This is a genomic window from Brevundimonas sp. FG8, assembly GCF_057808845.1.
The window spans coordinates 573,211-686,911 of sequence record NZ_JBMDIU010000001.1; the positions used below are offsets into that span (position 1 = coordinate 573,211).

Below are 113,701 nucleotides of genomic sequence, written 5' to 3' on the forward strand. Positions count from 1 at the left end.
CCCTTACCGTCGCGGATGCCCGCGCGGCCCTGACCCTTGTGGAGGAAGGTCGCGAACCTCTCCTCCGCGGCATTCAGGGGGAGGCCGAGGCCGCCTCGGCGCGCGCGACGCGGGATGAAGCTGTCGCGGAACGCGACGCGGCCTATGCCCGTCTCACGGCTGTCGCCATGATTCCGGTTCCGGTCACGCAGATCGAAGACAGCCTTCTTGACGAGGCACCGACGACGATCGGATCCGTGATCGAGGATGCGCCGACGGTCCGCGTCGCCGAGGCCCAACGGTCCGCCGCCGAACGACGCATCGATGTTCAACGGGTTCAGGCCCGCCCCGACATCAACGCCAGTATCGGCATCCGCCGCTTTGAGGCGGAAGATGCGACGGCGCTCACCTTAGGCGTCAGCATGCCGCTGCCGTTGTTCGACCGGAACCGGGGAAACATCGAAGCGGCGCAAGCCGAGTTTCGCGCTGCCGATGCCCGGCTGATGAATGCGCGGCAGGAAGCCCAGGCGGACCGCGCTGCCGCGGTCGCTCGCCTTTCGGCCTCGGTCAGCCGCGTCAACGCTGCTGACGGCGGCGTCACCGCCGCAGAGGAAGCCTATCGCCTGTCCCGCATCGGCTTTGAGTCCGGCCGCATTTCCCAGGTCGAACTGCGGGTGACCCGCACCGCCCTCGTGAACGCCCGGTCCGCAGCGGTCGACGCGCGTCTCGCGCGCGTCCGAGCCGAGATCGATCTCGCGCGCCTTGATGGCCGCGCCCCCTTCGAAGGAGCCCAGTGATGCGCAAGCGCACATCGAACAAGACCCTGCTGATCGGCGGCGTCGCCGCCCTGGTCATTCTCGGAGGCGGCGGCCTCTGGTTGGCCACCCGGTCCTCCGAACCCGCCGCGCCGGCTGCCGCCGAAGGCGAGGCCGGCCATGCCGAGGAAGAGGGGGGACACGCCGAGGGGGAGGCCGCCGGGGCCGAGACCGAAGGTCGGATTGAACTCACCGCAGCAGAGGTTCAGGCGGCGGGCATCACGGTCGTCGGCGTCGGCGGTGGAGGAGGCGGGGAGACCCGGCTCGCCGGCCGCGTAGAGCCGATGGTCGATTCTCGCGCTGCCGTGGCCGCTGCCGTCGGAGGCCGCGTCGAGCGGGTACTCGTCGCGCCGGGTCAGTCAGTCCGCGCCGGCCAGCCGCTTGTGAGCCTCGTCAGTGGCGAGGCGGCGACCTTCCGCGCCGAAGCCGACGCGGCCGGAGCGTCCGCTGAAGCGGCGCGCCAAGCCTACGAGCGCAATCGTAGTCTGTCGGATCAGGGCATCGTCGCGCGGCAGGAAGTCGAGGCGTCACGCGCCCAGTTCCTGAGCGCCGAGGCGGCGACCCGCGCCGCTCGCGCCCGCTCGGCGGCCGCTGGCTCTCCGAACGCTGCAGGCAGGCTCAGCGTGACCAGTCCGATCTCAGGCGTGGTCAGCAGCGTTCAGGTCGGTCCGGGCGGGTTCGTCGCCCAGGGCGGCGTGGTGGCGGAAGTCAGCAATCCTGCTCGTGTCGAGATGGTCTTCAACGCACCGCCTGCCCTTGCGGCCAATGTGCGTGCCGGTGCGCCGATGCGCGTGACCGGGCCGAACGGCGAGTTCGACGCCGTCGTCACCGGCGTCGCCGCCGACGCCGGTCTCAGCGAAAGCGGCGCGACCGTGATCCGAGCCCGACCCTCTGGCGCGTCTCTGCCGCCAGCCGGTTCGGCCGTCACCGGCGCCATCGTGACCGGCGAGGCAACTGGCGGGATGACCGTGCCCACCGAGGCGGTCCAGACCGTCGATGGAAACACCGTGGTCTTCGTGCAGGTCGAGGGAGGCTTCCAAGCCGTGCAAGTGCTCGCAGGCCGCCAGGCCGCGGGCCGCACCGAGATCCTGCGCGGGCTCACCGGATCTGAACGCGTGGCGTCCGCCAACGCCTTCCTGCTCAAGGCTGAAATGGCCAAGGGCGAAGCCGAGCACGGGCACTAGGGGGCGTCATGTTCAAAGCACTTATCGAAGCCTCGGTCCGCTTCCGATGGTTCGTGGTCCTGGCGACGGCGATTGTCGCCGCCTTCGGCCTCTACAACCTGACGCAGCTGCCCATCGACGCCGTGCCGGACATCACCAACCGGCAGGTCCAGATCAACACCATCGCGCCGGCACTCGCGCCCGAGCAGATGGAACGTCAGGTCACCTATCCGCTCGAAACCGCAATGGCGGGTATTCCCGGCATCCAGACCACGCGGTCGCTGAGCCGAAACGGCTTCAGCCAGGTCACGGTCATCTTCTCCGACAACACGGACATCTACTTCGCCCGCCAGCAGGTGGCCGAACGGATGGCCCAGGCGCGCGAACGGTTGCCCGACGGCGTGGAGCCGGCGCTCGCGCCCATCACCACGGGTCTGGGCGAAGTGCTGATGTGGACGGTCGACTTCAAGCCGTTCAACAGCGCCAACCTCGCCAAACCGGGTGAGCCCGGCTGGCAGGCCGGCGGCGCCTATCTGACGCCCGAAGGTGAAATTCTAACCACCCCCCAAGCCCGCGCAACCTACCTCCGCACGGTTCAGGACTGGATCATCGCCCCGCGCATGCGGACCGCGAAGGGACTGGCCGGCGTTGATGTGAACGGCGGTTATGTGAAGGAGTATGCGGTCCGACCCGACGCCGCGCGTCTGGCGGGTTACGGTCTGAGCCTGAACGATCTCGTCGTCGCGCTGGAACGGGCCAACACCCAGGCTGGCGCTGGCTATGTCCAGCGGTCCGGCGAAGCCTTGACCGTGCGGACCGACGCCTTGGCGCAGACCATCCCGGATCTCGCCCAGGCCCCCGTCGTCAACCGCAACGGACTGGTCGTCCGGGTCGCCGACGTCGCCACCGTCGAGATTGGCCAGGCGCCGCGTTTCGGCGGCGCCAGCCGCGACGGCCACGAGGCCGTGGTTGGTACGGCGCTGATGCTGGCCGGCGGCAACAGCCGAACGGTGGCCCAAGCCGCAGCCGAACGTCTCGAGGAGGTTTCCGCGAGCCTGCCGCCGAGCGTTGTCGCCGAACCGGTCCTGAACCGCAGCTCGCTGGTCAACAAGACCATCTCAACCGTCGCCAAGAACCTGATCGAAGGCGCTCTGCTGGTGATCGTGGTGCTGTTCCTGCTGCTCGGCAACATCCGTGCGGCCTCGATCACCGCCCTGATGATCCCGATCAGCTTCCTGTTCGCGGTCATCGGCATGAACCGCTTTGGCATCAGCGGAAACCTGATGAGCTTGGGCGCGCTGGACTTCGGCCTTCTGGTCGACGGCGCGGTCGTGGTGGTCGAGAATACCCTGCTGATGCTCAGTCAGCGGCGGGCCGAAGCCGGTCGAATGCTGACACGTCGGGAGCGGCTCGAGGTTGCTGGAGCCGCGGCGCGTCAGATGGTCAAACCGGCTGCTTTTGGCCAGCTGATCATCCTCCTGGTCTTCACGCCGCTGCTGATGCTTGAGGGCGTGGAGGGCAAGACCTTCATCCCCATGGGCGCAACGGTGATGCTGGCCCTCGTCGGCGCCTTCATCTTCTCCTTCACCTTCGTGCCGGCGATGACGGCCCTGCTGGTCCGGGATCCGAAGAAGGTCGAGGTCGATGAGCACGGCCACGCCCACGAGCACGAGACCTTCATCCTCCGATACGCGCGGCGCTGGATCGAACCGGCGATCCGCGCCGCCGTCGACCGCCCTAAGATCGTCCTGGCGTCCGCGCTCGGCGCCCTCGTCATTGGCGGCATCGCCTTCAGTTCTTTGGGGCGGGAGTTCATTCCGACCCTGGATGAAGGCGATATCGCCATGCAGGCGTTGCGCGTGCCGTCCGCCTCGCTGGAACAATCGCTGGCGATGCAGATGGCCCTCGAACGCGTCATCAAGGCCCAGCCCGAGGTGAAGACTGTCTTCGCCCGGACCGGGACGGCGGAGGCGGCGGTGGACCCGATGCCGCCAAACATTTCGGACGCGGTCATCGTCCTGAAAGACCGCAAGGACTGGCCCGATCCGAACCTTCCGAAAGAGGAGCTGATCGAACGGTTCGAAGAGCTCGCCGCCGGACAACTCGGCAACAGCTTCGAGTTCAGCCAGCCCATCGAGCTGCGCTTCAACGAGCTGATCTCGGGGGTTCGGACCGACCTCGCCGTGATGGTCTATGGCGACGACTTCACCCAGCTGCAGGCCACTGCGGACCGGGTCGCCGCCGCCCTTCGTGCAACGCCCGGATCGGCCGACGTTCGCGTCGAGCAGGCGTCGGGTCTGCCCACCCTGACCGTCAGCGTGGATCGTTTCGCGGCCGCCAACTACGGCTTGTCGGCCGCCGATGTATCCGAGGCGGTTTCGGCCGCGGTCGGCGGCGCCGAGGCCGGGCAAATCTTCGAAGGCGATCGTCGCTTCAGCGTCGTCGTCCGTCTCGCGGATGATGCACGGAATGATCCGGCGGCCCTTGCGGCTCTGCCGGTAACGACCGCCACAGGCGTGACCGTGCCGCTCTCCTCCGTCGCCCGGATTCAGGTCGCGGAAGGACAGAACCAGATCAGCCGCAATGACGGCAGCCGGCGGATGGTGGTGCAGGCCAACGTTCGCGGGCGCGACCTGGGCGGCTTCGTCACCGAGGCCCAGGCCAAGGTGGAGGCCGACGTCGATCTTCCGACCGGCTACTCCCTGACCTGGGGTGGCCAGTTCGAGAACCTGAAGCGGGCCGAACAGCGTCTGGGGCTGGTCATTCCGATCGTCTTCATCCTGATCGGGGTCTTGCTTTTCATGGCTCTGGGATCCTTCGCCGAGGCGGGCCTGGTGTTCGCGTGCGTTCCGTTGGCTCTGGTCGGCGGCGCCCTGGCGCTTGTCCTCAGGGGGATGCCGTTCTCGGTTTCCGCAGCGGTCGGCTTCATCGCCGTGTCCGGCGTCGCGACCTTGAACGGTCTCGTGCTGATGCAGGCCATTCGGGAGCGTCTCACGGGCGGAGCGGCGCCGCGTCTTGCCGCCATCGAAGGCGCGACAAGCCGGCTTCGCGCCGTCCTGACGACGGCTCTCGTCGCCATCGTCGGGTTCATCCCGATGGCATTCGCTCACGGCGCCGGCGCCGAAGTGCAGAAGCCGCTGGCCACCGTGGTCATCGGAGGCCTGCTCACGGCCACCGCGCTGACGCTCCTTGTCCTTCCGACCTTCGCGGCCAAGGCCGTGAAACACCGGAAGGCGGAAGGGATCGAGGAATGAGCGGGGCCCACGAAACAGAGCAGGTCCAGCGCCGCACCCTCCTGGTGGTGCTGTTCCTGAACGCTCTGCTGTTCGTGGGCCTGGGAGTCGGCGGCCTCGCCGCCGACTCCAGCGCTCTGCTCGCGAACGCCGTCGACAACGGCTCCGACGCGGCCGTCTATCTGATCAGCTTCCTCGCCGTCGGGCGCGCGCTGATCTGGAGGACGCGGGCGGCTCAGGTCTCCGGCGTGATGCTGCTGATCTTCTCGGTCCTCGTCCTGCTCGACGCCCTGCGCCGGACGCTGACGGGAACCGAGCCGGTCGGACCGACCATGATGGTGCTCGCTGTCGTAGCGGCGGTTATCAATCTGATCTGCCTGCTGTTGATCCGTCGGCAGCAGAGCAGCGACGTCAACATGAAGGCGGCCGAGACATTCAGCCTGAACGATTTCGCCTCGAACGGCGGCATCCTCGTCGCAGGCGGCCTGGTGATGTGGTTGGACCAGTCGTGGCCCGACCTGCTGGTGGGGGTGCTGGTCGCCGCCATAGCCGCCAAGGGCGGCTTCGACATTCTACGCGATGCGCGCCTTGCGCGACGCGACGCGGAGAGCTCGGTGACATGAGCCCGCCGTTGATCGACATCGCCTCCGTCCAGCGCTGGCGCAAACTCTTCATCGCCGCCGGGGTGTTCGCCCTGCTGGCCTGGACCGCTCTCGTGAAGGCCCAGCCACAGCTCGAGCATCCCGTCGAACATCTCGGGCTGATCGCCATCATGGTTTGCGTCCTGGGGCGCGCATGGTGCTCGCTATACATCGGCGGCCGAAAGAAGCAGGAGATCGTCACCAGCGGGCCCTATTCGCTGTGTCGAAACCCGCTTTATGTTTTCAGCTTCATCGGCGCATTCGGGATCGGCGCACAGACGGGCAGCCTGAGCGTCGGCGCCACCTTCGCCGTCGCATGCTGGATCGTGTTCCGCATCGTCGCGAGCCGAGAGGAAAGCTTCCTGACGTCGGCCTTCGGCGACACCTACCGCAGCTACGTCGTGCGCACCCCCCGCTTCGTTCCGAACCTGCGCCTCTGGAGTGATGAGGCGGAACTGTCCGTCCGGCCGGCCTTCTTCCTCCGGACTGTCCGCGACGGCCTCGTCTTCCTTCTGGCGTTGCCCGTGTTCGAGGGACTGGAGCACCTCCAGAACCTCGGCTGGCTCGACGCCCTCATCGCCTTGCCGTGAGGGGGCGAGATGAACCGCAAGCGATTGGTCATCCTCCTGAGTGCGGCTCTTGCGATCGCCGCCTTCATCGCTGGAGCCGCCGCCCAGCGCGCCGGAATGGTCCTGCCCGACCGCTCCACCCTCACCCGTGATGTCTCCTGAGGAGCCCAATCATGCCCAAGACCCTCCGCCTCAACATTCCTGTCCTCCTGCCTCATGCGCCCGATGTGCATGACGGCTGCGTTGGGCGGCTGATCGCGCTGTTGCGGGTCGAACCCGGCGTCTCTGAAGCGCATGTCGCCGAAGGCGAGAACGGCCCGGAGCTTTGCATCCACTACGACCCTGACCAGCTGTCCCTGGCTCAGGTCCGTCGCCGTGCGCGTCAGGCCGGAGCCGAGGTCAGTGAGCGTTTCGGGCATCTCGTCGGGCGAGTGGAGGGTGTCCGCCACGCCCGCCACGCCCGCACGCTCGCGGCCGCGCTCGGCGAAGAAGCCGGCGTGATCGAGGCGGTGCTGGATCCGGCTGGCGCTCTGCGCCTGGAGTTCGACCGGCAGATCACGAACCGTGAAACGCTTGTCGAGCGCCTTGCGAGCCACGGCCTCGCGCTAGTGCGGGCGACGGAGGGCGCCGCTTCAACCGCTACGAAGACCCCTGAAGCGCAGCCAAAAGCGCCATCCGATCACGAGGCCAGTCATACGCCCGATGACGGTCACGACCATGGTCACTCCGATGGCGATGGCCATGACCACGGTCATTCCGAAGGCGACGGGCACGGCCATGGTCATGGCGGTTTCCTCGGACCCAACACGGAGCTCATCTTCGCAGTCGGCAGCGGTGTCGCGCTCGCGATTGGCTGGCTGATCGAGAAATTCATTTCGGGCGTGCCGGGATGGCTGCCCTTCGGCCTTTTCCTGATCGCCTATGCCTTGGGCGGCTGGTTCACGGTCGGCGAGGCTGTTGGAAACCTGCGGCGCAAGCGTTTCGAGATCGACACCCTAATGCTGGTGGCCGCTGCCGGCGCCGCGGCGCTCGGCGCCTGGGCGGAAGGGGCGCTGCTGCTATTCCTGTTCAGCCTTGGGCACGCCCTCGAGCACTTCGCGATGGGTCGCGCCAAGAAGGCGATTGAAGCTCTGGCCGCCTTGGCCCCGCGCACCGCCCATGTCCGGCGAGACGAGGCTGTCGTCGAACTTCCGGTCGAACAGCTGGAAGTCGGCGACCTCGTTGTCGTTCGGCCCAACGAGCGGCTCCCGGCCGACGGCTTCGTCGTGAAGGGGACCTCCAGCGTGAACCAGGCTCCGGTCACGGGGGAGAGCATTCCGGTCGACAAGCAGCCTGTCCCGAACCCCGAGGAGGCTCGCGCAAAGCCGGTAAATGTCTCGGCGGCGTCGGTGGTCTTCGCCGGCACCATTAACGGCGGCGGCGCCATCGAGATCGAAACGACGCGTCGATCCAAGGATACCACCCTGGCCAAGGTCGTCCGGATGGTGAGCGAGGCCGAGACCCAAAAGTCGCCGACCCAGCGCTTCACCGATCGCTTTGAGCGCGTCTTCGTGCCCCTCGTGCTCGGTCTGGCCTTCGTCCTCCTGTTCGCCTGGGTCGTCGTCGACGAGCCGTTCCGCGACAGCTTCTACCGGGCGATGGCCGTGCTGGTGGCCGCCAGTCCGTGCGCTCTCGCGATCGCCACGCCGAGCGCGGTTTTGTCCGGGGTCGCCCGGGCGGCCCGCGCCGGGGTTCTCGTCAAGGGTGGCGCGCCGCTCGAAAATCTTGGAGCGCTCGATTCCATAGCCTTCGACAAGACCGGGACGCTGACCGAGGGGCGGCCGCGGATCACCGACGTCGTTCCGTTCGGCCAGACGACCGAGAGCGAGCTTCTGGAGATTGCTGTCGCGGTCGAACGGCTCAGCGATCACCCCTTGGCGGAAGCGATCGTCCGCGACGGAAGCCAGCGGTTGGTCGCCGCCCCCGTTCGAACCGCAACGGATTTGCGCAGCCTGACCGGCAAGGGCGTCACTGCACGCCTGGACGACCAGGATGTTTGGATCGGCAAGCCGGAGATGTTCGGTTCGGACGCCATCGCTCCGCTCGCACCGGACACCGAGATCGCCGTCGCGGCCCTGCGAAATCAGGGACGGACGCTCATGGTGGTTCGCCGCGGGACAAAGGATCTCGGGGTCATCGGCCTTCTCGACACGCCTCGGGCCAAGGCGCGCGAGACCCTTACCGCGCTCCGCGCGCTCGGCATTCGCCGCATGATCATGATCTCAGGCGACCACCAGAAGGCGGCCCAGGCGGTGGCCGGTCAGGTCGGGCTGACCGAGGCGTGGGGCGACCTGATGCCGGAGGACAAGGTCGACGCCATCAAGAAACTCCGGGCGGAGACCAGGGTCGCCATGGTCGGCGATGGCGTCAACGATGCTCCGGCGATGGCCACCGCGACGGTCGGCGTCGCCATGGGTGCGGCGGGATCGGACGTCGCTCTGGAGACCGCCGACGTCGCCTTGATGGCGGATGATTTGTCGAAGTTGCCCTTCACCGTGGGTCTTAGCCGTCAAACCCGCCGCATCATCCGCCAGAACCTGTTCGTCAGCCTAGGGGTCGTGGCGTTCCTCGTCCCGGCGACGATCCTCGGTCTCGGCATCGGACCTGCCGTCGCCCTCCACGAGGGTTCTACCCTGCTGGTCGTCTTCAACGCGCTTCGCCTTCTGGCATGGCGCGGTCCGCGCGGCGTCGAATAACCCGCCTCTAGGAAAGCAAAGGATAGTCCAATGAATCGTCTCGGCTGGGTTGGCGTCATCGCCGCCTTTCTCCTGATCTCGGTCTTCGGCTTCGGGATGCTCTCGCGGCAGGGTCGCCCGGCGCCGGAGCCGACGGCAGTCGATGCACGCCCGATCGACCAGCATGCCGGGCACGGCGATGCCGCCTCGGATAATCCCGCCACCAGTTCCTACAAGGAGGCGAACGAGCGGATGCACGCTGCTATGAACATCGACTACAGCGGCGACGCCGATGTCGACTTCATGCGCGGGATGATCGCCCACCACGAGGGGGCGGTCGCCATGGCAAGGATTGCGCTCGACCAAGGCTCGGATCCCGAGGTCAAAGGCCTCGCGGAGGAGATCATTCGCACCCAGGAAGCGGAAATCGTCCGCATGCGGGTGTGGCTGGCAAACCGCGCGGCTCGCCCGGCGGACGCGCAGGGCTGAAGCCATGGGGGGCAAGCGATCCCCGATCCGGAGCAAGGCTCCCCGATGGCGTCCGGGGCGCTACAAGGGGCGCGGCCGGTCCAAGCTATACGGCAGGCCAGAGCCGTTCCGACCGGTGCAGGATTCACTGATCGCGGTTGCCGCGAGCCTCGTCGCCGGCGCGATCGTCTTCTGTCTCGCCGTCCCGCTGGCGGCGACCTACCGGATCCCGGTGTTCGTGTCCTTCGGCATTCTCATGTCGCTTTTGGCGATCATGACCTATCGTCTCGGGCGGAAGGGGCAGGCTGGCCGGGTCATGACCGCCGCCATGGCGGCTGTATGCCTCTTGGGGTTCGGCCTTCTTGTCCTTACGCGAGATCAGTTGCAGTTCGCTCCGCGCCATCACGATCACCCCGCAGCGGCCGGCCAGGCACGACCCTGATGATTGCGCCGAAGCATACACAACCGCAGCCCGTCAGGATTTCGCGGGGCGGTTGGCTCGACATCCTCCGCTTCGTCGCCGGCGCGCTGATCATCCTCTATCATTTCCGCGAAGCGGCCCCGATCCCTCTGGGTCAGTTCCACCCGGTGTTCGACAGAGGCTATCTCCTGACGAACTTCTTCATCATCGGTTCCGGCTACGTCCTCGCCCGCATCTACGGCGACGGTTTCGCGGCCCGGACGATCCCGCTACGCGCCTATGTCCGCCAGCGCTTTCTTCGCGTCGCTCCGTCTCATCTCGCGGTGGTCGGCGCGCTGGCGCTGTTGATCGCCGTCGCCGGACTTTTCGGAATCGCGCCGAGCAACCCGCAGTGGTTCGACTGGGATCAGCTGCCGTCGCAGGTCTTCCTGGTTCAGGCCTACGGCATTCCAGGCGGGCAGGGGTGGAACGCGCCGACCTGGACGCTATCCGCCCTTCTCGGCTGCTACCTTCTGCTGCCGTGGATCTGCCGCCTATTCTGGCGGCTCGATCCTTGGGCCGTGGTGATCGGCGCCAGCTTATTGCTGATGACCGCAGACTGGGCGTGCCGGACTTGGCTCGGCGAGCCCCTCTACCGCCTGCCTTTGCGATTCGGGTTCATTCGAGCGTTTCCGTTGTTCCTGCTGGGTGTCGCCGCTGCATATCTGGGATCCCGTATGTGTCTGACGCCAAGAGGGGCCGGCTGCACCGGTCTGCTCGCCGTGGCCGGTTTGGTCGCGGCGCAGGTGATCGGCCACTTCGCTCTGGTCTCAGTGGTGCTGCTAACCGTTCTGATCTGGGCGGCCGGAGCCTTGCCAACCGTGCGGCCGTCGAGGTTGGTCGAACACCTCGGACTAATGTCATTCGCCATGTTCCTCACCAACGAGGTGAGCCGGATCGTCTGGTTCGGAGCATTCGACGCCTTAGGTCAGTCTGGTTGGCCGGATGTCGTTCAGTGGAGTGTATGGATGGCGGGGCTTCTAGCGGCCTTTGTTGGCGCGGCGACGTTCCGCTACGGCTTTGATCGCCCCGTTCAGGCGTGGCTCGCGCCCACGCGTTCCCAGCGCACTGTTTAAACAAGGCGATGACCTCCGGTTTCGACTGTCAGGTCCCGCCGTGTCGCCCGAAAGCGCGGGTCGAGCCGTCATTGAGGATAAGGATCGTGGTGTAAGGTTCGCTTCCCGCGGCCTCCATGCCAGGAGAGCCGGCCGGCATGCCGGGGACGGTTAAGGCTCGAGCGGCCGGGCGTTCTCTCAGCAGCCGGTCCACGTCGGCGGCTGGAACATGGCCTTCAATGGCGTAGGCACCGACAACTGCCGTGTGACAGGAGGCCAGTCGGTCTGGAATGCGATGCCGAGCCCGAATCGGGGTCAAGTCATTGTGTTCGACGACCTCGACGGTCCACCCGGCCTGCCGCATGTGAGCGACCCAACCGTCGCAACAGCCACACCACGGCGTCTTGTAAACGGTCATTAGCCTGCCGGGAATCGACTGAACGGCAGTTGCCAGAAAGGTAAGAGGCAAGCCCACCATAAACGCGCGGCGGGCGGTCAAGGGCTTGGTCATTGAAGCACTGTCTAAGGACGCTCTGGGGGAACGAGGCGCAAGACGCCCGCCCTTTCGGGCGGGCGTCCGCAGTATATGCGATCAGCAGCAGATGCAGGCCGCGATGGCGTTGCAGCACGCGCACACGGCTTGCGCCACTGATTCCGGGGCTGCGGCGAAGGCAGCTGAGCCGGAACCGAGCAACAGCAGGGCTGCGATGGTAAGAGTACGTTTCATGGTTTCGATCTTTGTTTGATTTAAGAATTTCGGCTTTTAATGAGGCGATCCGGGCCGCGGAGGCGGGTCTTCTGCCTCATTGGTGAACTCGTTGTATGTTTCGGCGGTCGTTGAATAGCGCAATACCGTATAAACGCGTGCGACTGCAGGGACATCGTAGTTCGAGCGAAGGCCTTGGCAAAACACCATACAAGCCTTCTGGCAGACGAGCTTGATCGCCTTCCGTTGCGGAGTGCCGCAATCTCCCGCCATCGACCTCCCCGCCGCACTAGTATCATTAGGCGCCTCGCACGCCATCGAGACAGTGGAAACGAACAGCATCGCCAAGGCCGCGAGAAGCGCGGCCTTTATCGCGAAAGTGTAGTGGCGCAAGGCGGTCATGGTTGTCACCAAACGCCAAGGCCAGATGCGTAAGAGGGACTGCCGTCAAATACAGTATCCCGACTAGTGGGTCCCACGCCAACTACGCCTCGTGTTCGAGCAACTGTGCTCAGTGGGCGGAATGCAGACACGTCAAAATGATCGCTGGCCGCGAACGACCCAACTTGCTTCGCGCTTCCTGCCCGGCCCAGCCGAAAATGTCTCAAGACTGCCCTGCGGCTTAATAGACGGGACGGTAGCAACGGCATCACAAACATCTCGGGCGCTAGAACCAGGCCCTCAGGCCGACCACGAACCGGGTGTCGTCAGGCTCACCGCCACGGGCCCGAATGTAGTCGGCCGTGTCGCCCAGCGAACGCGTCCACTCGACGCCGACGTAGGGGGCGAACTCCTTGCGGATCTCATAGCGCAGGCGCACGCCCGCCTGGATCGAGGCCAGGCCGGAACCGATCTCCAACTCGGGGACGTCGCTCGCCGAGGCCTCGATCTCGAACCGGGGCTGCAGGATCAGGCGCTGGGTGATGCGCTGATCGTATTCGGCCTCGACGCGAGCGGTCAGATCGCCTTCGGTGGACAGGAAGGCGGCGGCGTCGATCTCCCACCAGTAGGGGGCGAGGCCCTGAACCCCCAGCACGGCGTGGGCGGTGTCCGGGCCGTCCGGGCGGAAGTCCTGGCGCACCCCGGCCTGAAGATCCCAGAAGGGCGCGATGGCGCGACTGTAGAGAGCCTGGACCTCGGCGTCCTCGAGCCTGCCGTCGAGATCGCCCTTGCCCTCGGATTTCCACCAGAAGCGATTGATGTCGCCGCCGCTCCAGCCCTGGACGTCCCACAGGTAGGTGTTGCCGCCGTCGCCGAAGCCGGCCTCGATGCGGTCGATAACGACGGCGGTCGTGCGAACGTCCCCGTTCTCGACGATGAGGGTGCGGCGGGACGCAGCCATGGCCTCGGCTCCGAAGACTAGATCGGCCGCATGGGCCGGGCCGGTCAGGGCGGCGGCCGGCGGCGGGGTTTCGGGCGGGCGGCCGGGAGTGTCCGCGCTGGTCGCGACGTCGGGCGGTCCCATGCTCATGCCCGACATGTCGTGGCCGGCATACGGATCGGCCCGCGTGCCGTTCATGGCCATGCCGCTCATGTCGTGACCGGCGTGAGGATCGGTCTGAGCCGGAGCAGCCATGTTCGACATGTCGTGGCCCGCGTGCGGGTCCGTTGGCGCAGCGGCCGGCACGTTAGACATGTCATGCCCAGCGTGCGGATCGGGCGCGGGTTGGGGGCGAGACTGGGGTTGGGGCTGGGTCGCTGGCGGCATGCTGTGACCGGCATGCGGATCGGCCGTCTGAGCCTGGGCGGCGCCGGCGACGAGGACGAGAGGCGTGAGCGCGATGACGAGGCGGCTCATTGGGCGGCTCCGTCGAGGGGGCGTACGGTGACGACGTTGAACATGCCCGCGTGCATGTGCATCAGCAGGTGACAGTGGAAGGCCCAGTCACCGGGCGCATCGGCGGTGAGGTCGAAGGTCACCTTGCCGCCGGGGGCAACATTCACCGTGTGCTTCAGCGGCTGATGGCCGTCAGGCCCGCCGGTGACCAGTTCGAAGAAGTGGCCGTGCAGGTGAATGGGGTGGGCCATCATGGTGTCGTTGACCAGGGTCACGCGCACCCGCTCGTTCCGCTCGAAGCGGATCGGTTCGACCAGTTCCGAGAACTTCCGCCCGTCGAAGCCCCACATGAACCGCTCCATATTGCCGGTCAGGTGGATTTCCATGGTCCGCGAAGGCGGGCGTTGATCCTTGTTCGGATCTAGCGAGACGAGGTCGGTATAGACCAGCACCCGGTGCGGGACGTGCTCCAGTCCGATCGGGCGTTCGCCAAGACGGTTGATCGGCGACATGTTGACCATGTCGACGCCCACGCCGACCGCCATGTCCGGCGGGGCGTTCTCGGGATCACGCATGTTCATGCCGGCCATGGACATACCGCCCATGTCGCTTGCCGGCGCCGTGCCCTGGGCGGGCGCTCCGTGGTCCATGCCGGCCATGGCGCCGTGATCCATCCCGGACATGCCAGCCATGTTCCCGTGGTCCATCCCGCCCATGCCCATGTCGCGCATGGTCAGGTTCGGAACCTCGCGCAGCGGCGGAACCTCGGCCGTCATGCCGAGGCGCGGCGTCAAGGTCGCCCGTCCCATGCCCGAGCGGTCGATGGCCTCGGACACGATCGTGTAGGCGCGGTCCTCGGTCGGCCGGACGATCACGTCATAGGTCTCGGCCACCGAAATCTGGAACTCGTCGGTCTCGACAGGCCGCACGTTCTCGCCGTCGGCCTGGACCACCGTCATCGGCAGGCCCGGAATGCGGACATTGAAGATCGACATGGCCGAGGCGTTGATGATCCGCAGCCGCACCCGCTCGCCCGGCCGGAACAGGCCAGTCCAGTTCTCCTGTGGCCCGTGGCCGTTGATCAGATAGGTGTAGGTGGAGCCGTTGACGTCGAGAATGTCGCGCGGGTCCATTCGCATCTGGCCCCACATGCGCCGCTCCTCCAGGCTCATTCGGTCCTCGCCCGAGATCAGACCGGAGAGGGTGGTGCGCTGGCGGTTGAAATAGCCGGGGCTCTTCTTCAGCTTCTCGAGGATTTCGTGCGGATGCATGAAACTCCAGTCCGAAAGGACCAGCACATGCTCGCGGTCATAGGCGACCGGATCGGCGCCCGCCGGGTCGATGACGATCGGACCGTAGTGGCCCATCGCCTCCTGAAGGTTGGAATGGCTGTGGTACCAGAAGGTGCCCGACTGCTTGATCGGGAACTCGTAGACGAAGGTCTCGCGGGCCTTGATGCCGGGGAAGCTGATGCCGGGCACCCCGTCCATCTGGAACGGCACCAGCAGGCCGTGCCAATGGATCGAGGTGTCCTCGTCCAGGGTGTTGGTGACGCTCAGTCTCGCGTTCTGGCCTTCGCGCAGACGGATCAGCGGCGCGGGCAGGGTGCCGTTGACGGTGATCGCGTGCCCGGTCCGGCCACCGACGGTGAATGGGGAATGGCCGACGGTCAGATCGATGTTCGGCCCGGTCAGGGTCGGCAGGTCGGCGCGCAGACCCGGCGAACCGGTTTGGGCCCACGCCGGCAACAGGCCGCTCAATCCCATCAGTCCGCCGCCCGCGACGGCGCCTCTCAACAGGGTCCGGCGGTCGAGGGCTGATATCGGCATGGGCGGTCTCTCGGTGGGGCTGCTCTAGTCGATACGCGGGCGAAGTGCGCATCCCTCACAGGTTTCGCGCCTGTTCGGTTTGATCAGGTCAGGGCCGCCATCCGCTCGGACAGGGTCCGCCGGGCGCGGGCGATCCGGGTCTCGACGGCCTTCGGTGTGACCTGCAGGATGGCGGCGATCTCGGCGTGAGGACGACCCTCCAGCGTCGCCAGCAATAGCGGGGCCTTCAGCGTATCGGGCAAATCGGCGAGGGCGCGTTGCAGGGCAGCGGCCTTGCGCTGGTCGTCGATTCTGCTCTCGCCATCCGGCGCGGCGTCGCTGACCGTCAGGGCTTCGGGCGCGTCCAACCCCATAACGCCGCGCACGACGCGGCGGACGGTGCGCCTGCGCCCCCAGTCCCGGCATTTGTTCAGGGCGATGGAGCGCAGCCAGACGTCGAACCGTCGCGAAGAATCGTAACGCTTCAGGGCCAGCCAGGCGGAGGCGTAGGTCTCCTGCAGCAGGTCCTGCGCCTCGTCGGAGTCACCAACATATCGGCGGATGAAGCGATAGAGATCCGGCTTGGTCTCGGTCATCAGGGCGCTGAAGGCGGCGCGGTCGCCGCCCGCCGCACGGACCTCGAGGCTTTGCCCAACGCTCACCCCCCTAGCCGGGATCGCGGCTCAGGGCGTCGGCGACGGCGGCGTCGAAGACCGTGGCCTGTTCGGGCGTCAGGACGGACCGCATCTCGAAGACGTGGGCGATGGTCGCCTTCTGCAGGTCGCCCATGGCCCCGTGGAAGTGATCGACGGCGGCCTGAACCTCGGGCGTGTCGCCCCGGTTGGCGGCGATAGCGAGGCCCAGTTCGCGGTTGGCGGCGCGCACCTCGGCCTCCAGCGTGGGCCGTTCAGCGGCGAAGCGCGTCTCGATCGCGTCCAGCCGCCGGTCCTGCTCGGGTGACAGGCTTAGTTGCTCATGGACAATGTCATGCAGGCTGGGCGCCTGACGCTCACGCATCATCCAGGCCGCGCCCGCCCAAGTCGCGCCACTGCTGAGCACGGCCGCCGCCAGCGCCGTCGCCGCCACCGTCTTCCAGCCGGCCGTCATTACCCGACCCCGACATTGAGGGGCGCCAGACCCGTGGACACGCTGAACACGCTCATCTCCGACGGCGCGGGGCGGGAGGAAAGCATCAGTAGTCCGCCATTCGTCAGCCCGATCACCAGCGAAAGGCCCAGTGCCGCGCCCTGGGTGCGGGTCAGCCTGCGTTGCGCCTGACGTGCTCCGACGCGATTCCACACGGCATCTTCCACGCCATCCAGACGGCTCGTGTCCTGCAATCCGTCGGCTCGGATCAATCGTTCGAGTTCATCGGTCATCGTACATCCGCCTTACCGCCCCACACCCAATACGCGGGAGTTCACCCAGCCCCTCGCGAGGGCTGTGACCCCCTGCTGCGTAAATAGCAGAGATCGATCCCGAAAGCGGGTCCGGGGATGAAGTTGGACGACAGGGTGGGGCAGGTCGGTTCTGGGTTTCCGGAGGTGCTCGCGCCCCTGACCGGCGTGCGCTTCTTCCTGGCGCTCGGTGTGGTCCTGTTTCACTACCAGCTGCACTGGACGCTGCCTCCTGAAGCCGCCGGACTGCTCAATCGGGCGCGGCTGGGCGTGGACGTCTTCTTCATCTTGTCCGGCTTCATCATGGCCCACGTCTATCTGCGTGACGGGCGCCCCCAGAACTACCCGAAATTCCTCGCGGCCCGTTCCGCACGGATATATCCGGCGCATCTGTTCATACTTGTGGCTATGCTCGCCCTGGTTCTCGCGGCGCCGCTGCTGGGCGTGGGTGTTGAGCCCGGACGGTTCAATGCCGGCGACTTTGTCCAAACCCTTGTTCTGGTCCAGGCCTGGTTTCCGAGGCAGAGCCTCGCGCTATGGAACGGGCCCGCCTGGTCCCTGTCTGCAGAGTGGTTCGCCTATCTGGCTTTCCCGATCTACGCCTGGATCGGCCTGCGCTGGAGGGCACGGCCCTGGACGCTTATTGCGCTCGCCGCAGTCCTGTTCGTCGTGATCGACGCCGTCTACCGCGCCCGCTACGGCATCGTTCTACCGCGCGCCGAGGACAATATGGGGGTGCTCCGGATCATTCCGGAGTTTCTCTATGGCATAGGCCTCTATCAACTGGGACGACGGTGGGGGATCGCGCCACGGATAGCGGGCTTGGTCGCCGTGACCTCCAGCATGGTGTTGCTCGGCTTGATGCAGGTCGGAGTCGATGACAGGCTTATCGTAGTCAGCGCCGGACCGTTTTTGTTGAGCCTGGCACTGCTAGCCAAAGCGGGCGTCCGCTCCTTCCTCTCGGCGCCGGTCGTCCTGCTCGGTGGCGAAGCGTCGTTCGCCCTCTACCTCGTCCACATTCCGGTGCTGATGGTGTGGCGCAACGCCGCCCAGGCGATCCTGGATTTGCCCGGCGACTACAGGATGTCGCCGCCCGAACTAGCCGGGCTGCTGCTGGTCACCCTGACAGTGGCGCTTCTCATCCATTTGTGGATCGAGCGGCCTGGGCGCGAGGTGTTGCGTCGCCTGCTCATTCGCTCGTCCAAACCTTCTCAGGCCCGCTAGGGTAACCGCCCTGCTGTCCTGCTCAAATCTGCTCTCTCACCCGAAAGGAACATCCATGATCAGATCCCTCGTTACGGCAATGGGCGCCGTTGTCGTCCTCGCTGCTTCGCCGATCTCGGCTCAGGATCACAGCCAGCAGGCCATGGAAGGCGGGGTCGCGCCGGCCGCTGCCGACGCCGCGACCGCTGTCGACGCCTTCCACGCAGCCTTGAAAGCCGGCGACACTGCCGGGGCGCTGGCGATGATGGATCCCGAGTTGGTGATCTTCGAGGAAGGCTATGCCGAGCGATCGCGGGATGAATATGCCTCCCACCATTTGGCCTCCGACGCAGCCTTCGCGGCCGAGACGCAGTCGGTCCGCACGCGGCGCTCCGGCCGGGCCCTGGGGGATGCCGCCTGGATCGTCACCGAGGGCCGGACCACGGGCGCCTTCAATGGACGGGTAACCGACCGGATCACGACCGAGACCATGGTGCTGGGCCGCACGGCCGAAGGATGGCGCATTCGCCACATCCACTGGTCGTCGCGGGCGTCGGACTGATCACATGGCGGCGGGCGGAGCCTGAACGCCCATCACCGCGACCAGCGCCAGCAGCAGGGCTCCGGCCAGCGTCTCGAGCAGGACGCTGCGCCGGAGTCCGACCAGCGAGGACGCCACCCCGGCGTCCTCGTCAACGGCCCTGTCCAGAGCCGGCGTCAGTCGGAACCGGTTCATGGCTGCGAACCCGCACATTAAGGCGAACAGGACCAGCTTTCCGATCAGCAACTGACCCCACAGGCTCTGCGGTAGGGCCGCGACGCGATCCGGCCCGACCAGAAACCAGCTGTTGCCGATCCCGGTCACGGTCAGCAGCGCCACGGCCAAGGTCCCCAGGCCCGAAAAGCCGTGCAGGACGCGGTGGGTCTGACGAGGCTCCAGCATCGTAGGGCGCGACAGCACCAGCGTCAGGACCGCGAGGGCTCCTAGCCATAGGGCGGCAGCGATCGCATGAAGGATGTCCAGGCCGAGGTGGATCATTCGGCCGCCGCCCTCGGTGGACGCCCCGTGACCGGTCCAGGCGAAGCTGGCCGAGACAATCAGGCCGAACAGGGCCAGCAGACTCCACAGGATGCGGCGCGGCGGCAGGATGCACACAAGGAGGGCGGCGGCTGTCGCGGTCGCGGCCCGGACCAGCAGGGCCACGCCCAGTGCCGTGCCGGTCACGACGAAGGAGAGGGACGCGGGCTTGAAGGCCTCGCTCCACGATCCGGCCATCATCGCCGTCTGGGCGATCAGGGCGAGGGCGGAGGCGATGGCCACGACCACCGCCGCGATGAGCATTAAGGGTTTGAAGCCCGCCGCTCGTAGCGCCTCTTCCCGCCGGACACTGACCAGCAGGAGGAGAGGACCGCCGAGCAGGATGACGGCGCCGGCGTACTGGAGCCCGCGCATGGCGATGATCGCCGCCTCCGTCACCGGTCAGTGGACCATGAAGGTGTAGTTCCCCGTCATCCGGTGACCGTCACCCGACGCCAGCCGCCATTCGACCCGATAGGTCCCGGTCGCGAGCGGACGGGCCAGCGCGCCAGACAGGGTCTTGCCGTCGTCCGAGATCGAGGTGGTCATCTGCAGCTTGGTCCCGTTGGCATCGTAGACGTCGAAACCGGAGAAGGCCGGCACGGACCGTTCGCTGAACACCAGGGTCACGGTACGCGTCGGTCCGCCCATGCTGTCCGGGGCGGGCGTGGCGCTGATCAGGCGAGCGTGGGCAGCCGCCGGTCCGGCCATGGCGACGACGGCCGCGACGGCAAGGGGAGCGAGGAGGAAGGAACGCATGGACTGAACTCCGGGAGGGAGACCGAAGCGGTCTCTGTTGGTTATACGGCGCGGGCGTCGACGCCCCTCATCGCTCGGCGTTTGTGAGCCTCAAAGCCGATCGAGGATGGTCTGCATCTGGGCGATCTCGCGCTCCTGGGCCGAGACGATGTCGTCGCAAAGAGCGATGAGCTCCGGATCGGTCAGCTTGGCCTGACCGCACATCAGGATCGCGCCGGAGTGGTGGGGAATCATGCCCCGGATCAGTTCCTTGTCGCCGATCGCGGCCTGAGTGCGCATCGCGTAGAAACTGAAGGCGAAGACGAGGACAGCCGCCCCGCCGATGATCAGGTTGAGCCGTTTGTCCTGATACATCGATCGCATCATCACGAGCATCAGGATGGCCATCGGCGCGACCATCATCAGCGTCATGTAGACATTGTTCAGGTTGAAATAGAAATGGTTCAGCGTCGCGATCATGCTGAACATGACCAGGTACATGATCGCGAAATCGATCAGCAGTTCGATAGCGAAACTGCGATAGGGCTTGTGATGCACGACAGGTCTCCCAGAGCTGCGTCAGGGCGCACGCTTGCGCCCAAAGACATACGCACGGGAAAGCGTCGTCCCTCGTCGGGATCGGAAAAGCTACGCCCTGCTCACCCGTGTCCCGGCATGGCCAGCATCCAGACCGCCATGGCGACCATCATCAGGTTCTCGGTTAGGCTGACGAAGCCCAGCGGCACGTTCGAAGATCCGCCGACGCAGGCGCACTTGAGCTCACGTTTGTCGACATAGACCGCCTTGAACACCGAGATTGCGCCCACGCCGCCGATGACCAAGGCGACGGGCGCCGACAGCCAGGTCAGGGCGCCCGCCAGCATCAGGACACCAGCCCCAAGTTCGGCGAACGGATAGACGTAGCCGTAGCCCGGCCAACGCTGCGCCAGCAGGTCGTAGTTCAGGAACATGGTCGAGAACTTCTCCACGTCCTGCAGCTTCAGCATCGCCAGCAGACACATGGCCGTGGCGATGAACATCGGCAGGATCGAAACGCTCACCACTGCTCCGAACCGCAGCCAGACGATGGCGACGGCGATCAGCGCGGCCACGGCGAACACCGCCAGAACCGGGACATAGCTGGTCGCGCCCGGCTCCAGCACCTTCTCGCCAAAGAAGCGGCGCAGGTCGTCGTGGCCGCCGATCTGTTCGCCGTTGATGAAGGTCTGAGGTGTGGTCTTCACGTCGTGCTCGGCCTTGAAGGCGTCGGTCTCGGCACGGGTGGTCAGATGCCGGTCATCGACCCGGTAGCCCTTTCGCTTCAGCAGCCACAAGGATTTGCGACCATACGGGCAGACATGCTCGGGCATGACCATACGATAGAGGGTGGCGGTCTTGATGTCGGACATCGGGCATCTCCAGCGCCATGACAGCGATCTGGATCCCATGTAGGTTCCGTACCATGGTACGGAGTCAAGGGTGATGCGATGATGATCGGTGGCTTGGCAGAGGCGGGCGGCGTGGGTGTCGAGACGATCCGCTACTATCAGCGGCGCGGCCTTCTTCGAATGCCCGCCCCCGGTGGGGCGACCCGCCGCTACGACGATAGCGATGTGCGCAGGCTCCGCTTCATCCGTCAGGCCCAGGCAGCAGGGTTCACCCTCAACCAGATCGGCGAGTTGCTTACTCTGGATGCAGGGGCGGACCGCGCCCGCGCCCGCGCCATGGCGCGTGATCGCATCGATGACCTCGATCTCCGGATCGCGGACCTGAAGACGGCGAAGGCTGCGCTAGAACGGCTCGCCTTCGCCTGCGCCCATGACGACGGCGGGCCGTGTCCTATCATCTCGGCTTTCGAATCTGGCGATTCGAGGTGATGCTGAATAGCGTAGCGATGTTCTAAAAGTAGACCGCCACTCACGCCCGGCTCTGGCGCTGTGCAGGTCTAGCAGCTGACGAAGCAGCTCAACCGCACGGGCCCTACGCACCGCACACGCCGTAGACCAAGCTTTACACTCGCAAGAGAAAAGATATAACTATCAGATATTTAATTCTGGTGTGTGTGTTACCTCGGACCTGGTCGATTGGAAATCCGAGCTCGCGGCATCGGCGGATGAATGTCAGCCGCGTGAGGTCAGCATCGCCATGGGCGCGATGACCGCCGTCTCCGCACGCCGTCCGGCGCGCCAAGCCGATTCCTCGTAGTCGCGGATTGTCGGAGGAGTGGTCCCGCTACGCTTGGCGAGAGCTCCGATGGAAAGCGCGCGGTCCGTGCGGTCATCCGGAAAAAGGGCTTGAAGCTAAGGCTACTTGAACTCCTACAACACGTCCAATGGAACGGCGGACCGAGCCCTTCAGGAGAGCGAGACAGGCTGTCGAAGGACGTTCCGATCGGCTGCATTTTGGGGGGGGCGGCGACTACCAGGCTCGGATGCGGTCGATCGCGGATCTGAACCAGCGCAGCCTTCTGGGTCCTCAACGCAACGACCTGACCCTGCGTATCGCCTATGAGGCGGGCGGGCTCGTGGATGTGGAGGAACTCGTCCGCCAAGGAACCGCCTGCTGCGCCTTCCTCACTTTTGAATCGAACAGCGCCCGGAGGCGGTCCACTTAATCGTCGCCGCACCGGAAGACGACCGCGTCGCCGCCGACACCCTGTCCGACGAGTTCATCGCCCCGGGTCCGTCGGCCCGGGCCCAAACCTGTGGATGCTCCTGATTATGACGTCTCTCAATCCCGGCGCGCCGTTGAACGTCGACCCCGCCAAGGGCGACCCGAGCCAAGAGTCGGCGTCGGCCCGATCGTCGCCACCGCGGGCGCCGTTTTCGGCTACGCGGCCTGCTGCGTGCCCGGTGCTTGCGGCTGCAAGGAAAAGGCCTGACACGTCGGGCTCGTCGGCGACGGAAGTGGAGCGCCGCGAGCCCAGGATTTTCGATGAACACCTCCGAACTTCGCTACGCCCTCGAGGCCAGGCAGATCTGGATCTACTTCGCCGCTGTGCTCCTTGCGGCGGCTGTCGGGGTCCTGATCCCGGACGTCGAGCGTCTTGAGGGGGCGATCAATCCGGTGCTGGCCTTGATGCTGTTCGTCACCTTCCTGCAGGTGCCGGTCGCGGCGCTTGGCCGGGACCGGCCAGAAGGTCTCGTCAGGACTGGGGTTAGCGCCGGTGCCTGCGACGGCACTGGTGCTGTTCATCGTGGTCGCCGCCGTTGTGCCGCAGCTCGGACAGACGCTCGACAGGACGCTGAGCGTCGTGCCGGTCTATGTCGCATTCGCCCTGCTCGCGCCGCTTGTCGGATGGGCGGTCTCGCGGCTCGCGCGCTTGGCGCCGGAGGCGGGGCGCGCCGTCGCCTTCAGCGCCGGGACCCGCAACTCGCTGGTGGTCCTGCCGCTGGCTCTTGTCGTGCCCGGCGCGATCCCCTTGGTTCCGGCCATCATCGTGACCCAGACGCTGATCGAACTGATCGCCGAGTTGATCTACATCCGGACCATTCCGCGGCTGGGAGGCGGAGCAGCCTGATCGAGGCGAGCGACTGGAGCGCTTGAATTATTCCATAATTCGACTAATGCAGAATTATGGAAACCGAAGCCTCGATCCTCGCCCTCGCCGCCTTGGCGCAATCCACGCGACTGGAGGCGTTTCGCCTTCTGGTGCGTCACGAACCCGATGGCCTGCCGGCGGGTGACATCTCCAACCATCTGGCCATCCCGGCCAATACCCTGTCGTCACACCTCGGCGTCCTGACCCGGGCGGGGCTGATCAAGTCGGAACGCCGTAGCCGATCGATCATCTACCGTGCCGATCTGGACCGGCTTCGCGACCTTGTCCTGTTCCTGCTCAAGGATTGTTGCGGGGGCAGGGCGGACCTGTGTGAGCCGCTTCTGGCCGAACTCGCGCCCTGTTGCCCCTGAAGACGCCATGGACACTATCATCTATCACAACCCCGCCTGCGGGACGTCTCGCAACGCCCTGGAGCTGATCCGGCACGTCGGGATCGAGCCTCATGTGGTCGAATATCTGAAGACCCCGCCGTCGCGCGCCATGGTCGCCTGGCTGGCCGAGCGGACCGGCGCCCCGCTGCGGGATCTGCTACGGGAGAAGGGCACGCCTTTCGCCGAACTGGGTCTGGGGAACCCCGACCTGACGGATGAGCAGTTGCTCGATGCGATCGAGGCCCATCCGATCCTGCTCAACCGCCCGATCGTCGTCAGCCCCCTCGGCGTCCGCCTGTGCCGACCGTCCGAGGCCGTGCTGGATCTGCTGCCGGGGGAGAACCTGAAACCCTTCACCAAGGAAGACGGCGAGGTCGTCATCGACGCCGACGGCCGGCGGGTGAGACGATGACCGACGTCTCCGCCGCTCCACGGCGCCGCCTGTCTTTCCTCGACCGCTGGCTCACGGTGTGGATCTTCGCCGCCATGGCCTTGGGCGTGCTGCTCGGAACCGTTGTTCCGGGTCTGCCGGCCTGGATCGACGGCCTCTCGGTCGGGTCCACCAGCATCCCGATCGCTATCGGCCTGATCCTGATGATGTACCCGCCGCTGGCCAAGGTCCGCTACGAGGCCTTGCCGCGCGTGTTCGCCGACAAGCGGGTTCTGGCCCTGTCCCTGATCCAGAACTGGATTCTCGGGCCGGTGCTGATGTTCGCCCTGGCGGTGATCTTCCTGCGCGATCAGCCGGAGTACATGACCGGCGTGATCCTCATCGGCCTGGCGCGCTGTATCGCCATGGTCCTGGTCTGGAACCAGCTGGCGCGCGGCGACAATCAATATGTCGCCGGTCTCGTGGCCTTCAACTCGATCTTCCAGATCCTGTTCTTCAGCCTCTACGCCTGGCTGTTCCTCACCGTCCTGCCGCCGCTGTTCGGCCTTCGGGGTAGCGTGGTGGACGTCAGCGTCTGGACTATCGCCGGAGCCGTGCTCGTCTATCTTGGCGTTCCGTTCCTGGCGGGCTTTTTGACCCGCGGCAGCCTGATCGCCCGCAAGGGCGCCGATTGGTACGAGCGTCGCTTCCTGCCGCGCATCGGGCCGATCACCCTGATCGCGCTGTTGTTCACCATCGTGGCCATGTTCAGCCTCAAGGGCGGAGAGGTCGTGGCCTTGCCGCTGGACGCCCTGCGCATCGCCATTCCGCTGACGATCTACTTCCTCATAATGTTCGTCGTCAGCTTCCTGATGGGCAAGCTGATCGAGGCCGACTATCCGCGCACCACGGCCCTGGCCTTCACCGCGGCCTCCAACAATTTCGAGCTGGCCATCGCGGTCGCCATCGCGGCGTTCGGCCTGGCCTCGCCGGTCGCCTTCGCCGCCGTCATCGGTCCGCTGGTGGAGGTGCCGGTATTGATCATGCTGGTGTCGGTCGCCCTCTGGATGGGCCGGCGCTGGTTCCCGGACACGGTCCCGCCGGCGGACGCCGGGTGATGGTGATTCTGTATCTGATCGAGGCGACCGACGCTGGCCTGATCGCCGCGCTGCGGGCCGAAGGCCTGCCCGCGCCTGAGGCCGGCCGCTACTTCAGCGCCGATCACCAGGGCGCCGTGGTCGGCTACGTCGGTCTGGAAGGGGAGGGGCGCGACCTGCTGCTCCGCTCCCTGGTCGTGTCCGCCGACCGGAAGGCGCGCGGCTTGGGAGCCCGGGTGCTGGCCGCCGCCGAAACCGTCGCCGGTGATCTGGGCGGCGTACGCCTGCATCTGCTCACCACGACGGCCGAGCCCTTCTTCGCCCGGCACGGCTACCGGGTGGCGAACCGCCAGACGGCGCCCGACACGATCCGGCGGACCCGTGAGTTCGCGGGGCTCTGCCCGGCGTCGGCGGCCTATCTGACCAAGGACCTCTGATGACTTTTTCCCGCCTGCGCCCGCTGCCCGATCCGGATCATCTGCCGGCCTTGGACAAGGCCTATCTCCCGGCCGATCCGGCCCGCGGCCTGGGGCCGCACGACCATCCGCCCCGGATACTGCTCCTCTACGGATCGCTGCGCGAACGGTCCTATTCGCGCTTCTGCGTCGAGGAGGCGGCCCGTCTGCTGCAATGGATGGGATGCGAAACCCGCATCTTCGATCCGTCTGACCTGCCGCTTCCGGGGTCGCCCGGCGACGACGATCACCCGGCGGTGCGGGAGTTGCGCGAGCACGCCCTGTGGTCCGAGGGCATGGTCTGGTGCAGCCCGGAGAGGCATGGCCAAGTCTCCGGCCTGATGAAGCTGCAGATCGACCATCTGCCCTTGAGCATGGGCGGCGTGCGCCCGACTCAGGGCCGGACGCTCGCCGTCATGCAGGTCTCCGGCGGGTCGCAGAGCTTCAACGCCGTCAACACCCTGCGGCTGCTCGGCCGCTGGATGCGGATGATCACCATTCCCAACCAGTCAAGCGTAGCAAAAGCCTTCCAGGAGTTCGACGACGGCGGACGGATGAAGCCCTCCGCCTACTATGAGCGCATCGTTGATGTCATGGAGGAGCTGGTTCGCTTCACTGTTCTCACCCGGCCTCATGCCGTCAGGCTTGTGGATCGTTATTCAGAGCGCATAGTCGCCGGCGTTCCGATTGAGGCTGACTCAGATCTTTCAGCCATCGCCGTCACAGCACAGTGAGGCGCGTCGCTCAGCGCCGAGCTGTGCCACGCGGGCTTTTACCGCTGGTGCAGTTTTACGTCATCGCACTTGCCAGTGATCGCTTCAGGCTCAGAGAGCCCGTGAAGAACTCAACTGTCTAGGTGGCTTAAGCCGCGAGAACGCGCGGTCCATGCGCGGTTGGGGGAGTATCATGACTGCTGGAGTCCCAGTATCCGCCTTACACAAAGTCTTACACACCCGGCTACTCTATGATAAAATGACGATAAGTATCAGTTGGTTGATGCTGGCGTGTGTGACTTAAAATCTCTCGGCTTCGGCTATGCGGGTTCGAGTCCCGCCGCTCGCACCATCTGTGGCCCATTGGCGTATGGCCCCGCATCGCTCTAGGTTCGGGCGAAGCAGTCAACGGGGCAGGGACGTGAACAAGGCCGTCAAGATCGACGACGTGGCGCGTCTTGCGGGCGTATCGCCCATGACCGTGTCGCGGGTGATGAACCGCGCGGCCGGTGTGCGGGAAAAGACCCGCGAGGTCGTACAGGCCGCGATCGAGGAGCTGGGCTATCGCCCCAACGCCGCCGCCCGCAATCTGGCGCGAGCCGGGGCCGGGCGACTGGGCATGCTCTATTCCAATCCCAGCGCCGGATACCTGACCCAATTCCTGCTGGGCGCGCTGGAAGGCGCGCATCAGGTCGGCGCACAGCTGGTGCTCGAGAAATGCGAAGCCGATCCTGACAGTGAAAGGGCGGCGGTGACGCGGCTGGCCGAAGGCGGGGTGACGGGCGTGGTCCTGCCGCCGCCGCACGGCGAGAGCTGGGCGGCTCTGGCCGCGGTCAAGGCGAAGGGGCTGGCGGTGGTCGCCGTGGCGCCGGGCCGGTTCAAGTCGGCGGCTCCGGCGATCCGCATCGACGACCTCGCGGCCTCGGCCGAGATGACCCGCTATCTGCTGGAGCTGGGCCATCGCCGCATCGGCTTCATCAAGGGCGCCGCCAACCAGACAGCCAGCGCCGAGCGTCTGATCGGTTTCGAAACCGAGGTGGCGGCCTTCGCCGAGCCGGTGGAGGCGCTGATCGAGGCGGGCGAGTTCACCTATCGCTCGGGCTTCGACGCGGCGGAGCGACTTCTGGCGGCTGACCCGCCGCCGACAGCCATCTTCGCGTCGAACGACGATATGGCGGCTGCGGCCATCGCGGCGGCGCACCGGCGTGGGCTGGACGTGCCGCGTGACCTGACCGTGGTGGGCTTCGACGACATTCCGGTGGCGCAGGAAATCTGGCCCGCCCTGACCACCGTCCGTCAGCCGGTCGCCGAGATGGCGGAAACCGCCGTGCGCCTGTTGAGTGAGACGCAGGGCCCCGCCGACGAGGGTGAGAGCGGCGTCCAACATCTGATCCGGCACCAGCTCATTATTCGCGACTCCTCCGCCGCTCCCCGCGGCTAGAGCGCCGGCCGCCCGTCACGGGCCGCTTGACAGCTCATCTTTCTGGAAGAATGTTAGCGCTAACATCTGACGTCCCGCACGTATGGGGCGCGAGGGGGAAGCGTTGCGTATACAGGACTACCTTCCGGCCGATTGGCCCGAAGCCATACTGGCTGGGCGAGTGCAAACCGGGGATGGGCCGTCGCCCGTTCTGGTTCGCGAAGGTCGTCTGATCGACGTCAGCCTTACCGCCCCCACCATGGCCGACCTGCTGGCGCGTCCTGACGCGGCGACGGTCGAGGGCGTGGATATGGGGCCTATCGCGGACATGGACTTCCGCACGGCCTGGAGCGGCGGCGACATCGAGCTGCTGTCACCCGTCGACCTGCAATGCATCAAGGCCTCGGGCGTGACCTTCGCGGTCTCTGCGATGGAGCGGGTGATCGAGGAGCGCGCGCGCGGTGATTCCACCGCCGCCGAAGGCATCCGCGCCGATCTGGGCCGTCGCATCGGCGGCGATCTGTCGGCGGTGAAGCCGGGCTCGGAGCAGGCGCAGGCCCTGAAGGCCGCCCTGATCGCCGACGGCATGTGGTCCCAGTATCTGGAAGTCGCCATCGGTCCGGACGCCGAGATTTTCACAAAGGCCCCGATCCTGTCGTCGGTCGGCTGGGGCGCCGAGGTCGGCGTCCATCCCGGCTCCGCCTGGAACAATCCTGAGCCTGAAGTGGTGCTGGTTTGCGACCCGTCGGGCCGGACGGTCGGCGCATCGCTGGGCAACGACGTCAATCTGCGCGACGTCGAGGGCCGTTCGGCCCTGCTGCTGGGCAAGGCCAAGGACAACAACGCCTCGGCGGCCATCGGCCCCTTCATCCGCCTGTTCGACGGTCGGTTCGGCATGGACGACGTCCGCAAGGCCGAGGTGCGGCTGGAGGTCATCGGACCGGACGGCTTCGTCATGGACGGGACCAGCAACATGGCCCTGATCAGCCGCGACCCGGAAGAGCTGGTGCGACAGGCGGCGGGTGCCAATCACCAGTATCCGGACGGCTTCGCCCTGTATCTCGGCACCATGTTCGCGCCGGTCGATGACCGTGGCGCGCCGGGGCTGGGCTTCACCCACAAGGTCGGGGACCGCGTGCGCGTGTCCTCGCCGAAGCTGGGCGTGCTGGAGAACATTGTGACCACGTCGGACAAGGCGCCGCCGTGGGTGTTTGGAGTGTCGGCCCTGATGCGCAACCTGGCGCAGCGCGGCCTGCTGGGGGCGAGCGTATGAGTGCCGCGATCTATCCGTCGCTGAAGGACAAGCTGGTCGTGGTGACCGGCGGCGGCTCGGGCATCGGCGCCGCCCTGACCGAAGGGTTCGCCCGGCAGGGCGCCCGCGTGGTGTTTCTGGACATCGCGGTCGAGGACTCGAAGGCGCTGGAGGCGTCGCTGGCCGGCCTGTCGCCCGCGCCGGTCTTCCATCCCTGCAACCTGACCGACGTCGAGGCCCTGCAAGCCTGTCTGGCCGAGATCGCCGCAACGCACGGCCCGGTCGAGGTGCTGGTCAACAACGCCGCCAACGACGACCGCCACGCGCTGGCCGAGGTCACGCCCGCCTATTGGGAGGACCGGATCGCGGTGAACCTGCGCCATCTGTATTTCGCGACCCAGTCGGTGGCTCCGGCCATGCAGGCGGCGGGGCGGGGGGTGATCCTGAACCTCGGCTCGATCAGCTGGCATCTGGGGCTGCCCGAACTTTCGCTCTACGAAACCGCCAAGGCGGGGATCGAGGGGATGACGCGGGCGCTGGCGCGGGAACTGGGCGCCGACGGCGTGCGGGTCGCCTGCATCGTGCCGGGCAATGTGAAGACCCCGCGCCAGATGAAATGGTACACCCCGGAAGGGGAGGCGGAGATCGTCGCGGCGCAATGTCTCAAGGGCCGGATCGAGCCGCGCGACGTGGCCGCGCTGGCGATGTTCCTGGCGTCGGACGACGCCCGTTTCATCACGGGACATGAGTATTTCGTGGACGCCGGCTGGCGCTAGGCCGACGGTGATCTGAACGGGCCGATAGAGCCCTCTGGGAGGATTGAGAATGGCAGGACCGACGGGGGGCTCAGGCCCTGACATCGCGGGTGATGACAAGGTCAACATCGGCTTCATTATCGCCATCGTGGCCGTCGCCACGATTGGTGGTCTTCTTTTCGGCTATGACTCGGGTGCGGTGAACGGCACCCAAGCGGGGCTGCAGGCGCAGTTCAATCTGGACGCCAACGGACTGGGCTTCACGGTCGGTTCGCTGCTGATCGGTTGCGCGTTCGGCGCCTTCTTCGCCGGTCGACTGGCGGATCTGGTCGGTCGTCGCACGGTGATGATCGTGTCGGCCGTGCTGTTCCTTGTCGGGGCCCTGATCCAGGGTGTCACCGACGTGCACGCCGTCTTCGTCGCCGCGCGGTTCGCGGGCGGCATGGCGGTCGGCGCGGCCAGCGTGCTGTCGCCGCTCTACATCTCCGAGGTCGCTCCGGCGAAAATCCGCGGACGGATGAGCACCGTGCAGCAGGTCATGATCATCAGCGGCCTGACCGCCGCCTTCCTGGTGAACTATTTCCTCGCCCAGAACGCCGGCAGCAGCTTGGGCGAGATCGCCGGGACGACGGCATGGCGCTGGATGTATCTGGCGCAGGCCGCGCCCGCCGCCGTCTTCCTGCTGGCCCTGTTCCTGATCCCGGAAAGCCCGCGCTATCTGGTCATGAAGGGCAAGGACCAAGCGGCCCGGGCCGTGCTGACCAAGTTGTTCGGCGCGGAGGCGGCTGCCCGCAAGATCGGCGAAATCCGCGCCAGCTTCACCGAAGGCCACCGCCCGAGCTTCAGGGACGTCACGGGCAAGTTCGGCTTCCGTCCGATCGTCTGGGCCGGTCTGGTTCTGGCGACCTTCCAGCAGTTCGTCGGCATCAACATCATCTTCTACTATGGCGAGACCCTGTGGCGGCTTGCCGGGGTGTCGGAGGAAGTCGCGCTGGAGCGCAACATCATCTCCGGCGCCGTCTCCATCGGCGCGGTGCTGCTGGCGCTGGCGGTGATCGACAAGATCGGCCGCAAGCCCCTGCTGCTGATCGGCTCGGTCGGCATGGCCCTGACGCTCGGCGCCATGACCTGGGCCTTCAGTGGCGCCGGCGCGGATGCGGCGGGGAACCTGACGCTGAGCGCCACCGCCGGCATGACCGCCCTGGTTGCCGCCAACCTGTACGTCATCTTCTTCAACTTCAGCTGGGGCCCGGTGATGTGGGTCATGCTGGGCGAGATGTTCCCGAACCAGATGCGCGGCTCGGCGCTGGCCATCTGCGGCCTGGCCCAGTGGGGCGCGAACTATCTGGTCGTCCAGAGCTTCCCTGGCATGGCCGAAGGTATCGGTCTGGTCGGCACCTACGCCCTCTACACGGCCGCCGCCGTGATCAGCGTCTTCCTGGTCCGCTCCTTCATCAAGGAGACCAAGGGCAAGGAACTGGAAGAAATGACCGGCTGACCCTTCTCCCCGAACGGAGTACGGCGGGCGGCGCTTCGGATGCCTATCTGATGCGTCGCCCGTCGGGCTTCGACCTGTACGACTGACTTCTCCAAGGAATACCTCCCATGACCGACACCCTCGAGCTTTCGCACTGGATCAACGGCGAGCGCGTCGGGGGTGATCGCCCGGCCGAGAGCACGAACCCCTCTGACACGCGCGAGGTCGTGGCCCGCACGCCGGATGGCTCGGCGTCGGACGTCGATGATGCGGTGGCGGCGGCCAAGGCGGCCTTCCCGTCGTGGTCGGAAGCCTCGCCGGAAGCGCGCTCGGATGTGCTGGACAAGGCCTCCAACCTGCTGATGGAGCGCAAGGAAGAGGTCGGCCGTCTGCTGTCGCGCGAGGAAGGCAAGACCCTGCCGGAAGGCATTGGCGAGACCGCTCGCGCCGCCCGCATCCTGAAATATTTCGCCGGTGAGGCCCTGCGCCTGCATGGCCAGAACCTGGCCTCGACCCGTCCGGGCGTGGAAGTCCAGACCTATCGCCAGCCGGTCGGCGTCTATGGCCTGATCACTCCCTGGAACTTCCCCGTCGCCATCCCGGCCTGGAAAGCCGCGCCCGCGCTGGCGTTCGGCAATACGGTGGTGCTGAAGCCCGCCGGTCCGACCCCCGCGACGGCCGAGGCGCTGGTCGCCATCCTGCATGAGGCGGGCCTGCCCAAGGGCGTGCTGAACATGGTCATCGGTCGCGGCGGCGTCGGTCAGGCGATTGTCGATCACAAGGACGTCGCGGGTATCTCCTTCACGGGCTCACAGGGCGTCGGCGCCGGTGTGGCGGCGGGCGCGGTCAAGCGTCAGGCCCGCGTGCAGCTGGAGATGGGCGGCAAGAACCCGCTGATCGTGCTGGACGACGCCGATCTGGAGCGGGCGGTGAACATCGCGCTGGACGGCTCCTTCTTCGCCACGGGGCAGCGGTGCACCGCCTCCAGCCGCCTGATCATTCAGGACGGCATCCACGACAAATTCGTCGCCCTGCTGGCCGAGAAGGTCGCCGCGCTGCGCGTCGGCGATGCTCTGGACCCGAACACCCAGATGGGCCCGGCGGTCAGCGAGGCCCAGATGGAGACCTCCTACACCTACATCGACATCGCGCGCGGCGAGGGCGCCCGCATCGCCACCGGCGGCGATCGTCTGAAGCTGGACAAGCCCGGCTGGTACGTCCAGCCGACCCTGATCGCCGACACCGCCGCCGACATGCGGATCAACAACGAGGAAGTCTTCGGTCCCGTCGCCTCGACCATCCGCGTGAAGAGCTACGAAGAGGCTCTGGAGATCGCCAACGGCGTCGAGTTCGGCCTGTCGGCCGGTATCGTCACCAGCTCGCTGAAGCACGCGCGCGACTTCCAGCGCCGCGCCAAGGCGGGGATGACCATGGTCAACCTGCCCACCGCGGGGGTCGACTATCACGTGCCGTTCGGCGGGACGAAGTCGTCCAGCTATGGCGCGCGCGAGCAGGGCTTCGCCGCCGCGGAGTTCTTCACCACCATCAAGACCAGCTACAGCGCGGGCTGATCCCATGCAGATCGGAACCGAGCCCGTCCTGCTGTGGGACCTTCAGGCCGAGCTGGGCGAGGGGCCGGTCTGGGATGACCGCCGCCGCTGCGTCTGGTTCGTCGACATCAAGGGCCGTCGTCTGCACCGCTACGGCGTGGACGACGGCGCCCGGGACAGCTGGGATGCGCCAGAACAGATCGGCTTCGCGCTCCCTGCCGAGGACGGGTCGCTGATCTGCGGCGTGCGGGGCGGTCTGTACCGGTTCGATCCGGAAACGGGCGACTTCGCCCTGATCATCCGGGTGGAAGAGGATCGTCCGCAGAACCGCATCAACGACGGCTTTGTGGCTCCGGACGGGACACTGTGGTTCGGCACGATGGATGACAGCGAGGAGACCGTCTCGGGCGCCCTCTATCGCTGGCGGGACGGTGAGCTGACCCGCCACGACGACGACCATCGCGTCACCAACGGCCCGGCGCTGAGCCCCGATGGCCGGACCCTCTATCACCACGACACGACCGAGAAATGCATCTACGCCTTCGACCATGACGACGGCGAACTGAGCAACAAGCGCCTCTTCGCCGTGACCGAGGACGGCTATGCCGACGGGCCGAGCATGGACGAGGCGGGCGTGCTGCACGTCGGCCTGTTCAACGGCTGGGGCGTGGCGCGGTTCGCGCCCGACGGCGCGCGGATCGGGAAGATCGAACTGCCGGTCCAGACGGTGACCAAGGCGGCCTTCGGCGGCGATGATCTGAAGAGCCTGTTCTGCACTACGGCCTGGCTGGGCAATGCCGACAAGCGCGCCGAGCAGCCGACGTTGGGCGGGCTCTATGCCTTGCGGGTCGAGACGCCGGGCCTTCCGCAGGCGCGGGTAAAACTGTGATTGAACTGCGTCATGGCAACTGGCGACTGGTCCTGCGGCCCGAGGTCGGGGGCTCCATCGGGGCGCTGAGCCGGGATGGCGTCGATATCCTGCGCCGGATGCCGGACGGCTCGACCGATGTGCTGGAGGCGGGCTGCTTTCCGCTGACGCCCTACGCCAACCGGATCGCCGGCGGGGTGTTTGCCTTCGAGGGACGGGAGATCGCCCTGCCGGTCCAGCCCGCGTTCGCGCCGCATGCCCTGCATGGGGACGGCTGGCTGAGCGCATGGGCGGTCGAGACGCGGGACGAGACTTCCGCGACACTGATCCATCGCCATGCGCCGGACGCCTGGCCCTGGGCCTATGAGGCGCGGCAGACGTTCGGGCTGAGGGACGCGGGGCTATCGGTTGGCCTGTCGATGACCAATCTGTCGGATAGCCGGATGCCCGCCGGACTCGGCCTGCACCCCTATTTTCCGGTGACGGACAAGACCCGCCTGCGCTTCGATGCGGCGCGGGTCTGGGGCGGGGGCGTGGACGAGGTGCCGACGACCTTGCTGCCGGTGTCGGATGTCCATGACTGGTCGGGAGGAGTGCGCGTGGTCGAGGCTCCGTTCGTGGACCATGCCTATGTCGGCGACGGCGCGGCGGTGTTGGCGGAGCCCGGTCGGACCACGACCGTCACGGCCTCCGCCAATGCGGGCTGGCGTCACATCTTCGTTCCCGGCGGTGACTTCTGCTGCATCGAGCCGGTGACGCACCGCCCGGACGCCGCCCACGCGCCCGACGGCGAGGCCAGCGGCTGGACCGTTCTGGCGCCGGGCGAAACCCTGACGATGCAGATGGACGTGACGGTTCAGGGCTGAGCCCCGTCCCGGATCGCGCTGCGCGCGTCCGGGATCACAAGAACTCAGGTCAGTGGTTGTCCCGGGCTTCGCCGAACTTGTCGATGATGCGGTGGTACTTCACCGCAGGCTCCAGCACCGCGCCGGTTTCCAGTTCGCCGACCATCCCGCGCTGGATCTCCTGCCAAGGGGTCTGGGACGCCGGATATTTGTAGCCCCCGGCGGCCTCGAAGGCGGCGCGGCGTTCGGCCAGTTCGGCGTCCGAAATCAGGATGTCGGCGCGCCCGGTGTTCAGGTCGATGCGCAGGCGGTCGCCGGTGCGCACCAGCGCGATATTGCCCCCCGTCGCCGCTTCCGGCGAGGCGTTCAGGATCGAGGGCGAGCCCGAGGTGCCGGACTGGCGCCCGTCACCGATGCAGGCCAGCGCCGAGACGCCCTTTTTGATCAGATAGGCGGGCGGCCGCATGTTCACGACCTCGGCCGCGCCCGGATAGCCGACCGGACCGGCGCCGCGCATGACCAGCAGGGTCTGTTCGGTGATGTCCAGCGCCGGATCATCGATACGGTGGTGGTAGTCCTCGGGCCCGTCGAACACGACGACCGGGCCTTCGAAGGCGTTGAGGTCGTCCGGGTTGGACAGGTAGCGGTCGCGGAACTCGGGGCTGATGACGCTGAGCTTCATCACCGCCGTCGAGAACAGGCTGCCCGAGAGGACCATGAAGCCGGCGCGGGTCTTCATCGGGTTGTCGAACGGGCGGATGACGTCGGGCAGGTCCGAGACCTTGCCGCGGCAGTTCTCGCCCATGGTCTTGCCGTTCGCGGTCATGGCGCCTTCGGCGATCAGGCCCTGTTCGATCAGCGCGCCGACCACGGCGGGCACGCCGCCCGCGTGGAAATAGTCCTCGCCCAGATACTCGCCGGCGGGCTGCAGGTTGACCAGCAGGGGGACGTCCAGCCCCTCGTCCTGCCAGGCCTTCAGAGGCACATCCACGCCCGCGTGGCGGGCCAGGGCGGTCAGGTGGATCGGGGCGTTGGTCGAGCCGCCGATGGCCGAGTTGACCACGATGGCGTTGTGGAAGGCCTCGCGCGTCAGGATGTCCGACGGCTTCAGGTCCTCGCGGACCATGTCCACGATCCGCTTGCCGGTCTCATAGGCGACCTGCGCCCGTTCGCGATAGGGCGCAGGGATGGCGGCCGAGCCGGGCAGGGACATGCCCAAGGCCTCGGCCAGCGAGTTCATCGTCGTGGCCGTGCCCATGGTGTTGCAGTAGCCGACCGACGGGGCCGACGAGGCCACCAGTTCGATGAAGCCGTCATAATCGATCTCGCCGGCGGCCATCATCTGGCGGGCCTTCCAGATGATCGTGCCGGAGCCGGTGCGCTCGCCCTTGTGCCAGCCGTTCAGCATCGGACCGACCGACAGGGCGATGGCCGGAATGTCGACGGTGGCCGCGGCCATCAGGCAGGCCGGGGTGGTCTTGTCGCAGCCGATGGTCAGGACCACGCCGTCCAGTGGATAGCCGTAAAGGCTCTCGACGAGACCGAGATAAGCCAGGTTGCGGTCCAGCCCCGCGGTCGGGCGCTTGCCGGTTTCCTGGATCGGGTGGACCGGGAACTCCATGGCGATGCCCCCGGCCTCGCGGATGCCTTCGCGCAGGCGCTCGGCCAGCACCAGATGGTGACGGTTGCAGGGGCTCAGGTCCGAGCCGGTCTGGGCGATGCCGATGATCGGCTTGTCCGACTGCAGCTCCTGACGGGTCAGGCCGTAGTTCAGGTAGCGCTCCAGATAGAGCGCGGTCATGTCGGGGTTGTCCGGGTTGTTGAACCAGGCGCGCGAGCGAAGCGGCTTTGTCATCTCAGTCAGTTCCAGCCGCCGTCGACGACGTAGTGTTGGTTGGTGATCGCCGAGGCATCATCCGAGGACAGGAAGACCACCACGCGGGCGATGTCGTCCGGGACCAGCGGGCGTTTGATGCACTGGTTGGCGTAGATTTCCTTCTCGGTCTCCGGGGTGACCCAGAGCTCGAGCTGGCGCTCCGTCATGATCCAGCCGGGAGCCACGGCGTTCACGCGCACGCCATGCTCGCCGAAGTCGCGGGCCAGCGAGCGGGTCAGGCCCAGCACGGCGGACTTTGAGGCGGTGTAGGCGGGCATGCCGCCCTGGCCGATGATCCACGAGCAGGAGCCCAGGTTGACGATTGAGCCCTTCTTCCAGCCGATCATGTCGGGCAGCACGGCCTGGGAGGCGAAGAACTGGTGCTTCAGGTTCACGGCCACGCGGCCATCCCAGTACTCTTCCGTCACCTCGAGGGTGGCGTGGCGCTCGTCGTGGGCTGCGTTGTTGATCAGGACGCCGATGGGGCCGAAACGGGCGCGGACCTGTTCGATGGCGGCCCTGAGCGCCGGGATATCTGTCACGTCGCAGCGGACGAACTCGACCGAGGGAGACAGGGCCTTGGCCAACGCCTCGCCGCGAGCGTTATCCAGGTCCAGAACGCCGACGCGCGCGCCCTGCGCCACGAAGGCGCGCGTGATCGCCTCGCCGATGCCGCCGGCGCCGCCGGTCACGATGACCGTCGCGCCTTCGAGGTCCGGATAGATCGCCATCTCGCTCCCGCCGCCCAAAGGGCCACATCCAAGGTTTTATTCTTGGCTTGATTTTTGTGCGTAAAAAATGACGCCGAGGGAGGCTTTCGTCAACGCCGGATCGGGCGTCAGCTCGCGGAATGTCCCATTTCACTCGAGATCGCCGCCGCCGCGCGTTGCAGTTGCTCGACCGAGTCGGTGATCGAGCCGACGGCGGGGGTCCGCTCGATGTAGGGCGTGATCAGGGTGGCCAGAATGCCTTCGGCGCCGATGATCGGGGCGACCAGATCGGTGACCCCCTTCACGAAGTCGCTCGGGCGCTCGGCGTGTCCCTCGGCTGCGGCGGCTTCGGCGGCGGCGATATAGTCGGCCACGCGTTTCTTGCCATACCGGGCGGACAGGGTCTCACGCATATGCGCCTGCATCCGCTCGCCGGCGAAGCCATAGAACAGCAGGCCTGAGGTGGCTTCCAGAATGCTGCGGCGATAGCCGATACGGACCGAGTAGCCGAGGTCGCCGGGCGCCTCGATGCGGGCGACGACGACGATCTGGTCATCCGAGCGGACCACGAGGTGGCAGGACTGCACGGTCGAATCGGCCAGCTCGCGCATGTGGGGCAGGGCGGCCTCGACCAGATCCTTGGCCGGGCCGTGGGCGATGCCGAGGGCAAACAGCCGGTTGGTCAGTCGATAACCGGACGTCGTCGGTTCGATATAGCCGCGGAACTCCAGCACCTGAATCATCCGGAACAGCTCGCTGACCGAACGGCCCAGCATGGCCGACATCTGCGACGGCGTCAGGGGCGCGCCGTGCTGGGACAGCAGCTCGAGAACGTCCAGCCCCTTTTCCAACGCCGGGGCGCGGTATTTGCGGCTTTCGTCGTCAACGCTGTCCAGCATGGAATCTCCCTCAGTCGTCAATGCCATGTTGTTATCACCTGTAAAAGCGATTGCCGATTGTGAAAATTGAACCTAGCGTCGGACCTTCGAGCCGAAGACGGCCGGGGGAAACGATACCATGACGCTGGCGCCGATCGACCTGATCCTGCTCGCAATCTATGCGGTGTTCATTTTCGCTCTCGCCCAGTGGGTGTCCCGCGGCAAGGGGGGCGCGCAGAAGAACTCGACCGACTACTTCCTGGCGTCCAAGGCTCTGCCCTGGTGGGCCATCGGCGCCTCGCTGATCGCCGCCAACATCTCGGCCGAGCAGATCATCGGCATGTCGGGTTCGGGCTACCTGATCGGTCTGGCTATCGCCTCCTATGAGTGGATGGCGGCCCTGACCCTGCTGATTGTCGGCAAGTGGTTCCTGCCGATCTTCCTCGCCAACAACATCTACACCATGCCGCAGTTCCTCGAGCAGCGGTACGGCACGACGATCCGCAACGTGATGGCCGGCTTCTGGCTGGTCCTCTACGTCTTCGTGAACGTGACCTCGATCCTGTGGCTGGGCTCGATCGCCGTGACCACGGTGACCGGCATGGACCAGATGTGGGCCATCGTCGCCATCGGCGTCTTCGCCCTGGCCTATCAACTGTGGGGCGGTCTGAAGGCCGTGGCCCTGACGGACATCGTGCAGGTGACCCTGTTGGTCGCCGGCGGCCTGATCATCGGCTTCATCGCACTGGGCCAGATCGGCGGCGACGCGGGCGTACTGGGCGGGTTCAGCCGTCTGACGACCGAGTTCCCCGAGAAGTTCGACATGATCCTCTCGCCTGACAGCCCCTACTTCAAGGACCTGCCGGGCCTCTCCGTCATCTTGGGCGGGATGTGGATCATGAATCTGAGCTACTGGGGCTTCAACCAGTACATCATCCAGCGGGCGCTGGCGGCCAAGTCGGTGCAGGAGGCCCAGAAGGGCATCGCCTTCGCCGCCTATCTGAAGCTGCTGATGCCGGTGATCGTGGTGCTCCCGGGCATGGCGGCGCTGATCCTGGCGCCCGGCCTGCCCAAGCCGGATCAGGCCTATCCGACGATGATGAACCTGCTGCCCATCGGGCTGAAGGGCATCGTCTTCGCCGCCCTGATGGCCGCGGTGGTCGCCTCGCTGGCGTCCAAGATCAACTCCATCGCCACCATCTTCACGCTGGACCTCTACGCCAAGGCCAACAAGGGCGCGTCCGAGAAGCAACTGGTCACGGTCGGCCGGATCGCGGCGGTGGTGGCCATGGTCGTTGGCGTGATCGCCGCCCGTCCGCTGCTTGGCGGCTTCGAGCAGGGTTTCCAGTACATTCAGGAGTTCACCGGCTTCTTCACCCCGGGCATCGTGGTGATCTTCATGCTGGGCATGTTCTGGCCGAGGGCGTCGCAGGCCGGCGCCCTGACCGGGGCCATCCTGTCGGTGGTGCTGTCGGGCGTCTTCTGGTGGCTGCAATCGGCAGATATCTTCACCATGCCGTTCATGAACCGCGTGGGCGTGGTCTTCATCGCCTCGCTGCTGGCGGCGATCCTGGTGTCGTTCATCGCGCCGCAGAGGGAGACCACCCTGCCGATCAGCTTCGCGGGCGTCAGCTACAAGACGACCATGGGCTTCAACATCGCGGCGCTCGGCGTCATCGCGTTCCTGATCGCGGTCTATTCGATCTGGTGGTGACGAACCTCAGCGGGGCGCGGCCTGCACCGCGCCCCGAATGAAGTCATCATGGGTCGGCATGCGCTCGACACCGTCACGGATCAACGCCCGCATCCGGTGCAGGTGATCGCGGGTAGCCTCCAGCGACATGACCTCGGTGATCGGGTCGTGACGCTCCGGCCTCACGCCCTGGCCCAGAAGCACCGCGACCCAGCTGGTGTCCTGGAACAGCTCATCCTCGAAACGGAAGACCCGCCCGCGGCTTCGGAACAGCTCCATCTTCCGGCGCAGGCTGTCTGGTATCTCCATGGCGCCGACCTGAAGCCACAGGGGCGTGTCGGTGCGCTCGGTGGCCTTGTAGTGAAGCACGACGAAATCACGGACCCGCTCGTACTCCAGCTGTGACAGGTGATTATAGTTGTCGATGTCGGGCTGCGAAAACGCCTTGTCAGGGAAACTGAGCAACAGACGTGTGATGCAGGTCTGGATCAGGTGAATGCTGGTCGACTCCAGCGGCTCCAGGAAACCGGAAGACAGGCCGATCGCCAGACAGTTCCGGTTCCAGGCCTTCTTGCGTCGCCCGGTGCGGAAGCGCAGCAGGTTGGGATCGGCAAGACATTCGCCGTCGATGGACCCGCGAAGCCGGGCCAGCGCCTCGTCATCGCTGATGTGCTCGCTGCAATAGACATAGCCGTTACCGGTGCGGTGCTGGAGGGGGATGCGCCAGCGCCAGCCGGCCTCCAGCGCTGTGGAGCGGGTGTAGGGCGTCGGCGGTTCGACCCGCGCGCAAGGCAGGGCGACGGCCCGGTCGCAGGGGAGCCAGTGAGTCCAGTCCTCGTAACCCGTCTTCAGCGCGCCTTCGATCAGAAGGCCGCGGAAGCCCGAACAGTCGATGAAGAAATCGGCGTCCAGAACACGCCCGTCCTCCAGCGCCACCGCGCCGATGTCGCCGTTGGGGGCCATCCGGACATCAGCGATACGGCCCTCATGCCTGACAACGCCGGCCCGCTCGGCGCGCCCCCGCAGAAAGCGCGCATACAGGGAGGCGTCAAAGTGGAAGGCGTAGGCCATCGCGGCGTTGATGGATCGCGGATCGCCCTGCGGGCGGGCGAAGCGGCCCAGACGGGCGGCCATCGCCGGCGCCGAGTAGGCGTCCAGATCGTCGTCCAGCCCGGCCGCTTGGAGACGGAGCCAGTACTGATGGAAGGACGCGGCCCCGACGCGGGAGCCATACTGGCCGAACGGATGGAAATAGGCGTGACCCTTTCGGAACCAGTCCTGGAACTGGATGCCAAGCTTGTAGGTCGCTTGGGTCTCGCGCAGGAATTCGTTCTCGTCGATTCCGAGCAAGGCGTTGAAAAGCAGGATCGGCGGAATGGTCGCCTCTCCGACGCCCACCGTGCCGATGGCTTCGGATTCGACCAGCTCGACCTGTACGGCTCCGCGCAGCACGTGAGACAGCGCAGCGGCGGTCATCCAGCCGGCGGTTCCCCCGCCGACGATCAGGATTTTCCGGATCGGCTCAGGAGGTGTGCTCATCTCGCATCGGCCTTCATCTGGACGCCACGGAGAAATTCGAGCCGGTCGGGCAGGGTGGCGGTCGCCCGGGCGATGAGCTCGGAGACCTTCACGGCCTGACGCTCCACGACGTCGAGGTCGAGCGCGGAGACCTGCGGCGCGACCTTGCGCGGCCAGACGTCCAGCCCGGTCAGGACCGAGGTCCAGCTGGCCTCGCGGAAGGAATCGTAGTGGCTGGGGTCAATCTCGCCACGGGCCCGGAACAACTCCAGTCGCTCCGCCAGACTGTCCGGAGGCGCGGTTTCGCGGCAGTGGGCCCAGAGCGCGCCTTCGGTTCGCCCCGCCAGATGATAGTGCGCGATGATGAAGTCCCGCACCCCGATCCACTCCAGCTCGGTACGGCGGTTGTATTCGGCGATCAGCGCCGGATCGAACTCCCGATCAGGGAAGAGCTCCAGCAACCGCCCGATGCCGGTCTGGATCAGGTTGATGCTGGTCGACTCCAGCGGCTCGAGGAAGCCCGACGCCAGCCCCAGAGCGACCACATTGCCCTTCCACGCCGCGCGGCGGCGACCGGTTACGAAACGCAGCCGGTTCGGTTCAGCCTCGGCCGGGGCCTCAAGCCCGTTCACAAGTTCATCGAGCGCGTCGTCGTCATTGATGAAGGCGCTCGAATAGACGTAGCCGTTGCCCACCCGATGTTGCAGCGGAATGCGCCAGCACCAGCCCGCCGAGGCGGCGCGGGCGGTCGTGTAGAGGTCTGGCGGACGACTGGCGGAGGTCGGCAGGGCGATGGCCCGATCACACGGAAGCCAACGGCTCCAGTCCTCATAGCCTGCCTGCAACGCACCCTCGATCAGCAGGCCGCGGAAGCCAGAGCAGTCGATGAACAGATCGGCTTCTAGGCGCCGCCCGTCCTCCAGCCGGATCGCCTGCACCCGTCCGTCGGCGGCCTCGACATCGCTGATCCGTCCCTCCACCCGCGCGACACCAGCGGTCTGGGCCAAGGCTGACAGACGCTTGGCGAACAGTCCCGCGTCGAAATGATAGGCGTAGGAATAGGCGGACAGAATGGAGCGGGGATCGGAAACTGGCAGGCCGAATCGTCCGCTTTCAGCCATCACAGCGGGGACGGACCAGGGATCAAGACTGGACAGGCGGCCCTCCGCCTTCAGCCTGAACAGGTGCTGCCGGTAGGGCTGGCCCTGAACGTCCGGTCCATGGTCGCCGAAGCCGTGGAAATAGCGGGAGCCGCTCCCCATCCAATCGTGGAAGGCGATACCCAGTTTCGGCGTCGCCCCCGTGCTGGCCATGAAGTCGGCTTCGTCCAGACCAATGGAGCGGTTGAACTGCCGTATCGGGGGGATGGTGGCCTCGCCGACGCCGACGGTGCCGATCGCATCGGACTCGACCAGACGGATGACCGGCCTGCCCGGTTCAGGCAGGTCGCCGAAAGCGCGGGACAGGGCCGCCGCCGCCATCCAGCCTGCGGTGCCCCCACCGACGATGACAACGCTCGTGATGCGGGGATCGGTATCGCCCATGTTTCCTCCGGCCAGTCTGACGCCAGCTTCGGGACACTGAACGCCATGGAGACCGCGTCACGCAAGCCGGAGAAATGGTAGCGCTAACAGAATTTACTTTTCAACGCGTGAAACTCCGTGCATCCTTGAAATGACGGCGGGGTGTTTCAGGCTCTGTTTCGTCTCGGGGAGGACCGCGCTCAAGACCGCTAAAGCGGCTGGCGCATGCAGGAAGGACGACAACCTTGTCCCATATCAAGCGTAACGGCCGCGCGGCCCTGCTGTGTGGCGCGTCACTGTTCAGTCTCGTGGCGCTGACGCCCATGAGCGCCCTGGCGCAAACCGCGCCCGCGGCCCAGGATCCGGATGAGGACGCGGCCCAGCTGGACGAGGTCGTGGTTACCGGCATTCGCGCGCAGCTGCAGAGCGCCCAGTCCATCAAGCAGGATTCCGAAGTGATCGTGGATTCGATCACCGCGGTGGACATCGGCGCGCTGCCGGACCGTTCCGTGTCCGAGGCGCTGCAACGCGTGTCCGGCGTGACCCTTCAGCGCACCAACGCCGCCCGTGACCCCGCCCGTCTGGCCGCCGAAGGCGGCGGCGTGTTCGTTCGCGGCCTGTCGTGGGTTCGGTCCGAAACCAACGGGCGCGACATCTTTTCGGCGTCCAACGGCCGTGGGCTGAGCTTCGAGGATGTCTCGGCCGACCTGCTCGCCGGCGTGGACGTCTACAAGAACGTGGCCGCCAACATGATTGAGGGCGGCATCGCCGGTACGATCAACCTGCGCACGCGGGTTCCGTTCGATAACCGCGGCCATCTGCTGGCGGTGAACACCGACTACAACTACGGCGACCTGTCGGAGCGCGGCTTCTGGTCGGGCAGCATGATCGGGTCGAACCGCTGGGACACCGGCATCGGCGAGATCGGCCTGCTGGCCAACATCAGTGTTTCGAACGTGGGCAACCGCACCGACTCGATCTCGGTGGACCGCTATGATCCGGTTGTGCTGGACGCCGGCAACGCTTCGGACGGACGGGTCGCGGGCGACACGGTCTATGTGCCCAAGTATCTGGGCTGGCGGACCATCGACTGGGAGCAGGAGCGCACCGCGGTCGCTCTGGCGGCGCAGTGGCGTCCGAATGCCGACCTGCTCTTCACCTTCCAGGCTCTCGGATCGCAGGCGGATGCCTACAATATCGAGCGCGCGCTCGGCACCGAGAGCATTCTCTCGCCCAACTCCACCTACCGCTACAATGAAGACGACGTCTTCATTGGCGGTACTGTTCCCCAAGCCAACTACAACACCGATACGCGTGTCGGCGACGACACCAAGCGGACCGGTGAGGTCTCGGTCGGCTTCCAGTACACGCCGAACTCGCCCTGGTCGGTCACCGGCGACCTGCAGTATGTGAAGTCGACCGCCGAAATCTACTCGATGACGGCCTTTACCCAGCTGGAGAACCGCCCCGATCTGACGATCACCATCGACGGCGACCTGCCGACGGTCACCTCCACGGGCGGCACGCCGACCGATCAGTCGACCTACTGGTGGGCGGCGGCGATGGATCACATCGAGGACAATGAGGCCGACGAACTCGCCGGTCGTCTGGACGCCACCTACACCTTCGAGAATCCGGATGGATTCTGGAAGTCGGTCGCGATGGGTGTGCGCGGCACCGAGAAGAACTACATCAACCGCCAGACCGGCTATAACTGGGGGCTTCTGTCCAACCAGTACTGGGGCAACGGCGGTGGAGCGGTCGTCTATCTGGACGACACCGGCTATCCGGGCGGCACGGTCGATCCGCGCCTGCCGGCTTCGTCCGAGCTGTTCTCGTTCACCAACTTCTTCCGTGGCGACGCGCCGGTTCCGGGCGTGGCCTGGTTCCCCACCGCGGCGCTGGTCAGCGGCGGCACGGCGAATGCCTATGATATCCTGCGCAACACCCAGAGCTCCGGCTGGGGCTGGACGCCGCTTTCGGACGACTATGAGAGCTATCGCCTGGGCGGCGGCAACGGCGGCATCACCGAGCTGACCGAGGAAACCCAGGCCGGCTATATCTACGCCCGGTTCGGCGGAGACGAGTCGATGTTCGGTCGGCGCTTCGACGGTAACGTCGGCGTTCGTATCGTGCGGACCAATACGCAAACGAACACCATCACCACCCTGCCGGTGATCTCCGGGGCGTGCCCGCCCGTCGGCAACCCGACGGCCGATTGTACGGCCTTCAACCGCGCCGTCGCCTTCTCGACCGGCGGCTCGCTGGACGGCGCGAGCGTCGATCACAGCTATACGGACGTCCTGCCCAGCCTGAACCTGCGCGTCTTCCTGCGTGATGATCTGCAGGCGCGCTTCGCCGTGTCGCGCGCCATGGTGCGGCCTGAGATGTACCAGCTGCAGCCGTTCACCAACCTGTCGATCAATTTCGAGGCCGACGGCTACACCCTGGATGACGTCGCGCCCTTCACCGGCGTCGGCGGCAACCCGGCGCTCGATCCGATCAAGGCGACCAACTACGACCTCAGCCTTGAATGGTATTTCGCTCCGACCGGCAGTGTGACCCTGGCGGTGTTCCACAAGGACATCACCGACTACATCTTCACCGGGACCGAGACCCAGTCGTACACCAACGGCGGCGTCACCTACGACTTCCTGATGACGCGCTACGTCAACGGGGATGAAGGCACTGTCGACGGGTTCGAGCTGGCCTATCAGCAGTTCTTCGATTTCCTGCCGGGCTGGATGGGCGGCTTCGGGGTGCAGGGCAACTTCACCTTCATCGACAGCAATGGTGGTCGCAACACCAGCCAGAACGTGCTGGATCCCTTGCAGAACACGGCCTCCGCTGACGCCCTGCCGCTCGAAGGCATGTCGCGCACCAGCTACAACGCGGCCCTGTTGTACGAGCGGTACGGAATCTCCGCCCGACTGGCCTACAACTGGCGTGAAGAATATCTGCTGACCACCTCGGCCGCGAACGTGAACGCGCCGGTCTGGGCCAGCGACTATGGCCAGCTGGACGGCTCGATCTTCTACAACATCAATGATGATCTGAAGATCGGTCTGCAGTCGACCAATATCCTCAACGAACGGACCGTGCTGAAGGTGGGCAACGAGACCCGCAAGCCGCCCTACAACTGGGTGGATACGGATCGTCGCGTCGCGATCGTTCTGCGCGCCGCCTTCTAGGGCGACTGCGAGAGAGGGGGCTTCGCCCCCTCTCTCCTCCCTTCGATTGGTAGACCGGAGAGACTGGGGTGAGTTTTGTGAACGCCCGGCCGCGCGCGCTGGCCTTTCTCGCGGGATGCCTCGCACTGACGATCGGAGCCGCCGCCCAGGCGCAGACGTCGGCGCGGGGCGAGGCCGCGATCCCGCATGTGCTGAATCAGGACGGCCGCCATGCCCTGATCGTGGACGGCGCGCCGTTCACCATCCTGGGCGCGCAGGTCAACAACTCCTCCAATTATCCGGCTCCACTGGCCGAAGCCTGGCCCGCGGTGAATTTCATTGGAGCCAACACCGTGCAGGTGCCGATCGGCTGGGAGCAGATCGAACCGGTCGAGGGAGAGTTTGACTTCAGCTTCGTCGATCACGTCGTGGCCGAGGCGCGCCGCAACAATGTGCGTCTGGTCCTGCTGTGGTTCGCCACCTGGAAGAACACCGCGCCGAAATACGCGCCGGCCTGGGTCAAGCTGAACCCCGAGCGCTTCCCGCTGCTGACCCGTCAGGACGGCACCGCGTCCTATGCGATGTCGCCGCACTCACGCACGACGCTTGAGGCCGACAAACGCGCTTTCGTCGCCCTGATGACCCACCTGCGTCGCATCGACGGCGACCGGCATACGGTGATCATGGTCCAGCCTGAGAACGAGACCGGCACCTATGGTTCGGTCCGCGACTACGGTCCCGAAGCGCAGGCGCTGTTCGACGGCCCTGTGCCGCAGGCCCTGCTGACGCGTCTGGGCAAGGCGCCCGGAACCTGGCGTCAGGTTTTCGGTGATGACGCCGACGAGTTCTTTCACGCCTGGGCTATCGGCTCCTACGTCGGCGAGATCGCCGCGGCCGGGAAGGCGGTCTATCCGCTGCCGATGTATGTCAACGCGGCACTGCGCAATCCCGTCGAGCATCAGGCCCCCGACAGCTATGCCTCCGGCGGGCCGACCTGGAATGTGATCGAGGTCTGGCAGGCCGCCGCGCCCGCCATCGACTTCCTGTCGCCCGATATCTACGACCGCCCCTCGCGGACCTACGAGGCTCACCTCGACCGCTATGGACGGGCCGACAATGCGCTGTTCGTGGCCGAGACCGGCAATGACGTGCAGTACGCCCGCTTCCTTTTTTCGGTGCTCGGACGTGGCGGTCTCGGCTACTCGCCCTTCGGCATCGACTACACCGGCTATGCCAACTATCCGCTCGGCGCTCAGGAAGTCACCGAGGAGACACTGACGCCGTTGCGCGACGTCTATCGGGTCATCGCCCCCTGGCAGCGGGTCTGGGCCCGCCTGTCGTGGGAAGGCAAGGTGCGCGGGGTGTCCGAGCCGGACGACCGCAGCTCGCAGACGGTCGATCTGGGTGCGTGGACCGCCACTGTCGGCTATCGCCGCTGGCAGTTCGGTCAGCCCGAATGGACCTGGCTCGGACCGCAGGACGTGGTGCCGGGCACCGAGACGCCCGGTGGCGGCGCCGTCTTCGCCGAAATCTCGCCCGGTGAGTTCATCGTCACCGGCTATCGCGTCCGCGTCGATTTCAACGCCAAGCCCTCGACCGACGGGAAGCGCCGAATGGTGCTGCGCATCGAGGAAGGCCATTTCGACGAGCGCCAGAACTGGGTGTTCGAACGCATCTGGAACGGCGACCAGACGGACTACGGCCTGAACTTCACCGACCGTCCGCGCCTGCTGCGCGTGGTCACCGCCACCTACTGACCGACGACGTTACGAGTGTTTGCCATGACCCACGCCCGTCTCCTGAAATCCGCCGCGATGGCGCTTGTTCTGGCCGCAGCGGCGCCGGTCTGGGCCGTCGCCTCGCCGATGGTGCAGTCGGTCTCGACCGAGCGCGTCCAGCGCCTGCCCGACGGCGTCATCGTCGTTCCGTCGAGCGGTGAGGCGAGAGCCGTGCGTCTTCAGGTCTATGGACCGCGCACCATCCGTGTCACCGCCTCGCCCGATGACAGCTTCGAGGCTCCGGCCAGCCTGATGGTCACGGCCACCCCGCAGACCACCGGCTTCACCGTCGAGCAGCGCGCGGACGTGGTGCTGGTGAAGGCCGCAGAAGTCACCGCCGAGGTGACGCTGACCACCGGCGCCGTGAGGTTCCTCAATCCTTCGGGGCAGGTGATCCTCGCCGAGCGCGTGAACGGCCGGGAAATCGCCCCGGTCACCATTGAGGACCAGACCGGCTCGCACCGCTACAACACCGTCCGTCAGGTGTTCGAACCGGGCGCCGATGACGCCTTCTACGGCCTCGGACAGCACCAGCAAGGCGTCGCCAACTATCGCGGCCATGACGTTGAACTGGCCCAGCACAACATCGACGTGGGCATTCCCTTCGTCGCCTCGACCGGCGGCTACGGCCTGCTGTGGGACAACAACTCGATCACCCGTTTCGGTGATCCCCGCGAGTACGGGATGCTGGATCAACGCCTGATCCTCCGCGACGCCACGGGCCGCTTCGGCGGTCTGACCGCCAGCTATTTCCAGAATGACGAACTGAAGGTTCAACGGCAGGAGCACGAGGTGAACTACGAGTTCATCCGTGACCAGCAGCGCTGGCCCGAAGGCTTCAAGGCCCAGCCTGCCCAGCCGGTGCAGGTCGGTGACATGGGGCGCTCGGGGCAGGAGGGCGTCCGCGTCACCTGGGAAGGCACCATCGAGACCCCGCATGCGGGGCTGCACAAGTTCAAGCTCTATTCGTCCAACTACGCCCGCGTCTGGATCGACGGCGAGCTGCGCATCGACCGCTGGCGCCAGAACTGGAACCCGTGGTTCCACGATTTCGAGGTCGAGCTGCCGGCGAACCGTCAGGTGTCGATCAAGGTCGAATGGATCCCCGGCGACGGCTACATCGCCCTGCGCCACCTCGACCCGCAGGCCGAGCAGGACCAGCAGACCCTGTCGCTGTGGTCGCAGGCCGGGACGGACCTGGACTACTATTTCATCCGTGGTGAGAACCTGGATCAGGTGCAGGCCGGCTATCGCGGCCTGACCGGCAAGGCCGTCATGCTGCCGCGCTGGGCCTATGGCTTCTGGCAGAGCCGCCAGCGCTACAACACCCAGGCCGAGGTTGTGGACACCGTCCGCCGCTATCGTGAACTGAACCTGCCGATCGATAACGTGGTGCAGGACTGGTTCTACTGGCCGGAGAACGCCTGGGGCTCGCACGAGTTCGACAGCGCCCGTTTCCCTGATCCGGCGCAGATGGTGCGCGACGTTCACGACATGAACGCCAACATCATCATCTCGGTCTGGCCGAAATTCTATCCGACGACCGAGCACTACAAGGAGCTTGAGGCCATCGGCGGCATGTACACGCGCAACGTGGACATGGGGGCGAGGGACTGGGTCGGGCCGGGCTATGCGAACAGCTTCTACGACCCCTATCTGCCCGCCGCGCGGGACCTGTATTGGCGTCAGATTTCCGACAGCTTCAAGGGCATGGGCTTCGACGGCTGGTGGCTGGATTCGGTCGAACCGGACATGCACTCCAACCTCGATATCCCCGAGCGCACCCTGCGCATGGGACCGACCGCAGCCGGTCCGGGCGCGCTGGTCTTCAACTCCTATCCGCTGGTCAATGCCGAGGGCGTCTATCAGCGCTTCCGCGCCGAGCAGCCGGACACCCGCACCTACATCCTGACCCGCTCGGCCTGGGGCGGTCTGCAGCGCACCGGTTCGACCCTGTGGTCGGGCGACGTCGTGGCGCGCTGGGACGACCTCCGCGAGCAGGTGTCGGCGGGCGTCAACGCGGGTCTGTCGGGCCTGCCCAACTGGACCCACGACATCGGCGGCTTCGCGGTCGAGGCGCGCTACTCCAATCCGGCCGGGATGAAGCCCGAAGACAAGGCCGAATGGGAGGAGTTGAACCTGCGCTGGTTCCAGTTCGGCGCCTTCTCGCCGATCTTCCGTTCGCACGGCGAGTTCCCGCTGCGCGAGGTTTACAATCTGGCCGAGCCGGGCACCGATCTGTACGCCGCCTTCGGCGACCAGATGCGCCTGCGCTATCGCCTGATGCCCTACATCTACACCCTGGCGGGCGACAGCTGGCACCGCGACGGCACCATCATGCGCGGTCTGGCCATGGACTTCGCCGCTGACCACAAGGTGCTGGACATCAACGACCAGTACCTCCTTGGCCCGTCCCTGATGGTCGCGCCGGTGCACCAGTACCGGGCCCGCAGCCGCAGCGTCTATTTCCCGGCTGGGGCTGACTGGTATGACCTGTACACCGGCCGCAAGCAGACCGGCGGACGCGAGGTGACCGTCGAGGCGCCGCTGGACCGCATCCCGGTCTATGTCCGCGCCGGCTCGATCCTGCCAACCGGCCCGCAGGTGCAGCACACCGCCGAGAAGCTGGACGGCCCGATCACCCTGACCGTCTATCAGGGCGCCGACGGCAGCTTCGATCTGTATGACGACGCAGGCACGACCTACGGCTACGAGCGGGGCGAGTTCTCGCGAATCCCGATGCGTTGGGACCAGCGTTCGGGCGTCCTGACGATCGGCGCGCGCGAGGGTTCGTACCCGGGCATGGCGGCGAACCGCACCTTCCGCGTTCGCTTCATCAACGGGACGAACCGTTCCGCTCTAGACTGGGACGCGGCCAATGCGCAGGTCGTCGAGTACACCGGCGCGGCCGTTCAGGTTCGCCGCCGCTAGTCCGAGGGAAGACAGGTCATGATGCTACGTTCGGGGTCGCTGGCTCTCGCTTTCATGCTGGCGGCGGGGGCGGCTCATGCCCAGACGCCGACGACCGCGCCCCTGATGGCTGATGTGTTTCAGGACCACGCCGTCCTGCAACGCGGCGGCCCGGTTCCGGTCTGGGGGCGTGCCCGGCCGGGGGCGACCGTCTCGGTCACGCTCGGACAGAACAGCACGCAGGCGACCGCTGGTGAAGACGGTCGCTGGCGCGCGAACGTCGCGCCCCCGGCGGCGGGCGGTCCCTACGTTCTGTCGGCGCAGTCCGGTGGACAGACCCAGACCCTGAACGACATCCTGATCGGCGATGTCTGGCTGTGCTCGGGTCAGTCGAACATGGAGTTCGGTCTGCGTCAGGTGACCAACGCCGAGACCGAGGTCGCCAACTCGACCGATCCCCAGATGCGCCTGCTGCTGGTCAACCGCCGTAGCGAGGCCCGCGTCGATGAAACCGGGCTGCCAGCGGGCAGTGTCTGGCAGGCCTCCGGCCCGGCCAGCACCCCGAACTTCGGCGCTGCCTGCTACTTCATGGGACAGGAACTTCGGCGCACCCAACAGGTGCCGATCGGCCTGATCTCGGCCTCCTGGGGTGGCTCGATCATCGAGGATTGGTTGAGTGAAGCGTCCCTGCGTCAGGCGGGGGACTACGCCGAGACGCTGGACCTCCTGTCCGCCTATGCGACTTCGCCCGAGACCGGCACGGCGCACTGGAACCGGATTTCCGAACAGTGGTGGCGCGCCAACGATCCGGGGCTGAAGGAGACCGTCCCGTGGTCCGACGCCCGCTTTGACGACAGCGGCTGGAAACTGGCCAAGCCGGAAGGCTTCTGGGAGACCGACGGCCCGGCCCTCGGCAACTATGACGGCACCGGCTGGTATCGCACCTCGATCCAGCTGACCCGCGCGCAGGCGCGGGGCGAGGCGAAGATCAGCCTCGGGCCCGTTGACGACATGGACGTCGTCTTCGTCAACGGTCACCGCATCGGCGGCATGCAGGGCTGGGATACGCCGCGCGACTACGTCATTCCGGCGGGCGTCCTGCGTCCGGGCCGCAACGTCATCGCGGTCGGCGCGCTCGACCTCGGCGGCGGCGGCGGCATGTGGGGACCGGCGGAGACCAAGCGGATCGAGCTCGCCGACGGCTCGATCGTCTCGCTGGCGGCTCCGTGGCGCTTCCAGACCTCCGCGGCGCTGGGCAGCCTGCCGGGACCGCCGCGCGTGCCGTGGATCGGCGGCAGCGGCACGACCACCCTCTACAACGGCATGGTCGCCGGGCTGGGGCCTTACGCCCTGACCGGGTTTGCCTGGTACCAAGGCGAGTCAAACGTCAACGATCCGGTCGGCTACAGCCGTCTGCTGACCGGTATCATGGCGGACTGGCGCGCCCGGTTCGAGAATCCGGACGCCGCCTTCCTCGTCGTCCAGTTGGCCAATTTCGGCCCGGCGTGGAGTGAGCCGCACGCCTCGGCATGGGCCGACCTGCGGGACGTCCAGCGTCAGGTGGTCGAGGCCGATCCACACGCGGGCCTCGCCGTCGCCATCGACATCGGCGACCGCTACGACATCCATCCGACCAACAAGCGTGAAGTCGGTCGCCGCCTCTCGCTCGAGGCCCGTCGCCTGGCGGGAGACATGACCGTCGCCCGCTCGCCTTCGCCGGTCAGCGCCGTGCGCGAGGGCGACCGCATCCGCATCGACTTCGCCCATGCGGGCACGGGGCTGGTGACGCTCAGTGCGACCGACGCGGTCGGTTTCGAGGTCTGTGATCAGGACAAGGCCTGCCGCTTCACGCCGGGGACGGTTCAGGGCTCAACGGTGTGGCTGAACGCGCCGCAAGCCAGCTTCGTGCGGTTCTGCTGGGCCGACAGCCCGGTCTGCAACCTGTACGGCCCGGACAATCTGCCGGCCGTCCCGTTCGAGCTGCCGGTTCGCTAAGCGGTGATCCCCATCAGACAGCGGGCCGGGCGGGAGAGATCCCGTCCGGCCCTTTTCGTTCAGACCAGCCCGGCCCCGCGAATGCGGAAGGCGGGGACGAAGGCCACGGGGCGGTCCGAGGGCAGGTCGATCACCAGTCCCTCCGCTGTCTGGCTGAAGGGCAGGGCGCCGCCGCCGACCAGCTCGACCCGTTCTACCGCACGGCCTTCCAGCGCCTGACGACCGAGAGCGCGGATGCGGACCTTGCCGTCCTCGGGCCAGTCCAGAGCGAGCGCGTAGAGGATGCCCGCGCGGGTGGTGAAGCGGATGTCCCCGGAGGTCCACGGCCGGGCGCCGCCCTCGCCGTGCATGCCCGCCGCCACCGCCGTGGGGCCTTCGCCGTACATGCGCCAGGGACGGCTTTCGAAGATAGCCTCGCCGTTGACCCGGACCCAGGCCGCCAGATCGCCGAGGATGGCGCGCTCATCGGCGTCTATTGAGCCGTCGCCGCGCATCGGGATGCTGAGCAGCAGGTTGCCGTTCTTGGACACCACGTCGCACAGCCGCTGCACCACGCTCTTCGCCGGAACATAGCTGTGATGCTCGAAGCGGCTGCGGTTGTAGTGCCAGTCACCGATGCAGGTGTCGGTCTGCCAGGGCTCGGGCATCAGGGCGTCGTTGAAACCGCGTTCGACGGTCTCGACGATGCCGCGCCGCTGTCGGGGTTCCAGCCGCTTGCCGTTCACGACCGGCAGTTCGCCACGCCACTCCAGCGAGGCGTTGTAGAGATAAGCGGTGGCGTCCAGCCCATGCTGACCCAGCGGCAGGCCGTAGTTGTCGAAATAGACGAGGTCCGGCTTGTACCGGTCGACGAGATCGCGCTGGCGGGCCACCCATGACCGGGTGAAGGCGGGGTTGTTCTCGGGCGGGGTCTCGATCCACTGGCCGTCCCGTTCGTCGTGCCAGGCGTTCATTTCGGCGATGGAGCTGATGCCGTTGGGCGGTGCGAACGTCGGGCCGGTGTAGAGCTCCTGCGGGTCCAGCCCGTCCCACCATTTGCCGGCGCCGTCGGCGCGGGTCAGGGTGGCGGCGTCATAGCGGCGACCGGCGCGCGGCCCCTCGGCGTCGTAGCCGTAGGCCGTCTGCCACCAGTGCCAGGCATGGGCGCCGTGGTTGCTGACGCCGAAGCGCAGGCCGCGCTGACGCACCAGCCGCTCCCATGTTCCGACGATGTCCTTGCCCGGTCCGACCCGGGTGCTGTTCCAGGCGTGATGCTTCGAGTCGAAGAGATCGAGGTTATCGTGGTGCTGGGCCATCGCCACGACGTAGCGGGCGCCGGCGGCCTGGAAGAGATCCAGCAGTTCTTCCGGTTGCCAGGCGTCGGCCTTCCACTGGCCGATGATGTTCAGGAAGCCGGTCTCGCTGGGGTGGCCGTAGTGCAGAAGGTGATGTTCGTAGAAGGGATTGCCCTGGATATACATCTGGCGGCCGTACCAGTCGCCGAACTCGGGCACGCACTGCGGCCCCCAGTGCGCCCACAGGCCCAGCTTGGCGTCACGGAACCAGTCCGGCGTCGAATAGCCGGAGATCAGCGAGTCCCACGTCGGCCTGAACGGGCCGGAGCCCGCGGCGCCGCCGGTCGTCGCGCAGCCCGCCACCGGAAGGGCCGAGGCGGCGAGGCCGGCCTTCAGAAGATTGCGACGGGTGCTGCTCACGATTGCGCCTCCGGTTCCCCATAGACCACGCCGCGACCGTCCGTGGCGACATAGACCCGCCCGAAGACGCGTGGGTCGCCCGCGATGGCTCGGAAGCGGCGGGCGTACTCATGCCGGGCGTCATTGACCCGGATCCAGCTGACGCCCTCATCGTCCGAGCGCCACACGCCCCGGACGTCGCCGCGCGTGCCGATGGCGAACAGGGCCGGGTAGGTCTTTCCGGGGGGCGAGCGACCGAAGTCCATCATCTCGACCGACAGGTCCGTCGCGATCCGGTCGAAGGACTGTCCGGCGTTGCGGCTGCGGAACAGGCCACTTTGCGAAAGGAACCACAGATCCCCCTCGTGGCGTGGCGTGGCCTTCAGCGGCCAGGCCTGCTCCCGCCAGGTGGCGCGGTCGGGATTCAGATCAGCGGGCAGGCCCCGGCTGGCGATCTGCGCGAAGCTTCGCGCGCCGTCCGTGCTGACGAACCAGCCGCCGTTCGAGAAGTCGAGCGCATACAGCAGGCCCGGATCGACCCGGTCGGCGACCGGGCGCATCAGTGGGGGCAGCCCTTGCGATGGCCGCCAGCCGACGCCCCTGTCGGCGGACCACATCACCTGAGGCGTGGCCAGCACGAAGGTCGACCCGTCGGCCGTCACCGTGATCGGCGCATCCCGGTACAGGTCCATCCGGGGATGGCTGGAGACTTCTGCGGGCCCCGCCGGGCGGGGGCGCCCCAAAGGCTTCCAGCTGCGGCCGGCATCCTCCGACCAGGCGATGGTCGAGCCGTCATGCCCGTCCGATCCGACCCCCTCGTGTGGGGTGCCGCTGCGCACCACGATCTGCGGCGCGCGACCGGCGTAATCAATCTGGTTGGTGTTGGCGAAGACCGGGGTGGTGAATTGCAGGTCCGGTGATCGATCCAGATCTTCGTGAGCGAAGCCGGAGATGTCTCCGAACCCGGTCAGCAGGTGCGGTCCGGTCGGGGGGCTGACAAGGGTGATAACCGCCGTCTGCTCTATCCCCTCGACCCAGGGCGTCCAGTCGGTCGCGCGGCGATGGTCGGCCTCGGACAGATTGATGGTCGCGTAGACGGTGGCGCCGGTCGCATAGACGGCCCGGTCGCCGTTGAAGGGGTCTATGGCCAGGGCCGCCAGCCACCAGCCGAAATCCGGTTCGTCATTGCCCCAGTAGAGATAGGGGGTGGCGCTGACGTCGCGACGCGCCTGTTCGCGGAGGCTGTTCCAGCTGCGGCCGTCGTCGATCGAGCGCCACAGGGTGTCGCCGGGCTGCCAGCGGTTCATGGTCGAGACCATGACGACGCCCGGCTTGGTCCGATCAATCGCCACGCCCATGAAGCCGCCCAGTGGACGGGGCGGGGTGATGTCGCGCCATTGGTCGGTCTTCGTATCCAGCCGCCAGACCTGCCCGTCGCTGACGCCGTTGGGGCCGATGCCGAGGCAGCAGGTCAGGAACAGGACGCCACGATCATCGAGTTCCGCCTTGGCGGCGGACAGCTCGGGGCGAGGGCCGCCTTCGACCGCCGCCCAACTGGCGCCTGCGTCGGTTGATCGGAACAGTCGTGGCCCGCCGGGATCGGCTACCCCGACCAGAATGATGCGCGAGCCCGCGCCGGGGGTTCCGCTGGCAGGGTCGAAGATGACAAAGGACAGTCCGCCGTGCGTGGGGCCGTTCAGGTCCGGTCCAAGGCCGCGAACGGGAAAGCTGTTCACCCGTCGCCAGCTCAACCCGCCGTCGGTGCTGCGTTGCAAGCCGTCATGGCGCGAGCCGTAGTAGAGGATGCGGGTGTCGTTCGGGTCGATGGCCAGACGTTCGCCCAGGCCGCGTCCGTCTTCATTGCCGCCCATGCGGAAGTCGACAGGCGTGCGGCGCCAGGTCGTGCCGCGATCTTCCGAGCGCAGCATGGCCGCCGGGGCGTGGCGGCTGACGCCGACGGCGGCGTGAACCACATTCGCATCGACCGGATCGGGCGCGATGCTCTCGACGCCGTAGTCATTCGGGATCGGGGTGTCGTCCTGCAGCGGCAGCCAGCGCGACTGACCGGAGTCCCAGCGATAGGCGCCCCCCATGTCGGAGCGGGCATAGGCCAGATCGCGTTCGACGCGGCTGAAGACGATGCCGGGGATGAAGCCGCCCGCACCGACCTTCACGTTCCGCCAGCGATAGGCTGCGGGCGCCTCCGGCGGCGCCGCGCCCGCCAGCAGGGGTGTCGCCGCAGCGAACGCGGCCGCCTCTCTCCGTGTGAAACCGCGTTTCCCGTCCGTCATGTTCCCTCAAACCGCTTCTGTGTCGGAATGTTAGCGCTATCTAGAATGACCTTGACGGATTTGTCACCCATGAAGCATATTTGCATTGGTGAAAACGCGATCCCTGCTGAAAGGTCGACCGGCTGGAAAGCCTTCGGCCCTTCCCTCAGCGGCTTCGCGGCGGTCCGGCGGTCTCCCTATTGCTCCGGGCCGTGAACTTTAATCGGCGCGGCGGTCATCGCCGCGCCGTTCCTTTTCCGCTAGTCCGGATATCATGAGTACAGCGACAGCCCTGATCGGCGTGGACTGGGGGTCCAGCAATCTGCGGGTCTTCCGCATGGGCGCGGAGGGAACAGTTCTGGATCGCCGCGCGGACGGGCGAGGAGCCTCGACCTTGGCGTCCCATCAGTTCGCCGATGTCCTGACCGAAGTCGCCGCCGACTGGCTGGCGGAAGATTTGCCGGTCATCGTCTGCGGCATGGCGGGCGCGCGTGGCCGGTGGCTGGAGGCGCCCTATGCGCCCTGTCCCGCCGGTCTGGACGACATCGCCAGTTATGCGGTGACGCCCGCCGATGCACCCGAGGTCCGCATTCTGCCCGGGGTGGCGGTGTGGCGTGACGGCTGTCTGGACGACGTCATGCGCGGCGAAGAGACCCAGTTGTTCGGTCTGGACGCCGGGTTTGATCGCGTCATTGCACCGGGCACCCACAGCAAGTGGGCGCGGCTGGAAAGCGGACGCATCGTCGATTTCAGCACCCATATGACCGGCGAACTGTTCGCCGCGCTGAGCGTCAGTCCTTCGTTCGTCGGCGGGGTTGCCGGAACCGACGACGCGGCCTTCGAGGCAGGTGTTCTGGCAGGTCTGGAGGACGGTCCTCTGGGGCAAAGCCTGTTCGGGACCCGTGTCGGCATGCTGGCCGGGCGCGTTGCGCCGACGGGTTTGCAGGACTACCTGTCCGGCATGTTGATCGGCGCCGAGATCGCGGGCGAGGCGCGTGAGGGCCTGACCGGGCGGATCGCCCTGCTCGGCGCCCCGGCGCTGGTCACCCGGTATCGACAGGCGTTGGCGCTGGCCGGACTTGGGGATGTGGCGGTCGCGGACGTGGATGCGGCCACCGCCGCCGGTCTGTGGCGAACGTGGAAGGCGATGCGATGACTGCGAAAATTCTGGAGCGTCTCGACGCCCTGCCTCTGGTGGCCATCCTGCGCGGACTGACGCCGGAGGACGCTGTCGATGTCGGCGAGGCCCTGCTGGCGGCGGGCTTCACCTGCCTCGAGGTGCCGCTGAACTCGCCCCGTCCGCTGGAGAGCATCCGCCTGCTGCGCGAGGCGCTTGGCGATCGCGCGGTGGTCGGCGCGGGCACGGTCCTGACGCCCGGTGCGGTCCGGGATGTCGTCAAGGCGAGGGGCCAGATCATCATTTCCCCCAACGCCGACGCCGATGTGATCCGCGAGACCATCGCGGTCGACGCCCTGTCCATGCCCGGCGTCTTCACCGCCACCGAGGCGTTCGCCGCGCTGAAGGCCGGGGCGCAGGTGCTGAAGCTGTTTCCGTCCGAGATCGCCGGCCCGGCCGGGCTGAAGGCCTTGCGCGCGGTCTTGCCGGTGGATCAGCGACTCTATGCTGTCGGAGGTGTGACGCCGGACAATCTGGCGGGCTGGAAAGCGGCGGGCGCATCGGGCTTCGGCATCGGTGGGGCGCTGTTCAAACCGGGCATGACCGCATCGGATGTCGGAGAGCGGGCGCGCGCCTTCGTGAGCGCATGGAACGCGACGCAGGGCTAGCCTCGACCGTCCGGGGAGCGTAGCAGTCCGCGCCTGTCGCAGGGCTGTCGCGCTGAAGCGCTAGGCGGCTGCGACCGCAGGAGATGCTTCAGTGATCCGAGTCCCCACGACCTTTGTCGCCGCCGCCGCCCTGATGGCTCTGGGCGGGTGCGCCACAGTCCAGAGCTGGCTGCCGAAGGGAGAGGCGCAAGCGGCGTCCACCGTCGCCCCCGCACCGGCTGCTGTCACGGAATCGACCTCCCGCCCGACGCTGGTGGTGACTATCGTCATCGACCAGTTCAGCGCCAATCTTTTCAACCAGTATCGGGACAACTTCAGCGGCGGGCTGGCGATGCTGGCGCAGCAGGGGCGGGTCCATGCCAACGGCTTCCAGCAGCACGGCCTCACCGAGACCTGCCCCGGCCACTCCACGGTCCTGACCGGTATGAACCCGGCCCGCACCGGCATTCCGGCCAACGACTGGATAGATCCGGCGACGGGCAAGGAAGTCTACTGCCTGTTCGCGCCCCAGAACCATCTGGCCCATGGCGATGACACCACAGACAACGGCGTCGTCGGTCCGGAGCAACTTCAGGCCACGACCCTGGCGGACTGGCTGAAGACCGCCAGCCCGCAGAGCCGGGTCTATGCCGTGTCGGGCAAGGATCGCGGGGCGATCAATCTGAACGGCCATCTCGGCGACGGCGCCTTCTGGTATACGGACGGCTTTGGCTTCACGACCTATGTGGAGCCGGGCCAGATGGCGCAGGATCGCCTGCAGCCCGTCGCCGCCCTGAACAGCCGGATCGCCGAACGTCTGCGGGTCACGCCGCCGCACTGGACGATCCAGCACGACGCCTGCCGTGGCTTGGACGGTCAGTGGATGATCAACGGCCGGACCTTCAACTCCTCCCTGCCGCCGGAGAACCTCAAGCTCGACACCTCGCCCATGCTGGATGAGCTGACGCTGAAGGCCGCGACCGAGCTGCTGGAGACGAAGCAGCTGGGCCGTCGCGGCGTGGTGGATATGCTGGGCGTCAGCCTGTCGGGCACGGACCGCATCGGACACACCTTCGGCACCCAGGGGCCGGAGATGTGTGAGCAGATGTATCGTCTGGACGCCGCCCTCGGTCAGTTCCTGCAACGCCTGCCGCAAGGCGCGATCGTGGTGCTGACCGCCGACCACGGCGGGTCGGACTTCGTGGAGCGCCTGGCCGTGCGTGGCTATCCTCATGCTCACCGCTTCGACGCCCGTCGTCTGGCCGCGATCAACGAGACGCTGAAGGCGCAGTTCGGTCTGGCCGACAATCCGCTGGCGTCGGGCGGCAGTGGGCTGGTGGTCGGCGACAAGGATCTGAAGGGCCTGCCCGAGCCGCTGCGCACTCGGGTGGTCGAGGCCGCCCTGCCGCTGCTGCGCGCCAATCCGGATATCGCCTTCGCCGAAAGCCGTGAGGTCCTGCTGGCCGAGTCCACGCCGCCCGCCGACCTGACCCCGGACCTGATGACCGTGCGCCAGCGCATGCGTCTGTCGACCGTCGCGGGTCGTTCGCCGGACATCGTCATCGCTCTGAGCGAGAACGTGGTGACCGGCGGTCGTGTGGGCGCGACCATCGCCAACCACGGCACGCCCTGGGACTATGATCGCCGCGTGCCGATCATCTTCTGGTGGCCGGGCGCGGAGGGTCAGGAGCGGTTCCTGCCCATCCGCACCATCGACATCGCCCCGACCCTGGCGCCGATCATCGGCTTGCAGGCTCCGGCGGGACTGGATGGCCGCTGCATCGACCTGCAGGCGCCTGGCGGCTCCACTTGTCCGACGGGCCGGTGAGGGCGGGTTCATAAACTCGTGTTTCGAGGACACGGAGCGGCCTTACCCGCTTCGCCTTTCACAGGCACAAGGGGCTCGCACTCGTAAAAAGACCAGAGCCACACGATGAACAGAGCCCGGCGCGCCCGTATTGTCGCCACCCTTGGACCCGCCAGCCGGGCCCCCGGGACGGTGAAGGCGCTCGCCCAGGCGGGTGTGGACGTCTTTCGCCTGAACTTCAGCCACGGCTCGCATGAAGATCACGCCGCCGCCCTCAAGGCGGTGCGCGGCGCCGAGATGGCGCTGAAGCGTCCGCTGGGCGTTCTGGCTGACCTGCAGGGGCCCAAGCTGCGTCTGGGCCGCTTCGCTGACGTCGAGATCGACGTGGCGCCGGGGCACAAGATGCGCTTCGACCTCGACCCGACGCCGGGCGACGCGACGCGGGTGCAGATGCCGCACCCCGAAATCTTCCGGGCCCTGCGTACCGGCATGTTGCTGCTGCTGGATGACGGCCGGGTGCGGCTGCGCGTCGGCGAGCGCACGGATGAGTGGGCCGACGTCACGGTCGAGAGCGGCTCCAAGCTTTCGGACCGCAAGGGCGTGGCGGTGCCGGAGGCGGTGATCCCGGTCTCGGCCCTGACGCCCAAGGATCGCGAGGATCTGGCCTTCGCCCTGCGGATCGGCGTGGACTGGGTCGCCCTCAGCTTCGTTCAGAAGGCCGAGGACATGGCCGAGCTGAAGCAGCTGGTGAAGGGCAGAGCCGCCTGTCTGGCCAAGATCGAGAAGCCGCAGGCTCTGGAACAACTGGAGAGCATTCTGGACTACTGCGACGGCGTCATGGTCGCCCGTGGCGATCTGGGCGTGGAGCTGGAGCCTGAAGAGGTGCCGGTCGCGCAGAAGCAGATCATCCGCGCCGCCCGTGATCGCGGCGTGCCGGTGATCGTCGCGACCCAGATGCTGGAATCGATGACCAGCGCCCCGGCGCCGACCCGGGCTGAAGCCTCCGACGTGGCCAACGCCGCCTATGAGGGCGCGGACGCCCTGATGCTTTCGGCCGAGACCGCCTCGGGCCAGTATCCGCTGGAGGCCGTCTCGGTGATGAGCCGGATCATCGAGCGGGTCGAGAGCGATCCCCTGTGGCCCAGCCTGATGGACGCTGAACATGCGGGCATGCACGACTTCGACGCCGACGCCCTCGTGGCCGCCGCGCGCAAGGCGGCGGAGGCCCAGTCGACGGCCTGTATCGTGGTCTTCACCACCCTTGGCGGGACGGCCCGGCGCATGGCCCGTGAGCGGCCGTTGCAGCCGGTGCTGGCCTTGACCCCCAATCCCGACACCGCCCGCCGTCTGGCGCTGGTCTGGGGGCTGGAGACCCGGCTGGGCAAGGAGCCGACCTCGCTGGAGGACGTCACCGAGGACGCCGTGAACAGCGCCATGACCTATGGTCTGGCCGAGCCCGGGCAGCGCATCCTGATCCTGGCGGGAACGCCCTTCGGCGCGCCGGGGGCTGCGAATCTGCTGCGTCTGGCCCATGCTCCGACGAAGAAGGGCGGCAAGGGGCGCGCCTGATCCCTCGCGAGGGGAGGCGACGTGATCAAGTACATCGGCTCCAAACGCGCCCTGCTGGGTCAGGTGTCGGCTGCGGTCGCCGCCCTGCTGCCGCAGGGGGGAGCGGTGTGCGACCTGTTCTCCGGCTCGGCCCGCGTGGGCCATGCGCTGAAGGGGCAGGGCTTCCGGGTCTGGTCCAATGACCACAATGCCTATGCGCATACCCTCGCCACCGCCTATGTGCAGGCGGATCGGCAGCGCTGGCTGGAACGGGCCGAGGCGGTTCTGACGGACCTGCGCGCGGTGAAGCCCGAGGCGGGCTGGTTCACCAAGGCCTTCTGCGAGGACGCCCGCTTCTTCCATCCCGACAACGGCGCCGTCATCGACGCCATGCGCGAGCGGATCGCGACGCTGGCGCTGGAGCCTGAGCTGGAGGCCATCGCGCTGGTGGCCCTGATGGAGGCGGCGGACCGGGTCGATTCCACGGCCGGTCTGCAGATGGCCTATATGAAGTCCTGGGCGCCGCGGGCGCTGAAGCCGCTGGAGCTGCGGATGCCCGACATCCTGCCGGGCGTGGCGGGCGGGCCGTGCAAGGCGACGCATGCGGATGCGGTCGCCATCGCGCCCGAGATCGAGGCCGATCTGGTCTATCTGGACCCGCCGTACAATCAGCATTCCTACCTCGGGAACTACCACTGCTGGGAAAGTCTGGTCCTGTGGGACAAGCCCGAGACCTATGGGGTGGCGAACAAGCGGATCGACGTGAAGACCCGCAAGAGCGCCTTCAACAGCCGCCCCGGTATCGGTCCGGCGCTGGAGAGCGTGATCGCCGATCTGAAGGCCCCCAATCTGGTCGTGTCCTTCAATGACGAGGGCTATCTGAGCCGGGAGCAGCTGGTGGCCATGCTGTCCGCCCGGGGCGAGGTGCAGGTGATCGAGATCGCCCGGCCCCGCTACGTCGGCGCCCGCATCGGCATCCATAACCCCAGGGGCGAGAAGGTCGGGGCGGTCGGGCGACTGCGGAACGTCGAGTATCTGTTCGTGGTCGGCGAGCGCCGGATCGAGATCGCCGACGCCGCCTGAGGCGGGGGCGAAGGGAACGGCTTGAGTCCGGGACCGTTCAGTCGGGCATGGACACGCTGCACATGACCCCCTCGCGCCGCATGGAAGGCGTTCGCGCCTACGACCGGGCCGCCGATGCGTTCGGCGTCGTCAGCTGGAAGGCGCCTTCGGCCCCTCGCTTCGATCACCGTCCCGCCAACGATACGGCGCCGGTCCCTGAACCGACCTTCGGCGAGATGGCGCGGGCCATTCCCGGCTGGGCCGTCATCGTCGGCGGTGGCGTGGTCGCGGCCCTGATGGGCGCCATGCTGGGCGGGGCGCTTCATATCTGAACCTCAGCCCGCTAGCCTGTCCGCCGGTCGGAGGGGCGTATGCGCATTGCGGGATTCAGTCGGGTCGGGAAACGCGAGCCTTTCCTTGCGGCGCTGGTCCTCGTGGCGCTCCTTGTCGGGCCCGCCGCCTCCCTGCTCTGGGACGTCTGGCGAGGGGATCAGTGGTCGCCGGGATTGCTGTTCCTGACCGTGATCGGGGGCTGTTTGGCCTGGTCGGGCGGGCGCTGGTTCTGGAAGGCTTACGTCGAGAACAATGCTCTCGAAGTGGTCAGGGACAGGCTGCGGGTGAACATGCTTCTTGGGCGCTCCATCCCTCTGAAAAGCATCCGGACTGTCGGCTGGGGAGAGATGACGACGAGGCGGGGGCGAACCTATCTCAGCCTGCGGCTTCATCTGGATGCCGGGGAGCCGTACGATGTTCCGGTGTCATACTTCGACGAGCATCCGGACGACCTGGTCCGCAAGCTTCAACGCGCGTTCAGCGCTCCGGAGACTGTCTAGAGCAGCGCCTTCACCGGTCCCCATGTCCGACGGTGTTCGGGGCAGGGGCCGTGCAGCCTGAGCGCCTCGGAGTGGATCGGGGCGTTGTAGCCCTTGTGCCGGGCGAAGCCGTAGGCGGGGTAGAGGGCGTCCAGCTCGATCATGACCCGGTCCCGCGCCGTCTTGGCGAGGATGGAGGCCGCCGCGATCGACAGGGACAGGCTGTCGCCCTTCACGACCGTCCGGATCGGGCAGGGAAGGGGGAACCGGTAGTTCCCGTCCACCAGAGCCGCGACCGGCTGGACCGCCATGGCCTCGATGGCGCGACACATGGCCAGGCCGGTTGCGCCGATGATGTTCAGCTCCTCGATCTCGCGCGCCGAGGCGAAGCCGACGCCCCAGGCGATGGCGCGGGCCTTGATCTCGGGCTCCAGAGCCTCGCGGCGCTTCCCGGTCAGGGCCTTGGAGTCGTCGATGCCGGCCGGCAGGTCGTCCGGGTTCAGGATCACCGCCCCCGCGGACACCGGCCCCGCCCAAGGCCCACGCCCGGCCTCGTCCACGCCACAGACCAGACCGCCGGCGGACTGGGCCAGCAGGGTCTCGAGGGCCAGGGTGGGGAAGGCGCGATCAGAACTCACGGGCGGGCCATATCGCGGACGGCCTTGTGACGGAAGCAGGTCGTCTGGTGGTCGTTGACCATGCCGACCGCCTGCATCGAGGTAACTACAGTTGGCATAACGAGTGACATCACATTTTGCCGAGAGCGGACCCGTTAGCGGTCAGAAATGGGTGGGAAGCGGACGGCACCTATCAACGGGGCGGCTGTGCAACGTCCATGCGCTGCCAAGATTCGAACGGCACGCCAAACTCCTCAAAGCACAGCTCTTTTGCCAGCTTCCATGTGTCTTGCAGGTAGTCGCGCGTCGATGAATGAGGCCGCTCTGCCTCATAAACAAGGACGTAAACGCCCTCTTGTTGCTCGAAGAGATCGATGCGTTGGAAGCCGGATGTGTTGACGAAGGAGCGATATACGACAGGCATGGATCGAGCCTGACTGCTCGAAGCGATGTCCGCAACGGGTGGGAAGCGGACAGCTACAAATACCGGAGGTCAGGCCTTGGCGGTGAACGTCCGCGAGGCTCCCATCGCACGGATTTCTTCATAGCGGAAGCATGAGCGCGGGTGATCGTTCACGAGACCTGTGGCCTGCATGAAGGCATAGACGATCACAGGGCCGCAGAAGTTGAAGCCGCGCTTCTTCAGCGCCCTGGCCATGGCCTCGCTCTCGGGCGTCTTCACCGGAGCCTCGCGGAAGTCGGACCAGTCGTTCTGGATCGGCGCGCCGCCGACGAAGGACCAGAGCCAGGCGGAGAAGTCCTCGCCGTTGTCGCGCATCTCCAGCCAGATTTGCGCCCCGCGGATGGCCGCGTTGATCTTGGCGCGTGAACGGATGATGCGCGGGTCGTTCAGCAGCCGCTCGATGTCGGCCTCGCCATAGGCGGCGACCTTCTCGGGGTCGAAGCCGTCGAAGGCGTCGCGGATGCCCTCGCGCTTCCTCAGAATGGTGATCCACGCCAGCCCAGCCTGAAAGCCGTCGAGGATCAGCTTCTCCCACAGGGCGCGCGGGTCGTACTCGGGCACGCCCCATTCCTCGTCGTGATAGGCGATGTAGAGGGCGTCGGTCGTCCCGCACCAGCCGCAACGGCCGGCAGTCTGTGAGTCGGTCATGCGGGGGAGGATAGCGTGATTGGCGGGATGGGGGCTCACCGGGCTCCCGACGCGTTGGGAAAAAGTGCACTCTGAAAAAATGGAGTGCACATCGTGCACTTTTTCTCGCGAGGCGGGGTGATTGAACGAGGGTTCAACCGGCAGATTGTCAAAGACCCAAGCCTTCAAAGGTTAGCAGGCCGGTGCGTCAAATTTGGACGTAGGGGTTGGCAGAGGGGCCGAGGCTTTGGACAGACTGCGTCGCTCCCTTCCCCCTCGAGGGGGGAAGGGTCGGGGATGGGGGTGAGGGCTGGAGATTGAAAGGCCGGGAGCGTTTGGAGAGGTCGACGCAGCCCTACGAGGTCGTTCTCAAAGCGCCTGCATCCACCCCCACCCAACCCTCCCCCCTCGAGGGGGAGGGCTTCTCAAGTGGGCGAATGGAGAGGTGAGGCGGTGCTCAGGCCACCTCGTCCTTGGGCATGACCTCGCCCACGGTCAGGCGGGTGCGGTCGTGGATCAGCTGGATGTCACGCGGCTTCACGATCTCATTGCAATGGGCGCAGGCGATGCGGGGGTTCAGGTCGTGGCCGCAGTCCTTGTGCACCATCTTCAGTCCGGCGTTCTCCTCGCCATAGACATGCTTGGCGCCCCAGGCGTGCAGGGTCACCAGAACGCCGTACAGATCCTTGCCCTTGGCGGTCAGGACATACTCGTTGCGCGGCGGGCGCTCCGAATAAAGCCGGGGCTCAAGCACGCCGTGCTGGACAAGAGTTTTCAGCCGGGCGGCCAGCACGTTGCGGGCGACGCCCAGACGCTCCTGCCACTGTTCGAAGCGGCTGACGCCGTTGAAGGCGTCGCGAATGACCAGCATCGTCCACGGATCGCCGATCACCTCAAGGGTGGCGGCCACCGTGCAGCTTTGGCGAGAGTAGTCGGCTGTGCGTCCCATGCAGGTAAAAGTGACGCCGCGTCAGGGTTTTTGCAAGAGGGTTGCCAATCTGAACCCACTAAGTCAGTCTTGTTTAGATACGGACGTGTCCGGGAGCTTCCCGGCACGGCGCCGATCCCTCGACTTCGGGCGGAGGACGCAGGTCTTCCGCCCGCTTCTTTCCGCCGATAGACCGACCCCATGACGCAACAGACCCTCGATGAAGCCCTGACCCTGACCCCGGACGGCGAGGGCGGTCTGATCGCCCCGATGAACGGCGCCTTCTCCAACGCCCCGCGCATGGCGCCGCCCGAGCGGGGCTCGCCCTTCGGCGGGCTGATGGCGGCGCTGGCGGCCAAGGCGGCGCGCGAGAGCCTGGGCATCACCACCCCGCTGCGGACGGTGGCGACCCAGTTCCTCATCGGCGCGAAGTTCGAGCCGATGAGCATCACCAGCGAGCTGCTGCGCGGGGGCCGTTCGGCCTCCTATGTCTCGATCCGCGCCGGTCAGCCCGAACGGCTGGCCATGACCGGACTGGTCACCTTCGGCGCGCCGGGAGACGGGCCGGAACTGCGCGCCGCCTCGATCTCACCGCCGCCCTTGGCCGACCAGGCCCTGACCCCGCTGGACCCGCAGTTCGGCCCGCACTTCACGGACCATGTCGAGCATCGCTTCGTCGGCGGCATCCAGCTGTTCGGACGCAATGAGACGGACCGGATGGGGGTGTGGATGCGCACTGTCGACGGCAAGCCGCTGGATGAGGCGCGTCTGGCCTTCCTGCTGGACGCCACCTTCCCGGTCTACTGGACCATGCTGCCCGCCCCGCCGGCGATCTCGGCCACGGCGGACCTGCGCTACGACTTCTTCGGGCCGATCCCCGAGGACGCCGCGCCGGACGGCTGGGCCTATTTCGAGTTCGTCTCACGCGACAGCCACGGCGGCTGGACGGTCGAGGACGCCACCGCCTGGGCCCCGGACGGCCGCCCGCTGGCGGTGGGACGCCAGCTCAGGAAGGTGCTGGCGCAGCGCCCGCCGAAGGGATGATGCGAAACGACGAAAGCCGGCCGCGCTTGCGCACGACCGGCCTCCGTCATCCCTTCACGCACACCACCTGACGCAGGGTGTGCACGACCTCGATCAGCTCGGACTGGGCCGCGATGACCGCGTCGATGTCCTTGTAGGCCATCGGCGTTTCGTCGATCACGTCTGCGTCCTTCCGGCACTCGACGCCCTGGGTGGCGCGGACGTGGTCCTCCACCGTAAAGCGACGCTTGGCCTCGGTCCGGCTCATGGCCCGACCGGCGCCGTGCGAGCAGGTGCAGAAGCTTTCCGCATTGCCCTTGCCGCGCACGATGAAGGATTTCGCCCCCATCGAGCCGGGGATGATGCCCAGTTCGTCCAGCTTGGCCGACACCGCGCCCTTCCGGGTCAGGAACACGTCTTTGCCGAAGTGGCGCTCCTTCGAGACGTAGTTGTGGTGACAGTTCACCGCCTCCTGCGTCGTCTCCAGATCCGGCCAGAACGCGCGCAGCACGTTCAGAACGCTGTCCATCATCACCTCGCGGTTGGCCCGGGCGTACTTCTGGGCCCAGGACACCGCGCGGACGTAGTCGATGAAGCCCTCCGATCCTTCCGGGAAGTAGGCCAGATCCTGATCCGGCAGGTTCAGGAACCAGCGACGCGCTTCATGCTTGGCCCGCTCGATGAAGTAGGAACCGAAACGGTTGCCCACGCCCCGCGAGCCGGAGTGCAGCATCACCCACACGTCGCCCGCCTCATCGAGGCACAGTTCGATGAAGTGGTTGCCCGTGCCCAGCGTGCCCAGATGGCCGAAGCCACGCGGGTGCGCCGCCTTGGGGTGCTTCTCCACCACGGCGTCATAGCCGGCCTTGAGGTCGGCCCAGCGGGTGACCGCCGAGGCCGGGGGCTCATCGGCCCAGGCGCCCTTGTCGTTGCGCCCGCCGTTGTCGGTCCGGCCGTGCGGAACGGCCGCCTCGATGGCGGAACGGATGCCCGACAGGTCGTCCGGCAGGTGCTCGGCGCGGATCGAGGTCCGCACCGCCATCATGCCGCAGCCGATGTCCACGCCCACGGCGGCCGGGATGATGGCCCCCACGGTCGGGATCACCGACCCCACCGTCGCGCCCATGCCCCAGTGCACGTCCGGCATGACCGCCACGTGCTTGTGGATGAACGGCAGCGAGGCCACGTTCTTCAGCTGCTTGAGCGCGGCGTCCTCGATCGGCACGCCACGGGTCCACGCCTTGATAGGCGCGCCCGGGCTGTCGATCACGTCATAGTCGCGCATGGGTCTCTCCTTTCTTTCGTCTGATCCTTCCGGACCGGCGGGAGAGATGTCTTGCGGATACAAGCAACCCCTCCGGCCGGTGGCGGGAGGGGTTGCTTGAAAACCGAAGCCGTTACGGCCCTGTCGTTCCTTTACACTCCCTCCGCGCACGCGCCATTGCCCTCGACCGCCTGGCGGTCGAGCTGCATGGGCAGCCGGGAGGTGGCGTAGGAGAAGGCGAACATGGGTCGTCTCGTTTTCGGGAGGGCGCTGATATCCGAAGCTTCAGCGGAAGGCCAGCCCCGATTTTCGATCAGTGCTGGAAGCCGCGCAGCTGGATCAGGGGGATGACGATGTCTTCCTCGTCCTCCAGATGGCGCAGCAGGGGCTCGGCTCCGGCGTCGATGGCGTCGCCCAGCCGGGCGGCCCTGTCGGCGGCGTCCGGAGCGTTTGCCGAGATCGCCTGATGGAAGGCCATGCCGGACTGGAACAAGGTTTCCAGCGTGTGGTGGATGGCGTCGTGGTCGCGGTCCAGCAGGTCGATGCCGTGGGCGATCTTCGGCTCGATCTTGCGCATGGCCGGGAAATACTGGCCGCTCTCGATGCGGTGGTGACCGTCGAGGTGCTGGAGGAAGGACTGGAGCGCCGGGATCAGCTGACGGTGCAGGGCGCGGATGTCGCCGCCCGCGCGCCACTGGCTGACCAGTCCGTCCATATGGCCCTGACGGCCCCGGAAGGAGCCGTGCATCTGGAGCCAGAAGGCGGCGGTCTGGTCGAGGCCCGGCTCGGCCCAGCGCTCGCGCGGGTACGCGTCGCGCAGGTACAGCATCTCGACCGGCAGGCCGTGCCGGGCGGCGAGCGCCAGCGTCTCCGCTGAAACCTCAGGCAACAGCGGTCGTCGCGGTGATGAAACCGCCGCCCAGCAGGCGTTCGGTGTCGGCGGGGTCATAGAGGGCGCAGGCCTGACCGGGGGCCACGCCTTCCTCGCCCTTCTCGAACACCACGCTGACGTCGCCGTCCTCGATTTCAAGGCGGGCCGGGGAGGGTGGCCGGGTCGAGCGGACACGCGCCAGCACGGGCGCGCCTTCAGCGGCGGCCGCGGCGATGGTGGGCTGGTCGCCCAGCCAGTTGGTCTCGTCCAGCGTCAGGGACGCGGTCAGCAGGGCCTCGCGCGGGCCGACGATGACGTGGCGCTTCACCGGATCCAGCTTCGTCACGAACAGGGGCTCGCCCACGGCGACGTTCAGACCCCGGCGCTGGCCGATGGTGTAGTCGGTGATGCCCGCGTGCCTGCCAAGGGTGCGGCCGTCCATGTGCACGATCTCGCCGGCCTCGCGGCCTTCCGGGCGCAGCCTGTCGATCAGCGAGCGGTAGTCGCCGCTGGGGACGAAGCAGATATCCTGGCTGTCCGGCTTGGCCGCGATGCGCAGGCCGAGTTCAAGCGCCACGCCGCGTACCTGCGGCTTCTCCAGATCGGCCAGCGGGAAGCGCAGGTAGTCCAGCTGCTCCGGCGTGGTGGCGAACAGGAAGTAGGACTGGTCGCGCGAGTGGTCGATGGCCTTGCGCATTTGCGCCCGACCGTCGGCGCCGACGGCGCGGCGGACGTAGTGGCCCGTGGCCATGGCCTCGGCGCCCAGATCGCGGGCGACGTCCAGCAGGTCGCGGAACTTCACAGTCTGGTTGCAGCGGATGCAGGGCACCGGCGTCTCGCCGCGCAGATAGCTGTCGGCGAACTGGTCGATGACCGCGTCACGGAAGCGGCTTTCGTAGTCCAGCACATAGTGCGGGATGCCGAGGGTCTCGGCCGCCAGCCGGGCGTCGTGAATGTCCTGACCGGCGCAGCAGGCGCCCTTCTTCTTGAGCGCCGCGCCGTGGTCGTAGAGCTGAAGCGTGACGCCGACGACGTCATAGCCCGCCTTGTGCAGCAGGCCGGCGACGACGGTGGAGTCCACGCCGCCCGACATGGCGGCGACCACGCGGCTGCCGACGGGCAGGCCGACGGCCCGGCGCGCGCTCTCGATCGCCGCGTCCATGTCCTGCGGCGAGGCCATGGGGGCGATATCGGGAACGGGGCAGATGTCCTCGGCGAAACTCATGGCGGCCATTTAGGATCAAAGGGGAGCGATTTCGAGGCCCCGCCTCACATCAGGCTGAAACGACAACAGCCGCCCCGTTGCCGGGGCGGCCGCTGCAGGCGCTGCGCGGGGAGAGAAATCAGCCGCGATAGTGCTGGATACGCGTGGTCCGCAGACCCTGCATGCCCCATTTGTCGATCGCCTTCTGCCAGGCGATGAACTCTTCCGCCGTCAGGCGATACCGGGCCAGCGCGTCTTCAAGGCTGATCAAACCCCCGCGAACGGCAGCCACGACCTCGGCCTTGCGACGGATCACCCAGCGATCCGTATTGGCCGGCGGCAGGTCACGCAGCGTCAGCGGCGTGCCGGTCGGTCCGACCACATATTCTTCGCCTCGACTATTAAGGCGTCGCTCTTGCAACATGGGCTTATGCCTCATTCACCACCACCATTGAGCGTGCAAGGTAGCGCCCGGCCGCTAAGGGCCGTTTAAGCGTCGTGGTGAAGGAAAGGATAAAATCCCTTCCGTCCACACCCCCAATATCGAACGAAGTCTTCATCGAGACTAACCGTCAGTTACCTGAATATCAGCGTTTGATGTTGATCAGTTCAGCGAGCATTTCGTCGGCGGTGGTGATGATCTTGGACGAGGCGGAGTAGGCCCGCTGGGTGGTGATCAGACCGGTGAACTCCGCCGACAGGTCGACCGTCGAGGATTCCAGCTGCTGCGACGCCAGGGTGCCCGCACCGCCGGTTCCCGCCGCCTTCAGGTTGAAGGTGCCGGACTCCAGGCTGACGGAATAGGCGTTGCCGCTGACTTCCTTGAGGCTGTCGGGGCTGGGGAAGGTGGCGACCGCGACCTGGGCGATGCGGCGCATGACGCCGTTGTCGAAGATGGCGGTGACGAAGCCGCCTTCATCAATGGTGATTTCGCTCAGATTGCCGAACGCCGTGCCGTTGGTGACGGTCGATTGCACCACCGAGGCGGTGTTCAGCTGGCTCAGACCGCCCGCCGAGGTGTTCAGGTCCAGCGTCACCGTCTGGGCGGCGATGCCCAGGCCGTCGGCCCATTTGACCTTGCCGTTGTCCAGCGGGTCAGCCGGGTCGATGGTGTTGCTCGGGTCGGATTCCAGGAAGGTCAGCGAAGCCTGGGTCGGGTCGTCGAACAGGCCCGTGCCCGCCGGCCAGCCCTGCATCGTCTCGATGTCCAGACGGCCCGAGGGGGTGAAGGCGATCAGGCCGGTCTTGATCTGGCCGTTCGAGTAGGGGGCGCCGGTCACGACGTCCTCAGCCGGAACGGCGACGATTTCGGCGTACCACTGGTTCGGCTCGGCGCTCTTCAGGAAGCGGATTTCCAGATTGCGCTGGCCGCCCTTGGAGTCCGAAACCGGGATGTTCATCTTGAAGTCGGGCTTCACGCCGACGGGGTTGTCGGCGTCGGCGTTGTACATGGCCATCGAGTTGACGGTCGGGTCGTACTTCGTCTCGGCGATGCCGTCCGTGCCCATGCCGATGTCGGCGAAGTTGATGGCGAAGGCGGTGCCGGCGACCGGCGGGGTGCCGCTGGTCGGGGTGATGGTCAGGGCCGTGGCCGTGGCGGTGGCCGAGCCGTTGGTCCCGCCCGACGGCACGAAGCCGGTCAGGGCGCCGGCGGCATTGTAGGTCGCCGTACCCGTGATCGAGGTGATGCCGGTCTTGATCGTCACCTCATAGGTGCCCGTGCCCGTGCGCTTGTAGGCGACCGACATATTGTGGCCGACCGGCGGCACGGCGGCGTCCTGGACGTTGTTGTAGGTGTTCGGGGCGGCCGCCGACGACACGTCCTGGGTCGAGCGCAGGTTGGCGTTGATCTGGACGCGGGTGGTCGGTTCGGCGGTGCCGCCGACCGAGCCGATGTTGATCGAGCGCAGACGCGACAGGTCCGACGGGTCGGTGGCGATTTCACCGTTCGAGTCGACCGGCCAGCCCTGCAGGTACAGACCGGCGCTGTTCTTCAGATAGCCCATGTTGTCGACGCGGAAGGCGCCGGCGCGGGTGAACAGGCGGGTGTCGGTGGCGCCGACGTTTTCAGCCTGGGTCGTGGTGACGAAGAAGCCCTGACCGTTGATCGACAGGTCGGTGGCTTCGGTCGTGCGTTGCAGCTGACCTTCCTGACTGATGAACGAGCGGGCGTTGGCCATCACGCCACCGGCGGAATAGCTGCCGCCGGCGCGGGTCTGGCTGTTCACCAGCGTCTGGAACTCGGCGTTCGTCCGCTTGTAGCCGACGGTGTTCACGTTCGCGATGTTCTGGGAAATCGCGGCCAGGGCGGTGGAGTTGGCGGCGAGGCCGGACACGCCGGCCAGCATGGCGCTGTTCAGGCTCATGGATTACGCTCCTTGAAGGATAGGGTTCGGGAAGGCGGCGGAGCGCGTCATGCGGCCACCTCCTCGTCAGGGACGGGCGGATTCTCCGCATCGTCGTTGTCAGCTTGCTGTTCGCGGATCTCGTTGAGCGAGATCACGGTCGAAAGCGGAAGGATGGAGTCGCCGATCACCAGATACGGCGCGCCGTCGTACATCTCGACGCCGGTGACGCGGCCGCGGATCAGGGTCTGGCTGTCGACCTTGCCGCCGTTGGCGTTCGTGGCGGTGACCTTCAGCGTGTAGACGCCGCCGTTTTCGGCCGTGTCCCCGCCGGTCATCTTGCCGTCCCACGTGAAGTCGTGCACGCCGATGCCCTTCTCGGCGCCCTGGCCTTCCCAGACCACCTTGCCCGTGCCGTCCAGCACCTGCAGCTTCACGTCCGAGGCCGTGCCCCCCAGCTCGTAGGACCAGGTGGCCTTGCCATCTTCCAGCGAGGTGGCGGACCAGGCGGCGGTCACCTGCTTGCCGATGTAGTTGGAGGCGTTGTCCAGTCCGCCCGCGGACTGGGCCGCCAGCAGACTGGTCAGCAGGTCGTTGGTCAGCAGTTGCTGCTCGACGCCGGCCATCTGGGTCAGCTGGGCGGTGAACTCGTTGGAGTCGACCGGTGACAGCGGGTCCTGATTGCGCAGCTGTGTGGTCAGCAGGGTCAGGAAGGTCTCGAAGTTCGAGGCCAGCGTCGCGCCGCCGCTGTTGATCCGGCCCGCGGCGTTCGAGGTGGTGACGGCATCAACCATCGATCAGACCTTCATATCCACGCCCGTGGGCGCGAGGGACAGCGACTGCCAGCGGGGAGGCTGGGCGACGATGTCGGCTTCGGTGTTCAGGCGCGAGGCGGCGGAGAAGGCGCGGGATTGGCTCCCGTCCTGGCCCTGTCGGCTGTCCTGTCCGCGATCAAAGGCGCTGGAGCCGCTGTCGCGCTGGGTGAATTCTAGGGCGTCCTCCGACAGCTGAAAGCCCTGCTGCTCCAGCTGACGGCGCAGCTCGTCGACACGGCCCTTCAGGTCGGTCGCGGCGGCGGGGTTATCGAAGGCCAGACGGGCGGCCAGACGGCCCTCGGCGTCGATCTCCAGCTTCACGTCCACACGCCCCAGTTCATCGGGGGTCAGGGACATCTCGAAGCGGGTCGAGCGACCATCCAGCTTCTTCAGGATCTGCGCGGCGATCTGGGCGGTGGCGTCAATCGCGGCGCGCGACAGGGTCGAGCCCAAGGACTCGCGGGTGGCGTGGGCGGTCTGGGCCGACGGCGGCGCTTCCGGGCTGGCCGCATCGACCGGCGCGTCGGAGGCGGCGGCCTCGTCGGAGGCGTCGGCGCTCACGGCGGCCTCAATCACGGAGGCGGCGGGCGCAGCAACGGTGTTCACGGCGGGAGCCTGGGCCAGGGTGGTCGGGGCCTGCGGCGTCGTCGTCACCGGGGTCGAGGGGGCGCTGGTATCCACGGCGGCGTTGGTCTCGAGCGTCCGCGACGCGCGATCCGCCAAGGCGCGCAGGTTCGGCGCCTCAACCGGGCGCGACGTATCGGCGGCCTTGCCTTCGGCTTCCGGGACCGACGGCAGGACGACGCCGGTCAGATCCGGCGCCTCAGCGGTCTCGAGCGTTTCAGCGGTTCCGATGGAGGCGGTGGCGTCATCCTCGAGCGGCGCGCCCGTGGGGACGGCGGCGGAGACCGGCGGCTGCACCAGCGGCCGGGCGGTTGTCTTGTCCAGGACCACCGGCGCCGGCGGCAGGGTCTCCGGCGTCGGAGCCACAGGATCGGCTTCCAATCCGCCTTCGGTCAGCGAGCGGGCGACCTCGATCATGGCGCTGTCGTCCCGGCGGCCGTAGGCCAGGCCGCCGACAGACCGCCGTTGCGGGGTGGCGAAGACGGCGTTCACGGTCTCGGGCGGTTGCGTCAGCGGTTGAGCCACTGCGCCCTTGAGGTTCGGCTCGACGGGTTCGGTCGGGCGGATCTCAGGCGTTTCGGGCACGTCGGCCTTCACGTCGGGCCGGACCTGCGGACCGGTGTCGACGGTCGTGGAGGTCTTGCTCTTTTCGACAGGCAGGGGCGTGGTGGCGACCGGCGCGATGGGCTGAGCCGGGGTCTGGGCCTGCGCAGGTGTCGGTTGGGCTGCGGGGACGGTTTCGACGACCGTCTCAACCGTCGAGGTCGGAGCCGTGACGACGGGGGCGACCGGTTCCGACGGCGCAGCGGCGGCCGGGATCGCTTCCGGAGCGGCAGCGATCGGTGTCGGGGCGGAGGTCTCGCCAGTCACGGCCGGTTCCGCCGCCGAAACGACAGGCGCCGAGACAACCGGGGGCGTAATGACCGGCGCGATGACCGGGGTGTTCGGGGCGGCCGCGTCAGCGGTCGGCTGAACAGGCTCGGCGTCCACAGGCGCCGGCGCGATGTCGGTATCGGCGACTGTCGCGACGGCGGGGGTGGGGGCGGGCGTGGCGGCGGCATCGCCACTCTCGCCGTCGACCAGGGGCGCCGAAGCCTCGTCCGCAACAACCGACAGATCCGCGCCGCTCATCAGAAGGAGCGACCGCAGGGCGGGGCTCGGGGTGGTGAGCGCCAGGCCGGTCTGGATCAGCGACGCGGCGCCGCTCGAGAGCAGGCCCTTCCCGGCGTCGCCCGTCGCGCCGGCGCCCAGCATCGAAGCCAGCAGGCCCTCGAACGCCGACGCGTCAGCCGTCGCCGACCCTTGCGAGGTCGTCGGTGCGGAAGGCGCGATCAGTGACAGCAGTGCTGATGCGGTCGACATGGGGTCCGTGGCGGATTTCGCCGGGGCGGGTGACGGGGGCGCCTGCTGCGCCGGACATTCGAAAGCCGCGGCGCAAGTCGCGGGCCACTCGTGAAAACCGCCTCAAACCCCTGATTTTGCTGGGTTGAGGGGCTGTGCCTTCGCCGGTCAGGCTCTGCCCTGACGGTCCAAACTTGCCGCGTGCCGACGAATCTTGCCCGGCGCCGTTGACCGCCCGGCCATGTCCCGGCGTTTGGCCCGCCGTTTGCGCCCCTTGCCGGTCATGACACAGGCGCGAAACGCGATCTTGCGTGAAATCAAGGACTTGCCCGGCGGGCTTGAACGGCCTGCCGGGCAAAAAGCGCGTGGCGGCTGGCAGACCTTGCCGGGCGCCCGTTCGATGGAGGTCCGCGCATGTCGGTGACCAGCATCCTGAACAACGCCAATACCGGCCTGATCGCGGCGCAGACTCAATTGCACGTCGTCTCGGACAACGTCGCGAACGTCAACACGCCCGGCTATGTCCGCAAGGTCGCCGATCAGGTGTCGCTGTCCAGCCAGGGTGTCGGCAGCGGCGTTGAAGTCACGCGCATCCGGCTGGCCACCGACCGCTTTCTTCAGGCCGCCAGCTTCAACGCCGGCGCCGAGGCGGCCCGTCAGGGCGTGAAGTACGAGCTGTATGATCGCATCCAGTCGCTGTTCGGCGATCCGGGCGGCACGACCGGTTTCTTCTCGCAGGTGGACGGCGTCTTCTCCGCCTTCGCCTCCAGCGCCGAGGACCCGACGTCCTCGCCCCGTCGTCAGGACGCCCTGTTCAAGACACAGGCGCTGTTCGACGAAGCCGCGCGGATCGCCACCCAGATTCAGGCTGTGCGCGAGGACGCCGACGGGCGCATCCAGAGCGCGGTTGAAAAGGCCAACGACCTGCTGGGCCAGATCGAGGCTCTGAACGTCGAGATTTCGCGGGCCAAGGTCGTCAACGCCGATGCCTCCGGAGCCGAGACGGCGCAGGCGGCTCTGGTCAGTCAGCTGGCCGAGCTGATGGACATCAAGGTCACGGCGCGCAGCATCGGCGGCATCTCGATCCGCACCGGCAACGGCGCCTCGCTGGCGGGCGAGGGCGCGGCGACGCTGTCCTATCAGCGCGCGGGCACGGTGACCGGCCAGACCGCCTTCAATGACATCTGGATCAATGAGCCGGGCGGCTCGAAAATGTCGCTGCTCGACAGCGTCAACTCGGGCGAGATCAAGGGGCTGGTCGAGCTGCGCGATGTCGAGGCGCCCGCCGCCTCCGCCCGTCTGGCGGAACTGATCACCCATGTCGCCGACGAGCTGAACCGCGCCCACAACGCCAACGCCTCGGTGCCGGCGCCGAACCGGTTGGACGGTCGCAATGTCGGACAGTCGCTCGAAAGCGCCATAGCGGGCTTCACCGGCCAGACCACCATCGCGGTGACAAACAGCGCGGGCGTAGTCCAGCAGCGGGTCGACATCGTCTTCAGCGGCGCGACGATGACGGTGAACGGCGTCGCCGCCGACCCGACCACCTTCCTGGCGACGCTGAACACCCAGCTGGGCGGGGCGGCCACGGCGCAGTTCGTGGATGGCAAGCTGTCGATCGTGGCAAGCAACAGCGCCAACGGCATCGCCATCGCCGATGACGCGACGACACCGTCGAACAAGGCGGGGCGCGGCTTCTCCCACTACTTCGGCCTGAACGACCTGATCTCGACGGATCGTCCGGCGCTGTATGACACCGGCCTGACCCTGGCCTCGCCGCACGGCTTCACCGCCGGCGAGACCATGACGTTCCGCTTCAGCAGCGAGACCGGCTCGCGGATCCGGGACATCGAGGTGGCGGTGCCGCCGGGCGGGACGGTGGGCGATCTGCTGAACGCCCTGAACAGTCCATCGACCGGGGTAGGAGCCTACGGCGCCTTCTCGCTGGCCGCGGACGGTTCGCTGAGCTTCAGCGCCTTCAACAGCTCCGCGCCGAAGATGACGGTGTTGAACGACAACACGGTCCAGATCCCGTCCGGCGTGTCCGCCAGCGAGATGTTCGGTATCGGCGCCGGGGTTCGCGCCTCGCGGGCGGACGGCTTCTCGCTGCGAACGGACATCCGTCAGAACCCGTCGAAGCTGGCGCTGGCCCAACTGAACCTTGCCGCCGCGGCAGGCACGCCGGCGCTCAGTTCCGGTGACGGTCGCGGCGCCCTGCTGCTGGCGGACGCCGGTGAGCGCAGCGCCAATTTTCAGGCTGCGGGCGGTTCGTCCGGCGGCTCCATTTCGGTCTCGCGCTATGCGTCCGAACTGGCTGGTGAGATCGGCGGCAAGGCGACGGCGGCCAAGAACACCAAGGAATCCTCGGCTGCGCTCTACAGCGAGGCGACCGCCCGCCGCAGCGCCTATGAGGGCGTCAATCTGGATGAGGAGCTGGTGCTGATGACCACCTACCAGCAGGCCTTCAACGCCTCGGCCCGCCTCATTCAGGCGGCCAGGGATATGTACGATACGCTTCTGGGGATGGTCTGATGAACCGCGTCGCGACCTTCGGTAACTACCAGTCGGCCCTGCTTGACCTCATGTCCGCCCAGACCCGGGCGGCGGAGGCGCAGGAACGGGTATCCACCCAGAAGAACGCCAGCGACCTGACCGGCTTCGGCCGCCAGTCCGAGACCCTGACCGCCCTGAAGGGCGCGCAGAGCCGGCTGCAGGGCTTTCTGGATACGTCCGATGCGGTCACCGCGCGGCTGACCACCCAGGATCTGGCGCTGACCCAGATCAGCGACGGGGTCGAGGCCGCGCGCGCGACCATCGGCAACGCCTTGGCCTCGGACTCGGCGACCTCGCTGATGCTGGAGCTGGAAGGCCAGTTCCAGACCATCCGCGGCGGCCTGAACATGCGCCATCAGGGCGGCTATCTGTTCGCGGGCACGCAGGTGAACACCCAGCCGGTGGACGTCACCAACCTGACTGAACTGGCCGCGGCGCCCAGCGTCGCCTCCATCTTCAACAACGACAGCCTGAAGACGGCCAGCCGCGTCGCCGAGGGCACGACGCTGGAGACGGGCTTCCTCGCCAATGACGTCGGTACGGATGTGATGGAGGTCCTGCGGGACATCCAGAACTACAGCACGGGCCCCAACGGTCCCCTGACCGGCAAGCTGAACGAGACGCAGAAGGCCTTTCTGGCGGCCCAGCTGACCCGGCTGGAAACGGCGGGGCAGGGGGTGATCGACAAGGGCGCCACGACCGGCTCGCTGGCCAATCAGGTCGAGAACATCACCAAGGGGCACAAGGCCCAGATCGAGTCATTGTCGGAGCTGGTCTCCAACCGCACCGACGCGGACATGGCCAAGGCGGTGACGGATCTTCAGCTGTCCCAGATCGCCATCGAGGCCTCGGCGCAGGTGATCAACCAGCTCAGACAGGTCTCGCTGCTCAACTTCCTGAGTTAAATCCGGAAAATCGGCAACGGCCACGCTGGACAGCCGTTCTCGCTATGGAACATAGTGAGAACAAATGGCGCAACTCGATCTCCGGCAAAAGCTCTCGGTCCTCGCTGACGCGGCCAAGTATGACGCCAGTTGCGCGTCGTCCGGGACGTCGAAGCGGGACTCGTCGGACCGCAAGGGGCTGGGCTCGACCGAAGGCATGGGCATCTGCCACGCCTACACCCCGGACGGCCGATGCGTTTCCCTGCTGAAAATCCTGCTGACCAACTTCTGCATCTACGACTGCGCCTACTGCATCAATCGGGCGAGTTCGAATGTGCCCAGGGCGCGGTTCAATGTGCAGGAGGTCGTGGACCTGACGCTGAACTTCTATCGCCGGAACTACATCGAGGGCCTGTTCCTGTCGTCGGGGATCATCCGGTCCGGCGACTATACGATGGAGCAGCTGGTCCTGGTGGCGAAGACGCTGAGGGAGGTGCACGGCTTCCGGGGCTACATCCATCTGAAGCTGATCCCGGAGGCGGACCCGAAGCTGGTGGAGATGGCGGGGCTTTATGCTGATCGGCTGTCGGCCAATATCGAACTGCCTCGCGACGAGGCCCTGCAACGACTGGCCCCGCAGAAGGACGTCGGAGTCATCAAGAAGGCGATGGGGCAGGTGCGTCTGGGCGTCGAAGCCGCGAAGCCGGAGAAGCGCGACCGGATCAAGCCGCCGAAATTCGCGCCGGCGGGCCAGTCGACCCAGTTGATCGTCGGCGCGGACGGCGCTCCGGACACGGAGATCATCGACCGTTCGGCCTCGCTGTACGGCGGCTATGGCCTGCGCCGGGTCTATTATTCCGCCTTCAGCCCGATCCCTGACGCCTCGTCCAGCCTGCCGCTGCAAAAGCCGCCGTTGATGCGCGAGCATCGGCTGTATCAGGCGGACTGGCTGATGCGGTTTTACGGCTTCAGTCCGCCCGAGATCGGAGAGGCGACGGTCGGCGGCATGCTTGATCTGGCCATCGACCCCAAGCTGGCCTGGGCGCTGAACCGCCGGGAGCATTTCCCGGTCGATGTGAACACGGCCTCGCGCGAGATGCTGTTGCGCGTGCCCGGGTTGGGGGTGAAGTCGGTGGACCGGATGATTTCTGTTCGCCGCTATCGCACCCTGCGGCTGGAGGACATCGCCCGTCTGTGCCGGGGGATCGACAAGGTGCGGCCCTTCATCAGCGCGCTGGACTGGACGCCGGGCGGATTGACGGATGCGACGGACCTTCGGGCCCGCATCTCGCCGGACCCGGCGCCGAAACAGCTGAGCCTGTTCTGATGCGCGTCGCGACGCTGGACAGCGAGACTGACTTCGATGGTTGGCGCAAGGCGGCGCGGGCGTTCCGGACCGCGGGCGTGCGGCCGGGCGAGGCCGGGTTCCGGGTCGGGCGGGGAGACGGCGGGCTGTTTGACGAGGCCGGACCGCAAGAAGGAGAGGGCGCGCAGTTTCCGGTCCCTCGCGCCTTCGTCGAACTGGCGCAGGCGGTGATCCTGCATCGGTCCGAGGACCGGTTCGATCTGCTCTATCGCCTCCTGTGGCGGCTGGAGCGGGAGCCGGACCTGATCAGGGTGGTCTCTGACGGCGACGTCGCCGACGCCTTTGAAAGAGCGAAGAACGTCAGCCGGGCCAGCCACAAGATGAAGGCCTTTGTCCGCTTCCGGTTGGCGGAAGAGGAGGGGGATGAGCACTGGATCAGCTGGTTCGAGCCCGCGCATCGGGTGCTGGAGCGGACGGCGCCTTTCTTCGCCCGCCGGTTCACCACGATGCGCTGGTCAATCCTGACACCCGACGGGCAGGCGCACTGGGATACGCGGCACATGACCTTCGGTCCGCCCGCCACGCGCGACATGGCGCCCGCCGAGGATGAAATCGAGGACTTCTGGAAGACCTATTACGCCTCGACCTTCAATCCTGCCCGGCTCAAGACGAAGACCATGCAGGGCGAGATGCCCAAGCGATACTGGGCCAACCTGCCCGAGGCGGCGCTGATCCCGGACCTGATCGCATCCGCGGCGACGCGGGAGGCGGCGATGGTGGCCGCGCCTGCACCCGAACCCAACCCGCGTCTGGCCAAGACCCTGTCGCGCCTGAACCGGGATCGGGCGTTCGAGGAAGGCTTTACGCCGTCCAGTCTGGAGGAGCTGGGGCAGGCGGTGCAGGCCTGCCGTCGTTGCCCGTTGTGGCGCGATGCGACGCAGGGCGTGTGCGGGCAGGGGGCGAGGCCGGCGCGGCTGATGATCGTCGGCGAGCAGCCCGGCGATCAGGAGGATCTGGCGGGCAAACCCTTCGTCGGCCCGGCTGGGCAGGTCCTGGACGCGGCGCTGGCCGAGGCGGGGATCGACCGCGACGACGCCTTCGTCACCAACGCCGTTCGCCACTTCAAGCATACGCCGCGCGGCAAGCGGCGCATTCACCAGACCCCGACGACCAGCGAGATCACCGCCTGCCGCTGGTGGCTGGACGCGGAGCGGTCGCTGGTGAAGCCGAAGGTGATCCTGATGCTGGGCGGGACGGCCGCGCAGGGCGTGATGGGCCGCAAGCCGGAGGTGATGAAGGTGCGCGGTCAGCCCATTCCGCTATCCGATGCGACGGCCTTGCTGACTGTCCATCCTTCGTATCTGCTGCGTCTTCCGGATCGCGAGGCGGCGGCGGTGGAGCGAGAGCGCTTCGTCGCGGACCTGAAGATGGTCCAACGACTGCTTTGAAGCGTAAACGTTTGAAACCGTGGCTGAACGAATACGGCTGCGTTGCGTTGTGATATGTAGAGCAGCTTTGCCGTGGACGGCGATAGGCATCCGGGACGGGGCGTTTTAGGTAGGGGCATGGCTGCAGCGGACTTCCAGATTGATGACGGCGGGCCGGGCCTGACCCTGCGTCTGACCGGCGACTGGACCGCGACCGAGCTGGGTCGTGTGTCGCGCCGCCTTGATGATCAACTGCATGGACGTGACATCGCCGCGGTCGACCTGTCTGGACTGGGGCGGTTCGACACCGCGGGCGCGTTGGCGATCATTCAGGCCGGACACGTCAAACTGCCCGATGGAGCCTGGACCGCGCGGCCCGAAGCCGGTCGCACCTATGCGATGATCGAGAAGCTGGAGCGCGAAAGCGCCGGGCCGCCGAAGCAGTCGGCAGGCTGGATCCGCGGCTTCGCCAAGGTCGGGCGCGGGGTTCATGACGTCGGCGCCGAGACCACCCTGTCGATGGCCTTCCTCGGACGACTGGTCGTGGCGACCGGTTCGACCGTCAAGCATTGGAACCAGATCCGCTGGCCGGCCTGGTTCAGTCAGGGCGAGCGCGCTGGCCTGGACGCCATTCCGATCGTGGCCGTCACCAACTTCTTCATCGGCGCGGTCATCGCCTTCCTGGGGGCCAATCTGCTGACCCAGTTCGGGGCCGGGGTGTTCACCGTGCAACTGGTCGCGGTGGCGACCCTGCGCGAACTGGCGGTGCTGATCACGGCCATCCTGCTGGCGGGCCGTTCGGCCTCGTCGTTCGCCGCCGAGATCGGCTCGATGCGAATGAACCAGGAAGTCGACGCCATGCAGGTGATGGGGGTCAACCCGTTCCAGGCGCTGGTCATTCCGCGTCTGGCGGCCATGCTGGCGATGATGCCGATCCTGACCTTCATCGGCATCATTTCGGGCCTGTTCGGCGGCCTGCTGGTGACGTGGAGTCAGCTCAGCTACGGCCCCACCTTCTTCATCCAGCGCATCAGCGAAGACCCGATGATGGGCAACCATCTGATGGTCGGGATGATCAAGGCGCCGGTGTTCGCCATCGTCATCGCCGCCATCGGCTGCCGCCAGGGCATGGCGGTGGCCGGCGACGTCGAGAGCCTGGGGCGTCGCGTCACGGCGGCGGTGGTGCAGGCCATCTTCGCCATCATCTCGCTGGACGCCGTCTTCGCGCTCATCTTCCTGGAGCTGAACATATGACGGCTCCGCATATCCCGACCTTCCCCAAGGCGCCCGAGAAGCTGATCGAGGTGCGCGGCCTGCTGAGCCAGTTCGGCGAGCGTGTGATCCATGAGGACCTGAACCTCGATGTCGAGCGGGGCGAGGTGCTGGGGGTCGTGGGCGGTTCGGGCACGGGCAAGACGGTGCTGCTGAACACCATCATCGGCCTCAAGGAGCCCGAGGGCGGGACCATCAGCCTTCTGGGCCACGACCGTTCGGCGATGACCAAGGCGCAGGAGGCGGACGTCGAACGCCGGACCGGCATCCTGTTCCAGCAGGGCGCCCTGTTCTCGTCCCTGAGCGTGATCGACAACGTCGCCTCGCCGCTGGTGGAGCACACCCGACTGCCACGCGACGTGATCCGCGAGCTGGCGGAGATGAAGATCGCCATGGTCGGGCTGAAGCCGGAGGCGCACCATCTGAAGCCGGCGGAACTTTCGGGCGGCATGCGCAAGCGGGTCGGGCTGGCCCGGGCCCTGGCGCTGGACCCGGAGCTGCTGTTCCTCGACGAGCCGACGGCGGGGCTGGACCCCATCGGCGCCGCGGCCTTTGACGATCTGATCCGACAGCTGTCCGACGATCTGGGCCTGACGGTTTTCATGATCACCCACGACCTCGACAGCCTCTACGCCATCACCGACAAGGTGGCGGTGCTGGCGGACAAGCATGTGGTGGCCAAGGCCTCCGTGCAGGAGCTTGAGACATCCGACCATCCCTGGATCAGGGAATACTTCCTCGGACCGCGCGGTCGCGCCGTCCACAAGGCGGCTTGAGGAGAGCCGGACAATGGAAAGAGACGCCCACTACGCCGCCGTCGGCATCGCCACCGTCGCCCTACTGGCGGCGCTGGCCGTGTTCACGATCTGGCTGGCCCGCCTCCAGTTCAACAACGAGTACGACATCTATGACATCGTCTTCTACGGGCCTGTGCGCGGGCTGTCGGAAGGCGGGGAGGTGCATTTCAACGGCATCCGCGTCGGCGAGGTCACGGACCTGAACCTGGACCCGAACAAGGGCGACCAGGTCATCGCGCGCATCCGCGTGGACGCCAACACGCCGGTGCGGGTGACCAGTCGCGCCCAGCTGGAGCCGCAGGGCATCACGGGTCTGAACTATATCCAGATCACGGCGGGCGATCCGAACAGCGCCATCCTCAAGGATCAGTATCCGGACAACGTCTATCCGGTGATCCAGAGCCAGCCGTCGCCGATCGCGGAACTGCTGTCCGGCTCCGGCACGGTGCTGGCCCAGACGGTGGATGCGTTGAACCGGATCAACCGGGTGCTGTCCGACGACAACGTCCGCAGCTTCTCGACCAGCCTGAAGAACATCGAGTCCCTGACCAGCGAGCTGGAAGCCCGCAAGAGCATGTTCGAACAGCTGGAGCAGGCCCTGACCCGCGCCAACTCGGCCGTCGCGGAGTACGAGCGGCTGGCCACCAGCACCCGACTGCTGGTCGAGGGTGACGGCGCGCGCGCGGTCGCCAACGTCAACAGCGCGGCGGAGGAAGCCAAGGCGGCGGCGGCGTCGATCAACCGGTCCGCGACCAACCTCGAACAGCCGCTGGGCGAGTTCGCCGCGACAGGCCTGCCGCAACTGCAGCAGACCATCAACGAGCTGGACGACGCCATTCGCTCGCTGCAGTCCCTCATCGACGATGTGCGCTCGAGCCCGCGCGACTTCATCGCCCGTCCCGAAAGCCGTGAAATGGAGATCCAGCCGTGACGCGTATTCTGAAGGTCGCCGCCGCGGTCGCCGCCGTGGCCCTGCTGGGCGGATGCTCGCTGCTGTCGACGCCCGAGCCGGTCCAGCTGTACCGCTTCGGCAACCTGCCCATGGGGCAGAATGAGCGATCGGTGGCCGGGGTGCAGGTCGTCATGCGCCGCGCCGAGTTCGCCCAGGCGGTGCGCGGGGATCGCATCCTCGGCGTCACCGGGACGGAGGCGGCCTATATCAAGGGCGCGCGCTGGGTCAGTTCGGCGGACGTCCTGTTCAGCGATGCGCTGGAAAGCGCCTTCGCCGCCCAGGCCGAACGGGTGCGTCTGGTCGGGCCGCGTGAGCTGACCCGCTCGGGACAGGCGCTGGACATCGATGTGCGGACCTTCGAGGCGCGCTACGCCTCGCCGGGCGCGGCGCCGGTGGCGACCATCATCACCCGCGTCAGGCTGCTGAACGCCGAGGACCGGTCGGTGACGGCCGAGCAGGTCTTCCTGGTCGAGAAGCCCGCCGCCGAGAACCGCGTCGGCGCCATCATCAGCGCCTTCGACGAGGCCAGCCGCGATCTGAACACCCAGATCGTGGAGTGGACGGACCGGAACGCCCGGAACGTCCCGGCGGGCTAACGGACGATCAGCCGGCGCGCGAGGGTGTCCGCCGGGCACCGCGCCTCGCCCGCCAGCCACATCCGCAGCATGGCGAGTATGGCCGCCGCTTCGCCCATGGCGATGAGGGCGTTCGGGGCCCCGTCAGAGGACGCTCCGAGCCGTTCCTCGATCATGGACGCCAGCTTGCGTTGCAGGCGGCCGGCCATGGGCGGTTCGAACAACAGGCGGGCGGCGGCGCGCTGCTCCCACACATGCTCCAGTACGAAGCGGACGGACCCCACGACGCCCTTGCCCGTGGCTGCATCGGCGAGCGGGGTGAACAGCGGCTCGATGGCGGAGACGAGGACGTCGTCCTTGTTCCTGAAATGCTCGTAGAAGGTTGAGCGTCCTATCCCGGCGGCCTCGATCAGATCAGCGGTGCGGATAGCGCTGTACCGGCGGGAGAAGATCAGGCCCATGAAGGCGTCGCTGATCGCCTTGCGCGTCCGCTGCGTGCGGCGGTCGAGTTCGCGGGGCGACAGCTGGTCCATCCGGACACGATAGCCACGGTCGATGCCCGGGTCACGGCGACGATGGCGGACAATCGGACCTGATTGTCCGGAAGCGGACGACGGGCCGGTTTCGTCTCTCGAACGGCCTGCGACGGTCCTTCAGCCTTCGGGCGCTGAACGGGAGGACATCGTGAGCACGACAAGACTTGAGGAACGGCAGGCGGCGGGCCTGCTGCTGGCGGGGATCGTGGGGGCGGCGCTGCTGATGTCGCATCACCCGACCTCCTTGCGAGGGCCCGATGACGGCCAGCTGTTGGCGGACTGGAGCAACAGCGCCGTGCACGGCGGAATGGTCCTGTGCCTGCTGCTGATCCTGCTGGGTGGAAGCGTGATACCGCGTTGGCTGGGCGAGGCGCGGCTGTCGGTGAGGGCGGGGCGACTGGCGTTCACGGGCGGCCTGATCGCCCTGATCATCTCGGGCCTGGTCAACGGCTTCGCCATGGAACGGCTGATCGGGCGGCCGGAGGCGGCGATCCAGCTTCCGGTGCTGGGCGCCCTGAACCAGAGCGCCGCGATGTTCGGTGTGGTGATGGTCGCGGCGGCGATGGCGCTGTGGGGGCTGTCGATGATCCGGCGGGAGGCGATCCTGAAGATCGCGAGCGTGATCGGATTCGCCGCGGCCGTGCTGGCGGCGGGCTGGCTGGTTCATGGCGAAGGACGCTTCGGGCTGATCCCGGCTGTTGTTGCGACGGGCGTGTTCGCGGCATGGTCGGCGCTGATCGCCGCCGGTCTCGGGGCGGGGACGAAGAAGGACGCGCAATGACCGACCTGCACCGCGTGACGGCCATCGTGCCCTGTCGGGATCTGGAGGCCAGCACAGCCTTCTACCGGCGGCTGGGGCTGGCGGTGGTCAGCGACCACGGCGACTACCGCATCCTGTCGGACGGGCGCGGCTGGCATCTGCACCTGAACCGAACGCCCGGCTGGCCCGCCCGGATCGAGGACAACGCTCTGGGGCTGTACCTCTATGTGGAAGACGTGGACGCCGTGGCGGAGCGGGTTCGGGAGCTGATCCTGAACGACGATCAACCCCGGCTGAAACCCTGGGGGACCTATGAGTTCGCGGTCAGCGACCCCAGCGGGGCGCTGGTGCGGATCGGCAGGATCGTCACCTAAAGCCCGTTCCGGACGCCCGCCAGTCGGGCCTCGATGTCGGCGCGGCGGTCGCGGGCGGCGGTGATGCCTTTCAGGGCGCGGTCGATGCGGGCGAGGAGGTCGTCGCGCAGGCGCAGCAGGCGCTCGCGGTCCGGGCGGACCTTTCTGGGCTTGCGCCCTGAAAGACCCAGCGCCTCCTTCCAGTCGTCGCGCCAGGCGACGGCGCCCTCGGCGCAGGGCTTGAGCAGGTCGGCGAAGCGGACGTCGGTGTTCTGGGTGTTGCGGATCAGGGGCAGGGCGGCGACGGCGGCGTCGCGGCAGGCGTCGAGCGTGGCCTTGCGCGCCGCCAGCGGGTGGGGCGGCTCGTCCTGCGCGGGCACATGGCCGGTCAGACGACGGGCGGCGGCGGCGAGGTGCGCGTCGAGCTCGACCACGGCGTCGCGCGCCTCGGCCCAGATGGTGTCCAGCGCGGTCGAGCGGCGGCCGACGCCCTCGATCCAGCCCGCCAGTTCGCGCCCGACCTCGTCCACCGTGGCGGCGGCGCGGGTGTAGGCGGCGCGGAAGGTCTTGAGGCGGCGGCCCCGGCTGTCGAACAGGCCCGCCAGACCCCGGCGGGGCTCCAGAGCCTCCGGCCGCAGGCCCTCCAGCACGGAGCGGGCGTGGGTCAGCTGGGCGTGGGCCTCGGTCAGGTCGCCGGTGCGGGCGGCGGCTAGGGCGCGCTCGATCTTCTCGACCGCAGAGGCGCGAGCGGGCTCGGCGAAGGCGTGGGCCTGATCGTCCTGCCAGGCGTCATGGATCGCCTCAACCTGTGCGGCGTCCGGCGCAGGCGCATTGCCCTGTCGGCGATAAGACCCGTCAGCCATCTCGATACTCCCACCCCGCGGGTTCTTTGATTGCGCTACGCCGCAAAGGCTGATTGAGCGCGGGCGACCCGCCGGGTGAAAGGTTAACTACGCCTTCAGGCTGTCGGCAACGGTGTAGGTGGCCTCGGTCTTCGCGGCGACCTCGTCGAGGGTGACGCCGTCGGCCAGTTCGATCAGTTCCAGACCGGCGCCGTTCGGCTTGACGTCGAAGACGCACAGGTCGGTGATGATGCGGCTGACCACGCCCGTGCCGGTCAGGGGAAGGGTGCAGGATTTCAGCACCTTGGACTGGCCGTGCTTGTTGGCGTGATCCATGACCACGACCACGCGCTTGACCCCGGCGACGAGGTCCATGGCGCCGCCCATGCCCTTCACCAGCTTGCCCGGGATCATCCAGTTGGCGATGTCGCCGTTCTCGGCCACTTCCATGGCGCCCAGGATGGACAGGTTGATGTGGCCGCCGCGGATCATGGCGAAGCTGTCCGAGGAGCTGAAATAGCTGCTCTCGGGAATGGCGGTGATGGTCTGCTTGCCCGCATTGATCAGGTCCGGATCGACCTCGTCCTCATAAGGGAAGGGACCCATGCCGAGCATGCCGTTCTCGGACTGGAGGGTGACCTCCATGCCGTGCGGGATGTAGTTGGCGACCAGCGTCGGGATGCCGATGCCCAGGTTCACGTAAAAGCCGTCCTGAAGTTCGCGGGCGGCGCGGGCGGCGAGTTGTTCGCGAGTGCGGGCCATTGGGTTATCCGGGTTGTGGGGAATGGGGGTGTCGGGTGTCGGGTGTCGGGCGTCGGGGTGTCAGTCGTCTTTTGCTCGAAGCGAGCGGATAAGGGCGCCGAGGCCGCGACCCAGTTGGTCGCAACGTGTCAGGATCGGCTCGATGTCTGTCTTTGGGCCGCAATCCACTTCGGCGGCGATGATGGGATGTGTCTCCAGCTCTTTCAGCGAACCCTGAGCGATCATCAGGTGTCTGACGTAGTCCCTGCGGCTCCCCCGACCGTATCCTTCGGCGATATTCGCGGGAACAGACACTGCGGACCGCCTGATTTGCGATGTCAGACCGAACAGTTCGTCCTTTGGGAAGCGTTGGGTGATCAGGTAGCAGGCCTTCACAAGGGCGATCCCATCTCGCCAGACGCCCAGCTCGCGGTAGGATGAGAGTGGCTTATTCATTTCATACACCCCACACCCCACACCCGACACCCTACCCCCTGCTAGACGGCTTCGCGCTGTCGCACTGTCCTCTGTTCGATGCGCTTCTCGGACTCGGTGAGGACGATGCGGTCGACGTAGATGCCCGGGGTGTGGATGTGGTCGGGGTCCAGCGATCCGGTGGGGACGATATGCTCGACCTCCACAACCGTCACCTTGCCCGCCGTGGCCATCATCGGATTGAAGTTGCGGGCCGTCTTGCGGAACTGGAGATTGCCGCGGCCATCGGCCTTCCACGCCTTGACGATGGCGAGGTCGGCGACGAGGCCGGTCTCCATGACGTAGTCGCGGCCGTTGAAGTTACGGACTTCCTTGCCCTCGGCGACGAGGGTGCCGACGCCGGTGGCGGTGAAGAAGGCGGGGATGCCCGCGCCGCCGGCGCGGATGCGCTCGGCCAGGGTGCCCTGCGGGTTGAACTCCAGCTGGAGCTCGCCGGCCAGATACTGGCGCTCGAACTCCTTGTTCTCGCCGACGTAGGACGAGATCATCCTGGCGATCTGCCTGGTCTCCAGCAGTTGGCCGAGACCGAAGCCGTCGACGCCGGCGTTGTTGGAGATGACGGTGATCCCCTTCACGCCCGAGTCGCGCAGGCCCGCGATCAGCTTCTCGGGAATGCCGCACAGGCCGAAACCGCCGGACATGACGGTCATGCCGTCAAAGGTCAGGCCGTCCAGCGCGGACGCTACGTCGGGAAAGATCTTCCGCATCGCTTCCTCATATTTTCATCGCCTGATGAATATCGGCGACCTTGGTTCGTCCCTAACGCGAGGGGGCGGGCGGGGCAAGTGTGGCCGATCAGCCTTTTGGGTGATCAGCGGAGCGGGGGCTGAAAACCGGGACGGGTGAGACGGTGGAGACGATGCAAATACACCGTCTATGCCGTCTATCCCGTCTATGTCGTCTATGGGGCTGATCGGGCGGAAATCGAGTGGTGGCGGGGGTTTGAGGGAATTGGGGGTTGGAGGAGGGCGGAATATTATCCGGGTGATCGTCTATCAGTTGAGCCGGGGCGTCCGAGCTTAATCTAGCAGGCCGATGCGTCAGAATTGGTCGTGTCGGCGTTGGTCGCGGAAGCGAAGGGCGTGGCGCATCCGATGAGCGGTCTTGTGCGTATGCAGGGCATGAACATCGCCAATGTCGCCATTCGCCATCTGCAGGACGCGCCGTTCCCGGATTTCGTGACGCGGCCCGCCATCGACAGTCTGGTCAATGAGGCGCGCAGACGTCTGGACCGGGAGGGGCCGCACGATCAGGCCGCCTTCGCCCGACAGATGGCCGAGCGGGCCATCGCCGAGCACACGGACGCGGCCAACGACCAGCACTATGAACTGCCGCCCGAGTTTTTCCGGATCTGTCTGGGCAAGCGGCTGAAGTACTCCTGCTGCCTTTATCCCAATCCCACGACGACGCTGGATCAGGCGGAGGAGGTGGCGCTGGCCACCACCTGTCTGAACGCCGGTCTGGCGGATGGGCAATCGGTGCTGGAACTGGGTTGCGGCTGGGGTTCGCTGAGCCTGTGGATGGCCGAGCGCTATCCGAACAGCCGGATCACGGCGGTGTCGAACAGCCACGGCCAGCGCGGTCATATAGAGGCCGAGGCGAAGGCGCGGGGGCTGACCAATCTGACGGTCATTACCTGTGACATGAACGACTTCCAGACGGACGCGGTGTTCGACCGGATCGTCTCGGTCGAGATGTTCGAGCACATGGCCAATTGGCGGGCGCTGCTGACCCGGGCGAAGGGCTGGCTGAAGGCGGACGGCCGGATGTTCGTGCACATCTTCACCCACCGGGACGCGCCCTACCGGTTCGACCACACCGACAGCGGCGATTTCATCGCCCAGCATTTCTTCACCGGCGGGGTGATGCCCAGTCGGGGCCTGATGCGTGAGTTTCCGGACCTGTTCGAGGTCGAGCAGCAGTGGACCTGGAACGGGGTGAACTACAAACGCACCGCCGATGACTGGCTGAAGAACATGGACGCGCAGTCCGACCGGGTGATGGAACTGATGCGCGAGACCTATGGCGCGGACGCCGAGCTGTGGCGGCGGCGCTGGCGGCGGTTCTACATGGCGACGGCGGGCCTGTTCGGGAACGACGGCGGCAAGACCTGGGACGTGACCCACTATCGGCTGAAGCCGGCGTAGACCTCCCCACCGCTATCGTCATCCCGACGAAAGTCGGGACCCAGCGGCGCCGCGACGGCAGGGACACGGCTATGTCCCTTTTCTCGTCATCCTCGGGTAAGGCCCGAGGATGACGGCGGATTTGAGAACGCATCGGCCCGACATGCGTCAACTCAGTCCCTGCGGTCAGTTTGGCCGAGGGCTTCATCGACCATGCCCCTTGAAAGGGTCGATGGTGATCCGGGGTTCGATTCCTCAATCACGGTGACGAGCCTGGTCAGTCCGCCTTGTCCGGGGGAAGGGATAGACAGAACGCCGACGCCGGCCGGCGCCGGAGCCCCGTTTGCGGAGCCGACCACGCCCAGATCGAATTCGACAAACCCGACGGGTTCAGTCCTGCCACCGGTCACCTTGCCGGATCCGAAGGCGACGCGCACAGCCGTCGGCCGCCGCGTCCCGGTCGCCGCGCGGGTCAGCCGTACATAGGAGGGGGAGAGCTCGGCGGAGCCCGAGTTGTGAAATTGAACGTCGAAGCCGAAGACCGCGTCCTTCTCTCCCCACGTCAAACCGCGCAATACAGTCAGACAGAGGCGGTCCCCGTCGACAGGCCTTTCGAGGAGCTGAACATTTCGCGCCACGTAAACCGTGGTGGCGCGGCCCCGTCCACGAAGGGTGGCGGTATTGGTGGGGCTTGTGCTGATGGCCAAGGCCGCGCCTCGGTCAGGGTCTTCGAAGTCGCAGCCCGCATCGGTGCGGGGCCAAAGGATCATCGCGACTTCCGAACTGCTGGTTCCGGGCGAGCTCGCACACCCCGAAGCCACAAAACCGACGAGCAGCGCCATCAACGTCAATCGCATCTCACCCTCCCGAAAAGAGGCGGCCTCAGCCCTCTCCTCCCTATTCTATTACTCGCACCCGATCGAAACGATACGGCAGGGGTGAGGGGGAGTACGGCTGCGTTCGTATAATCTTCCGGTCTGCGCTGTTGCGTGGCTTGCCGGGGATGATGGTAGCGGTGAGGGCCGGGGACGCATCCAACGGGCGTTCCGCCGCGTATCTCTTTCCAAAAGGGAGACGCGACCGTGATCAAATATCTGTTCGCCTATCTGGGCGCCGGGCTGACCTTCGCGGCGATTGACGCGGTGTGGCTGACGACCATGACGGAGCGGCTGTACAAGCCGGTGCTGGGGCCGATCCTCGCCGACAAGCCGAACATGGTCGCGGCGGTGGCCTTCTATCTGATCTCCATCGGCGCGACGGTGTTTCTGGCCATCGCCCCGGCGCTGAAGGAGGGGAACTGGACCCGCGCCCTGATCAACGGGGCCGTGCTGGGGTTCGTCTGCTACGCCACCTATGACCTGACCAATCAGGCGACGTTGGCCAACTGGTCGACCAAGCTGACGCTGATCGACTTGGCGTGGGGGACGGTGCTGACCGGAACCTGCGCGGTGGCCGGGTATTTCGCGGCCTCATGGGCGCAGGCGAAGTGGGGCTGATCGCCCCATTCGGCTAAAGCGGGGCTGGCCCGTACGGGTTTCTGAAGCGGATCGTCCGAACTGGCTCATTGTCGATCAACCCGGGCAAGTGCAGTTTGCCGTTCAGGACCTCCCATTCGAGCGGAAGTCCTTGAAGGTCGTCGAGGACTTCATCGGTCGCATCGGCGATCTGGAGCGGGCGTCCTCCAAAAGAGCCGCTGACCGGATTTGCCGATCCCTCAACCCAAACCGACACCTTAGCGGCGCACAGTTCGACCCATTCGACGAGTCCTATCGGCTCCGGCCCTGCACCGGCTTCCAGATAACCCTGAACCGGGATTATCAGAGATTGGCCCCAATACCCCTCGGCGGTTGAGCCGTCTTCTCGCCAGCCGAGCCGAGCGTAGCACCCATGCTGCTGTCTGAACTCAAGGAGGGGCGCCCAATACAAATCCGCGTCGGTCATGGCCGGGACCATCGCGACTTCCGGTTCCCGGTCAAGTCTCCGGTGGAGGGGCATGTCGAGCTGACTTCCGCAACACGCATTAACCTTTTTCTTCGCCTGAGGCGGGCGTCGGATGGCAGGCGGGGGCGGATAGGGTAAAAGCGTCCGGTACGCAGTTCCGGGGGCGGGCGAGTGAAGGTCGGCATCAACGTACTGACGGCGACGTTCGTGGTCGGCGTGATCGCGGGTCTGGCGTTGACGCCGGACGGGCGCGACTGGATGCGCCATCCGACCCTGCTGCTGGGCGGACAGGCCTCGGCGTCCGCGCCGCCGTCTGCTGAAACCGAAGCCCCGCCTGCCGTTGCGCCGGTCGCGCCCGCGCCCGTGAGCGCCGCCGTGACCCCGCTCGCGGATCGTATCGCCAAGGGATCGCTGCGTATCGGCGTGTTCGGGGATTCGATGGCCGACGGGCTGTACGCGGGTCTGTATCGCGACCTGCAAGGTCAGCCGAACGTCAGCGTGAGCAAGTTCTCGCAGGTCTCCACGGGCCTGAGCCGCTACGACTATGTGGACATTCAGGCCAGGACGCGCGGCCAGCTGGACGCCGAGCCGGTCGATGTGGCGGTGGTGCTGTTCGGGACCAATGACGCGCAGGGGATCGAGCTGGACGGCACGGTCCACGCCTTCGGCACCGAGGGCTGGAAGGCCGCCTATGCGAAGCGGGTGGATGATCTGGTCGCGCTGCTGCGTAGCCGCGACGTGGCGGTGTACTGGGTCGGCCTGCCGCGCATGAAGCGTGAGAGCTTTGACGGGCGGATGGCCCTGATCAATGAGGTGGTGTCGGCGCGGATGCGGGCGCTGGGCGTGCCCTGGATCGAAACCACGGCCCTGACCTCGAACGCCGACGGCGGGTACGAAGCCTATCTGCCGAACGACGCGGGACGGCGGACGCTGATGCGGGCCAACGACGGCATCCACATGTCGATGGCCGGATACCTGCGGATGAGCGCGCCGGTCGCCGAGCGGCTGAAGCGCGATGCGGGCCTGACCGCGCCAGCGAACTGACCATGAAAACGGCGCAGGGCGCGCTGATCGCGGTGCTGATGGCGGTTGCGGCTCCGGTCGTGGCGCAGACGCCGTATGTGGCGCAGACGACGCCTGAGCCCGGTGTGGGGGTCTGTCCGGGCGGGCTGTGCCGGCCGGACGCGCTGGATGGCGTGTTCGAGGCGCTGGCGGCGACGGAGGCGGGCACGCGGGACCGGCCTGTCCACATCCTGCAGATCGGTGACAGTCACACGGCGGGCGACCGGATCACGGGCAAGCTGCGGGTCGACCTGCAACGGCGGTTCGGACGGGCGGGGCGGGGCGTGCTGCCGCCGGGCGTCCCGTATGAGGGCTATGCGCCCTATCAGGTGACGGTGGGCCAGCGCGGCTGGGTGATGGAGAACGCGCCGTTGCAGCCTCCGGCCGGGACGCCGACGCCGCGCACCGGTCTGGCGGGGACGCGGGCGACGGGCACGCGGGACGCGGTGATGGGCTTCGATCTGGAGCCGGGCGTCGAGGCGACGGTGCTGGGCGTCTGCGGGCGCGGAGCGGCCAACGGATCGGTGCTGTCGGTCGAGGCGGGCGGCGTGGGCCGCGAACTGGACCTTGGCCGGGGCGGTGACGCGGTCTGTCGCGAGATGATCCTGCCCGCGCCGACGCGGTCGGTGCGGCTGGTGGCGGGCGGCGACGGGGCGGTGATCGACTCGGTGCGTCTGACCGGCGCGGCGCGGGGCGTGACGGTGTCCAATCTGGGACGGGTCGGGGCCAGCCTGCGCGATCTGGCGGCGCGGGACGAGGCGACCGTGGCGGCGGAACTGGGCGCCTGGCGGCCGGACCTGATCGTGCTGGCTTACGGCGTCAATGATGGATTCGACGACGGGGTGGACGGCGCGGCGTATGAGGCGCTGCTGCGCGGGCAGATCGCGCGGATGCGGCGGCTGGCGCCGGGGGCGGCGCTGATGCTGCTGGGCGCGCCGGACGGGCTGCGCGGCGGCGTGACGGGCGGTTGCAGCGCCGACGGGATGCGGGCGCCGCCGCCGAAGCTGGCGGTGGTCCGGGATGTGCAACGCCGGGTCGCCGCCGATCTGGGCGTTGCGTTCTGGGACTGGCACGGACGGATGGGGGGAGACTGTTCGGCGGATCGTCTGGCGCTGGGGGCCGAGCCCCTGATGCGCGGCGACCGGGTGCATTTCACGAGCGCGGGGGCCGACTGGATCGGCGGCATCCTGTCGGGCGACCTGATGGCCGCCTATGACCGCTGGAAGGCAGGGCAGTCCCTTGGGCAGGGGGGCGTGGAGTAGTGCTGTTTCCCACGCTCGCCTTCGGCGTCTTCTTCCTGTTCGTCTATTTCACCACCTGGTCGCTGGATCGCGAGAACGGGCGGCGCAAGCTGTTCCTGCTGCTGGCCAGCTGGTTCTTCTACGCCCAGTGGGACTGGCGGTTCGTCGGCCTGCTGATCCTGTCGGCGGTCCTGAACTGGGCCATAGCGGCGCTGATCGCGCGCAAGATGGAGCGGGACGGCGTCGAGGCGAAACGCGGCTGGCTGGTCGGGCTGGGCGTGGCGGTGAACCTGCTGATCCTCGGCTTCTTCAAATACTACGGCTTCTTCGTGGAGCAGGCGGGCGATCTGCTGGCGCAGTTCGGCTGGGAGCGGGACCTGCCGCTGCTGGAGATCGTGCTGCCGGTGGGGATCTCGTTCTTCACCTTCCAGGGCATCAGCTATGTCGTGGACGTGCATCGCGGGAAGACGCCGCCGGCGAAGAGCCTGCTGGATGTCATGCTGCTGATGAGCTTCTTCCCGCATCTGGTGGCCGGACCCATCGTGCGGGCGTCGGACCTGCTGCCCCAGTTCGAGCGGTCGCCGCGGCTGACGCGGGAGATGGCGACGCATGGCCTGCTGCTGATCTGCTGGGGTCTGTTCAAGAAGACGGTGATCGCGTCCGAGCTGTCGGTGAATCTGGTCGATCCGGTCTTCTTCGATCCGTCGGCGCATTCGGGGATCGACATCGCGGCGGCGGTCTATGGCTATGCGGTGCAGATCTACTGCGACTTCTCGGCCTATTCGGACATGGCGATCGGGATCGCGGCCCTGCTGGGCTATTCGTTCCCGCGCAATTTCGACCAGCCGTACCGGGCCAGTTCGATGCAGGACTTCTGGCGGCGGTGGCACATCAGCCTGTCCAGCTGGCTGCGCGACTATCTGTATGTGCCGCTGGGCGGGGGTCGCAAGGGGCTGATCCGGTCATGCCTGAACGTCTTCATCACCATGCTGCTGGGCGGCCTGTGGCACGGGGCGGCGTGGACTTTCCTGGCGTGGGGCGCGCTGCACGGCGGGGTGCAGGTGGTCGAGCGTCTGGGCCGTTCGGTGTTCGGGGACCGCAAGATGATGCCGACGGCGGTCGGGGTTCTGATCACCTTCCACATCGTCTGTCTGGGCTGGATCCTGTTCCGGGCCGAGACCTTCGATCTGGCGATGGGGATGCTGGCCGGGCTGGGCCGGATCGGGCCGGTGACGATGCTGACGCCGCTGTTGCTGGTGCTGATCATGGGCGGGCTGGCGATGCACTGGCTGCCGCCGCGCGCGGTCGAGGGCGTGGCCGAGCGGCTGAAGGCGGCGCCGTCGATCACGCTGGGCGTGCTGGTCGGGATCGCCATCCTGCTGGTCGAGGCCGTGCGGCCCGAGGGCGTGGCGCCCTTCATCTATTTCCAGTTCTGAGGCGTTGGGAACGAGCATGACCGACGAGAAGGATCAGAACGGGCAGGGCGGAGTTCCGCTGGAGCCCTTCCCGACGCATCGACCGGAGTCGCCGTTCCCGCCGCTGTATGAAAGCCTGCCGGTTCCGCAGGACCCGCCGAGCGACTGGATACAGTCGGCCGACGCCCACGACCTGCCGACCGCGCCGGAGCCGCTGGTCGAGCGGGCCAATCCGCTGGTCGCGCTGGGGCGGTTCGCCTTCCCGCCGGGACCGCCCATTGATGATGAGGGGCTGGCCGCGCGGGACCTGCGCTGGACGACCCAGACGCTGGTGATCGCCGGGCTGTTCCTGCTGGTCTTCAACGCCGTCTCGCCGCTGAACTGGTCGCACCAGCAGGCGCCGGGCTGGGTGTCGGAGACGGTGGAGCGCGTGTCGGAAGCCTGGGTCGGGCAGCTGGCGCAGGTGGGGACCGACATGCCGAGGCAGGGGCTGCGCGAGGCGTGGTTCGGGGCCAAGGACGCGCGCTTCCCGGGGCAGCAGCCCGCACCGCCGCGTACTGATACACCATAACAGCGGCTTGACCGGACTCGGAGACGACCTCTAGCGTGCCGCCGCCCGTGAGTGAGCGGGCGCTCAAGGGGCTGTTTCATGCGTCATCGTCTGCTCGCCCGGGCTCTGCCCGCCTTTGTCCTGCTGGCCGCCGTCGCCGGTCCCGCCATGGCGCAGGAGGCCCTGACCTATCAGCAGCCCCCGTCGCCCATCGCTGACATTCTGGACACCAAGCCGACCCCGAGCTCGAGCCTGAGCCCGAACCGGACGACGCTGGCGCTGTTCGACCGGTCGAACCTGCCGCCCATCGCCGAGCTGGCCGAGCCGATGCTTCGGCTGGGCGGTTATCGCATCAATCCGCGCAACAATGGTCAGGCCAACAGCCGGGTCAGCTGGCTGACCGGGCTGAGCTTCCAGCCGGTCGCGGGCGGCGAGGCGCGGGCGGTGCAACTGCCCGTCAATGCGCGCTTCCTGTCGCCCAGCTGGTCGCCGGACGGATCGAAGGTGGCCCTGCTGATGGACGCCCCGACGGGGCTGGAGCTGTGGGTGGTGGACGTCGCCACGGCGCGGGCGAGCAAGCTGACGGAGGCGCGGGTCAACGCGGCCACCGGAAGCGCCTTTGACTGGACGCCGGACAGCGCCGGTCTGGTGGTGCGCCTGACTCCGCAGGGCCGGGGCGCGGCGCCGGACGTCAGCCGTCCGCCCGCCGGTCCGATCGTGGCCGAGAGCATGGGCCGGGTGGCCCCGGCGCGGACCTATCAGGACCTGCTGAGCGACGCGGGCGACGAGGCCCTGTTCGACCACTACTTCACCTCGCAGCTGACCTATGTGCCGATCAACGGCCGGGGCGCGCGCGATCTCGGCGCGCCTGCGGTCTATCTGGGCGCCAGTGTCTCGCCGGACGGGCGCCATGTGCTGACCACGACGGTCAAGCGGCCCTACAGCTATGTGGTGCCCGCCGGTCTGTTCCCGTCCGAGACGCGGGTGATCGACCTGCAGGGGCGCGCGGTCCATCAGGTCGCTGACCTGCCGCTGCGGGATAATGTGCCGACGCCGTTCGACGCCGTGGCGCCCGGCCCGCGCTCGATCCAGTGGCGCGCCGATGCGCCCGCCACCCTGGTCTGGACCGAGGCGCAGGACGGCGGCGATCCGCGCACGCCGTCGGAAGTGCGCGACCGCGTCTTCATGCTGGCCGCGCCGTTCAACGCGCAGCCGACGACCCTGATCGACCTGAACGAGCGCTACGGCGGGATCACCTGGGGCGATGCGGACACCGCGCTGGTGACCAGCCGCTGGTTCAACACCCGTCACGAGACCCGCTACGTCATCGACCCGTCGAACCCGGGAACGGGCCGGGTGCTGCTGGAGCGGAACTATCAGGACCAGTACAACAATCCGGGTTCGCCCCTGACCGAGCCGAACGCGCAGGGCTTCAATGTGGCGCGCTTCGCCGCCGACGGTCGCCTGCTGATGACCGGACCGGGCGCGACGCGGGAAGGGGAGTATCCCTTCCTCGCCGCCATGGACCTGAACACCGGCCAGTCGGAGCGTCTGTGGACCTCGGCCGCGGGCGAATACGAGAGCATCGTCGGGGTGCTGGATGACGGCGCGCGCCGTCTGGTGACTCGCCGCGAGACGAAGAACGATCCGGCCAACCTGTTCGTGCGCGATCTGAACGCCGCGACGACCACGCCGCTGACGCACTTCACCGATCCGGCGCCGCAGCTGGCGGGCGTGTCGCGTCAGCTGATCACCTACACCCGCGCCGACGGGGTGCAGCTGTCCGGCACGCTGTATCTGCCCGCAGGGTACGACAAGGACCGCGACGGTCCGCTGCCGCTGGTGATGTGGGCCTATCCGGCCGAGTTCACCGACGCCGCCGTGGCCGGGCAGGTGGTGGACACCGCCAACCGCTTCGTGCGGCCGGGCGGATCGAGCCATCTGTTCCTGCTGACGCAGGGCTATGCGGTGCTGGACGACCCGTCGATGCCGATCATCGGCAAGGACGGCGCCGAGCCGAACGACACCTACATCGAGCAACTGACGGCCAGCGCCGAGGCGGCGGTCAATGCGGTGGTCGAGCTGGGCGTGGCGGACCGCGACCGGATCGCCGTCGGCGGGCACAGCTACGGCGCTTTCATGACCGCCAACCTGCTGGCCCACACCGACCTGTTCCGCACCGGCATCGCGCGGTCGGGCGCCTATAACCGGACCCTGACGCCGTTCGGCTTCCAGGCCGAGCAGCGCACCTACTGGGAGGCGCCGGAGACGTACAACGAGATGTCGCCCTTCGCTTTCGCCAACCGGGTCAACGAGCCGATCCTGCTGATCCACGGCGAGGCGGACGACAACTCGGGCACCTTCCCGGTGCAGTCGGAACGCTTCTATGCGGCGCTGAAGGGCAATGGGGCGCAGGTGCGTTACGTCGTCCTGCCGCTGGAAGCCCACGGCTATCGCGCGCGGGAGTCGGTCGGTCACACGCTGTGGGAAACGGTGCGCTGGCTGGACCAGTATGTGAAGAACGCCCCGCCGCGCGCGGCGCGGTAACCCTCTCCCGGCGGGAGAGGGCTTGAGCGCCCGCGAGCGTAGCGAGTGCCTGCGCGAAAGGGGGAGGGGCTACGGTTAGAAGCCGACCCTCACCCGACCGCGCGCAGGACAACGGCTGCGCCGTTGTGCGCGGTCTCCCTCTCCCAATGGGAGAGGGTCAGGACTCCACCAGCGGTCCGTTGCCGTCCGCCGTCTTCGCGACCGTGTAGGTCTTGAGCACCGAGGCGTCGTAGCGCTTGTCGAAGATGGTCGAGACGGTGTGCAGTTCGGCCTTCGCCTCGGTCGGGGTGAGGGTCAGCAGGACGAAGCCCTTGGCCGACTGGTCGCAGAGCAGGACCTCCTCGTTCGCCGCGTTCAGGGCCGCCCCGAGGGGGACGCCCTGGACGTGGTCGCCGGGCGAGGGGCTGGAGATGGCGCTGGTGGCGAACTCGACGGCGGCGCGGCGGCCCGAGGCGTCCTTCAGGTCGTTGACCCAGAAGGCGTGGCTGTCACCGGCCAGAACGATGGGCTGGACGCCCGCGTCGGCGAAGGCGCCGTACAGACGCTCGCGGCCGGCGGGATAGCCGTCCCAGCTGTCGAGGTTGAAGGGCACGCCCAGCTTGAACAGCTCGATCGACTGGCGGACCTCGGCGCGCACGGCGGCGGGCAGGCGCGCCAGCAGGATGGAGACCTCGAGCGGTGAGGCCATCCTGGTGATGTCCGGCCCCTGCACCCGGCCCATGACGACCTGATTGCCGATGATCTGCCACGGACGGCCGGCCTCGCGCGAGGCCGTCAGGGTGGAGCGGATCCAGTCGCGCTGGGCGTCGCCCAGAAGATCGCGGTCGGTAGCGTTGAGTTTGGCTCGGAAGGCCTCGACGTCCGGGCGGGCGTCGCGGCCCGTGCCGATGACCGGCATGTCGGTGGCGAAGCTGAGGGCTTCCTGACGGGCGACCAGTCGGGTCTCGACCATCAGCAGGCTGGCCAGATCGCCGAAGTCGAAGCTGCGGTAGATGGCGTCCTCGGTCAGGCCGCCTTCCGGCTCGCGGATCGGCATCCACTCGAAATAGGCCTTCAGGGCGGCGGCCTTGCGGACGAGGAAGTCGCCCTCGGTCTCCGACTGGTGATTTTCGGCGCCGCCGGACCAGGTGTCGTTGGCGACCTCGTGATCGTCCCAGACGCAGATGAAGGGCGCGCGGGCGTGGGCGGCCTGCAGGTCCGGGTCCGACTTGTACTGGGCGTGGCGCTGTCGGTAGTCGGCCAGGGTGACGATCTCGTGCGGCGGCTGGGGCGTGCGGTTCAGACGCGCGCCGGTGGTCATGCCGTAGGAGTCCGGCTCGGCGCCGTATTCATAGATGTAGTCGCCCAGGTGGATGACGGCGTCGAGGCGATCCAGCTTCGACACCACCTCCCAGGCGTTAAAGTAGCCGCCCGGATAGAGCTGGCAGGAGGCGACGGCCAGAACCGCGTCGGCGGTCGGGCCGACGGGCAGGGTGCGAGCGCGGCCCTGAGGCGAGCGAACCTCGCCCGCCGAGAAGGCGTAGCGGTAGTCGACGCCCGGCTGGAGGCCCGCGACCGGCACCTTGACCGTGAAGTCGCGCTCGGGGCCGGTCTCGACCGTGCCGGAGGCGACGGAGGCGGTCGCATCGCCGTCGCGCCAGACAGACCAGTCGACCCGCACGGCGCGGACGGACGGGTCGGACGGCGTGACGCGCGTCCAGATCAGGAGCCCGTCCTGACGGGGATCGCCGGAGGCGACCCCGTGCAGGAACTGAACGTCGACGGCCTGACGGGCGGCGGCGGGCAGGCTTGCGCCCGCCGCACCGGCGCTGAGGAGACCGAGAAGACCGCGACGGTGCAGGCTCATGGCTTTACCCTAGTACTTCACGCCGAAGACGAGGCCGACGGTGCGGGGCTCGCCCGCGATGAAGGTCGGCAGACCCAGACCGTCGCCGGTGTTGCCCGCGTCCTTGATGTATTTCTCGTCCAGCAGGTTGTCGGCGAAGGCTTCGACCGACCAGTCGCCCTGCGCGCTGGTGAAGCGGATGCGCAGGTTCAACAGGCCGTAGGCGTCCTGATACTCGTCCACGACGGTGTCGGGCACGAAGTTGCCGGTCTGCAGATCGGTGCGGTCGTTGTTGTCGTCGAAGAACATCTCCGACTGCCAGGTGTACGTCGGCATGACGGCCAGCTCGCCACCCGGCAGCGGCACGCGGACCGACATGCCGAAGGAGGCGCGGTTGTCCGGCGACAGGCGGAAGCGGTTGCCGTCGTAGATGCCCGACTCGAACCGCGAGTGGTTGTAGGCGTAGGTGCCGAAGACATCGACGTAGTCGTTCAGGCTCAGGAAGGCCTGACCCTCGAAGCCGTAGGCGCGGGCTTCACCGGCGTTGGTGGTGATGAACTGGGTGCCGACCTGAACCGTCGTCTGGAAGTTCGAGTAGTCGTAGAGGTAGACTGACCCGTCCAGATGCAGGGCGCCGTTGAACAGACCCGTGGTCTTGGCGCCGATCTCATAGCTGTCGACTTCCTCGGCGTCCACGAAGGTGAAGTCCGGGGCGCCGAACGGGGCCGACGGGGCGCCGGCGGCCAGCACGGCCGGGCGACGGCCGCGGGCGTAGTTGGCGTACAGGCTGCTTTCATCGCCGATGGCGTAGCGGCCGGTGACGCGCCAGGTGAAGCCGTCGTCTTCCAGATCCTGATAGATGAAGTCGCCGTTGTTGGCGGTCGGCTGGAAGGTCAGGCCGAAGGCCGGGAAGGTGGCCGAGAAGGGCGCGGTGGCGGCGCCCGGCGTGGCCAGTTGACCGACGATGCCGTTGGCCAGGGCGCCGAGCTGGGCGGCCTGGGCCAGGTCGGCCGGGGTTCCGGAAGCGATCAGTCGCGCGATCTGGCCCTGAATCTGCTGGACGCCCAGCAGGCTGCCGGCGACCGAACGACCGTTGAGCACGGCGGACGAGAAGCCGCTGGTCTTGTCGTCCTGCGTCCAGCGGACGCCCGCCGAGAACTCCAGACGATCCGTCGGACGCCAGGTGACGTCGGCGAACAGGTCGACCGACTGCAGCTCGCTGGTGTTGGTGGCGGTCTCGATATGCGAGGCCTTGAGGTTGTCGCGGATGCCCGGAATGGCCGGGGCGGGCAGGCCGAGGCCGCCGAGAATCGGGTCCAGCAGGGTCGGGCTGGAATAGAAGGCCAGCGGCAGGAAGTTCGGGCCGGTGACGCCGGGGGCGCCGTCCAGCAGACCGGCCAGCTGGGCAAGGGCGATGCGCTCGTTGAACTCGGTCGGGGTCCGTTGCGAACCCTCTTCCTTGAAGTAGCCGACGCCGAAGAAGCCCGAGACGGCGCCGCCGTTGTCCCAGTTCAGGCGAAGCTCCTGGCTCCACTGTTCGCCTTGGGCGTCTTCCACGGCCGAGAGCAGGGGCAGGGAGATGCCGTCCGCGTCGAAGACTTCGTAGGAGTCGAACTTGCGGTAGGCGCTGGTCGAGGTCAGGGTCAGGCTGTCCGACAGGTCGAGGCGGGCGATGCCGGTCAGGCCCCAGACTTCGCGGTCCAGACCCAGATCCTGACCGCCGTCGATGTTGGTTCCCGGGGTAAGGGCGGCGCCCTCCCACGGCTCAGCCGAACCGATGACGGCGCCGGTGTTCGGGTCCTGCGGCGCATAGGCCAGCGACTTGAACGCGGTGCCCGGCGCGCTGTCGGTCTGGTAGTTGGCGATCAGGTCGAAGCGGAAGCCTTCGGTCGGCTGGAAGGCGCCCGAGAGGCGGAAGGCCTGGGTGTCGAAGCCGTTGTAGTCGGCGCCGCCGAGCAGGTTGGTCACATAGCCTTCGCGGGCCTTCATGCGGGTGGCGAAGCGGATGGCGGCGTTCTCGCCCACCGGGGCGTTCACCATCAGCTCGCCCATGCGGTAGTCATAGTCGCCGAAGCCGGCGCGGCCTTCGGCCTCCCAGTGGCCGATCTCGGCCTTGTTCTGGATCACGTTGACCGCGCCGATCAGGGCGCCGCGACCGTAGAGGGTCGACTGCGGGCCGCGGGCGACCTCGATGCGCTCGATGTCGAACAGCTCGACATAGGAGCCGCGGGATTTGGAGATCGAGACGCCGTCCTGGAAGACCGATACGCGCGGCTCGGTGGAGGCCTCGCCCGAGTCAGAGGTGATGCCGCGCATCACGAAGCCGGCGTTGTTCGGCGACTGGTTCTGGACGAGGAAGCCGGGGGTGAACGCCGACAGCTCCTCGAAGTCCTGAACGCCCAGCTGCTCCAGACGCTCGCCGTTCCAGGCGGTCAGGGCGAAGGGCACCTCGACGGCGCTCTGTTCGCGCAGCTGGGCGGTGACGATGACCTCGTCCAGCTGGGCCGGTTCGGCCTGCTGGGCGTGGGCGGCTCCGGCCAGAGCCCAGACGATGCCCAGGGCGCTGGCGCCGAGCAGGGTGGACGAACGTTGAACGCGATGAATCATGACAGCCCCCGGGGAGTGAGACTCCCGACCTAGCGGGGCTGTATGCCGTGACAGCGACGGTGAGACGACCGGCAAATGAAGCTCGGACGTCGTTCAGGTGAATAACGTTCAGTTACCGGCGCAACGAAAAGGGCCCGGCGATCAGCCGGGCCCTTCGTCGAACGCTGGACGCGTCCCCTAGCGGTTTTTGATCTTGGAGGCGTCGCCGGTTCCGCCCTCGGAAATGTCACCGACGATGGGATTGTCCGCCTGAACTTTCGGACGGCTGCTGCGCCAGTTGTCGAAATCGGCGGAGAATTTCTCGCGCCGTTCGGAGCGCCAGTCGTGATAGTCGCGGTCGAAGTTCGACATCTGCTGCTCGCGCCAATGCAGGTAGTCGGGCTCGAAATCATGGTTTGACCGGTCCGCGCGCGCCTCGCCCTTCAAGCCGGGGCCGGAGCCCTCCCAGATTTGCGCGCCGGGGGCGTAGCCGTGATCGGGCCGCGTCGAGCGAGCGTAGTCAGGGCGTCCATGGTCCGGGCGGTCATACTGCGATCGGGTGAAGGTCTCGCCGCGATAGTCCGGCGACGATGAGGCGCCGTAGTCGCGATCACCGCGACCGTAGCGCCCGTCGGAATAGCCGCCCTGATCGTAGCCGTAGTTCCGGCTTGAGGCCCGCGACGGATCGGGGTCGCGGTCGTGGCGGCCGCGATCATGGTCGCCCTGACCGTAAGAACTCCGGTCGTATTCATCCCGATCATACTGGCCTTGGCCGCGCCAGGCCTCGGCCGTGCGCCCGCCATCGCCTTCGGACCAACTGCGGCCCTCGTCGTAACGCCGGTCACGCGGTTCCCGGCCACGCTCCTCGTCGCGGCGGCCAAGGTCGTTCTGCGGTCGATATCGGGTGGGGTTCATGGCTGAAGCTCCTGTCGTTGGGGAGCTTCAGAACCGGAGCGATTCCGGGCTGTTCCAGCCGTTCACGGGGAGCTGACAGCCTTGGCCGTGAGGGCTCATCGGGCCCGGTCCCTCCGCCTGTTTGGGTAACGATGGTCTTGTGGCTACCGGGCAGGAGGGCGGTTCGCCGTCATGCCGGCGGCTGTACGTTTCCGGTTGAACCTTTGCCGCACCGCAACATTCCTGTTGCGCGAGCGTCACTTGTCGGGTCACGCTGCATATTCATTGCGGTGGGAGCGGCATGGCCTTCGACGAAATGTCCGGTGGGGCGCCCGTTTACGGGGGGAAGGTCCGTGACAGCTATCGCGGACTGGCGAAGTGGCTGGCCGACGCGCCCGAAGGGCTGTTGCAGGCGCGGTCGCGTCAGGCGGAGCTGTTCTTCCGCCGGATGGGGGTCACCTTCGCCGTCTATGGCGACGCCGAGTCCAGCGAGCGGCTGATCCCGTTCGACGTGGTGCCACGCATCATCGGCGCCGCTGAATGGGGCGGGCTGGAGAAGGGGCTGATCCAGCGCGTTTCGGCCATCAACGCCTTCCTCGCCGACGTCTATGGCAAGCAGGAATGTCTGAAGGCCGGCGTGGTCCCGGCGGAACTGATCCTGACCAATCCGCAGTATGCGCCCGAGATGCAGGGCCGCCGCCCGCCGCGCGACATCTGGGTGCAGATCGCGGGCGTCGATCTGGTGCGGACCGGCGAGGACGGCTTCTATGTGCTGGAGGACAATTGCCGCACGCCGTCGGGGGTCTCCTACATGCTGGAGAACCGCGAGATGATGATGCGGTTGTTCCCGGACCTGTTCGCCGACTATCCGGTGCGGCCGGTCGAGACCTATGCGGACATGCTGCTGGCCAGCCTGCGGGCCTGCGCGCCGGAAGCGGCGGGAAGCGATCCGACGATCGTGGTGCTGACGCCCGGGCCGTTCAACTCGGCCTACTATGAGCACAGCTTCCTGGCGGACAAGCTGGGGGTGGAACTGGTCGAGGGGCGGGACCTGTTCGTCGACGACGGCAAGGTCTTCATGCGCACGACCGAAGGTCGACAGCAGGTGGATGTGATCTACCGCCGTATCGACGACGCCTTCCTCGATCCGCTGACCTTCCGTCCGGACTCGGCGCTGGGCGTGCCGGGGCTGATGAACGCCTATGAGGAGGGCACGGTGACGCTGGCCAATGCGGTCGGCACCGGCGTGGCCGACGACAAGGCGGTCTATACCTACATGCCGGAGATCATCCGCTTCTTCACCGGCGAGGAGCCGATCCTGAACAATGTGCCGACCTGGCGCTGTCGGGAGCCGGACGCGCTGAAGCATGTGCTGGCCAACCTCGGCGATCTGGTGGTCAAGGAGGTCGGCGGCTCGGGCGGCTACGGCATGCTGGTGGGCCCGGCCTCGACCAAGGCCGAGATCGAAAGCTTCCGGAAGAAGCTGATCAATGACCCCGACGACTTCATCGCCCAGCCGACGCTGGCCCTGTCGACGGCGCCGACGCTGGACAAGGGCGAACTGCACGGACGGCACGTCGATCTGCGGCCCTTCGTGCTGTCGAGCCCCGACGGGGTGAAGGTGGCGCCCGGCGGCCTGACCCGCGTGGCGCTGAAGCCCGGCTCGCTGGTGGTCAACTCCAGCCAGGGCGGCGGAACCAAGGACACCTGGGTGCTGGACGTCTGATGCTTTCTCGTACCGCAGACAGCCTGTACTGGACGGGCCGCTATATTGAGCGGGCGGACTTCCTCGCCCGCATTCTGGAAGCCACGATCCGGTTGGCCGCCATCCCGACGCGGGGCGACGGGGACGCCGAGACGGTGTGGGCCAGCGCGCTGGCGTCGGCCGGGGCGCCCAAGGCGCTGGGCCGGGCGCCGACCGAGAAGTCGGTGCGGGAGTATCTGGCTTTCTCGCCGGACAACGCCTCATCCATCGCCGCCTGCATCACCCGGGCGCGGACCAACGCTCGCTCGGTGCGGACCGCGCTGACGGTGGAGCTGTGGGAGGCGATCAACGGCGCCTGGAACGGGCTGGCCGAACAGGGACAACCGACCCGACGCGACGATTTCGGCCACTTCCTCGAGTGGGTGAAGACCGTGACCCTGTCAGTCGAGGGCGCGGCCTCGCGGACCATGCTGCGCAACGACGGCTATTATTTCCTGCGGCTGGGCGCGGCCATCGAGCGGGCCGACAACACCGCCCGGCTGCTGGACGTTAAGTACCACCTGCTGCTGCCCGAAGGCGAACGGGTGGGCGGTCAGCTGGATTACTTCCAGTGGACGACCCTGCTGCGCGAGGTGTCGGCCCTGACGGCCTATCGCTGGGTCTATCGGGACAGTGTGAAGCCTTGGCTGGTGGCGGACCTGCTGGTGCTGAACCGGCAGATGCCGCGATCACTGGCCAGCTGTCAGGCGTCCATCGTGCGCTATCTGGAGAAGCTGGCCAACGATTACGGCCGGCGCGGTCCCGCGCAGCGACTGGCGGCGGAGCGGATGCGGGCGTTTGACGCCTCACGCATCGAAACCATCTTCCAGTCCGGTCTGCACGAATACATCCAGTCGTTCCTGAATGAGAACGGGCGACTGGGGCAGGCCATCCACGAACAGTATCTGAGCTGATCCATGCGTATCGGGATCGATCACACCACAACCTACGCCTATGACCGGGCGGCGCGGTTCATCGTGCAGAACCTGCGTCTGACGCCGCGCTCCAGCGAGGCGCAGACCGTGCGTCACTGGCAGGTGGAGACCGACGTGGACGCGCGTCTGCGCAAGTCCGAGGACGCCTTCGGCAACATCGTCCACGCCCTCTACACCGAGCAGCCGACGAAGACCCTGACCATCCGGGTGACCGGGGAGGTGGTGACCAGTGACACGGCGGGGGTCATTCCGCCGGATCAGGAGCGTCTGTCGCCGCTGGTCTTTCTGCGGGACACCGACCTGACGAAGCGGGACAGGCTGATCTCGGTCTTCGCGTCGGAGTTTCAGGCCCATCCGCCGCTGGACCGGATGCATCGGCTGATGGCCGGGATACACGGGTCGGTGGCCTTCGAGGTGGGGGTGACGACGCCGACCCATACCGCCAGTGAGGTGCTGGCCCTCGGACGGGGGGTTTGTCAGGACCATGCCCACGTTTTCATCGCCTGCGCCCGGCACATGGGCGTGCCGGCCCGCTATGTCTCCGGCCATCTGGCGCGGCGGGACCGGGCCGATCAGGAGGCCGCCCACGCCTGGGCGGAGGCCTGGATCGAGGGGCTGGGCTGGGTCGGCTTCGATCCGGCCAACGGCACCTGTCCAACCGAGCGCTACGTCCGGATCGCGACGGGGCTCGATTACCTCGGCGCAGCGCCGGTGCGCGGGGCTACCTACGGCGGGGCCGGGGAGACGCTGGCGGTCAAGCTGACGGTGCGTGATGCGGACATGCAACAGGGTCAGCAACAGGCGTGAACGCGGGGTCGATGGTCGCGGGAATCTGTTACGGTTCGTCGAATTCTGACGTTCGCGGGATACGACACGTCCAATGACTTACTGCGTAGGCCTGCTGGTCGATGAAGGGTTGGCGATGATCGCCGACACGCGGACCAATGCGGGCGTCGACAACATCTCGTCGTATCGAAAGCTGCACGTCGTCGACAGGCCGGGCGAGCGGGTGCTGGCCGTGGCGACGGCGGGCAATCTGTCGGTCACCCAGACGGCGCTGGCCATGGTGCGCGAGGGCGTCCATCTGAATGTCGGCGAGGAGCCGGAGACGCTGGAGACCGCGCCGACCCTGTTCCGCTGCGCCCAGCTGCTGGGTCATGCGCTGCGCAACGTCCGCCAGTCGATCGCCCCGGCGCTGGAGGCGGACAGTCTGAACACCTCGGCGACCATGCTGCTGGGCGGCCAGATCGCCGGCGGACCGATGCAGCTGTATCTGATCTACAGCCAGGGCAATTTCATCGAGTGCGGGGCGGACACGCCGTTCCTGCAGATCGGCGAGGCCAAGTATGGCAAGCCCATTCTGGTCAGCGGGTTGCGCGGCAGCACGCCGTTGGCGGAGGCGGTGAAGCTGGGGCTGATCTCGTTCTCGACCACCATGCGCTGCAATGTCGGGGTGGGGGCGCCGTTCGACATGCTGACCCTGCGCCGCGACATGATCAGCGGCGACGTGCGGCGGATCGAGGCGGACGATCCCTATTTCACCGACCTGCACGACCGCTGGACCCGCGCGCAGGCGCAGGCCCGCGCCGCCATGCCGGAACCGCCGTGGATGCCGAACAGCCAGGGGATGGCGGCCTTCGGTTGAGATCCCTTTCGCTGACCTGGCGTTGACGTGGCGGCGCCTTGCGGGGCGTTGAAGCGTCGGCCTAGCGTGTCGGCATGCCTGCTTTCGACACCCCTTCGACGCCCGCCGATTTCGCCTTCTTCGAGCCCCTGCGCGTGCGCTGGGCCGAGGTGGACATGCAGGGCGTGGTCTTCAATCCGAACTATCTGGTCTACGCCGACGTGGCGATGAGCGAATACATGCGCGCCATCGGCTTCTCCGGGGTGGACGGGCTGGCGAAGCTGGGCATCGATATGTTCGCGGCGGGCGCGTCGGTGGATTTCCGGGCCTCGGCGCGGTTCGACGACGAGCTGCGGCTGGGCGCGCGGGTCGAGCGGTTCGGGCGGACATCATTCCAGCCGCGGGTCGCGGTGTTCCGGGGCGATGAACTGCTGGCGGATGTCGGCCTGACCTATGTGTGCGTGGCCCCGGACGAGCCGCGCCGGACCGTGCCGGTGCCGGACGCCTTCATCGCCGCGTGCAAGATGATGGATGATCAGGCAGCCTGAGCCGTTGCAGGCGCCGCAGGCCGCGATAGGGTGAGCCATGATCCAGAACCGACTGACTCGCCGCCACGCCCTCGCGCTTTCGGGCGGTCTCGCCGCTCTCGGCCTTTCGGGCCTGCCCGCGCAAGCCGCGCCGTCGTTGCGGAGCGAGGCCCTGTCCGGGGAAGACTGGGCGGCCCTCGGCGCCGATGTGAAGGCCGAGTTCAAATGGGCGTGGGACCACTATGTCGCCAAGGCCTGGGGCAAGGACGAGATCAATCCGGTCTCCGGCACCGCGCGCTCGTTCTTCATCGAGGGCCATGATCTGGGCCTGTCGCTGATCGAGGCGCTGGACACCCTGTGGATCATGGAGCTGGACGAGGAGTTCCAGGCGGGGGTGGACTGGGTGAAGTCCAGCCTGTCGTTCGACATCGACGCCTATTCTCAGGTGTTCGAGACCAATATCCGTCTGGTCGGCGGTCTGGTGTCGGCGCATCTGGCGTGCGGCGATCCGGTGCTGCTGGAGAAGGCGAAGGATCTGGCCGACCGGCTGATGAAGGCGTTCGACGCCTCGCCGCACGGCCTGCCGTACCGCTATGTGAACCTGAAGACGGGGGCTGTGCGCGATCCGGAGACCAATCTGGCCGAGATCGGCACCTATGCGACCGAGTTCGGGGTTCTGGGCCAGTTGACCGGCGACGACCGCTACTATGCGGCGGCCAAGCGGGCGATGAAGCACGCGCTGGACATGCGGTCGGACAAGGGGCTGATGGCCGCCAACATCCACGCGGAGACGGGGCTGTTCACCAGCCGCAACGCCTCGATCGACGTCCATGCGGACAGCTTCTACGAATATCTGTGGGACAGCTGGGAGCTGTTCGGCGACGCGGACATGAAGCGCTGGGCCGAGGAGTGCATGGGCGCGATGGTCGCCCATCAGGGCAAGCGCTTCGACGGCCGTCTGTGGTTCCCGATGGTGGACTATGAGACCGCCGAGACGACCGCGTATTCGCAGACGGTTCTGGGCGCCTATCTGGCGGGGCTGCTGGGACAGGTGGGGCTGAAGACAGCGGGTGACGACTTCCTGGCGACCTATACCGAGATGCAGGAGCAGTACGTCATCATCCCGGAATCGATCGACGTGCGGACCCGCACCCCGCGCGGCAAGGGCACCGGCCTGCGCCCCGAGTTCGCCGACGCCTGCCTGAACCTGTGGCTGGGCGACCGGGACGAGCGCTATCGCGTCCTGACGGCGCTCCACTATCAGAACATGAAGGCGACCTCGAAGGCGGCCTTCGGCTACACCTCGCTGGCCGACATCACGACCCGGCCGATGGCGCAGGGCGACAACTGCCCCGGCTACTGGTGGTCGGAGCAGATGAAGTACTACTTCATCATGTTCGCCGAGCCGAAGCGGATCGACCTGGACCGGCTGCAGTTGAGCACGGAGGCGTGCGTGCTGAGGGGGTTTGTGCGGGGGTGAGGAGCCGCGCGTCTCGTCCGGCTCGTCAGGCGGGGTCCAGCGCCCTGTCAACTGCTCCCGGGTCATTTTCGATCACGGCCAGGAGGACGCGGGCTGCGGGGTCGGGTTTACGACGGTCCTGTTCCCAGCCCTCCACGGTTCGAGCCGGAATGCCGAACCGGGCCTCAAATTCCTTGGGGCTCTTCGCAACGGACTTGCGGATGGCTTTGATCCGTTCGGGTGACATGGGGTCGATATGACGTGACGCCAGCGTGACCTCGCCCTTGCGGTGGGCGATGGCTTCCCGGAGAGCAGCCTCGATCTCCAGACCTGTAGCGGTGCGCTTGGTCACTTGAGCAACTCCTTGATCAGAGCCTTGAACATCTTGAGCTCGTCGGCCGACAAGTCGTCCTTGTCGACTTTGGGGTAGGCGGTCAGCAGATAGGCCTGATCTTCGCCTATCAGCACATAGTAGATCGTTCTGCCGCCGCCGCTCTTTCCAGCCGCGCCGTAGGCAAAGCGCATTTTTCGAAGACCGCCTGAGCCCTTGATGAGGTCGCCAGTCTCCGGATTAGCGGCGATCATGGGCTCGATGGCATCCAGATCGGCCTGTGAAGCCCCGAGCTTCGCCAGCCGTTTCAGCCCCTTCTCGTAACTTTTGGTTCGAAAGAAATCCATGATCAATATACGCCCTTGACGTATTTGGGATCAATCATTTTGTGCGTCATTGACGCATTTTGTCCCTAGCCTCCATACTCCGTCATCGCATACGGCCGTTCCGCCGCCGTGGTCCCCCAGACGAGGTTCGGCTCCGTCCCCATCACGAAGTGCAGCGTGCCGCCGGCCTGAATCTCGTCGTGGCCGATCCAGGTGCGGTTCAGCGGACGACCGTTCAGGGTGACCGACTGGACGTAGAGGTTCTCGTCCGCCAGTCCCTCGGTGGAGATGATGAAGCGATTGCCATTGGGCAGGTTCAGCACCGCGCGATCCACGAACGGGCGGCCGATCACATACTGACCCGAGGCGGGGGTGACCGGATAGAAGCCCAGCGCCGTGAACATCAGCCAGGCCGACATCTGGCCGACGTCGTCATTGCCCGCCAGACCCGCCGGACCGGCGTGATACTGGGTGTCCATGATCTGCTTCAGCCGCGCCTGCGTGCGCCAGGGGGCGCCGGCGAAGACGTAGGCATAGGCCGAGTGATGGCTGGGCTCGTTGCCGTGGATGTACTGGCCGATCAGACCCGCGATGTCCTCGGCGTGGGAGTAGTCCAGCCCGGTGTTGTCGTAGTCGAACATGGCGTCGAGCTTGGCGACGGTCGCTTCGTCGCCCCCCATGGCGGTGACCAGCGCGGCCATGTCCTGCGGCACGAACCATGAGTACTGCCAGGCGTTGCCCTCGGTATAGTCCGAGCCGTAGTTGATGGCGGTCGGGTCGAAGGGCGTGCGGAAGGTCCCGTCGGCCAGACGGGCCCGGACGAAGCCGGTCTCCGGGTCGAAGGTGTTGCGCCAGAAGCCCGCGCGGCGGTCGAAGACGGCCTGCACGTCGGAGCGACCCAGCCGCTGGGCCATGCGGGCGATGGTCCAGTCGTCGTAGGCGTATTCGACAGTCTTGGACGCGGCCTCGGGCTCGCGGTCGATCGGCACCCAGCCGAGGTCCATATAGTCGCCCAGACCGCCGTAGGGACGGTAGGTGGCGCTGGCGGTCATGGCGTTCAGCGCGGCCTCGCCGTCGATGCCCTGCACGCCCTTCAGATACGCATCCGCGATGACCGGGACGGCGTGGTAGCCGATCATGGTCCAGGTCTCCTGACCCGCGAAGGACCAGACCGGCAGGATGCCGTAGGGGCTGACCTGCTGGGCCGCGATCAGGGAGTTGACCATGTCCGCGTTGCGGCTGTCGGGCTGGACGAGCGTCAGCAGCGGGTGCTGGGCGCGGAAGGTGTCCCATAGGCTGAAGGTCGAGTGGACGGTGAAGTCCGACTGGTGGACGGCATTGTCGGGCCCGCGCCAGCGGCCGTCCACGTCGCCGTGCACCGAGGGCGCGATCAGCGAGTGATACAGGGCGGTGTAGAGACTGGTCCG

108 protein-coding genes (2 of these 108 running past the window's edge) are annotated in these 113,701 nt (G+C 67.1%); 63 read left to right on the forward strand and 45 right to left on the reverse strand.

The features are described 5' to 3' along the window. The 10 genes from ACODRV_RS02710 to ACODRV_RS02755 form a co-directional block, all read left to right on the forward strand. Positions 1-776: the 3' portion of a TolC family protein gene (locus ACODRV_RS02710; protein WP_488907317.1), read on the forward strand. Its footprint begins 478 nt before the window's first position; 776 of the gene's 1,254 nt are visible here — the last part of the coding sequence; its start codon lies off the left edge, out of view; its stop codon occupies positions 774-776. Beyond that, positions 776-1,978: an efflux RND transporter periplasmic adaptor subunit gene (locus tag ACODRV_RS02715; RefSeq protein ID WP_488907318.1), complete on the forward strand. Its 1,203-nt coding sequence runs from the start codon at positions 776-778 to the stop codon at positions 1,976-1,978. Before ACODRV_RS02710 ends, ACODRV_RS02715 begins: the two co-directional genes overlap by 1 nt. A gap of 8 nt (positions 1,979-1,986) precedes the next feature. After that, complete coding sequence (locus tag ACODRV_RS02720; RefSeq protein WP_488907319.1) at positions 1,987-5,211, forward strand: efflux RND transporter permease subunit; 3,225 nt, start codon at positions 1,987-1,989, stop codon at positions 5,209-5,211. Next, positions 5,208-5,813 (forward strand): cation efflux transmembrane domain-containing protein, encoded by a 606-nt coding sequence (locus ACODRV_RS02725; protein ID WP_488907320.1) that lies wholly within the window; start codon positions 5,208-5,210, stop codon positions 5,811-5,813. Before ACODRV_RS02720 ends, ACODRV_RS02725 begins: the two co-directional genes overlap by 4 nt. Further along, on the forward strand, positions 5,810-6,421 hold the full coding sequence (locus ACODRV_RS02730) for a methyltransferase family protein (protein WP_488907321.1): 612 nt from the start codon (positions 5,810-5,812) through the stop codon (positions 6,419-6,421). The genes ACODRV_RS02725 and ACODRV_RS02730 overlap by 4 nt, the downstream gene beginning before the upstream one ends. Before the next feature lie 9 nt (positions 6,422-6,430). Continuing rightward, entirely contained in the window at positions 6,431-6,562 is a 132-nt protein-coding gene (locus ACODRV_RS02735) for a hypothetical protein (protein ID WP_488907322.1), read from the forward strand. 11 nt (positions 6,563-6,573) lie between these two features. Then, the gene (locus tag ACODRV_RS02740; RefSeq protein WP_488907323.1) at positions 6,574-9,135 is read left to right on the forward strand and encodes a heavy metal translocating P-type ATPase; all 2,562 of its coding nucleotides are present in this window, start codon (positions 6,574-6,576) and stop codon (positions 9,133-9,135) included. A 30-nt stretch (positions 9,136-9,165) separates the two neighbouring features. Beyond that, the gene (gene copM, locus ACODRV_RS02745) at positions 9,166-9,603 is read left to right on the forward strand and encodes a CopM family metallochaperone (protein ID WP_488907324.1); all 438 of its coding nucleotides are present in this window, start codon (positions 9,166-9,168) and stop codon (positions 9,601-9,603) included. Between the two features lie 115 nt (positions 9,604-9,718). After that, positions 9,719-10,024: a hypothetical protein gene (locus ACODRV_RS02750; RefSeq protein WP_488907325.1), complete on the forward strand. Its 306-nt coding sequence runs from the start codon at positions 9,719-9,721 to the stop codon at positions 10,022-10,024. Further along, entirely contained in the window at positions 10,024-11,118 is a 1,095-nt protein-coding gene (locus ACODRV_RS02755; protein ID WP_488907326.1) for an acyltransferase family protein, read from the forward strand. Before ACODRV_RS02750 ends, ACODRV_RS02755 begins: the two co-directional genes overlap by 1 nt. A 28-nt stretch (positions 11,119-11,146) precedes the next feature. Here ACODRV_RS02755 and ACODRV_RS02760 read toward each other — a convergent pair whose 3' ends face one another. The 7 genes from ACODRV_RS02760 to ACODRV_RS02790 all read right to left on the reverse strand — a co-directional run bounded on the left by ACODRV_RS02760 (position 11,147) and on the right by ACODRV_RS02790 (position 16,767). Beyond that, positions 11,147-11,608, reverse strand: a complete 462-nt coding sequence (locus ACODRV_RS02760; RefSeq protein WP_488907327.1) for a DUF411 domain-containing protein — start codon at positions 11,606-11,608, stop codon at positions 11,147-11,149. Between the two features lie 81 nt (positions 11,609-11,689). Continuing rightward, the gene (locus ACODRV_RS02765) at positions 11,690-11,824 is read right to left on the reverse strand and encodes a hypothetical protein (protein ID WP_488907328.1); all 135 of its coding nucleotides are present in this window, start codon (positions 11,822-11,824) and stop codon (positions 11,690-11,692) included. 646 nt (positions 11,825-12,470) lie between these two features. Further along, complete coding sequence (locus ACODRV_RS02770; protein WP_488907329.1) at positions 12,471-13,601, reverse strand: copper resistance protein B; 1,131 nt, start codon at positions 13,599-13,601, stop codon at positions 12,471-12,473. Next, a complete protein-coding gene (locus ACODRV_RS02775) occupies positions 13,598-15,409 on the reverse strand; it encodes a copper resistance system multicopper oxidase (RefSeq protein WP_488907330.1) in 1,812 nt (603 codons plus the stop codon). Before ACODRV_RS02775 ends, ACODRV_RS02770 begins: the two co-directional genes overlap by 4 nt. Positions 15,410-15,492: 83 nt before the next feature. Beyond that, positions 15,493-16,050 (reverse strand): RNA polymerase sigma factor, encoded by a 558-nt coding sequence (locus tag ACODRV_RS02780; protein ID WP_488907331.1) that lies wholly within the window; start codon positions 16,048-16,050, stop codon positions 15,493-15,495. Between the two features lie 4 nt (positions 16,051-16,054). Further along, positions 16,055-16,495, reverse strand: a complete 441-nt coding sequence (locus tag ACODRV_RS02785) for a Spy/CpxP family protein refolding chaperone (protein WP_488907332.1) — start codon at positions 16,493-16,495, stop codon at positions 16,055-16,057. After that, positions 16,495-16,767, reverse strand: coding sequence for a hypothetical protein (locus ACODRV_RS02790; protein WP_488907333.1), 273 nt, complete (start codon positions 16,765-16,767; stop codon positions 16,495-16,497). The genes ACODRV_RS02785 and ACODRV_RS02790 overlap by 1 nt, the downstream gene beginning before the upstream one ends. 117 nt (positions 16,768-16,884) lie before the next feature. Between ACODRV_RS02790 and ACODRV_RS02795 the strand changes: the two genes are divergently transcribed. Both ACODRV_RS02795 and ACODRV_RS02800 read left to right on the forward strand, forming a co-directional pair. Then, positions 16,885-18,009, forward strand: coding sequence for an acyltransferase family protein (locus tag ACODRV_RS02795; protein ID WP_488907334.1), 1,125 nt, complete (start codon positions 16,885-16,887; stop codon positions 18,007-18,009). 55 nt (positions 18,010-18,064) lie between these two features. Further along, entirely contained in the window at positions 18,065-18,550 is a 486-nt protein-coding gene (locus ACODRV_RS02800) for a nuclear transport factor 2 family protein (protein WP_488907335.1), read from the forward strand. Here ACODRV_RS02800 and copD read toward each other — a convergent pair whose 3' ends face one another. The 4 genes from copD to ACODRV_RS02820 all read right to left on the reverse strand — a co-directional run bounded on the left by copD (position 18,551) and on the right by ACODRV_RS02820 (position 21,213). Further along, complete coding sequence (gene copD / locus ACODRV_RS02805; protein ID WP_488907336.1) at positions 18,551-19,465, reverse strand: copper homeostasis membrane protein CopD; 915 nt, start codon at positions 19,463-19,465, stop codon at positions 18,551-18,553. A 3-nt stretch (positions 19,466-19,468) separates the two neighbouring features. Then, positions 19,469-19,825, reverse strand: coding sequence for a copper homeostasis periplasmic binding protein CopC (copC, locus tag ACODRV_RS02810; protein WP_488907337.1), 357 nt, complete (start codon positions 19,823-19,825; stop codon positions 19,469-19,471). A gap of 90 nt (positions 19,826-19,915) precedes the next feature. Next, positions 19,916-20,362: a DUF305 domain-containing protein gene (locus tag ACODRV_RS02815; RefSeq protein ID WP_488907338.1), complete on the reverse strand. Its 447-nt coding sequence runs from the start codon at positions 20,360-20,362 to the stop codon at positions 19,916-19,918. 101 nt (positions 20,363-20,463) lie between these two features. Further along, on the reverse strand, positions 20,464-21,213 hold the full coding sequence (locus tag ACODRV_RS02820) for a MauE/DoxX family redox-associated membrane protein (protein WP_488907339.1): 750 nt from the start codon (positions 21,211-21,213) through the stop codon (positions 20,464-20,466). A 78-nt stretch (positions 21,214-21,291) separates the two neighbouring features. Here ACODRV_RS02820 and ACODRV_RS02825 point away from each other — a divergent pair, with 78 nt between their 5' ends. After that, entirely contained in the window at positions 21,292-21,681 is a 390-nt protein-coding gene (locus tag ACODRV_RS02825; RefSeq protein WP_488907340.1) for a MerR family transcriptional regulator, read from the forward strand. 133 nt (positions 21,682-21,814) lie between these two features. On the opposite strand, the gene ACODRV_RS02830 is transcribed toward ACODRV_RS02825, so the two are convergent. After that, entirely contained in the window at positions 21,815-21,994 is a 180-nt protein-coding gene (locus tag ACODRV_RS02830) for a MerR family DNA-binding protein (RefSeq protein WP_488907341.1), read from the reverse strand. 241 nt (positions 21,995-22,235) lie between these two features. Here ACODRV_RS02830 and ACODRV_RS02835 point away from each other — a divergent pair, with 241 nt between their 5' ends. Continuing rightward, positions 22,236-22,418, forward strand: coding sequence for a hypothetical protein (locus tag ACODRV_RS02835; protein ID WP_488907342.1), 183 nt, complete (start codon positions 22,236-22,238; stop codon positions 22,416-22,418). Positions 22,419-22,633: 215 nt separating this feature from the next. Here the strand turns inward: ACODRV_RS02835 and ACODRV_RS02840 are convergent, their stop codons facing one another. Continuing rightward, positions 22,634-22,999, reverse strand: coding sequence for a hypothetical protein (locus ACODRV_RS02840; protein WP_488907343.1), 366 nt, complete (start codon positions 22,997-22,999; stop codon positions 22,634-22,636). On the opposite strand from ACODRV_RS02840, the gene ACODRV_RS02845 reads away from it, so the two are divergent. From ACODRV_RS02845 to ACODRV_RS02905, 13 genes are all read left to right on the forward strand, one after another. Then, positions 22,989-23,324 (forward strand): hypothetical protein, encoded by a 336-nt coding sequence (locus tag ACODRV_RS02845; protein WP_488907344.1) that lies wholly within the window; start codon positions 22,989-22,991, stop codon positions 23,322-23,324. The two genes, ACODRV_RS02840 and ACODRV_RS02845, sit on opposite strands and share 11 nt — an antisense overlap. A gap of 56 nt (positions 23,325-23,380) precedes the next feature. Continuing rightward, on the forward strand, positions 23,381-23,716 hold the full coding sequence (locus ACODRV_RS02850; protein ID WP_183204371.1) for an ArsR/SmtB family transcription factor: 336 nt from the start codon (positions 23,381-23,383) through the stop codon (positions 23,714-23,716). A gap of 7 nt (positions 23,717-23,723) precedes the next feature. Beyond that, positions 23,724-24,149 (forward strand): arsenate reductase (glutaredoxin), encoded by a 426-nt coding sequence (gene arsC, locus ACODRV_RS02855; protein WP_488907345.1) that lies wholly within the window; start codon positions 23,724-23,726, stop codon positions 24,147-24,149. Continuing rightward, complete coding sequence (arsB, locus tag ACODRV_RS02860) at positions 24,146-25,225, forward strand: ACR3 family arsenite efflux transporter (RefSeq protein WP_488907346.1); 1,080 nt, start codon at positions 24,146-24,148, stop codon at positions 25,223-25,225. Before arsC ends, arsB begins: the two co-directional genes overlap by 4 nt. After that, the gene (locus tag ACODRV_RS02865; RefSeq protein ID WP_488907347.1) at positions 25,225-25,641 is read left to right on the forward strand and encodes a GNAT family N-acetyltransferase; all 417 of its coding nucleotides are present in this window, start codon (positions 25,225-25,227) and stop codon (positions 25,639-25,641) included. The genes arsB and ACODRV_RS02865 overlap by 1 nt, the downstream gene beginning before the upstream one ends. Beyond that, positions 25,641-26,393, forward strand: coding sequence for an arsenical resistance protein ArsH (gene arsH / locus ACODRV_RS02870; RefSeq protein ID WP_488907348.1), 753 nt, complete (start codon positions 25,641-25,643; stop codon positions 26,391-26,393). Before ACODRV_RS02865 ends, arsH begins: the two co-directional genes overlap by 1 nt. Before the next feature lie 400 nt (positions 26,394-26,793). Next, positions 26,794-27,813, forward strand: a complete 1,020-nt coding sequence (locus tag ACODRV_RS02875) for a LacI family DNA-binding transcriptional regulator (RefSeq protein ID WP_240811740.1) — start codon at positions 26,794-26,796, stop codon at positions 27,811-27,813. An 82-nt stretch (positions 27,814-27,895) separates the two neighbouring features. Beyond that, positions 27,896-29,065, forward strand: a complete 1,170-nt coding sequence (locus ACODRV_RS02880; protein ID WP_488907349.1) for a fumarylacetoacetate hydrolase family protein — start codon at positions 27,896-27,898, stop codon at positions 29,063-29,065. After that, a complete protein-coding gene (gene xylB / locus ACODRV_RS02885) occupies positions 29,062-29,820 on the forward strand; it encodes a D-xylose 1-dehydrogenase (RefSeq protein ID WP_488907350.1) in 759 nt (252 codons plus the stop codon). The genes ACODRV_RS02880 and xylB overlap by 4 nt, the downstream gene beginning before the upstream one ends. A 49-nt stretch (positions 29,821-29,869) precedes the next feature. After that, entirely contained in the window at positions 29,870-31,297 is a 1,428-nt protein-coding gene (locus tag ACODRV_RS02890) for a sugar porter family MFS transporter (RefSeq protein ID WP_141626125.1), read from the forward strand. A gap of 107 nt (positions 31,298-31,404) precedes the next feature. Continuing rightward, positions 31,405-32,847 carry an aldehyde dehydrogenase family protein gene (locus ACODRV_RS02895; protein WP_488907351.1) on the forward strand — a complete coding sequence of 481 codons (1,443 nt, stop codon included), beginning with the start codon at positions 31,405-31,407 and terminating at the stop codon, positions 32,845-32,847. A 4-nt stretch (positions 32,848-32,851) separates the two neighbouring features. Then, entirely contained in the window at positions 32,852-33,715 is an 864-nt protein-coding gene (locus tag ACODRV_RS02900) for an SMP-30/gluconolactonase/LRE family protein (RefSeq protein WP_488907352.1), read from the forward strand. Then, complete coding sequence (locus ACODRV_RS02905) at positions 33,712-34,560, forward strand: aldose 1-epimerase (RefSeq protein ID WP_488907353.1); 849 nt, start codon at positions 33,712-33,714, stop codon at positions 34,558-34,560. The genes ACODRV_RS02900 and ACODRV_RS02905 overlap by 4 nt, the downstream gene beginning before the upstream one ends. 49 nt (positions 34,561-34,609) lie before the next feature. On the opposite strand, the gene ACODRV_RS02910 is transcribed toward ACODRV_RS02905, so the two are convergent. The 3 genes from ACODRV_RS02910 to ACODRV_RS02920 all read right to left on the reverse strand — a co-directional run bounded on the left by ACODRV_RS02910 (position 34,610) and on the right by ACODRV_RS02920 (position 38,024). After that, on the reverse strand, positions 34,610-36,394 hold the full coding sequence (locus tag ACODRV_RS02910) for an IlvD/Edd family dehydratase (RefSeq protein WP_488907354.1): 1,785 nt from the start codon (positions 36,392-36,394) through the stop codon (positions 34,610-34,612). Between the two features lie 5 nt (positions 36,395-36,399). Continuing rightward, complete coding sequence (locus tag ACODRV_RS02915; RefSeq protein WP_488907355.1) at positions 36,400-37,146, reverse strand: SDR family NAD(P)-dependent oxidoreductase; 747 nt, start codon at positions 37,144-37,146, stop codon at positions 36,400-36,402. A gap of 107 nt (positions 37,147-37,253) precedes the next feature. Next, positions 37,254-38,024, reverse strand: coding sequence for an IclR family transcriptional regulator (locus ACODRV_RS02920; RefSeq protein ID WP_141626130.1), 771 nt, complete (start codon positions 38,022-38,024; stop codon positions 37,254-37,256). Between the two features lie 118 nt (positions 38,025-38,142). Between ACODRV_RS02920 and ACODRV_RS02925 the strand changes: the two genes are divergently transcribed. Further along, a complete protein-coding gene (locus ACODRV_RS02925) occupies positions 38,143-39,717 on the forward strand; it encodes a sodium/sugar symporter (RefSeq protein ID WP_488907356.1) in 1,575 nt (524 codons plus the stop codon). Between the two features lie 6 nt (positions 39,718-39,723). Here ACODRV_RS02925 and ACODRV_RS02930 read toward each other — a convergent pair whose 3' ends face one another. Together ACODRV_RS02930 and ACODRV_RS02935 are read right to left on the reverse strand one after the other, a co-directional pair. Then, positions 39,724-41,235, reverse strand: a complete 1,512-nt coding sequence (locus ACODRV_RS02930) for a tryptophan halogenase family protein (RefSeq protein WP_488907357.1) — start codon at positions 41,233-41,235, stop codon at positions 39,724-39,726. Next, the gene (locus ACODRV_RS02935; protein ID WP_488907358.1) at positions 41,232-42,758 is read right to left on the reverse strand and encodes a tryptophan halogenase family protein; all 1,527 of its coding nucleotides are present in this window, start codon (positions 42,756-42,758) and stop codon (positions 41,232-41,234) included. Before ACODRV_RS02935 ends, ACODRV_RS02930 begins: the two co-directional genes overlap by 4 nt. Positions 42,759-42,982: 224 nt before the next feature. On the opposite strand from ACODRV_RS02935, the gene ACODRV_RS02940 reads away from it, so the two are divergent. The 4 genes from ACODRV_RS02940 (at position 42,983) to ACODRV_RS02955 (ending at position 52,590) form a co-directional block, all read left to right on the forward strand. Then, positions 42,983-45,928, forward strand: a complete 2,946-nt coding sequence (locus tag ACODRV_RS02940) for a TonB-dependent receptor (protein ID WP_240811742.1) — start codon at positions 42,983-42,985, stop codon at positions 45,926-45,928. A gap of 68 nt (positions 45,929-45,996) precedes the next feature. Further along, on the forward strand, positions 45,997-47,664 hold the full coding sequence (locus ACODRV_RS02945) for a DUF5597 domain-containing protein (protein ID WP_488907359.1): 1,668 nt from the start codon (positions 45,997-45,999) through the stop codon (positions 47,662-47,664). A 24-nt stretch (positions 47,665-47,688) separates the two neighbouring features. Further along, positions 47,689-50,616, forward strand: a complete 2,928-nt coding sequence (locus ACODRV_RS02950) for a TIM-barrel domain-containing protein (protein WP_488907360.1) — start codon at positions 47,689-47,691, stop codon at positions 50,614-50,616. Positions 50,617-50,634: 18 nt separating this feature from the next. Next, positions 50,635-52,590 (forward strand): sialate O-acetylesterase, encoded by a 1,956-nt coding sequence (locus ACODRV_RS02955; RefSeq protein ID WP_488907361.1) that lies wholly within the window; start codon positions 50,635-50,637, stop codon positions 52,588-52,590. A 59-nt stretch (positions 52,591-52,649) separates the two neighbouring features. On the opposite strand, the gene ACODRV_RS02960 is transcribed toward ACODRV_RS02955, so the two are convergent. Both ACODRV_RS02960 and ACODRV_RS02965 read right to left on the reverse strand, forming a co-directional pair. Then, positions 52,650-54,284, reverse strand: coding sequence for an alpha-L-fucosidase (locus ACODRV_RS02960; RefSeq protein ID WP_488907362.1), 1,635 nt, complete (start codon positions 54,282-54,284; stop codon positions 52,650-52,652). After that, entirely contained in the window at positions 54,281-56,554 is a 2,274-nt protein-coding gene (locus ACODRV_RS02965) for a WD40/YVTN/BNR-like repeat-containing protein (protein ID WP_141626138.1), read from the reverse strand. Before ACODRV_RS02965 ends, ACODRV_RS02960 begins: the two co-directional genes overlap by 4 nt. A 253-nt stretch (positions 56,555-56,807) precedes the next feature. Between ACODRV_RS02965 and ACODRV_RS02970 the strand changes: the two genes are divergently transcribed. From ACODRV_RS02970 to ACODRV_RS03000, 7 genes are all read left to right on the forward strand, one after another. Then, positions 56,808-57,689, forward strand: a complete 882-nt coding sequence (locus ACODRV_RS02970) for a 2-dehydro-3-deoxygalactonokinase (RefSeq protein ID WP_141626139.1) — start codon at positions 56,808-56,810, stop codon at positions 57,687-57,689. Continuing rightward, positions 57,686-58,318 carry a 2-dehydro-3-deoxy-6-phosphogalactonate aldolase gene (locus tag ACODRV_RS02975; RefSeq protein WP_141626140.1) on the forward strand — a complete coding sequence of 211 codons (633 nt, stop codon included), beginning with the start codon at positions 57,686-57,688 and terminating at the stop codon, positions 58,316-58,318. Before ACODRV_RS02970 ends, ACODRV_RS02975 begins: the two co-directional genes overlap by 4 nt. A gap of 91 nt (positions 58,319-58,409) precedes the next feature. After that, a complete protein-coding gene (locus ACODRV_RS02980; RefSeq protein WP_488907363.1) occupies positions 58,410-60,125 on the forward strand; it encodes an alkaline phosphatase family protein in 1,716 nt (571 codons plus the stop codon). A 105-nt stretch (positions 60,126-60,230) separates the two neighbouring features. Next, a complete protein-coding gene (gene pyk / locus ACODRV_RS02985; protein WP_141626141.1) occupies positions 60,231-61,673 on the forward strand; it encodes a pyruvate kinase in 1,443 nt (480 codons plus the stop codon). A 21-nt stretch (positions 61,674-61,694) separates the two neighbouring features. Next, entirely contained in the window at positions 61,695-62,735 is a 1,041-nt protein-coding gene (locus tag ACODRV_RS02990; RefSeq protein WP_488907364.1) for a DNA adenine methylase, read from the forward strand. Between the two features lie 47 nt (positions 62,736-62,782). Further along, the gene (locus ACODRV_RS02995) at positions 62,783-63,046 is read left to right on the forward strand and encodes a hypothetical protein (protein ID WP_488907365.1); all 264 of its coding nucleotides are present in this window, start codon (positions 62,783-62,785) and stop codon (positions 63,044-63,046) included. Positions 63,047-63,085: 39 nt separating this feature from the next. After that, positions 63,086-63,547, forward strand: a complete 462-nt coding sequence (locus tag ACODRV_RS03000; protein ID WP_488907366.1) for a hypothetical protein — start codon at positions 63,086-63,088, stop codon at positions 63,545-63,547. On the opposite strand, the gene rnhB is transcribed toward ACODRV_RS03000, so the two are convergent. From rnhB to ACODRV_RS03025, 5 genes are all read right to left on the reverse strand, one after another. Then, positions 63,544-64,164, reverse strand: coding sequence for a ribonuclease HII (gene rnhB, locus ACODRV_RS03005; protein WP_488907367.1), 621 nt, complete (start codon positions 64,162-64,164; stop codon positions 63,544-63,546). The two genes, ACODRV_RS03000 and rnhB, sit on opposite strands and share 4 nt — an antisense overlap. Next, positions 64,161-64,274, reverse strand: a complete 114-nt coding sequence (locus ACODRV_RS03010) for a DNA-3-methyladenine glycosylase I (protein ID WP_141626145.1) — start codon at positions 64,272-64,274, stop codon at positions 64,161-64,163. Before ACODRV_RS03010 ends, rnhB begins: the two co-directional genes overlap by 4 nt. A gap of 62 nt (positions 64,275-64,336) precedes the next feature. Beyond that, positions 64,337-64,567, reverse strand: a complete 231-nt coding sequence (locus tag ACODRV_RS03015) for a hypothetical protein (RefSeq protein ID WP_488907368.1) — start codon at positions 64,565-64,567, stop codon at positions 64,337-64,339. Between the two features lie 69 nt (positions 64,568-64,636). Further along, a complete protein-coding gene (locus tag ACODRV_RS03020) occupies positions 64,637-65,254 on the reverse strand; it encodes a DNA-3-methyladenine glycosylase I (RefSeq protein ID WP_488907369.1) in 618 nt (205 codons plus the stop codon). 436 nt (positions 65,255-65,690) lie between these two features. Further along, positions 65,691-66,182: a winged helix-turn-helix transcriptional regulator gene (locus tag ACODRV_RS03025; RefSeq protein ID WP_141626148.1), complete on the reverse strand. Its 492-nt coding sequence runs from the start codon at positions 66,180-66,182 to the stop codon at positions 65,691-65,693. A 180-nt stretch (positions 66,183-66,362) separates the two neighbouring features. Here ACODRV_RS03025 and ACODRV_RS03030 point away from each other — a divergent pair, with 180 nt between their 5' ends. Continuing rightward, positions 66,363-67,205 (forward strand): acyl-CoA thioesterase, encoded by an 843-nt coding sequence (locus tag ACODRV_RS03030; protein ID WP_488907370.1) that lies wholly within the window; start codon positions 66,363-66,365, stop codon positions 67,203-67,205. Positions 67,206-67,251: 46 nt separating this feature from the next. Here ACODRV_RS03030 and ACODRV_RS03035 read toward each other — a convergent pair whose 3' ends face one another. The 7 genes from ACODRV_RS03035 to ACODRV_RS03065 all read right to left on the reverse strand — a co-directional run bounded on the left by ACODRV_RS03035 (position 67,252) and on the right by ACODRV_RS03065 (position 75,669). After that, the gene (locus ACODRV_RS03035; protein ID WP_141626150.1) at positions 67,252-68,469 is read right to left on the reverse strand and encodes an RtcB family protein; all 1,218 of its coding nucleotides are present in this window, start codon (positions 68,467-68,469) and stop codon (positions 67,252-67,254) included. 292 nt (positions 68,470-68,761) lie between these two features. Further along, complete coding sequence (locus tag ACODRV_RS03040; RefSeq protein WP_488907371.1) at positions 68,762-69,337, reverse strand: hemerythrin domain-containing protein; 576 nt, start codon at positions 69,335-69,337, stop codon at positions 68,762-68,764. Then, on the reverse strand, positions 69,330-70,544 hold the full coding sequence (gene mnmA, locus ACODRV_RS03045; protein ID WP_488907446.1) for a tRNA 2-thiouridine(34) synthase MnmA: 1,215 nt from the start codon (positions 70,542-70,544) through the stop codon (positions 69,330-69,332). The genes ACODRV_RS03040 and mnmA overlap by 8 nt, the downstream gene beginning before the upstream one ends. Positions 70,545-70,662: 118 nt before the next feature. Next, on the reverse strand, positions 70,663-70,947 hold the full coding sequence (gene sciP, locus ACODRV_RS03050; protein ID WP_141626153.1) for a CtrA inhibitor SciP: 285 nt from the start codon (positions 70,945-70,947) through the stop codon (positions 70,663-70,665). 163 nt (positions 70,948-71,110) lie between these two features. Next, complete coding sequence (gene flgE, locus ACODRV_RS03055; RefSeq protein ID WP_168196794.1) at positions 71,111-72,889, reverse strand: flagellar hook protein FlgE; 1,779 nt, start codon at positions 72,887-72,889, stop codon at positions 71,111-71,113. Between the two features lie 47 nt (positions 72,890-72,936). After that, complete coding sequence (locus ACODRV_RS03060) at positions 72,937-73,662, reverse strand: flagellar hook assembly protein FlgD (RefSeq protein WP_141626154.1); 726 nt, start codon at positions 73,660-73,662, stop codon at positions 72,937-72,939. A gap of 3 nt (positions 73,663-73,665) precedes the next feature. After that, a complete protein-coding gene (locus tag ACODRV_RS03065) occupies positions 73,666-75,669 on the reverse strand; it encodes a flagellar hook-length control protein FliK (protein WP_488907372.1) in 2,004 nt (667 codons plus the stop codon). Between the two features lie 393 nt (positions 75,670-76,062). Here ACODRV_RS03065 and flgK point away from each other — a divergent pair, with 393 nt between their 5' ends. The 8 genes from flgK (at position 76,063) to ACODRV_RS03105 (ending at position 85,435) form a co-directional block, all read left to right on the forward strand. Continuing rightward, complete coding sequence (gene flgK / locus ACODRV_RS03070; protein ID WP_488907373.1) at positions 76,063-78,180, forward strand: flagellar hook-associated protein FlgK; 2,118 nt, start codon at positions 76,063-76,065, stop codon at positions 78,178-78,180. After that, positions 78,180-79,106: a flagellin gene (locus ACODRV_RS03075; RefSeq protein WP_488907374.1), complete on the forward strand. Its 927-nt coding sequence runs from the start codon at positions 78,180-78,182 to the stop codon at positions 79,104-79,106. The genes flgK and ACODRV_RS03075 overlap by 1 nt, the downstream gene beginning before the upstream one ends. A gap of 64 nt (positions 79,107-79,170) precedes the next feature. Next, positions 79,171-80,412, forward strand: coding sequence for a putative DNA modification/repair radical SAM protein (locus ACODRV_RS03080; protein ID WP_488907375.1), 1,242 nt, complete (start codon positions 79,171-79,173; stop codon positions 80,410-80,412). Next, positions 80,412-81,839 carry a UdgX family uracil-DNA binding protein gene (locus tag ACODRV_RS03085; RefSeq protein WP_488907376.1) on the forward strand — a complete coding sequence of 476 codons (1,428 nt, stop codon included), beginning with the start codon at positions 80,412-80,414 and terminating at the stop codon, positions 81,837-81,839. Before ACODRV_RS03080 ends, ACODRV_RS03085 begins: the two co-directional genes overlap by 1 nt. Positions 81,840-81,956: 117 nt before the next feature. Further along, the gene (locus ACODRV_RS03090; protein ID WP_141626159.1) at positions 81,957-83,072 is read left to right on the forward strand and encodes an ABC transporter permease; all 1,116 of its coding nucleotides are present in this window, start codon (positions 81,957-81,959) and stop codon (positions 83,070-83,072) included. Continuing rightward, positions 83,069-83,866, forward strand: a complete 798-nt coding sequence (locus ACODRV_RS03095; RefSeq protein ID WP_488907377.1) for an ABC transporter ATP-binding protein — start codon at positions 83,069-83,071, stop codon at positions 83,864-83,866. Before ACODRV_RS03090 ends, ACODRV_RS03095 begins: the two co-directional genes overlap by 4 nt. Positions 83,867-83,879: 13 nt before the next feature. Further along, a complete protein-coding gene (locus ACODRV_RS03100) occupies positions 83,880-84,818 on the forward strand; it encodes an MlaD family protein (protein WP_488907378.1) in 939 nt (312 codons plus the stop codon). After that, entirely contained in the window at positions 84,815-85,435 is a 621-nt protein-coding gene (locus tag ACODRV_RS03105) for an ABC-type transport auxiliary lipoprotein family protein (RefSeq protein ID WP_240811745.1), read from the forward strand. Before ACODRV_RS03100 ends, ACODRV_RS03105 begins: the two co-directional genes overlap by 4 nt. Here the strand turns inward: ACODRV_RS03105 and ACODRV_RS03110 are convergent. Next, the gene (locus ACODRV_RS03110; RefSeq protein ID WP_488907379.1) at positions 85,432-85,947 is read right to left on the reverse strand and encodes a TetR/AcrR family transcriptional regulator; all 516 of its coding nucleotides are present in this window, start codon (positions 85,945-85,947) and stop codon (positions 85,432-85,434) included. The two genes, ACODRV_RS03105 and ACODRV_RS03110, sit on opposite strands and share 4 nt — an antisense overlap. Positions 85,948-86,098: 151 nt before the next feature. Here ACODRV_RS03110 and ACODRV_RS03115 point away from each other — a divergent pair, with 151 nt between their 5' ends. Beyond that, positions 86,099-86,731 (forward strand): hypothetical protein, encoded by a 633-nt coding sequence (locus ACODRV_RS03115; RefSeq protein WP_488907380.1) that lies wholly within the window; start codon positions 86,099-86,101, stop codon positions 86,729-86,731. Continuing rightward, positions 86,728-87,084: a VOC family protein gene (locus ACODRV_RS03120; RefSeq protein WP_488907381.1), complete on the forward strand. Its 357-nt coding sequence runs from the start codon at positions 86,728-86,730 to the stop codon at positions 87,082-87,084. The genes ACODRV_RS03115 and ACODRV_RS03120 overlap by 4 nt, the downstream gene beginning before the upstream one ends. Here ACODRV_RS03120 and ACODRV_RS03125 read toward each other — a convergent pair. The 4 genes from ACODRV_RS03125 to ACODRV_RS03140 form a co-directional block, all read right to left on the reverse strand. Next, positions 87,081-87,926 carry a toxic anion resistance protein gene (locus ACODRV_RS03125; RefSeq protein ID WP_488907382.1) on the reverse strand — a complete coding sequence of 282 codons (846 nt, stop codon included), beginning with the start codon at positions 87,924-87,926 and terminating at the stop codon, positions 87,081-87,083. The genes ACODRV_RS03120 and ACODRV_RS03125 overlap by 4 nt on opposite strands. 87 nt (positions 87,927-88,013) lie before the next feature. Then, a complete protein-coding gene (locus ACODRV_RS03130; RefSeq protein WP_141626162.1) occupies positions 88,014-88,667 on the reverse strand; it encodes a 3-oxoacid CoA-transferase subunit B in 654 nt (217 codons plus the stop codon). A gap of 60 nt (positions 88,668-88,727) precedes the next feature. After that, entirely contained in the window at positions 88,728-89,102 is a 375-nt protein-coding gene (locus ACODRV_RS03135; RefSeq protein ID WP_141626163.1) for a four helix bundle protein, read from the reverse strand. Positions 89,103-89,143: 41 nt separating this feature from the next. Beyond that, positions 89,144-89,848 carry a CoA transferase subunit A gene (locus ACODRV_RS03140; protein WP_141626164.1) on the reverse strand — a complete coding sequence of 235 codons (705 nt, stop codon included), beginning with the start codon at positions 89,846-89,848 and terminating at the stop codon, positions 89,144-89,146. Between the two features lie 414 nt (positions 89,849-90,262). Here ACODRV_RS03140 and ACODRV_RS03145 point away from each other — a divergent pair, with 414 nt between their 5' ends. Beyond that, positions 90,263-91,288, forward strand: coding sequence for an SAM-dependent methyltransferase (locus ACODRV_RS03145; RefSeq protein WP_488907447.1), 1,026 nt, complete (start codon positions 90,263-90,265; stop codon positions 91,286-91,288). Between the two features lie 152 nt (positions 91,289-91,440). Here the strand turns inward: ACODRV_RS03145 and ACODRV_RS03150 are convergent, their stop codons facing one another. Beyond that, positions 91,441-92,124 (reverse strand): hypothetical protein, encoded by a 684-nt coding sequence (locus ACODRV_RS03150; RefSeq protein WP_488907383.1) that lies wholly within the window; start codon positions 92,122-92,124, stop codon positions 91,441-91,443. 225 nt (positions 92,125-92,349) lie between these two features. Between ACODRV_RS03150 and ACODRV_RS03155 the strand changes: the two genes are divergently transcribed. Further along, positions 92,350-92,763, forward strand: coding sequence for a DUF2177 family protein (locus tag ACODRV_RS03155; protein WP_488907384.1), 414 nt, complete (start codon positions 92,350-92,352; stop codon positions 92,761-92,763). A 13-nt stretch (positions 92,764-92,776) separates the two neighbouring features. Here the strand turns inward: ACODRV_RS03155 and ACODRV_RS03160 are convergent, their stop codons facing one another. Next, the gene (locus tag ACODRV_RS03160; RefSeq protein WP_488907385.1) at positions 92,777-93,208 is read right to left on the reverse strand and encodes a hypothetical protein; all 432 of its coding nucleotides are present in this window, start codon (positions 93,206-93,208) and stop codon (positions 92,777-92,779) included. A gap of 171 nt (positions 93,209-93,379) precedes the next feature. On the opposite strand from ACODRV_RS03160, the gene ACODRV_RS03165 reads away from it, so the two are divergent. The 5 genes from ACODRV_RS03165 to ACODRV_RS03185 all read left to right on the forward strand — a co-directional run bounded on the left by ACODRV_RS03165 (position 93,380) and on the right by ACODRV_RS03185 (position 100,023). Next, positions 93,380-94,252 carry an SGNH/GDSL hydrolase family protein gene (locus ACODRV_RS03165; RefSeq protein WP_488907386.1) on the forward strand — a complete coding sequence of 291 codons (873 nt, stop codon included), beginning with the start codon at positions 93,380-93,382 and terminating at the stop codon, positions 94,250-94,252. A gap of 2 nt (positions 94,253-94,254) precedes the next feature. Continuing rightward, the gene (locus ACODRV_RS03170) at positions 94,255-95,532 is read left to right on the forward strand and encodes a GDSL-type esterase/lipase family protein (RefSeq protein WP_488907387.1); all 1,278 of its coding nucleotides are present in this window, start codon (positions 94,255-94,257) and stop codon (positions 95,530-95,532) included. Further along, positions 95,532-96,947, forward strand: a complete 1,416-nt coding sequence (locus tag ACODRV_RS03175; RefSeq protein WP_141626169.1) for an MBOAT family O-acyltransferase — start codon at positions 95,532-95,534, stop codon at positions 96,945-96,947. The genes ACODRV_RS03170 and ACODRV_RS03175 overlap by 1 nt, the downstream gene beginning before the upstream one ends. A gap of 16 nt (positions 96,948-96,963) precedes the next feature. Further along, positions 96,964-97,497 (forward strand): hypothetical protein, encoded by a 534-nt coding sequence (locus tag ACODRV_RS03180; RefSeq protein WP_141626170.1) that lies wholly within the window; start codon positions 96,964-96,966, stop codon positions 97,495-97,497. A 78-nt stretch (positions 97,498-97,575) separates the two neighbouring features. Continuing rightward, a complete protein-coding gene (locus ACODRV_RS03185) occupies positions 97,576-100,023 on the forward strand; it encodes an alpha/beta hydrolase family protein (RefSeq protein ID WP_488907388.1) in 2,448 nt (815 codons plus the stop codon). A 157-nt stretch (positions 100,024-100,180) separates the two neighbouring features. Here ACODRV_RS03185 and ACODRV_RS03190 read toward each other — a convergent pair whose 3' ends face one another. The 3 genes from ACODRV_RS03190 to ACODRV_RS03200 all read right to left on the reverse strand — a co-directional run bounded on the left by ACODRV_RS03190 (position 100,181) and on the right by ACODRV_RS03200 (position 105,349). After that, a complete protein-coding gene (locus tag ACODRV_RS03190; protein WP_488907389.1) occupies positions 100,181-101,869 on the reverse strand; it encodes an alkaline phosphatase D family protein in 1,689 nt (562 codons plus the stop codon). A 9-nt stretch (positions 101,870-101,878) separates the two neighbouring features. Continuing rightward, entirely contained in the window at positions 101,879-104,455 is a 2,577-nt protein-coding gene (locus ACODRV_RS03195; protein WP_488907390.1) for a TonB-dependent receptor, read from the reverse strand. A gap of 177 nt (positions 104,456-104,632) precedes the next feature. Then, positions 104,633-105,349, reverse strand: a complete 717-nt coding sequence (locus ACODRV_RS03200; RefSeq protein WP_488907391.1) for a hypothetical protein — start codon at positions 105,347-105,349, stop codon at positions 104,633-104,635. A gap of 280 nt (positions 105,350-105,629) precedes the next feature. Here ACODRV_RS03200 and ACODRV_RS03205 point away from each other — a divergent pair, with 280 nt between their 5' ends. From ACODRV_RS03205 to ACODRV_RS03230, 6 genes are all read left to right on the forward strand, one after another. Next, entirely contained in the window at positions 105,630-107,054 is a 1,425-nt protein-coding gene (locus ACODRV_RS03205) for a circularly permuted type 2 ATP-grasp protein (RefSeq protein WP_141626176.1), read from the forward strand. Further along, entirely contained in the window at positions 107,054-107,986 is a 933-nt protein-coding gene (locus ACODRV_RS03210; RefSeq protein WP_488907392.1) for an alpha-E domain-containing protein, read from the forward strand. Before ACODRV_RS03205 ends, ACODRV_RS03210 begins: the two co-directional genes overlap by 1 nt. Positions 107,987-107,989: 3 nt before the next feature. Next, positions 107,990-108,814 carry a transglutaminase family protein gene (locus tag ACODRV_RS03215; protein ID WP_488907393.1) on the forward strand — a complete coding sequence of 275 codons (825 nt, stop codon included), beginning with the start codon at positions 107,990-107,992 and terminating at the stop codon, positions 108,812-108,814. Between the two features lie 73 nt (positions 108,815-108,887). Then, a complete protein-coding gene (locus ACODRV_RS03220; protein ID WP_141626179.1) occupies positions 108,888-109,652 on the forward strand; it encodes a proteasome-type protease in 765 nt (254 codons plus the stop codon). 74 nt (positions 109,653-109,726) lie between these two features. Further along, positions 109,727-110,179, forward strand: coding sequence for an acyl-CoA thioesterase (locus tag ACODRV_RS03225; RefSeq protein ID WP_488907394.1), 453 nt, complete (start codon positions 109,727-109,729; stop codon positions 110,177-110,179). Between the two features lie 37 nt (positions 110,180-110,216). Further along, entirely contained in the window at positions 110,217-111,638 is a 1,422-nt protein-coding gene (locus tag ACODRV_RS03230; RefSeq protein WP_488907395.1) for a glycoside hydrolase family 47 protein, read from the forward strand. A 25-nt stretch (positions 111,639-111,663) separates the two neighbouring features. On the opposite strand, the gene ACODRV_RS03235 is transcribed toward ACODRV_RS03230, so the two are convergent. The 3 genes from ACODRV_RS03235 to ACODRV_RS03245 all read right to left on the reverse strand — a co-directional run. Continuing rightward, a complete protein-coding gene (locus ACODRV_RS03235; RefSeq protein ID WP_141626182.1) occupies positions 111,664-111,969 on the reverse strand; it encodes a helix-turn-helix domain-containing protein in 306 nt (101 codons plus the stop codon). Further along, a complete protein-coding gene (locus ACODRV_RS03240) occupies positions 111,966-112,295 on the reverse strand; it encodes a type II toxin-antitoxin system RelE/ParE family toxin (RefSeq protein WP_141628240.1) in 330 nt (109 codons plus the stop codon). The genes ACODRV_RS03235 and ACODRV_RS03240 overlap by 4 nt, the downstream gene beginning before the upstream one ends. A gap of 65 nt (positions 112,296-112,360) precedes the next feature. Beyond that, positions 112,361-113,701, reverse strand: partial view of a GH92 family glycosyl hydrolase gene (locus ACODRV_RS03245; RefSeq protein WP_141626183.1) — the 3' portion only. It continues 996 nt past the right edge of the window; the window shows 1,341 of its 2,337 coding nt (coding positions 997-2,337); its start codon lies off the right edge, out of view — the gene reads right to left on this strand; the stop codon is at positions 112,361-112,363.

Bases quoted from the DNA above. Each gene is read 5' to 3' on its own strand.
- ACODRV_RS03030 (WP_488907370.1), top strand. From the start codon at position 66,363: ATGACGCAACAGACCCTCGATGAAGCCCTGACCCTGACCCCGGACGGC.
- ACODRV_RS03085 (WP_488907376.1), top strand. From the start codon at position 80,412: ATGCGCGTCGCGACGCTGGACAGCGAGACTGACTTCGATGGTTGGCGC.
- ACODRV_RS02760 (WP_488907327.1), bottom strand. From the start codon at position 11,608: ATGACCAAGCCCTTGACCGCCCGCCGCGCGTTTATGGTGGGCTTGCCT.
- ACODRV_RS02765 (WP_488907328.1), bottom strand. From the start codon at position 11,824: ATGAAACGTACTCTTACCATCGCAGCCCTGCTGTTGCTCGGTTCCGGC.
- ACODRV_RS02955 (WP_488907361.1), top strand. From the start codon at position 50,635: ATGATGCTACGTTCGGGGTCGCTGGCTCTCGCTTTCATGCTGGCGGCG.
- ACODRV_RS03170 (WP_488907387.1), top strand. From the start codon at position 94,255: ATGAAAACGGCGCAGGGCGCGCTGATCGCGGTGCTGATGGCGGTTGCG.
- ACODRV_RS02930 (WP_488907357.1), bottom strand. From the start codon at position 41,235: ATGAGCACACCTCCTGAGCCGATCCGGAAAATCCTGATCGTCGGCGGG.
- ACODRV_RS02725 (WP_488907320.1), top strand. From the start codon at position 5,208: ATGAGCGGGGCCCACGAAACAGAGCAGGTCCAGCGCCGCACCCTCCTG.
- ACODRV_RS03125 (WP_488907382.1), bottom strand. From the start codon at position 87,926: ATGGCTGACGGGTCTTATCGCCGACAGGGCAATGCGCCTGCGCCGGAC.
- ACODRV_RS03205 (WP_141626176.1), top strand. From the start codon at position 105,630: ATGGCCTTCGACGAAATGTCCGGTGGGGCGCCCGTTTACGGGGGGAAG.
- ACODRV_RS03195 (WP_488907390.1), bottom strand. From the start codon at position 104,455: ATGATTCATCGCGTTCAACGTTCGTCCACCCTGCTCGGCGCCAGCGCC.
- flgE (WP_168196794.1), bottom strand. From the start codon at position 72,889: ATGAGCCTGAACAGCGCCATGCTGGCCGGCGTGTCCGGCCTCGCCGCC.
- ACODRV_RS02880 (WP_488907349.1), top strand. From the start codon at position 27,896: ATGGGGCGCGAGGGGGAAGCGTTGCGTATACAGGACTACCTTCCGGCC.
- ACODRV_RS03220 (WP_141626179.1), top strand. From the start codon at position 108,888: ATGACTTACTGCGTAGGCCTGCTGGTCGATGAAGGGTTGGCGATGATC.
- ACODRV_RS02835 (WP_488907342.1), top strand. From the start codon at position 22,236: ATGCGGTCGATCGCGGATCTGAACCAGCGCAGCCTTCTGGGTCCTCAA.
- ACODRV_RS02770 (WP_488907329.1), bottom strand. From the start codon at position 13,601: ATGAGCCGCCTCGTCATCGCGCTCACGCCTCTCGTCCTCGTCGCCGGC.
- pyk (WP_141626141.1), top strand. From the start codon at position 60,231: ATGAACAGAGCCCGGCGCGCCCGTATTGTCGCCACCCTTGGACCCGCC.
- ACODRV_RS03215 (WP_488907393.1), top strand. From the start codon at position 107,990: ATGCGTATCGGGATCGATCACACCACAACCTACGCCTATGACCGGGCG.
- ACODRV_RS03090 (WP_141626159.1), top strand. From the start codon at position 81,957: ATGGCTGCAGCGGACTTCCAGATTGATGACGGCGGGCCGGGCCTGACC.
- ACODRV_RS02895 (WP_488907351.1), top strand. From the start codon at position 31,405: ATGACCGACACCCTCGAGCTTTCGCACTGGATCAACGGCGAGCGCGTC.
- ACODRV_RS03230 (WP_488907395.1), top strand. From the start codon at position 110,217: ATGATCCAGAACCGACTGACTCGCCGCCACGCCCTCGCGCTTTCGGGC.
- ACODRV_RS03015 (WP_488907368.1), bottom strand. From the start codon at position 64,567: ATGCCTGTCGTATATCGCTCCTTCGTCAACACATCCGGCTTCCAACGC.
- ACODRV_RS02850 (WP_183204371.1), top strand. From the start codon at position 23,381: ATGGAAACCGAAGCCTCGATCCTCGCCCTCGCCGCCTTGGCGCAATCC.
- ACODRV_RS03075 (WP_488907374.1), top strand. From the start codon at position 78,180: ATGAACCGCGTCGCGACCTTCGGTAACTACCAGTCGGCCCTGCTTGAC.
- ACODRV_RS03150 (WP_488907383.1), bottom strand. From the start codon at position 92,124: ATGCGATTGACGTTGATGGCGCTGCTCGTCGGTTTTGTGGCTTCGGGG.
- ACODRV_RS03035 (WP_141626150.1), bottom strand. From the start codon at position 68,469: ATGCGCGACTATGACGTGATCGACAGCCCGGGCGCGCCTATCAAGGCG.
- ACODRV_RS03060 (WP_141626154.1), bottom strand. From the start codon at position 73,662: ATGGTTGATGCCGTCACCACCTCGAACGCCGCGGGCCGGATCAACAGC.
- ACODRV_RS03140 (WP_141626164.1), bottom strand. From the start codon at position 89,848: ATGCGGAAGATCTTTCCCGACGTAGCGTCCGCGCTGGACGGCCTGACC.
- ACODRV_RS03020 (WP_488907369.1), bottom strand. From the start codon at position 65,254: ATGACCGACTCACAGACTGCCGGCCGTTGCGGCTGGTGCGGGACGACC.
- ACODRV_RS03135 (WP_141626163.1), bottom strand. From the start codon at position 89,102: ATGAATAAGCCACTCTCATCCTACCGCGAGCTGGGCGTCTGGCGAGAT.
- ACODRV_RS03180 (WP_141626170.1), top strand. From the start codon at position 96,964: ATGACCGACGAGAAGGATCAGAACGGGCAGGGCGGAGTTCCGCTGGAG.
- ACODRV_RS03080 (WP_488907375.1), top strand. From the start codon at position 79,171: ATGGCGCAACTCGATCTCCGGCAAAAGCTCTCGGTCCTCGCTGACGCG.
- ACODRV_RS02920 (WP_141626130.1), bottom strand. From the start codon at position 38,024: ATGCTGGACAGCGTTGACGACGAAAGCCGCAAATACCGCGCCCCGGCG.
- arsB (WP_488907346.1), top strand. From the start codon at position 24,146: ATGACCGACGTCTCCGCCGCTCCACGGCGCCGCCTGTCTTTCCTCGAC.
- ACODRV_RS03240 (WP_141628240.1), bottom strand. From the start codon at position 112,295: ATGGATTTCTTTCGAACCAAAAGTTACGAGAAGGGGCTGAAACGGCTG.
- ACODRV_RS03210 (WP_488907392.1), top strand. From the start codon at position 107,054: ATGCTTTCTCGTACCGCAGACAGCCTGTACTGGACGGGCCGCTATATT.
- ACODRV_RS03190 (WP_488907389.1), bottom strand. From the start codon at position 101,869: ATGAGCCTGCACCGTCGCGGTCTTCTCGGTCTCCTCAGCGCCGGTGCG.
- ACODRV_RS02790 (WP_488907333.1), bottom strand. From the start codon at position 16,767: ATGACCGATGAACTCGAACGATTGATCCGAGCCGACGGATTGCAGGAC.
- mnmA (WP_488907446.1), bottom strand. From the start codon at position 70,544: ATGAGTTTCGCCGAGGACATCTGCCCCGTTCCCGATATCGCCCCCATG.
- flgK (WP_488907373.1), top strand. From the start codon at position 76,063: ATGTCGGTGACCAGCATCCTGAACAACGCCAATACCGGCCTGATCGCG.
- ACODRV_RS02730 (WP_488907321.1), top strand. From the start codon at position 5,810: ATGAGCCCGCCGTTGATCGACATCGCCTCCGTCCAGCGCTGGCGCAAA.
- ACODRV_RS02755 (WP_488907326.1), top strand. From the start codon at position 10,024: ATGATTGCGCCGAAGCATACACAACCGCAGCCCGTCAGGATTTCGCGG.
- ACODRV_RS03100 (WP_488907378.1), top strand. From the start codon at position 83,880: ATGGAAAGAGACGCCCACTACGCCGCCGTCGGCATCGCCACCGTCGCC.
- ACODRV_RS02935 (WP_488907358.1), bottom strand. From the start codon at position 42,758: ATGGGCGATACCGATCCCCGCATCACGAGCGTTGTCATCGTCGGTGGG.
- ACODRV_RS03225 (WP_488907394.1), top strand. From the start codon at position 109,727: ATGCCTGCTTTCGACACCCCTTCGACGCCCGCCGATTTCGCCTTCTTC.
- ACODRV_RS03145 (WP_488907447.1), top strand. From the start codon at position 90,263: ATGAACATCGCCAATGTCGCCATTCGCCATCTGCAGGACGCGCCGTTC.
- ACODRV_RS03025 (WP_141626148.1), bottom strand. From the start codon at position 66,182: ATGGGACGCACAGCCGACTACTCTCGCCAAAGCTGCACGGTGGCCGCC.
- ACODRV_RS02910 (WP_488907354.1), bottom strand. From the start codon at position 36,394: ATGACAAAGCCGCTTCGCTCGCGCGCCTGGTTCAACAACCCGGACAAC.
- ACODRV_RS02820 (WP_488907339.1), bottom strand. From the start codon at position 21,213: ATGTCCGACATCAAGACCGCCACCCTCTATCGTATGGTCATGCCCGAG.
- ACODRV_RS02840 (WP_488907343.1), bottom strand. From the start codon at position 22,999: ATGAACAGCACCAGTGCCGTCGCAGGCACCGGCGCTAACCCCAGTCCT.
- arsH (WP_488907348.1), top strand. From the start codon at position 25,641: ATGACTTTTTCCCGCCTGCGCCCGCTGCCCGATCCGGATCATCTGCCG.
- ACODRV_RS02720 (WP_488907319.1), top strand. From the start codon at position 1,987: ATGTTCAAAGCACTTATCGAAGCCTCGGTCCGCTTCCGATGGTTCGTG.
- ACODRV_RS03095 (WP_488907377.1), top strand. From the start codon at position 83,069: ATGACGGCTCCGCATATCCCGACCTTCCCCAAGGCGCCCGAGAAGCTG.
- arsC (WP_488907345.1), top strand. From the start codon at position 23,724: ATGGACACTATCATCTATCACAACCCCGCCTGCGGGACGTCTCGCAAC.
- ACODRV_RS02740 (WP_488907323.1), top strand. From the start codon at position 6,574: ATGCCCAAGACCCTCCGCCTCAACATTCCTGTCCTCCTGCCTCATGCG.
- ACODRV_RS02995 (WP_488907365.1), top strand. From the start codon at position 62,783: ATGGACACGCTGCACATGACCCCCTCGCGCCGCATGGAAGGCGTTCGC.
- ACODRV_RS02825 (WP_488907340.1), top strand. From the start codon at position 21,292: ATGATGATCGGTGGCTTGGCAGAGGCGGGCGGCGTGGGTGTCGAGACG.
- ACODRV_RS02975 (WP_141626140.1), top strand. From the start codon at position 57,686: ATGACTGCGAAAATTCTGGAGCGTCTCGACGCCCTGCCTCTGGTGGCC.
- ACODRV_RS03000 (WP_488907366.1), top strand. From the start codon at position 63,086: ATGCGCATTGCGGGATTCAGTCGGGTCGGGAAACGCGAGCCTTTCCTT.
- ACODRV_RS02795 (WP_488907334.1), top strand. From the start codon at position 16,885: ATGAAGTTGGACGACAGGGTGGGGCAGGTCGGTTCTGGGTTTCCGGAG.
- ACODRV_RS02925 (WP_488907356.1), top strand. From the start codon at position 38,143: ATGACGCTGGCGCCGATCGACCTGATCCTGCTCGCAATCTATGCGGTG.
- copM (WP_488907324.1), top strand. From the start codon at position 9,166: ATGAATCGTCTCGGCTGGGTTGGCGTCATCGCCGCCTTTCTCCTGATC.
- ACODRV_RS03200 (WP_488907391.1), bottom strand. From the start codon at position 105,349: ATGAACCCCACCCGATATCGACCGCAGAACGACCTTGGCCGCCGCGAC.
- ACODRV_RS02900 (WP_488907352.1), top strand. From the start codon at position 32,852: ATGCAGATCGGAACCGAGCCCGTCCTGCTGTGGGACCTTCAGGCCGAG.
- ACODRV_RS02865 (WP_488907347.1), top strand. From the start codon at position 25,225: ATGGTGATTCTGTATCTGATCGAGGCGACCGACGCTGGCCTGATCGCC.
- ACODRV_RS03065 (WP_488907372.1), bottom strand. From the start codon at position 75,669: ATGTCGACCGCATCAGCACTGCTGTCACTGATCGCGCCTTCCGCACCG.
- ACODRV_RS02965 (WP_141626138.1), bottom strand. From the start codon at position 56,554: ATGACGGACGGGAAACGCGGTTTCACACGGAGAGAGGCGGCCGCGTTC.
- ACODRV_RS02800 (WP_488907335.1), top strand. From the start codon at position 18,065: ATGATCAGATCCCTCGTTACGGCAATGGGCGCCGTTGTCGTCCTCGCT.
- ACODRV_RS02715 (WP_488907318.1), top strand. From the start codon at position 776: ATGCGCAAGCGCACATCGAACAAGACCCTGCTGATCGGCGGCGTCGCC.
- copC (WP_488907337.1), bottom strand. From the start codon at position 19,825: ATGCGTTCCTTCCTCCTCGCTCCCCTTGCCGTCGCGGCCGTCGTCGCC.
- ACODRV_RS03010 (WP_141626145.1), bottom strand. From the start codon at position 64,274: ATGTCACTCGTTATGCCAACTGTAGTTACCTCGATGCAGGCGGTCGGC.
- ACODRV_RS03120 (WP_488907381.1), top strand. From the start codon at position 86,728: ATGACCGACCTGCACCGCGTGACGGCCATCGTGCCCTGTCGGGATCTG.
- ACODRV_RS02775 (WP_488907330.1), bottom strand. From the start codon at position 15,409: ATGCCGATATCAGCCCTCGACCGCCGGACCCTGTTGAGAGGCGCCGTC.
- ACODRV_RS03185 (WP_488907388.1), top strand. From the start codon at position 97,576: ATGCGTCATCGTCTGCTCGCCCGGGCTCTGCCCGCCTTTGTCCTGCTG.
- ACODRV_RS02785 (WP_488907332.1), bottom strand. From the start codon at position 16,495: ATGACGGCCGGCTGGAAGACGGTGGCGGCGACGGCGCTGGCGGCGGCC.
- ACODRV_RS02915 (WP_488907355.1), bottom strand. From the start codon at position 37,146: ATGGCGATCTATCCGGACCTCGAAGGCGCGACGGTCATCGTGACCGGC.
- ACODRV_RS03110 (WP_488907379.1), bottom strand. From the start codon at position 85,947: ATGGACCAGCTGTCGCCCCGCGAACTCGACCGCCGCACGCAGCGGACG.
- xylB (WP_488907350.1), top strand. From the start codon at position 29,062: ATGAGTGCCGCGATCTATCCGTCGCTGAAGGACAAGCTGGTCGTGGTG.
- ACODRV_RS02950 (WP_488907360.1), top strand. From the start codon at position 47,689: ATGACCCACGCCCGTCTCCTGAAATCCGCCGCGATGGCGCTTGTTCTG.
- ACODRV_RS02735 (WP_488907322.1), top strand. From the start codon at position 6,431: ATGAACCGCAAGCGATTGGTCATCCTCCTGAGTGCGGCTCTTGCGATC.
- ACODRV_RS03160 (WP_488907385.1), bottom strand. From the start codon at position 93,208: ATGACCGACGCGGATTTGTATTGGGCGCCCCTCCTTGAGTTCAGACAG.
- ACODRV_RS02890 (WP_141626125.1), top strand. From the start codon at position 29,870: ATGGCAGGACCGACGGGGGGCTCAGGCCCTGACATCGCGGGTGATGAC.
- ACODRV_RS02970 (WP_141626139.1), top strand. From the start codon at position 56,808: ATGAGTACAGCGACAGCCCTGATCGGCGTGGACTGGGGGTCCAGCAAT.
- ACODRV_RS03130 (WP_141626162.1), bottom strand. From the start codon at position 88,667: ATGGCCCGCACTCGCGAACAACTCGCCGCCCGCGCCGCCCGCGAACTT.
- sciP (WP_141626153.1), bottom strand. From the start codon at position 70,947: ATGTTGCAAGAGCGACGCCTTAATAGTCGAGGCGAAGAATATGTGGTC.